Below are 115343 nucleotides of genomic sequence, written 5' to 3'. Positions count from 1 at the left end.
GCGATTCGGCTCACCTGAGCGATGCGGTTCTTCGCCGAGCACCGCTGAGGAGTCGTCGGGGGCCGCAGGGACACGCAGCTCAAGGCGGTGGAGAAGCCGCAGGTCACAGCGGTGAACCAGCCCCGGTCTGCGCCGCGGACGATGCCGGGCGGTCCCGGACGCCGCGGCCACGGCCATGGGCATGGCGGCGCGGGCCGGCGGCGAGCTCGGCCGGGACCTGACCAGCCAGGGACTCGACTCCCTGATGGCGGCTCAGCTCAGGCAGGAGGTGCAGCGCTCGCACGGGATCCTGCTGCCCGTCGGCAAGATCCTGAGCCGCGCGACGCTCAGCGAGCTCACGGCGCACCTGGCGACGGCGCGAGGAGCGGAGCGCGAGGGGTGACCCGGGAGAACCACGGGGACGGGCGCGCGGGCCGCACAGCCCAGCCCCTTCAGCCCGGAGCCCGGACCACCCGTCGGCGGACGGTTGCTCGCGCAGTTCCCCGCGCCCCTGGCGCGGCCCCGCCGGCCGCCGTGGCGGGGCCCGTGATCAGGAGTCAGGCGCCCTTCGCGGCGGGCGCCAGGATCGCCACGCACTCCACGTGGTGGGTGAAGGGGAAGAGGTCGAAGGCCCGCAGGCTCAGGGTGCGGTACCCCTCCTCGGCGAACCAGGCGATGTCGCGGGCCAGGGCGGCCGGGTCGCAGGCGACGTACGCGATGCGGCGGGCGCCGAGGGAGGCGAGGTGGCGGACGGTCGGGTGGCCCGCGCCGGCCCGGGGCGGGTCGAGGACGATCAGGTCGGCCTCGCTGATGCCGGTCCGCGGCAGGACTTGCTCGACCTTGCCGAGTTCGACGCGGACCCGGTCCAGGTCCTGGAGGTTGTGCCGGGCGTCCTCGACGGCGCGCCGGGAGGACTCGATGCCGAGCACCGCGCCGCGCTCCCCCACCCGTTCGGCCAGCGCGCCGGCGAAGAGGCCGACCCCGCAGTAGAGGTCGAGCGCCGTCTCGCCCTTGCGCGGCATCAGACCCTGCATGACCACCTCGACCAGCAGCTCGGCGGCCTTCGGGTGCACCTGCCAGAAGCCGCCCTCGCCGACCCGCCAGGTGCGGCCGGCCGCGCGCTCGCGGACGAAGGGGCGGCCATGGACGCGGTGCACGGCGTGGTCGCGCTCACCGATCCGCTGCACCGACACCGGCTTGTCCAGCTCGACGATCGGCAGCCGGCCGCCGGGGCGCGGGGTGAGGATCACCTGGCGGTCGCTGGAGCCGGTGGCGGCGATGGCCTCGACGGAGGCGATCTGCGGCCACTCGCGCGCCTCGACGCCGAGTTCGTCGACACCGGGAGCCGCGATCAGGCAGTGGTCGATCACCTCGACGTCGTGCGAGCGGTGCTTGCGCAGGCCCGCCCGCCCCTCGGCGTCCACCGCGTACTGCACCCGGGTCCGCCAGGCCGGCACCCCGGGCCCGCCATCGGCCTTGGTCACCTTGTCCCCCGGCGCGGGCGCGACGGTGCCGTCCCAGCCGGCTTCCTCCGGGGTGAGTCCGGCGAGCCGGGCGAGCTGCTCGGCGACGACCGACGCCTTGAACCGGCGCTGCGCACCGGGCGTCGCGTGCTGCCAGTCGCAGCCGCCGCACCGTCCCGGTCCGGAGAAGGGGCACGGCGGCTCCACCCGGTCCTTGGACGCGGTCAGCACGCGTACGGCGTCGGCCCGCAGGAAGCGGGCACCCTCCTCGCCCTCGGTGACCCGGGCCACCACCCGCTCACCGGGCAGCGTGTGCCGGACGAAGAGCACCTGGCCGGCGTCGGTCCGCGCGACGCAGTGGCCGCCGTGCGCCACCGCGCCGACCTCGACCTCGTACTCCCGGCCGACGAGCGAGACGGCGGGGGGGTCGGACGGCGAGGCCGCTGAGGACGGCGAAGACGCTGAAGGCACGGCCTGCATACGGAGCTGCTCCTGGGGTGGTGGCGGGGGACGCGCGGGCGTGGGTGCGGGGCCCGACGGCGACAACCGACCAGTCTACGTGCCCGCGCCGACCGCCCTCACCGAGCGGAATCGCCCGGCCGCCGGGCCCGGCATCACCGCGGGCCTGGCGCGGACCCGGGGCCCAGCTCCGCAAGCCCTGCCCTGGGCCGCCGGAAGCTGCTTCCGCGCGCGCTACTTCTGTTCCGGCCCACCGCTCTGCGTGCTGTGCGCCCTGCTCCTGGGCAGCGGCGAAGGGCCCACCGGGCCGCGGCGGATCGACCCGGGCGCGTTCCAGTTGGCGCGCCGCCTGGCGCGGATCCGGGCCAGTTCCGACGACTCGAGCTGCCACGGCACCGAGGTGACCATCACACCGGGGGTGAAGAGCAGCCGTCCCTTGAGCCGGAGCGCGCTCTGGTTGTGCAGCAGATGCTCGTACCAGTGGCCGACCACGTACTCCGGGATGTAGACGCTGACCACGTCGCGCGGGCTGTCGCGGCGCAGACCCTTGACGTAGTCGATGATCGGCCGGGTGATCTCCCGGTAGGGCGAGTCGAGGACCTTCAGCGGCACGTCCATGCCGTGCCGCTGCCACTCGGCCTGGAGCGCCTTGGTGTCCTCGGGGTCGACGTTGATGCTGAGCGCCTCCAGGGAGTCCGAGCGCATCAGCTTGGCGTACGACAGCGCCCGCAAGGTGGGCTTGTGCAGCTTGGAGACCAGCACGATGGAGTGCACCCGGGACGGCCGTACGTAGTCCTCGCCCGGCTCGTCGTCGGCGGCGATCTCCTCGGCGACCCGGGTGTAGTGGCGGCGGATGGCGGTCATGGTGCCGTAGAAGACCACCATGCCGAGGACCGCGACCCAGGCGCCGTGGGTGAACTTGGTGAGCAGCACGATCACCAGCACCAGGCCGGTGAGGAAGGCGCCGAAGGTGTTGATCGCCCGGGAGCGGATCATGTGGCGGCGCTTGCCGGGATCGGTCTCGGACCGCAGATGCCGGTTCCAGTGCCGGACCATGCCGGTCTGGCTGAGAGTGAAGGAGACGAAGACGCCGACGATGTAGAGCTGGATCAGCCGGGTGGAGTCGGCGCCGTAGATGTAGACCAGGACGCAGGCGAAGCCGGCCAGCAGCACGATGCCGTTGGAGAAGGCGAGCCGGTCGCCGCGGGTGTGGAGCTGGCGGGGCAGATAGCGGTCCTGGGCGAGGATCGAGCCGAGCACGGGGAAGCCGTTGTAGGCGGTGTTGGCGGCCAGGAAGAGCACCAGCGCGGTGACGGTGGCGAGGAAGATGAACGGGATCGAGTTGTGTCCGAAGACCGCCTCGGCGACCTGGGCGATCACCGGGTCCTGGGTGAAGCCGTTGCCGACCGGGACACCGTGGTTGAGCAGGTCGGTGGCCGGGTTGGAGGCCATCTTGACCTTGGTGTTCATCGCCAGCGCGACGATGCCGCAGAACATGGTGGTGGCCAGCAGGCCCATCGCGGCCAGTGTGGTGGCGGCGTTCTTCGACTTGGGCTTCTTGAAGGCGGGCACGCCGTTGCTGATCGCCTCCACCCCGGTGAGCGCGGCGCAGCCGGAGGAGAAGGCGCGCAGCAGCAGGAAGAGCAGCGCGAAGCCGCCGATCCCCGAGGACTCCGCGTGCACCGTCAGTCCGGAGGTCGGCGCGTGCATCTCATGGCCGGTGGCGATCTTGAAGATGCCCCAGGCGATCATGCAGAAGACGCCGAAGACGAAGGCATAGGTGGGGATGGCGAAGATGGTGCCTGACTCGCGGACACCGCGCAGGTTCATCAGCATCAGCACCACGATCATGCCGATCGCGCCGAGCACCTTGTGGGTGACGAAGAACGGCACCGCTGAGCCGAGGTTCTCGATGCCCGAGGCGACCGACACCGCCACCGTGAGCACATAGTCGACCAGCAGGGCGCTGGCCACGGTGAGCCCCGCCCGGGGCCCCAGGTTGGTGGTGGCGACCTCGTAGTCGCCGCCGCCCGAGGGGTAGGCGTGGACGTTCTGCCGGTAGGAGGCCACGACGGTGAACATCAGCACCACGACCGCGACGGCGATCCAGGGGCTGAAGTGGTACGCCGACGCTCCCGCGATGGAAAGGACCAGCAGCACCTCGCCCGGCGCGTACGCCACGGAGGACAGCGGGTCCGATGCGAAGACGGGCAGCGCGAGACGTTTGGGGAGCAGTGTCTCCCCGAGTTTGTCACTGCGCAGCGCCCGCCCGATCAGGATCCGTTTCGGCAGGTCGGTCAGTTTGGACACTCCGCGATGTTAAGGGATCGCCAAGACGGGCGGAGCCCCCCTGCGTCATGGAGTGTGGCGAACTTGTGGGCCCCTCATGACGCAACCTTTAGCGTCGCGGTACACGTGTGTAGCTTTGGCCGCGGTCTGAGACGCTAGGCGTACCGCTTGAGGTACGCCGACGGCCCGGACGTGCGGCCGCGGGGCGGCACACAGGCAAAGGCGCATACGTTGGCAGCCGGAAGGACGGTCGTGCACGTCGTGATTATGGGATGCGGGCGAGTGGGTTCCACTCTCGCGCACTCCCTCGAACAGCAAGGTCATACGGTCGCGGTGGTGGACCAGGACCAGACGGCGTTCCGCCGGCTGGGAGCCGGGTTCGCCGGGCGCCGGGTGACCGGAGTCGGGTTCGACCAGGACACGCTGCGCGAAGCCGGGATCGAGGAGGCGGGTGCCTTCGCGGCCGTCAGCAGCGGCGACAACTCCAACATCATCGCGGCCCGGGTGGCCCGGGAGATGTTCGGCATCGAGAACGTGGTGGCCCGGATCTACGACCCGCGCCGTGCCGAGGTCTATCAGCGGCTCGGCATCCCGACCGTGGCCACCGTGCGGTGGACCGCCGACCAGATGCTGCGCCGGCTGCTGCCCTCGGGCGCCGAACCGCTGTGGCGCGACCCCAGCGGCGGGGTGCAGCTCGCCGAGGTGTACACCCCGGCCACCTGGATCGGGCACAAGGTGAGCCGGCTCCAGGAGGAGACCGGCGTCCGTGTGGCTTTTATCACTCGGCTCGGCGAGGCCATGCTGCCCACGTCGCAGACGGTGCTTCAGGAGGGCGATCTGGTGCATGTCATGATGCGCACCGACGGGGTCGCCGAGGTCGAGGCGGCTGTCGCCAAGGGTCCCGAGGGGGCGCACTCATGAGGGTGGCGATCGCCGGGGCCGGCGCGGTGGGGCGATCCATCGCGGCCGAGCTGCTGGAGAACGGGCACGAGGTGCTGCTCGTCGACAAGAACCCCACCTCCATCTCGGTGGAGCGGGTCCCGCAGGCGGAGTGGCTGCTGGCCGACGCGTGCGAGATCACCTCGCTGGACGAGGCGGCGCTCCAGCGCTGCAACGTGGTGATCGCGGCGACCGGTGACGACAAGGTCAACCTGGTGGTGTCGCTGCTGGCCAAGACCGAGTACGGGGTGCCACGCGTGGTGGCCCGGGTCAACAACCCCAAGAACGAGTGGCTCTTCAACGAGTCCTGGGGTGTCGACGTCGCGGTGTCCACCCCGCGGCTGATGTCGGCGCTGGTCGAGGAGGCGGTGAGCGTCGGCGACCTGGTCAGGCTGCTGCGCTTCAGCCAGGGTGATGCCAACCTGGTCGAGTTGACGCTGCCGGAGGAGGCGGCGCTGGTCGGTACCCGGGTCGGGGATGTGGAGTGGCCCACCGATACGTCGCTGGTCACCATCATCCGCGGCAATCGGGTGCTGACACCGTCCAAGGACGACGCGCTGGAGGCCGGGGACGAGCTGCTCTTCGTGGCGGCGCCGCACCGGGAGGAGCAGTTGGAGGACCTGCTGTCGCTCCAGGGCGAGGCCGACGCCGGGTAGCGGGCGGCCGGCCGGCCCGACGGCCGGGCGACCGGCCAATGGACGTACGAGGGCCCCGACGACCTGAGCAGGTCGTCGGGGCCCTTATATGAAGCGGCGTGAAGCGGCGCGAACCTTCGTGAAGCCGCGTGCCGCATCAAGAATCGTGGGCGAGCCGGGCCGGGCCGGCCGGGATCGCCGGGCCGGCCGGCCTCACGAAGAGCTCTGGCCGGCCTTCTCCGCCTGCTCGGCCTTCTCCGCCGCCTCCATCTCCGCGATCACGTCGATCGGCGCCGGCGCCTTCACCAGGAAGATCCAGGTGAGGTAGACCGACAGCAGGAACGGCGGGATGCCGAGCGCCACCTTGACCCAGCCGAGCTGGGTGGCGTTGCCCCACCAGTACAGCGGGAAGAGGATCGCCGACTTGGCCAGCAGGATCAGGCCCCAGGCCCAGCTCGCCTTGGTGTAGGCGCGCAGCCGGCCCGGGTTCCGCTTCCGCCAGGAGAGGTTCTCCTTGAAGATCGGTCCGAGGATCAGACCGAGCAGCGGGAAGCCGGCGGCGGCCGAGGCGAGGTAGGCGACGGCCAGGCCCAGCGTGTAGAGCATGCCGGGCAGATAGAAGTTCTTGGCGTTGCCGGAGAGCATCGCGAAGACCGCGCCGAAGGCGACCCCGAAGATGCCGCTGAAGGCGTGCTTGAGGGTGTCCCGCTGGACCAGGCGGACCACGCCGAGCACCACCGAGAGCGCGAGCGCGGCGATCCCGGCGGTCTTGATGTCGTGGTTGACGGTGTAGATCGCGACGAACACCAGGCCGGGCACGGTGGTCTCCACCATGCCGCGGACACCGCCGAACGCCTCGAAGAGCGCCGCCTCGGTGACAGCGCGTGCCTCCTGGTCCGCGTCGGCGGCGGTCTGCCGGCTCGCACCCCTGTGCCGTGCGGGGCCCGCGTTGTCTGGTGACGCCACCTGTTACTCCTGTCCGACCGGACGCAGCTCGTACTTGGGATTGAACAGCACTGGACGGCCGCGGTTCATCGAGATCCGGCCGGAGGCGATGATCCTGCGGCCGGGTTCGATACCCGTGATACTGCGTCGGCCCAGCCACACCACGTCGAGTGCGGCGGTCCCGTCGAAGAGTTCGGCCTCGAGCGCCGGCACGCCCGCCCGCGGACGGAGCGTGACCGTACGCAGCGTACCGGTGACGGAGACTATCTGGCGGTCGGCGCAGTCGGCTATCCGCGTGCAGCCGGTCGCGAGGGCGTCCTGCTGGAGCTCTTCCGAGTGCAGTTCCTCCTGGGACGAGGAGAGGCGGTCGAGCATACGGCGGAACCGGCCCGCGGGCCTCTCGGATCGCAGTGCACCACTCATGGCTCAAGGGTACTCACTGCTCGAAGCGGTACCCCATGCCAGGCTCGGTGATGAAATGCCGGGGCCGGGCCGGGTCGGTCTCCAGTTTCCGCCGCAACTGGGCCATATACACCCGCAGGTAGTTGCTCTCGGTGCCGTAGGCGGGGCCCCACACCTCCTGGAGGAGCTGCTTCTGGCTGACCAGCCGGCCGGGGTTGCGGACCAGTACCTCCAGCAGGTGCCACTCGGTCGGGGTCAGGCGCACGTCGGCGCCGGCCCGCTGCACCTTCTTGGCCGCGAGGTCGACGGTGAAGGTGTCGGTCTCGATGGTCGGGGCGTCGTCCTCGGGGCCGTTCGGCGTGGCCCGGCGCACCGCGGCCCGCAGCCGGGCCAGCAGCTCGTCCATGCCGAAGGGCTTGGTGACGTAGTCGTCGGCGCCGGCGTCCAGCGCCTCGACCTTCTCGTCGGACGCCTGCCGGGCGGACAGCACGATGATCGGCACCCGGGTCCAGCCGCGCAGGCCGCGGATCACGTCCACCCCGTCCATGTCGGGCAGGCCGAGGTCGAGCACCACCACGTCGGGATGGCGGGCGGCGGCGACCCGCAGCGCGGTGGCGCCGTCGTGGGCTGCGTCCACCTCGTACGACCGTGCCCGCAGATTGATGGCCAGCGCGCGGACGAGCTGCGGCTCGTCGTCGACCACGAGCACCCGGTGCATCTGTGTCCTTTCCCGGATTGCTGGATTGCTGGGTTGCTGGATTGCTGGATTGCTGAAGACTGCCGGTCCCCGATGGCCGGACCGAGCGGTCGGCGGGCTGAGGGGTCCCGGCGGTGGCGGGGCGGCAGCGGCGGCGGGCGCGGCAGGGACGCGCCCCCTGTGACCAGTGTGGCGGTCAGGTGGTGGTCAGGTAGCGGCGGTGGCGGGAAGGTCGGGGCGGGACGCGGGGCCGCGGGAGGCGGCCCGCAGGGTGAACACCATGGTCAGACCGCCACCGGGGGTGTCCTCAGCGAGGAGCGTGCCGCCCATCGCCTCGGCGAAGCCCCGGGCGACGGCGAGACCGAGCCCCACTCCGTTGCCGCGCGGCGCGTCGCCGTAGCGCTGGAAGGGCTCGAATATGTGCTCCTTGGCCTCCTCGGGGACACCGGGCCCGCGGTCGACCACCCGCAGTTCGACGCGTTCGCCGAGCGCGCTCGCCGCGACCAGGACCTTGGTGTCCCCGGGGCTGTACTTGACGGCGTTCTCCACCACGTTGGCGACGCCGCGCTCCAGCAGGCCGGGGTCGACGGCCACCATCGGCAGCGTCTCCGGGATGTCGAGGGCGACGCTCTGCTCGGGGACCCCGCCGAGCGCCATCGGCACCACCTCGTCCAGGTCGACCTCGCGGATCAGCGGCACCACGGTGCCGGTCTGGAGCCGCGACATGTCGAGCAGGTTGCCGACCAGGTGGTCGAGCCGGTCGGCGCCGTCCTCGATGCCGGCCAGCAGCTCCGCCTCGTCCTGCGGGGACCAGGCCACGTCGTCGGAGCGCAGCGAGGACACCGACGCCTTGATGCCGGCCAGCGGAGTGCGCAGATCGTGCGAGACGGCGGCGAGCAGCGCGGTACGGATCCGGTTGCCCTCGGCGAGCTCCCTGGCCCGGCCCGCCTCGTCGGCGAGGCGTTCGCGGTCGAGCGCGACGGCGGCCTGCGCGGCGAAGGCGGACAGCACCCGGCGGTCCGAGGCGGGCAGCACCCGGCCGCTCAGCGCGAGGGCCAGCCGGTCGTTGACCGACACCTCCACATCGGCGTCCTCCGGCCGCACGCAGGGGTTGTCGCCGACGCTCGCCACACAGCGCCAGGTGTCACGCCCGCCGGTCTCGTCGTCCCGGTCGGCTCGCTCCAGCAGCACCACCGCGTCCATGGCGAAGGACTCCCTGACCCGGTCGAGCAGCGCCCGCAAGCTGCTCTCGCCGCGCAGCACACTGCCTGCCAGATACGACAGGATCTCCGCCTCGGCCCGCAGCCGGGCGGCGAGCTGGGTACGGCGGGCGGCCAGGTCCACCACCGAGGCGACGGCCGCGCCCACCAGGACGAAGATCACGATGGCGATGATGTTCTCCGGCTGGGCGACCGTGAACGAGTGCCTCGGCGGGGTGAAGTACCAGTTCAGCAGGAGCGAGCCGCCCACCGCGGAGACCAGCGCGGGCAGCAGCCCGCCGACGAGGGCGGCGGCCACCGTCAGGGTGAGGAAGAGCAGCATCTCGGTGGCCAGGCTCATACCGGCGTGCGCGTGGGTCAGCAGCAGCACCAGCAGCAGCGGCGCCGCGACCCCGGTCAGCCAGCCGGCGATCACCCGGGACCTGCCGAGCCGGGCGCCGCGGGCGGCGGGCAGTCCGCGCCCCTTGGCGGCCTGCTCGTGGGTGACGATGTGCACGTCGATGTCGCCGGAGTCGCGGGCGACGGTGGTGCCGACGCCGGGTCCGAGCGCGTACTGCCAGGTCTTGCGGCGGCTGGTGCCGAGCACGATCTGGGTGGCGTTGGCGCCGCGCGCGAAGTCGAGCAGCGCGTCGGGCACGTCGTCGCCGATGACCTGGTGGTAGGTGCCGCCGAGGCTCTCGACGAGCGTGCGCTGACCGGTGAGCTCCTTGGTGGAGCCCGAGGCGAGGCCGTCGCTGCGCACGATGTGGACGGCGAGGATCTCGCTGCCCGAGCCCTTGGCGGCCATCCTGGCGGCCCGGCGGATCAGGGTGCGGCCCTCGGGGCCGCCGGTCAGGCCGACCACGATCCGCTCCCTGGCCTGCCAGGTGGCGGAGATGCGGTGGTCGGCGCGGTACTGCTGGAGGTATTCGTCGGCCCGGTCGGCGGTCCACAGCAGCGCGAGCTCGCGCAGGGCGGTGAGGTTGCCGGGCCGGAAGTAGTTGGACAGCGCCGCGTCCACCTTGTCGGACGCGTAGATGTTGCCGTGCGCCATCCGGCGGCGCAGCGCCTGGGGCGACATGTCGACCAGCTCGATCTGGTCGGCCTTGCGCACCACCTCGTCGGGCACGGTCTCGCGCTGCCTGACCCCGGTGATGGACTCCACCACGTCGGCCAGCGACTCCAGGTGCTGGATGTTGAGGTTGGAGATGACGTCGATCCCGGCCCTGAGCAGCTCCTCGACGTCCTGCCAGCGCTTGGCGTTGCGGGAGCCCGGCGCATTGGTGTGGGCCAGTTCGTCCACCAGGGCGATCTCGGGGGCGCGGGCCAGGATCGCGTCGGCGTCCATCTCGTGGAAGACGGTGCCGCGGTAGGCCAGCTCCTTGCGGTCCACGGTCTCCAGGCCGCTGAGCATCACCTCGGTACGCGGCCGCCGGTGGTTCTCCACGTAGCCCACCACCACGTCCTTGCCCCGTTCGGCGCTCCGGTGGGCCTCGGAGAGCATGGCGTAGGTCTTCCCCACACCGGGGGCCGCCCCGAGGTAAATGCGCAGTGTGCCGCGTGCCATGGCTCCATCGTCCCGCCCATGCGCCTCCTCCACCCGTCCCGGGTGCGTGCGCCTGCTCCGACCATAGATCCAGCCGGCCCATCACACCGGATTTCACACTTCCGGGGGCTTGACCTTGACGGCGTCTTGACGCCCGCCCGCACAAGCGCCGGCCTGGCAAGGTTTCCGCAAGACTTTGGCATGTCCTCCGTCAGACGTCCCGGGCAAACCGTTTCCAGGCGGCCGAACGCCGGCCGTGCGAGACGACTCACGTCGGGGGGTTTCACCCATGTCAGCGGTAGACGGGCCGACCGGCCCGGTCATGCGCGGTCCCGAGCGGTGGTTCACACTGTCGGGCGGCAAGAATGTCATGGTCGTGGTGCACACCGTGGTGTACGGACAACGGCTCCGGGATGTCTTCGAACTGCTCCGTTCCGATCTGCGGATCCAGGTGCGCTTCACCATCGCCCCGCACGCCTTCAACCCGGGAGTCCTCGCGTTCCTCGACGCCCTCGGCGCCCAGGTGGTGCCCTGGGCGGAGGCGGTCGCGAGCGACCACGACCTGGTGCTCGCCGCCGGTTCGCGGGGCATCGAGCAACTGCACGGCCCACTGCTCCGTATCCCGCACGGCGCCGGCCACATCAAGCTGACCGGATCGGCGGGTGCCCGGCACCGGAGCGTCAGCGGGCTCGGCCGCGACTTCCTGATGTCCGGCGACCGGATGGTGCCGGCCGCCTACGCGCTCGCCCACCAGGACGATCTGACCCTGCTGGCCCGCTCCTGCCCGGAGGCGCTGCCGATCGCCGAGGTGGTGGGGGACGCCTCGTACGACCGGATCGAGCGCAGTCTGGCGCTGCGCGAGGAATACCGGCGAGCGCTCGGCGTACGGGGCGGGGAGCAACTGGTGGTGATCTGCTCCACCTGGGGCCATGGATCGAGCTTCAACCGGCTCGACGCGCTGCTGCCGCGGGTACTGGCCGACCTCGATCCGGCCGACGGCTTCCGCACGGTGCTCATGCTCCACCCCAACGCGTGGGCCGGCCACGGCGGCTGGCAGGTGCGGGCGTGGCTGGCCGGTGACGGGCGGCGGACGGTGTCCGTCCTCCCGCCGGAGGCCGACTGGCGCCCGCTGCTGGTGGCGGCCGACGCGGTGATCGGCGACCACGGCTCGGTGACGCTCTACGCGGCCATGTGCGGTGTCCCGATCCTGATGGCCCGCTTCCCCGAGCAGGACGTCAACCCGTACTCGCCGGGCGCGGCCCTGGCCGTCCTCGCCCCGGCGCTCTCCCTGACCCACTCGCTGTCCCGGCAGCTCGGCTACGCGCGGGACCACTACCAGCCGGGGGCGTACCGAGGCGTCGCCGCGCGGATCTCCTCGGAGCCGGGTGGCTTCAACCGCCGGATGCGCAGCCTCATGTACCGGCTGCTGAACCTCGGCGAGCCCGCTCATGAACCGGAGACCGAGGCGTTGCCGCGCCCGGAGCCGCTGCCGCTGCCCGCCGGGCTGGTCGGCGGGGGCGAGGCGTCGTGAGGGGGCCGGCCGCGTTGACCCGGTGGGGCGGCGGGTGCCGGGTCGAGGTGGGTCTGCGGGTGCGCGCGGAGGAGTCGCTGACGCCGCCTCAGCCGCCGCGGTCGGCCGGCCGGCCGGAGCCGTTGCCGGTCCACATCGACCAGCACCTCGGCGTCCGCTGGGACGAGGAGCAGGGGGGGCGATGGCGGGACAGCGCGGATGTGCTGTGGCGCGGCTCCTCGCTGCCCTCCCGGTCGGCGGCGTACGCCTGGGGCCGGGAGGTGCTTCACCGGTATCCGGGCGTACGGGTGGTCTGCGCTCCCTATGACTCCCTGGACGGCGCCCGCCACGGCTCCGTTCGTTGCCTGGTCATGCCCGCGGGGGCTCCCCCGCTGACGGCCCGCGCGGCGGGTGGCGGTCGGAGCGCCGCCGTGCCGGGCGCCGTCGGCTCGCTGGTGCACGCCTGCCTCACCGCCCGGCTGGCACTGGACCGGCCGACGCGGGCCGTGCTGCTTCTCCGCGGGTGGGGCCGCCGGCGGTGCTGGACCGTTCAGCTCGAACCGGACTCGGGGGCGGGGCCGGGTCGGTCGCCGTCCGGGACCGGATCGGGGTCGGCCGGATCGGCGGGCTCGGCCGGATCGGCGGGCTCGGCGGGCTCGGCCGGATCGGCGGGCTCGGCCGGATCGGCGGGCTCGGCGGGCTCGGGCGGTTCGGCCGGCGCCGGTGTCCCGATCGGCGCCCGGGTGGCGGGAGCCATCTCCGCCAACCGGGCCGCCACCCGGCCGGTGTCGGGGGCGCCGACGCCTTCGTAGAGCGCGACCGACCGCTCGTACGCGCCCCTGGCCTGGTCCGGGCGGTCGGATCCCTGGAGCACGACGCCGAGCATCTCCAGGGCGTACGCCTCCCAGTGCACGGAGCCGCGACTCCTGAACTCCGCCACGGCCTGCCGCAGCCGCTCCGCCGCGGCCTCGGCCCTGCCCGCCTCGCCGAGCGCGCGGCCCAGGAGCGCCAGTGCCCGGCTCGCCTCGTACGGGTCGGGCAGGGCCAGCAACTCCTCCCGCGCCCGGCTCAGCGCCTCGACCGCCTCCTGAGGCCGCCCGGCCAGCCGGGCGGTGTCGCCCAGGGAGATCCGGGAGAGCGCGGCCCCCCGGACGTAACCGATCTCCTCCCGGATCCGCAGCGCGGGGGCGAACCACTCAAGCGCCTCGGCCGGGCGTCCGGCGAACTGATGGCAGTGGCCGAGGCCATGCATCGCCTGAGCCTCGGCGCGCCGGTCACCCGCCGTTCGGGCCAGGTCCAGCGCCTCACCGAACCACCGGATCGCCTCGTCGGGGTCACCGGCGTCGCAGAGACCGGTACCGCCGGAGGTCAGCATCCGCAACTCACCGGGACCGGCGCCGGCCCGCCGGGCGGCTGCCAGGCCGAGACGATGCGCCTCGATCCACAGGGCGTACGGCCGCAGCCGCAGCCAGAGCGGCCAGAGCGCGTCGGCGAGCTGCCAGCACAGGCCGTGCCAGCCGCGGTCGGCGGCGGTGCGCACCGCCGCCATGAGGTGGGATTGCTCGGCCGCGAGCCAGGCCAGCGCCTCGCGCTCGGCGGGGAAGCCGCCGACCGGGTCGGGCCCGAGATCCGGGCGCCCGCGCCGGCTCGCGGTCAGGGCCGGGTAGTCGCGATCGAGGTCCCGATGGGAGGGGCTGATCAGCGCCTCGGCGGCGGTGGCCGTCGCCAGGTAGTGCTCCAGGGCGCGGCGGAGGGCATCGGCACGGTCCGTTTCCTGGTCGTGCGTCTCGGCGAGGCCGCGGGCGTGCAGCCGCACCAGGTCATGGAACCGGTGCCGCCCGTCGGCCAGTTCCTCGATGAGACTCGCCTCCGCGAGGACCTCCAGCAGCCGCGCGGCGGCCGGCTGGGGACAGCCGGCCGCGGCCGCGGACACCGGCAGGGCGAGTTCGGCGAAGGGTAGCAGGCCGAGCAGCCGGTACATCGTCGCGGCGTCCGGCGGCAGCAGCCGGTAGGACGCGTCGAGGGCGCTCTGCACGGCGACTTCCTCCCCGGATTCCCCGGTACGCAGCTCCGCCAGGCGCTGCGCCCCGCGGTCGAGTGCTTCCGCGGTGACTTCCAGCGGCTGTCCGGGCCGGGCGGCCATCCGAGCCGCGGCCACGCAGACGGCCAGCGCCAGACCGCCGCAGCGGTCCACCACCCGGCGGACGGCGGCCGGTTCGGCCTCGGTACGCCGGGCACCGACCCGCTGGGCGAGGATCTCGGCCGACGCCTCGGCGTCCAGCACGCCGAGCGGGTGGAAGACCGCGCCCTCAAGTCCGAGACCGGTCAGCCGCCAGCGGCTGGTGACCACCACGATGCTCTGCTCGGAGCCCGGCAGCAGCGGTCTGACCTGGGCCGCCGACACGGCGTTGTCGAGCATCAGCAGCAGTCGCCGCCCGGCGGTGACGGACCGCCAGAGCGAGGCGCACTCCGCCGGATCGCCCGGTATCGCGCTCTGGCCGAACGCCCGCAGGAACATGCCGAGCGACTCGGTGGGCCGCGCCGGGCCCTCGGGGGCGTGCCCGCGCAGATCGGCGTAGAGCTGCCCGCCGGGGAAGTCGGCCGCCTGGCCGCGCAGCCAGTACGCGGCCAGGGCGGTCTTTCCCACGCCCGGTGGCCCGTTGACCACGACCACCAGCGGGCCCGCTCCGAGGCCGCCGCTCTGCCGCACCGCGTCGAGCTCCGCCAGCTCCCGCGCCCGGCCGGCCAGTCGCCGAGGCGCGGCGATCAACTGCCGGGGCACCGGCAGGGCGACGGCGGGCGGCGCGTGCCAGTGGATGTCGCGCACGGTGTGTGCCTGCACGACGCCCGCGCGGTACTCCCCACCATTGATCTCATTGTTCTGCGTACCGCTGCTGTTCGCGTCCACGGCCGCTCCCCCACATCGCTCCCGCGTCTGCCCGCTTCCGGCCCATCGTCGGTGCTCGGCCGCCCGGGCGGGCCGGCCGGTAGCGGATGACGGCGAAAGCTCTTCACATTATTGGCTGTTTCCGGTGCATGACAGGGCGTAAGTGGTATGGCACGGTGACACACCGTCGTGTCATGCTCACGAAGAAGACAGGGTGACCATCGGCCGGAGGGGCAACGATGGAGATTCATCTCCTGGGCGCGGTCGAGTTGTCGTCGCACGGAACGGTGGTGCGACTCGGATCCGATCGGGCCCGCTGCCTTCTCGCGTCACTCGCCTTCGACGTCGGTCGGCCCGTCGCCCAGGACGCCCTTGTCCACCGGTTGTGGGACGACGAGCCGCCGGACACCGCGATGGCCAACCTCCATACGTACATCTCGCGACTCCGGCGCGCGCTGAAAGAGGCAGACGGCACCGACCGGCTGCCGCCACCTGCGGTGATCACTCTAAGCGCTCACACCTACACACTCGAAACCGATCCGGCGTCCATCGACTGGCACCGGTTTCTGCGGCTGACGAGGGAAGCCGGGTCCGCCGCCAGTGCGGGCGACCAGGCCCGTGCGCTCACCGAACTCGACGCCGCCGAGAGCCTGTGGATCGGCGAGGCGCTGGCCGGCCTGCCCGGCTCGTGGGCGCGCTCGACCCGCGGCTCGATGGCCGCGCGGCGGCTCGCGGCCGCCCACAGCCGGCTGGCCCTGCACATCCGGCTCGCACACTTCGCGGAGGCCATCGCCGAGGCGACCCAGCTGGTCCAGGACCATCCGCTGGACGAGGCGCTGACCCGGCATCTGATGGTGGCCCTCTACGGAGCCGGCAACCACGCGGAGGCGCTCACCGTCTACCAGCGCGCCCGCCGCCTCTTCCGCGACCGGCTCGGCAGCGACCCGGGCGAACCACTGGCCCGCACCCACGCCCAGATTCTCCGCGGCGCCCCCCTCCAAGCCCTCGTCCCCGACCTCCGCCCCACCCCCGCCCCGCGCCACGCCCCGGCCGCCGGCCCGCACAATCTGCCCCGCCGTCCGCATCTCCTCGGCCGCGAGACCGAGTTGCGCCGGGTGTTGCCTGCGGAGGGTGCCGGCGGGCCGACCGGACCGGCCGGCGGCGTCAAGGCGATCTCCGGGACGGCCGGCGTCGGGAAGACCGCGCTCGCGCTCTACGCGGCCCACGAACTCGCCGACCGCTACCCCCAGGGACAGGTGTTCCTGCATCTGCGGGGCAACGTGGCCGCGCAGCCGCCGATGCGGGCCGACGCGGCACTGGCCGCCCTGCTGGGGAGCTTCGGGGTGGCCCCCGACGCGATCCCGCGCGATCACCAGGAGCGGGTCGCGCTCTGGCGAACGGTGATCAGGGGGAAGCGGGCCGTCATCATTCTCGACGACGCCCGGAACGCCGAACAGGTGGCGCCACTGCTCCCCGACGACAGCGCCTCCCTGGTGCTGATCACCAGTCGGCATCGGCTCGCCGAACTTCCCTCCGCGCACCCGGTATTCCTGGACGTCCTCCCCCTTGAGGACGCGGTGGGCCTCTTCCGCGCCCTGGTCGGAACGGAGCGCGCGGCCGACCGGGACAAGATCGCCGAGGTCGTCGGCCGGGTCGAGCACCTGCCGCTCGCGGTGGAAATCGTGGCGAGCCGCTTCAAGGGCCGCCCCTCCTGGGACCTCGGCCACTTGCTCGAGCGGCTGAACCGGCCGCGGCGCCTGAAGGAGATCCACGATCACCACCAGGAGATCGCCACCGCCCTCGAGATGTCCTACGCCTCGCTCTCCGACGATCAGCGCGCCGCCTTCCGCCGGCTGAGCTTCCATCCGGTGCCGGACTTCGGCCTGCATGCCGCGGCCGCACTCATCGGCGAAGCGCCCGACCGCACCGAGCGGTTGATCGAGGACCTCCTCGACTGCCATCTCCTCCAGGAGCCCCGGCCCGACCGCTATCGCCTGTACGACCTGCTCGGCGAGTTCGCCTCGTTCCTGGCCGTGCTGGAGGAGCCGGCCGACGAGCGGACCGCGGTCACCGAGCGCCTGACCGGATACGCGCTCCGCGCGGCCGACCGCGCCGACCGAGTACTGCACCCGCACCGCACCCGGCTGGCCCTACCCGCCGCCGGCTCAGCTCCTGCCGCGCCGGGGTCGGTCCCCGCCTGGCCGGACACCGTCGCGGCGGGTGCCTGGATCAGCGATGAGCTGGAGAGCCTGCTGGCCGTCGAGCACCGCGCGCGGGCGGCGGGCCGCGCCCAAGACGCCGCCTGGCTCGCCCATGTCCTCGCCGAGTTCGCCGACTCCGAGATCTACTGGCCGGAAGCGGTCGCCATGCACCAGGCGGCGGCCGCCCACTGGCAGGCCGCGGGCGACCCCCGGGCGGAGTGCCGCGCCTTGCTCGACCTCACCACCGTCCTTTCCCGTGCCAGCCGCTACCCGGAGTCGGCGAGGGTCGCCGAGCGGGCGCTGGAGCTCGCCAGGGCCCAGGACGACGCCACGGCCACCGCCGACGCGCTCAGCCAGTTGGGCATCCTGCACTGGCACGTCGGCGAGTACGGCGAGGCGGTGACCATCCTGGGCGAATCCCTCGAACTGCGCGCGGACGACATTTGGGGACGATCGCGAGGGCTGAACAATCTGGCCGTCACCTACCTCTACATGGGCGATCCCAAAAGTGCGCTGACGACATTCACGGAGGCGCTGAACGAAGTGCGCCGCATAGGAGATCCGCCAAGCGAGGCAGTGCTGCTCAACAATATCGGCGATCTCCGATTACGCGCCGGCCAGAAAGAGGCGGCACGGGCCGACTTTTCAGAGGCATTGGCACTCAGCCCGGAACAGGGCAGCGAACTCTTGCGGTCGGTCATACGGGTCAATCTCGCCGGAACCCTCACCATTCCGGACGAGCTGAATACCGCGGTGGAGCTCTACAATTCCGGGCTCGCGTTCTTCCGCCGCATCGGAGACCGCGGAAACGAGGCCGGCACCCTGAACGGACTGGGGGCAGCCTATCGGGCCGCGGCGCGCCACGCGGAGGCCAGGGTCCACCACGAGAGCGCCCTCGCACTCGCCCAGGCCATCGGATCGGGTCACGACGAGGCCGCCGCACGACGCGGCATCGGCGACGCGGACCGGAGCCTTGGCCACTTACCGCAGGCCCGCCTGGCATTGGAGGCCGCGGCCGCGCTGGCCCACCGTATCAGCGCCCCCGAGGAGGAGGCGCCGGCCTGTGAGAGTCTGGCGGAGATTCTGGTAAGCGAGGGACGCGTCACCGAGGCCAGGGAGCTGTGGAAACGCGCGGCGGAACTCTTTTCCAACCTGAACCAATCCGCGTACGAGCGAATTCGTCAAAGGTTGAACCAGCTCGATCACCCGCCGTCGGATTGGTGACAGCGGGAAGCGTGAGCGGGTTCGCGCCACACCCCGAGAAGTGGCATATGCCATGATCCCTTGAACCCTTGAACCCCGGCGGCCCGACCGATGAGGATTGGCAGCGAGATAATCGCACCTGCACACCTTTGAGGTCAGCACATCCATGGTTCCATTTGCCGCCGTCGTTCTCGCCGTCGCGCCACTCCAACGACCGGCCGCGGCTATACCGGTAAAAATCGTTCCACACTACGTCGCGGCGGCTCCTGCCGTATTCCGGGAACCGTTGTGGACCGGTTGGTCGACCGGTGTCCTCCGTATCGTCATATGTCTGCCCCTGCATTAGCGGCGCGCGGCGTCGGAAAAGACTCCGGGTCGGCGACGATGCGGCCGTCGCGCAGTTCGAGGACGCGGTCGGCCAGGGCGAGGAGCTGGGTGTCGTGGGTGGCCACGAGGGCGGTGACGCCCTCGCTGCGGACGACGGCTCGCAGCAGGTCCATCACCGCCAGGCCGGTGTCCGCGTCGAGTTGGCCGGTGGGTTCGTCGGCGATGATCAGCAGCGGCTGGTTGGCGAGCGCGCGGGCGATGGCGACGCGCTGCTGCTGGCCGCCGGAGAGCTCGCCGGGGCGCTGGTCGGCGTGGTCGGCCAGCCCGACGAGGCCGAGGAGGAGGTCGACACGCTCGTCGCGTTCACGCGCGGCGACCTTGCGCAGGCGCATCGGGACGCCGACGTTCTCGGCGGCGGTCAGGATGGGGATCAGGCCGAAGGACTGGAAGACGAAGCCGATACGGTCCCGGCGCAGCGCGAGCAGCTCGTCGTCGCCGAGGCCGGCCAGTTCGACCCCGTCCAGGGTGATCCTGCCGCCGTCGGGGGTGTCGAGACCGCCGACGAGGTTGAGCACCGTGGTCTTGCCCGAGCCGGAACGGCCCTTGAGGGCGACCAGCTCACCGCGCGGCACGGTGAAGGAGACACCGCGCAGGGCGTGGACGGCGGTTTCGCCGGCGCCGTAGGTACGGCGCAGATCCTCCACCACGACCATGTGGCCGGCCGGCGCCACCGCGGTGGCGGTCGCGCCCCAGCCGGTCGACAGCTCAGCGGGCTGCCCGGCGGACTCCCCGCTCGGCTGCCCGGTCGCCTGCTCGCTCATGCTTCCTCCCCGTCCCGGTCCCCGCGGGCCTGTTCCGGCCCCTGAGACCCCCTGTGGCGGCCCCGTCGAGGGACGGCCCCACCCGCGTACGGGTACGGTACGCGACGCCCGGCCGCTGTCCACAGGCCCCCGCCCACCGGGACGAACGCGGCTCACCCGGCCGCCGATCGCATCGGTGGCCGGGTGAGCCGGGTGAGTCGCGTTCGAGCCGGGTGCCGGACGGCCCACGGCCGGAGATCAGTGCAGTTCGGTGATCTCCGGCCCGCGGCGCATCGGGTCGATCCCGTCCCCGAACTTGGACGGCTCCGCCGCCTCGGGGGCCGCGACACCGTCCGGCACCATCTGCGCGTCGTTCGGCAGCTTGAGGACGATCGGGTCGCGGGGCGCCATCGGCGCCTCGCCGCGCACCACCACGGTGTCGCGGAAGATCGACTCCAGCACACCGGCCGCACCGGGCTGGACCGCGCCCTGGCCCGAGATCACCCCGCGCAGGAACCAGCGCGGGCCGTCACAGCCGATGAAGCGCACCAGCTGGACACCGTTGGTGCCGTCGGGCAGCCGCACCGGGACCTGCGCCCGCAGCTCCCACCCGAGCGGGCCCTCGACCTCGTCGACGATGCCGCCCTGCTGGGTGATGCCGGACGCGATCTCGTCGCGCACCTCGCCCCAGATGCCCTCGGACTTGGGGGCGGCGAAGCCCTGGAGCTGCACGGCGCTGTCCCGCAGCACCACGGTGGCGGCGACGATCGACTCGCCGGCCACCTCGACGCGGAGCTCCATGCCGTCGACCGCGGGGACGAAGAGACCGCCGAGGTCCACCCGCCCCTCCGCGGGCTCGTGGATCTCGCTCACATCCCACGGCCCATCGGGCCGCGGGGCGGCCGGGAGGCTGTAGCGGGCCGACTCCCCGGAGCCGTCCGACTCCTGCCCGGCATCCTCGGCGTCCTCGGTCGGCTCGGCGAGGCCCTCGGCCTCGTCGAGCTCGTCGACGGCGTCTTCGCGCTCCTTGCGACGACGGAACACGGTCACTGCCCTTCCCGGTCGCTGAGGACCGATGCGTATCCGTTGCTGGACGAGTCGGCCGACGGCGACTCCACCGCGGCGTGACCCCCCGTGGAGCCGAAGCCCCCCGCGGCCCGGGCAGAGCCGGGCAGCTCCGCCACCTCATGGAAGCGGACCCGTTCGACCTGCTGGACGACCAGTTGTGCGACCCGGTCCCCCCGCTCGAACCGGACGGTCTCGCGCGGGTCAAGATTGACCACGATCACTTTGATCTCCCCACGGTACCCGGCATCCACGGTTCCCGGGGCATTCACCATCGCCACCCCGCACCGGGCGGCCAGGCCCGAACGCGGGTGCGCGAAGGCCGCGTAGCCGTCGGGCAGCGCCAGCGAGATGCCGGTGGGCAGCACCGCTCGCTCACCGGGCGGCAGCTCGGCGGACTCGGTCGTGATCAGGTCAAGACCGGCGTCCCCGGGGTGGGCGTAGCCGGGCACCGGGACGGACGGGTCGAGCCGCCGCAGCAGCACATCCACCGGCGGGCGTACTCCACCCACGCGTCCGCTCGGTTGACCACTCACTTGTCCACTCACTTCATGCTCCCGTTCACTGCGGGGTCCTGGGACCGGGGACGCGGGGCGCTCACGGGCCCACCCCGAAGGAACGCGCGACCTTCACCTGGTCCGGGTCGGACATCGCCGCCCGGATCTCCTCGGACCGGCCGTGGCTGGTGAAATGGTCCAGCTTGACCTCTATGAACAGGGCGTCGGCGCGGACCGCGACCGGGCCATCCGGGCCGCCCACGCGGCCCTCGGCGGTGCTGTAGATCTTCCGGCCGGCCACCGCGGCGCAGCGGGCCGACAGATGGAGGGTGGTACCGACCGGCACCGGGCGGACGAAGTCCGACTCCAGCCGCCTGGTGACCGCGATCTTCCGCAGCAGCCAGCCGAGCGAGCCCAGCGTCTCGTCGAGGGCGGAGACCAGCACTCCCCCGTGGGCGAGGCCGGGAGCGCCCTGGTGGTCAGGGGTCACGGTGAACTCCGCGGTGACGCTGACGCCCTCGCCGGCCCGCACCGTGATCCCGAGTCCGTGCGGCCGGTCCGTGCCGCAGGCGAAGCACTGGTCGTAGTGCCCGGCGAGCGGCTCGCCGGGCGCGGGCGCGTCCGGGTGCCGCACCGGGACGGCGGCGTCGGCCGGCGGGCTCACACCGGGGCGCCCGCTGGCGGGTGTCGTGGCTCCACTCACGCCGGAGACCCTACCCCGCGTCAACGACTCGCAACGGCCGGGCGACCGGCTCCGCTCGGACGACACAGGGACGCATGGCACCCTTGTGCCATGCCTGGTCCCGTGCAGCCTTACGACGAGCGCCTCACCGTGCCGCGCTCCTGGTGGATCCTCGCCCTCGGCGTCGGGGTGGCCTTCGCGCTGATCCTCTTCCCGTTCGGGCCGCTGGCGATCCTGGGCGGTCTTGTGGGCGGCGCCGCGCTGGCGATGATGGCGGTCAGCTCCTACGGTTCGGCCCGGATCCGGGTGGTGGCCGGCTCGCTGCTCGCGGGCAAGGCGCGGATCCCGCTGGAGGCGCTGGGCGAGCCGGTGGTGCTCGACCCCGCCGAGACGGTCGCGTGGCGTTCGCACAAGGCCGACCCACGGGCGTTCATGCTGATGCGCTCGTATGTGCCGACCGCGGTCCGGATCGAGATCACCGACCCGGCGGATCCCACGCCGTACGTCTATCTCTCCACGCGCTCCCCGCAGCGGCTGGCGGACGCGCTGACGGCGGTCAGGGCGACGGCTCGTTAGATCCGGGCCCGTCCCCGGCTGCCACGTCGTCCCCGGCTGCCACGGCCGGCTTCTCCGGCTCCGACCAGGGAAGTTGATGGGCCCGCAGATCGCGGCGCACCCGCTCGGCGAGTTTGCGGGTGTCACGCCGGTTCATGACGGCGCCGACGGCGGCACCGAGCATGAAGGGGGTCAGCGACGGGGTGTGCCGCAGGGTGCGGCGCAGCAGCCGCTGGCGCAGCTCCCGCTTCATGCTGCTGCCGAGCGCCACATTGATGGTCGTGGGTTTGAGTACGTCGATGCCGCGCTGCTCGGTCCATGACCAGAGATAGGCGGTGGCGCGTTCCCGGGCGGTGCCGGGGACCCGCAGTCCGTAGACCTCGTGCAGCTCGGCGATGAGTTTGTACTCGATGGCGGCGACGCCGAGGGTCTCGGTGGCCAGCTCCACGGGGATGGCCGGCGGGGCGGGCAGCATCGCCGCGGCACCGATGCCCGCGCCGACGGTCATGGTGCCACGGACCGCGGCCGCGGTCAGCCGGTCCGCGATGTCCTCGGGCCCGAGCCCGGGGAACTGCTTGCGCAGGGTCGCCACATCGCGGATCGGAATGCGCGGGGCGGTCTCGATCAGCCGCTCGGCGACCATGCCGATGCCGCCCTTGGCGATCCGGCCGCCCCTGCGGGCGCCTCCTGTCACGCCGCGGCGGATGCCGCGGACTCCGGTGGCCGCGAGCGAGGCCGGGCGGCCCCGCTCGTCGCCCTCTTGGTGTTCCGGCGAGCCGGTCACGGGCGGCCGCGGATCAGGCCGCGCAGTCGCGGCAGATCGGGTTCCCGTTCTTCTCCGAGGCCAGCTGGCTCCGGTGGTGAACGAGGAAGCAGCTCATGCAGGTGAACTCGTCCGCCTGCCGGGGCAGCACGCGAACCGACAGCTCCTCGTTGGAGAGGTCGGCGCCGGGCAGCTCCAGGGACTCGGCCTGGTCGAACTCGTCGACGTCGACCGCGGAGGTCGACTTCTCGTTCCGCCGGGCCTTCAGCTCCTCGATGCTGTCCTCGTTGACGTCGTCGTCGGTCTTGCGTGGGGTGTCGTAATCCGTAGCCATTTTCGCTCTCCCCCTGTGGGTGTCTGTGGTGTCTCCAGCGCACGTAACGCGCGGGAGGCCGGACTTGTGCCCGACCTGAGGCGGAGATTTTGCCTCACATCAAGGCCCGTTACTCGATCGACACCCAATAACGCCCCCGAAGAGGTGATCGCGGGGTGGCCGATCATGATCCGCGCCGGATGGGAAATCTTCCGGCACGAGAGCCTTCACGTGTACTTCCCGTGATCATGACCTGGGGAAACATGGATTTTCCGGCCTTTTTCCCTGGCTGACGATCACCGAGAGTACCTGTTGTGCGAAGTGCGTGTGCGATCGATCACACTCGGTCCCGGCTGAGAACAGACCCTGAAAATTACTCGCAAAGCGAACACCCGCCCGCTCCGGCCGATGTGGCGCACGGGACGGAAGTGACGGGGTTCACAGCGCTTGAGAGCGTTTGGAGGGACTGCTTCCGCAGGTCCGGTGGGAGACCCTACAGCGGGATCGCGACCCGCATGACCAGGCCGCCTCCGTCCCGGGGCTGCGCGGCGATGAAGCCGCCGTGGGCCCTGGCAACGGATCTGGCGATCGACAGCCCCAGGCCCACGCCCTTGTCGCTGCCCGTGCGCTCGGTTCTCAGCCGTCGGAACGGCTCAAAGAGATTGTCGATCTCGTACGCGGGCACGACCGGCCCGGTGTTGACCACCACGAGGAGCGCTTGCCCGTTCTCCGCACGCGTACTCACCTCCACCCAGCCGTCGGCCGGCACGTTGTAGCGCACCGCGTTCTGCACCAGGTTCAGCGCGATCCGCTCCAGCAGTACGCCGCTGCCCTGGACCACCGCGCCGGACAGGTCGGCGCGCAGCTCCACACCCTTGGCCAGTGCCTCGCCGCGGGTCTGCTCCAGCGCCTGGGAGGCGGCCTCGGCGAGGTCCACCGGTTTGCGGTCCCTGATCTCGTTCTCGCTGCGGGCCAGCAGCAGCAGGCCCTCCACCAACTGCTCACTGCGCTCGTTGGTGGCCAGCAGGGTCTTGCCGAGCTGCTGGAGATCGGGCGACGCCTCGGGATCGGCGAGCTGGACCTCGAGCAGGGTGCGGTTGATCGCCAGTGGGGTGCGCAACTCGTGCGAGGCGTTGGCCACGAAGCGGCGCTGGGCGTCGAAGGAGCGTTCCAGCCGGTCGAGCATGCCGTCGAAGGTGTCGGCCAGTTCCTTCAGCTCGTCGTCGGGACCGTCGAGCTCGATCCGCCGCTTGAGGTCGGAGCCGACCACGCTGCGGGCGGTCCTGGTGATCCGGCCGAGCGGCGCCAGCACCCGGCCGGCCATCACATAGCCGAAGGCGAAGGCGACCACGGCCAGCCCTATCAGGGCGATCAGTGAACGTTTCAGCAGCGTGTTGAGCGCCTGGTCGCGCTGGTGCCGCATACAGGTGTTCAGCGCCTGGGTGAACTGGTCCGGAGTGATCACCCCGGCCGGCAGCGCCGAGCAGTTGGTGGACTGGATGCTCGTGGTGCCCGTGCCGAGGATCTTGAACGGGAACACGCTACCCTGTCTGAGCGCCTGCGCGGCCAGCAGGTAGATGATCCACAGCAGCACCACGCCGGCGATCAGGAACATCCCGCCGTACAGGACGGTCAGCCGTATCCGGATGGTCGGGCGCAGCCACGGCGGCGGATTCTCCGCCGGGTGCGGGTCCCACGAGGGGCGCGGCGGCGCCGGCGGCCCGGCGGGCGGCGGGGGCGCGGGGGTCTGGGGGGACACGGAGGCCACCGCGATCAGATCCGGTAGCCGGAGCCGGGCACGGTGACGATCACCGGGGGCTCGCCGAGCTTGCGGCGCAGGGTCATCACGGTGACCCGCACCACGTTGGTGAACGGGTCGGTGTGCTCGTCCCACGCCTTCTCCAGGAGCTGCTCGGCGGAGACCACGGAGCCCTCGCTGCGCATCAGGACCTCCAGGACGGCGAACTCCTTGGGTGCCAGGTGCACCTCGGCGCCGTCCCGGGAGACCTCCCGCCGGTTGGGGTCGAGCCGGATGCCCGAGCGCTCCAGGATCGGCGGCAGGGCGGTGGTGGTGCGGCGGCCGAGCGCGCGGACCCGGGCGGTCAGCTCGGTGAAGGCGAACGGCTTGGGCAGATAGTCGTCGGCGCCGAGCTCCAGGCCCTCCACCCGGTCGCTCACGTCGCCCGCGGCGGTGAGCATCAGCACCCGGGTGGGCACTCCCAGGCCGATGATCTGCCGGCACACGTCGTCACCGTGCACCACCGGCAGGTCGCGGTCGAGGACGACGACGTCGTAGTCGTTGACGCCGATCCGCTCCAGTGCGGCGCCGCCGTCGTAGACCACGTCGACGGCCATCGCCTCGCGGCGCAGGCCGGTGCCCACCGCATCGGCGAGCAGTTGCTCGTCCTCGACGACCAGTACGCGCAAGGCGCTGTCCTTCCATGAGCGGCTTCGGTGAGCGGCTCGGTGAGTAGGGGGAATTCCCTTCCATCCTGCACCGGCCGGTCGTAAACCGGCGGTAAGGGACCGGCCGGGCACATGCCCGCGAAATTTTCCGTGTCTCCGGGAGGTTTCCGCTGTGAAACCGATGGGGAAGACCGCAGTACACCCACCAACCATGCCTCGCCACGCGTTTCCCTCGCGTGGCGGCAGGGCTTGGCACACACCTCGTGTCAGGCAAGTCGATGAGGGGGCGCACCATGGACGCATTCACGACCGGAATCTTGCAGCGGATCCACAACACTGAGTCTGACCTGCGCAAAGCACGTGAGACGGGCGATGACTTCCTCGCCGAGGTCGAACAGAGCGAGCTGGACGACCTCCGGCGTCTCGCCTCTGAGCACGGCGTGGACGTACGGCAGAAGGTCGCCTGATCCACGCGGCGACCCCAAGCCGCACGCCCCGGCCACCAGTACGGTGCCGGGGCGTTCGCATGTCTACGCGCGGTGCGCGGGTACCCGTGTCGAGTCCCAGTGGCGCTCAGTCGTGGGTCGGTGGCTCCTCGGCCGTGGCTCGGTGGCTCCTCGGCCGTGGCTCGGTGGCTCCTCGGTCGTGCCTCAGTCGTGCCAGGCCCCGAGGTCGTCCAGAAGGGCCTGGAGGGGCTCGAAGAGCCCGGTGGGGGCGGCGACGGTGAGTTCTCCCGAGGCGGGCTCGCCGGGGCGTCCACCGGTCAGTGCGCCCGCCTCACGGGCGAAGAGCGCGCCGGCCGCGAAGTCCCACGGGTTGAGGCCGCGCTCGAAGTAGCCGTCGAGCCGTCCGCAGCCGACATCGGCGAGGTCGATCGCGGCGGCGCCGGCCCGCCGGATGTCCCGTACCCGCGGCACCAGGACCCGCACCACCTCGGCCTGCGCGACCCGGCGTTCGGTGAGATAGCCGAAGCCGGTCCCGATCAGGGCGTGCGAGAAGTCGGGGGCCGGGCGGCAGCGGGCCGGCGCCCCGTTGACCAGGGCCCCGCCGCCGAGCACCGCCTGGTAGGTCTCCCCGCGCATCGGCGCCTGGACCACTCCCACGATCACCTGGCCTTCGTACTCGGCGGCGATGCTGACCGCCCAGGACGGCAGGCCGTAGAGGTAGTTCACGGTGCCGTCCAGCGGGTCGATCACCCAGCGCACCCCGCTGGTCCCCTCGCTGCTCGCGCCCTCCTCGCCGAGGAAGCCGTCGTCCGGGCGGAGCCGGCCGATGTAGGAGGTGATCAGCTTCTCGGCGGCGATGTCCATCTCGGTCACCACGTCGATCGGGCTGCTCTTGGTGGCGGCCACGCCGAGATCGGCGGGGCGTCCGTCACGCAGCAGGGCGCCGGCCCTGCGGGCCGCCTCCAGGGCGATCGTCAGCAGTTCCGCGGTGTCCGGGCCGGTCGGTGTGGTCATCTCATGGCTCCTCATCGGTTCCCGCGGCGGCGGGCCGCGGGGTCCTGGCCGGGCAGCAGCCCGCGGGGCAGATGTCGTGGCTGGGGCCGAGGGCGCCGAGCGCGCAGCGGCGCGGCCGGCGGCCGCGCTCGGTTTCCGCCCGCTCCAGCACCAGCTCGCGCACGGCCGCGGCGAACCGCGGGTCGGCGCCGACCGTGGCGGCCCGGGTGACCGGCAGGCCGAGTTCCCCGGCCTTGGCGGCGGCCTCGGTGTCGAGGTCGTACAGCACTTCCATGTGGTCCGAGACGAAGCCGATCGGCACCATGACGACGGCGGGCGCGCCGCCGGCGTGCACCTCTTCGAGGTGGTCGCAGATGTCCGGCTCCAGCCACGGGATGTGCGGGGCGCCGCTGCGCGACTGGTAGACGAGCTGCCAGGGCCGCTCGACCCCGGTGGCCGCGCGGACGGCGTCGGCGATCACCCGCGCGGTGTCCAGGTGCTGGGCGACGTAGGAGCCGCCGTCCCCGTGGGTGGGCACGGGCCCCGAGGTGTCGGCCGCGGCGGTCGGGATGGAGTGGGTGGTGAAGGCGATCCTGGCGCCGTCGCGGACGGTCTCGGGCAGCGCGTCGAGCGCGGTGAGGGTGGCCTCGATCATCGGCTCGACGAAGCCGGGGTGGTTGAAGTAGTGCCGCAGTTTGTCGATCCGCGGCAGTGCGCGGCCCTCGTCGGCGAGCACGGCGAGGGAGTCGGCGAGGTTCTCCCGGTACTGGCGGCAGCCGGAGTACGAGGCGTAGGCGCTGGTGGCCAGGACCAGGACCCGGCGGTGCCCGGCGTCGGCGATCTCCCGCAGGGTGTCGGTGAGATACGGCGCCCAGTTGCGGTTGCCCCAGTACACCGGCAGGTCGAGTCCGGCGCCGGTGAAGTCCGCGCGGATGGCGTCGAGCAGGGCCCGGTTCTGCGCGTTGATCGGGCTGACCCCGCCGAACAGGAAGTAGTGCTGCCCGACTTCCTTGAGGCGTTCCCGCGGGATGCCGCGGCCTCGGGTGACGTTCTCCAGGAAGGGCACCACGTCGTCGGGGCCTTCCGGACCGCCGAAGGAGAGCAGCAGCAGGGCGTCGTAGGGTCCGGCGTCGGGCCGGGCCCCGGGGGCGGGCAGGTGAGGCTGATCGGGCATGACTCCGATCCTGCCACCCGCGGCCGACAGCGCGGGTGCCGGTCCCCCGCGCGGGCCGCCGCCGAGCGCACTCGCCGAAGCCGATCCCGTGCTTCCGCCGGAGCCGCCGGCACCTCCCCGGCCGAGCCGGGGCGGCTCCCCCGCCCCGCCCCCGGCCCGGCCGGGGAGCCGCCCCGGCTCGGCCGGCGCGCGACGCATATCCGGTTGCCCCGCTCCGTAAGCTGTGTGAGCCAGCCATGTGCCTTACTCGTAAGCCCCGGGAGCCATCGTGAGCAGCCCTTACCGCGCGATCTTCACGGTTCCCGGCAGCCGGGCGTTCTCCGCCGCGGGACTGGTCGGGCGGATGCCGCTCTCCATGCTCGGTATCGGCATCGTGACGATGATCTCGCAGCTCACCGGGCGTTACGGACTGGCCGGCTCGCTGGCGGCGGTGCTGGCGCTCTCCGGCGCGCTCTGCGGTCCCCAGGTCTCCCGGCTGGTCGACCGGCACGGGCAGCGGCGGGTGCTGCGCCCGGTGAGCGCGGTGACGGTGGCGTCGGTGGCGGGGCTGCTGGTCGCGGTGCGCGCCGGGGCGCCGGACTGGGTCTATTTCGTGTGTGTGCTGGGCGCCGGGTTGACGCCGAGCATGGGCGCGATGGTGCGGGCCAGGTGGTCGGCGATCCACCACGGCTCCCCGGAACTGCTGCACACCGCGTACTCGCTGGAGTCGGTGGTGGACGAGATCGTGTTCATCGTCGGCCCGATCCTGTCCATCGGGCTCTGCACGGCGCTCTTCGCCGAAGCGGGGCCGCTGCTCGCGATCGTCTTCCTCGGCTCGGGTGTGCTGCTGCTGACCGCTCAGCGCCGTACCGAGCCGCCGCCCCACCCGCGCGGTGACACCAAGGGCCGCAGCGCGCTGCGCTCTCCCGGGCTGCCGGTGCTCGCCGGGGTTTTCGTCGGTACCGGCACGGTGTTCGGGGCGATCGACGTGACCACCGTCGCCTTCGCCGACGAGCGCGGGCACAAGGCGCTGGCCAGTCTGGTCCTGGCCAGTTACGCGCTCGGCTCGTGCCTCGCGGGCCTGGTCTTCGGGCTGATCACCCCGCGCGGCACGCGCTCCGGGCGGTTCCTGGTGGGCATAGCACTGATGTCCGTGAGTATGATCCCGCCACTACTGGTCGGAAACTTGTGGTGTCTGGCCGGTGCGCTGTTCCTGTCGGGACTGACCATCGCGCCGACGATGGTCACCGCGATGGGGCTGGTGGAAGAGCTGGTACCGCGGGCGAAACTGACCGAGGGCATCACGTGGACCTCCACGGGGCTCGCGGTCGGCGTCGCCGCCGGCGCCTCGATCGCCGGCCGGGTGATCGACGCCCACGGCGCGTCGGCGGCGTTCGCGGTGCCCGCCGGCGCGGCGCTGGTCGCCGTGGCGGTGGCGTTCTTCGGGAAACGCCGGCTGCGGCCGGTTCCGGAGCGGGAGGAGAACAGCCATGACCGAGACGGTCGGGTCGACCAGCACAGCCGGGAGAGCCTGGCGTAACTGGGCGGGGAACGTGACGGCCGCGCCCGCGCGCAGTGTGGCGCCGGGCTCGGTCGCGGAGCTGTCCGCGGTGCTGCGGCAGGCCGTCGCCGACGGGCTGACCGCCAAGGCGGTGGGCTCCGGGCACTCCTTCACCGCGGCCGCGGCCACCGACGGGGTGCTGATCCGCCCCGAACGGCTCACCGCGATCCGCTCCGTGGACCGGACCGCGGGGACCGTGACCGCCGAGGCGGGGGTGCAGCTCAGAAACCTCAACGCGGCGCTGACCGTGCTCGGCCTCTCGCTCACCAATATGGGCGACATCATGGAGCAGACCGTGGCCGGCGCGGTCAGCACCGGCACCCACGGCACCGGCCGGGACTCGGGCTCGATCGCCGCGCAGATCAGGGGCATCGAGCTGGTGACCGCGGCCGGCTCGGTGCTCACGTGCTCGGCGCAGGAGAACCCGGAGGTGTTCGCCGCGGCCCGGATCGGGCTCGGCGCGCTCGGTGTGGTGAGCGCGGTGACCTTCGCGGTCGAGCCGCTCTTCCTGCTGACGGCCCGTGAGGAGCCGATGCCCTTCGATCGGGTGATGGACGAGTTCGACGAGTTGACGACGGAGAACGAGCACTTCGAGTTCTACTGGTTCCCGCACACCGCGAGCTGCAACACCAAGCGGAACAACCGCAGTCAGGGGCCCGCCGCGCCGGTGCACCCGGTCCGCGGCTGGATCGACGACGAGTTCCTGTCCAACCGGGTCTTCCAGGCCGCCTGCTCCCTCGGCAAGGCCGCCCCGGCCGCCATCCCCGGGATCGCCCGGGTCTCCAGCCGCGCGCTGGGCGCCCGTACCTACACCGACGTCCCGTACAAGGTGTTCACCAGTCCGCGCCGGGTGCGGTTCGTGGAGATGGAGTACGCCGTGCCCAGGGAGGCCGCGGTGACCGCCGTCCGCGAGCTGCGGACCATGGTGGAGCGGTCGTCGCTGCGGATCGGCTTCCCGGTGGAGGTGCGGGTCGCGCCGGCCGACGACATCCCGCTGTCCACCGCGTGCGGGCGGGACAGCGCGTACATCGCGGTGCACATGTACCGGGGCTGCCGGTACCAGGAGTACTTCACCGCGGTGGAGCGCATCATGATCGGCCTGGGCGGCCGGCCGCACTGGGGCAAGATGCACAGCCGCGACGCGGCGTACCTCGCGTCGGTGTATCCGCGCTTCGGTGAGTTCACCGCGGTACGGGACCGGTTGGACCCAGGACGCCTGTTCGGGAACGACTACCTGCGAAGGGTGCTTGGTTCGTAGGAGTACGTCCCCTTTTCATCGGTTTTCACTCGGCACCCATTCGGCACCCATCCGGCGTTTACCTGCCGGAAACGCGGCGCATATGTGAGTCGCGTCACTCAACTCCCGCCGCACGGACGACATTCGACGGCGCGCCAGCCACCCCGCGGTGGTCCGAATGGAGTACCGTGACGAATCCTGGCGCCCGGTGCCCGTCCGGTCGCCTTTTGGTCACGCTCCGTGGCCAATCGTCCACCGTCCCATAACGACGTGTCACTATGTACTCCCGACACGCCGGGTAACTCTGCAAGGTTGTGGCACGCTGCACCCGGGCAGGCCACACTCGTGTCGAACGGGAGCAGCGACGCATCGGACGTCGGCAGGCACCACCCGGGAGGTAACCGTGCCCGAACTGCGAGTCGTGGCCGTCAGCAACGACGGCACACGACTGGTGCTCAAGGCTGCCGACAGCACGGAATACACGCTCCCCATCGATGAGCGGTTGCGGGCCGCGGTCCGCAACGACCGGGCCCGGCTCGGCCAGATCGAGATCGAGGTCGAGAGCCATCTGCGGCCCCGTGACATCCAGGCGCGTATACGCTCCGGCGCCTCCGCCGAGGAGGTCGCCCAGATGGCCGGCATCCCGGTGGAGCGGGTCCGCCGCTTCGAGGGACCGGTGCTGGCCGAGCGGGCGTTCATGGCCGAGCGGGCCAGGAAGACCCCGGTACGCCGGCAGGGCGAGAGCACCGGGCCCCAGCTCGGTGAGGCGGTCGCGGAGCGGCTGCTGTTGCGCGGCGCGGAGAAGGACACCGTGCTGTGGGACTCCTGGCGGCGGGACGACGGCACCTGGGAGGTGCTGCTGGTCTACCGGGTGGCCGGTGAACCGCACTCCGCGAGCTGGACCTACGACCCGCCGCGCCGGCTGGTGCAGGCGGTGGACGACGAGGCCAGATCGCTGATCGGCGAGACCGCCCAGAGTCAGACGCAGCAGGAGCCGAGCTTCCCGTTCGTGCCGCGCATCGCCCGGCTGCCCAGGGACCGCCCGCTGGACCGGGCCCTGGACCGGCAGACCGAGCCGCGCGCCGAGGAGCGCCCGGAGGTCGCGGAGGAACGGGACTCGCTGACCAGCCTGCTGGAGGCGGTGCCGAGCTTCCGGGGCGACATGGTGGTGCCCGCTCCGCCGACCCCGCCCGACGTCGCCCCGGCGGCGGAGGTCGCGGTCGAGGAGGAGGAAGAGGCCGCCCCGGCGGCCAGTGCGGGCTCCGCCTACGCGGATGTCCTGATGCCGCGGGCGGTGGCGGGCCACCGCGACCGGCTGAAGGGCACCACCGACCGCCAGGCCGAGGCGGACGGCGTCCGGCCCGGCCGCCGAGCCACCGTGCCGAGTTGGGACGAGATCGTCTTCGGCAGCCGTCGCAAGAAGGACTGACCCCTCCCCTCGCGGAGTTGACGGGTAAGGGGCGGCCACCCAAGTGGCCGCCCCTTACCCGTGGTCCCACCCGTATGCCGATCGGCCCGCTCCCGGGGTCAGGAGGCGGCGTCGCCGGTCGCCACGGGACGGGTGGGGTCCGTGGTCCATTCGCTCCACGAGCCGACGTACAGGGCCGCGGGGACCCCCGCGGTGGCCAGCGCCAGCACCTCGTGGGCGGCGGAGACACCGGAGCCGCAGTACACCCCGACCTCGGCGGCGGGATCGGCGCCCAGGGCCGTGAAGCGGGCGGCGAGGTCGGCGGCGGGCCGGAAGCGGCCGTCGGGGGCGACGTTGTCGGTGGTGGGGGCGTTGACCGCGCCGGGGATGTGGCCGGCCACCGGATCAATCGGCTCGGTCTCGCCCCGGTACCGCTCGGGGGCACGGGCGTCGAGCAGCACACCGCGCCGGGCGAGTTCGGCCGCCCGGTCCGCGTCGAGCAGCGGCATGGCGCCGGGCGACGCGGTGAAGTCACCCTCGCCGGGAGCGGGCTCCTCGGTGCTCAGCGGCTGTCCCGCGGCGGTCCAGGCGGCGAGACCGCCGTCCAGCACCCGGACCCGCCGGTGGCCCGCCCAGCGCAGCAGCCACCAGGCGCGGGCCGACCCCCAGCCGTTCCAGTCGTCGTACACCACGACATCGCGGTCCTGGTCGACCCCGGCCCGGCGCATCGCGGCCGTGAAGTCCGCCGGGTCGGGCAGCGGATGCCGGCCGCGCGCCCCGGGCGGCGCGGCGAGTTCGGCGTCCAGGTCGACATAACGGGCGCCGGGGAGATGGCCCTTGGCGTACTCGTCGGGTCCTGGCGGTCCGCCCATCCGGTAGCGGACGTCCAGCATCGCCGTTCGGCCAACAATTTCGGCGAGTTCTGCCGCAGAGATGATGGGTTCCATACGCCTATTGTGGGGGGCCGTGTCCGGCCGCCGGAGCGGGTTCGCGGCCCCTGACGGCCAGGGCGAGGCGGACGAAACGCGTCGGTCAGGTCGCGTAGGGGCAGCGCGTTGATGAATGCGGCGCGGCCGGGGGCGCGCCCGGCGGCCGGAAATGGAACGATCGGCATTCATCGACACCGAGTTGCCGGGCGCGCACCGAGGGGTCCGCCCGCGAGGAGGACGTTTCGCATGATCGAGGTACCGAGCCGGCGGGCGCCGGGCACCCCGTGCTGGGCCAGTCTGATGGCCCAGCACGCGGATCGGGCACAAGAGTTCTACGGGGCGCTGCTCGGCTGGGAGTTCGTGCCGGGCCCTCAGCAACTGGGCAGGTACGTTCTGGCCGAGTATGACGGACAACGGATCGCGGCGATCGGCGAAGGCGCCGCGGAGCCGAATCGTCCGGTGTCCTGGACCACCATGCTCGCCGTGGATGATGTGGACCACGCGGCGGACCTGGTGCGCGAGTACGGCGGTACGGTCGGCATCGGGCCGCTCGACGCCGGCGATGACGGGCGCCTCGCGATCGCCATCGACCCGTCAGGGGCGGTGTTCGGCATCTGGCAGGGCGGCGGGCAGCCAGGCGCGGATCTGACCGGGGTGTCGGGAACGGTGGCCTGGAACGAGCTGCTGACCCGGGAATCGTCCGTGGTCACCAAGTTCTACCAGGCGGTCTTCGGCTTCGGCACCGAACCGTCCGAGGGCGGCGAGGCGGACCGGGTGCTGCTCACCGTCGGCGGCCGTCCGATGGCGGGCATCCACGGGGTCGGCCGCAACCTCTCCCGAGAGCACGGCGCGCACTGGATAACGTACTTCGAGGTCGGCGACACCGTCGAGGTGACGGCCCGCGCCAGGGAACTGGGGGGCGATGTGCTGGAACTCCCGCACGACTCCCCGTTCGGCCTCATCGCCACCCTCTCCGATCCGGAAGGAGCGGTGTTCGCGGTGATCTCCAGCACGGCGCGGTGATCTCCGGCACGGCGCGGTGAGCTGACCCGGGCGGGGCACAACGCCTCCGGCCGAGGTCGGGGCGGCGCCCGCAGGGGGCGCGGGGAACCGCGCGAGCGACCGGCCACCGGCCGGTGGTCCGGGGTCGGCGGGAAGAGCCCCTTCGGACCGGTGACGACCCCCCGCGCTCCGGTGCCGGGGCGGGCCGGCCGGGCACGCCCGCCGCCCGCGTCCGGCACGCGACAGCTCGGCCCGGGAAGACGGGAACGCCTCAGGCGGGCTCCGCCTCCCGGGCCGGCGGTTCACCCGCGGTGGCGGACAGGAGCTGCGGCGCGTCGGCCAGGATCAGGCCGGCCGCGCCCCTGACCTCCGCTCCGTCGCCCAGGCCGCCGGTGACGATCTCCACGCTCTCGGCGGCGGACGGCAGGGTGTGCCGCCGCACCCCCGCCCGCATCGGGTCGAGGATGTCCTCCCCGGCGCCGGCCAGGTCGCCGCCGACCACGATCAGGCTGGGATTGAGCAGCGTGACCAGGGTGGACAGCGCCCGGCCGACCGCGTCCCCGGCGTCCCGGATGGCGCGCAGCGCGCCGGTGTTGCGGCGACGGATCAGCTCGGGCAGATCGCCTGCCGCCACCTGATGGCCCCAACTGTCCGACAGCAGACGGGCGATGGCGACCGGGCTGGCCACCGTCTCCAGGCAGCCGCGGTTGCCGCAGCGGCAGATCAGGCCGTCGACGATCAGCGGCAGATGGCCGAGCTCGCCGGCCAGGCCGCGGGCGCCGAGCAGCAGCCGGCCGTTGCTCACGATGCCCGCGCCGATACCGGCCGACAGTCGCACGTAGACCATGTCGCTCGCTGCCCGCCCGGCGCCGTACATCCGCTCGGCCAGCGCCCCGGCGTTGGCGTCGTTGGTGACACGGACCGGGAGCGAGGTGCGGCGGCGCAGTTCGTCGGTGAGCCGCAGGCCGACCCAGCCGGGCATGATGCCCTCGGCGCCGAGGGCGCCGCTGGTCTTCTCCACCGGTGAGGCGATGCCCGCGCCGATACCGAGCACGCCGGCCCGGGTGACGCCGGTCTCCTGGAGGGCGCGGCCGACCAGGACCGCCACCAGGTCGAGGGTCTCCTCGGGGGCCCGGTCCACCTCCTTGGCCACCCAGTGCTCCCACAGCACCGCGCCGAACAGGTCGCAGAGGATGACCCGGACGTGCTGGTGGCCGATGTCCGCGCCGATCGCGTAACCGGCGCTCGGCACCAGGGACAGGGACTGCGCGGGCCGTCCGGTGCGCCGGGGCTCCGGCTCCTCGGAGCCCTCGTCCTCGGTGACCAGGCCGACCGCGATCAGGTCGGCGATGAGGGAGGAGACGGTGGCCCGGGACAGGCCGGTGACCCGGACCAGTTCGGGGCGGCTGCTGCGCGGGGTGGTGTGCAGGGCCTCCAGGACCCGCAGCCTGCCCACCTCGCGCAGGTTCACTGGCGTGTCGATCATGACCCCCGGGGTGTGTACGTACGGTGAGCTGATGCGCACCGTGCCTTCTCCCCGTCCTTCCGTCAAGAGCCTTGACTTATGACGAAGTTCAGGCAGAAACTCGCGAACTGTTCTATCCGGCACCCTGACTTTCAGTCGATGCCGGATGAATAACGATTCGGCCCCGCCACGAGGAGGACGTACGTGACGACGCCCGCACCCCCTGACCTGCGGATCGGCATGATCGGCCACGCTTTCATGGGCGCCGCGCACTCCCACGCGTGGCGTACCGCGGGCCGTTTCTTCGACCTGCCCAGCCGGCCGCGGCTCACCGCGGTCTGCGGCCGTTCGCAGGAGAGCGTACGCCGGGCCGCGGCGCGCTACGGCTGGGAGTCGTACGAGACCGACTGGCGGCGGCTGGTCGAGCGGGCCGACATCGACGTGGTGGACATCTGCACCCCGGGTGACAGCCACGCCGAGATCGCGCTGGCGGCGCTCGCCGCGGGCAAGCACGTGCTGTGCGAGAAGCCGCTCGCCAACTCGGTCGCCGAGGCAGTGGCGATGGCCGAGGCGGCCGACCGGGCGCGGGCCGACGGCGTACGGTCCATGGTCGCCTTCAACTACCGCCGGGTGCCCGCGCTGGCGCTGGCCCGCCGGCTGATCGAGGAGGGCAGGATCGGCACCGTCCGGCAGGTGCGGGCGAGCTACCTCCAGGACTGGCTGGTCGATCCGGAGTTCCCGCTGGCCTGGCGGCTGCGCAAGGAGCGGGCCGGGTCGGGGGCGCTCGGCGACCTCGGCGCGCACAGCATCGACGCCGCCCAGTACCTCACCGGCCGGCGGATCGTCTCGGTCGGCGCGCTGCTGGAGACCTTCGTGACCGAGCGTCCGCTGCCCGCCGAGTCCAGCGGCCTGTCCGGCACGGCGGGCACCGAGCGGGGGCAGGTGACGGTGGACGACGCGGCGCTGTTCACCGCGCGCTTCCACGGCGGCGCGATCGGGGTGTTCGAGGCCACCCGGTTCGCCACCGGGCACAAGAACGCGATGCGGATCGAGGTCAGCGGCTCGGCCGGCGCTCTCGCCTTCGACGCCGAGTCGCTCAACGAGCTGGCTTTCTACGACCGTTCCGAGGACGCCGGCACGGCCGGCTTCCGGCGCGTGCTGGTGACCGAACCGACCCATCCGTACCTCGACGCCTGGTGGCCGCCGGGCCATCTCCTCGGCTACGAGCACACGTTCACCCATCAGGTGCGCGACTTCGTGACGGCGGTCGCGGACGGCGTCGACCCGCGGCCGTCCTTCGCCGAGGGGCTGCAAGTGCAGCGGGTGCTCGCGGCGGTCGAGGCGAGTTCGACGGCGCTCGGTGTGCACATTCCCGTCACGTCCTGACCACTGGAGGATGCTCATGGCCCGACCCGTCACCCTCTTCACCGGCCAGTTCGCCGACCTGCCCTTCACCGAGGTGTGCGCGCTCGCCGCGCGCTGGGGCTACGACGGACTGGAGATCGCCTGCTGGGGCGACCACTTCGACGTCGAGGCGGCGCTGGCCGACGACGCCTATCTGCCGAAGCTGCGCGACACGCTGGACAAGCACGGGCTGCGCTGCTGGACGATCTCCTGCCATCTCACCGGCCAGGCGGTCTGCGACCATCCGATCGACGAGCGGCACCAGGGCATCCTGCCGGCCCGGATCTGGGGCGACGGCGAGCCGGAGGGCGTGCGGCGGCGGGCGGCCGAGGAGATCAAGAACACCGCCCGCGCCGCGGCCGCCTTCGGGGTGAAGACGGTGGTGGGCTTCACCGGCTCCTCGATCTGGCACACGGTGGCGATGTTCCCGCCGGTGCCGCCGGCGATGATCGACCGCGGCTTCGCAGACTTCGCCGACCGCTGGAACCCGATCCTCGACGTCTTCGACGAGGTGGGCGTGCGCTTCGCACACGAGGTGCACCCGAGCGAGATCGCCTACGACTACTGGACGACGGTGCGGGCGCTGGAGGCGATCGGCCACCGGCCCGCCTTCGGACTCAACTTCGACCCCAGCCACTTCGTCTGGCAGGACCTGGACCCGGTCGGATTCCTCTGGGACTTCAAGGACCGCATCTACCACGTGGACTGCAAGGAGTCCGTCAAGCAGCTCAACGGGCGCAACGGCAGGCTCGGTTCGCATCTGCCGTGGGGCGACCCCCGGCGCGGCTGGGACTTCGTGTCCACCGGCCACGGCGACGTCCCGTGGGAGCCGGTGTTCCGGATGCTCAACAGCATCGGGTACGAGGGGCCGATCTCGGTTGAGTGGGAGGACGCCGGGATGGACCGGACCCTGGGCGCGCCCGCCGCGCTGGCGCATGTACGGGCGCTGGCCGCGATCGAACCGCCCGCGGCCTCCTTCGACTCCGCGTTCGGTTCCGGCGGCTGAACCGGCCGCGGGGCCGGCCGCCGGGCCGCGGGGACCGGCCTCCCGAGGTGGGAAAACGGTCCCCGCGGCGTTGTGCGGCTGAGCGTGCGGGGTGCGGTGTACGGCGTGCGGCGGGGTCAGTCGCCGATCGCCACCGAGAACAGGTGCATGGCCACTTGGTGGTCCACCTGGGTCTTGCTGACGTTCGGCAGGGTGATGGCCCGTACCGTCTTGCCGGGCAGCAGATCCACGGTGGCGGCGTAGATGTGCACGTTCTGGGTCTGCTGTCCGCCGCCGTTGTTGAGGTACGGCGTGGTGGCGGCGATGTCGCTGCCCTGTGCCGCGGATCCGGACCACCAGTCGGCGAGCGCCAGCGCGTAGGTCTGCGTGGTGCCGTCGGTGTAGACGATGGTGCCGCTGCCGGAGGTGGCGCCGAAGGCGCTGGTGCCGACGAAGCCCAGCTTGGCCCCGCTACCGGTGATCTTGATGGCCTGGCCGCCGGCCACCGCGTTGTCCGGGCTGCCGGTGCCCGCGGTGGCGGGCCACGGGAAGGACACCCCGTCGTGGTCGGTGTTCTCGCCGGCCTTCCAGCCCGCGGCGGCGAGGGCCTGTAGCGAGAAGCTGGCTCCCTCGCCGTCGAGGCTCGCCGCCTTGGTGTTGGCGTCGTCGCTGATGCCTGAGTTGTTGTAGGCGGCGGTAAGGGAGGCGTACGGCACGGTGACCGGTGCCTGGGCGCCGATGTCGCCGCCGGGCGCGGTGACGGTCGCGTTCAGGGTGAAGGAGTCCGGGCCGGTGCCGGCCGGCACGGCCACCTCCCAGGTCGTGGTGGCCTTCTGACCGGGCGCGACCGACGGGAAGCTCGCCGGGGTGGTCGCGGTGGCGGTCCAGCCGGCCGGGGTGTTGAGCGCCACCGTCACATTGGTGGCGGCGCTGGTGCTCCCGTTGGTGTACGTGGTGGTCGCGGTGAACGTGCTGCCGGCGTCCGCGATCGGCAGCGCCTGGAGGGTGAGGGTGTTCTGGACCACGATCGGGGTGGAGCCGGTGACACCGCCCACCGTCGCCGAGATGGTGGCGACGCCGTCGGCGACCGCGTGCACCACACCCTGCTTGTCGACCGTGGCGACCTTCGGGTCGCTGCTGGCGTACGTGACCTTGGCCGTGCTCAGGTTCACGAAGGACTGGTCGTTGTTGACCGCCTCCACGACGTGGTCAGCGGTGATGGACAGGTCGCGCTGCTCGCGGGTCGGGTCGGTGTCGTCCTTGATCCACCGGTTCCGGCCGGTCAGGCTGAAGGTGTCGCCCGCGTTGTGGACGATGCTCTCCGGCTGCACGGTGACCGTCTGCACCTTGGGGGTGAGGGTGCCGGTGATCTTGACGCTCGCGGTGCCCGCGATGTGCGCGGAGTCGGCGCCGAGCTGGAACTTGTAGCCGCCGTCGTAGACCTTCTGCCGGGAGCCCGCCGCGTCCCAGAAGGACAGGTCGGCGGCCTTGACGGCGATGGTGAGGTGCTGGCTCTTGCCGGGCTTCAGCACCTTGGTCTTGGCGAAGCCGACCAGCCGCTTCTGCGGCAGTTCGACGCCGGGGACGGTGAACGGGGTCGCCGCGTAGAGCTGGGCGACGGTGGCGCCCGCCACCTTGCCGGTGTTGGTCACGTCGACGCCGATCTTGACCGAACCGTCGGCCGTGATCTGCGACTTGTTCGCCGAGACACCGGTGAAGGAGAAGCCGCTGTAGCTCAGGCCGTAGCCGAAGGGGTAGGTCGGCGTGCCGGTGAAGTACTGGTAGGTACGGCCGAGGCCGCCGGTCTGACCGGGCGTCAGGCCGTAGTTCTGCTTGTCGGGAAGCTGCGAGTCGTCCTTGTACCAGGTGAAGTTGAGGTGCCCCGAGGGGTTCTGGGCGCCGAACACCACGTCGGCGAGCGCGGTGCCCTGGTCCTGGCCGTTGTAGCCGCTGAAGAGGACCGACGAGACCTTCCCCTGCTCGTCGTCTATCTTCACCGGCCCGTCCGACTGGATCACCAGCGCCAGCTTGTCGTTGCCGAGGGCGGCGGTCTGGTCGATCAGCGAGTCGTAGTTGCCCGGCATGTCGATGTTGTCGCGGTCGTTGCCCTCGTCGCCGTTGGCCTGGGTGGTACCGACGAAGACCACCACGAGGTCGGCGGCCTGGATGGCGGCCTTGGTCTTGTCGGAGAGCACCGCGGCGCCGGTGGCGGTCGAGGAGGTGCCGGCCGCGTCGTAGACCACGGAAGCGGTGGGGTTGGCCGCGTAGATCGCGTTCTTCAGGCCCTGGACCGGGCTCGTCTTGTGCGTCGGGTCGCCCGAATAGAGCCCGAGGGAGGTGGTGTTGGCGAGATCGCCGAGGATCACCACCTTCTTGGCGGTGGCCGGATCGGCGGGCAGCAGCGGCCTGCCGGCGGCGGCCGGCTTGGCGTTCTTCAGCAGCACCAGGGAGTTGTCGGCGACCTTGGTGGCCAACTGCTGGTGCGCCGGGCTCTCCACCTGGTCCTTGGTGATCCCGGTGTACGACACCTTGCTCGCCGGGTCGAACTCGCCGGTGGCCATCCGCACGGTGAACACCTTCACCAGCGCGGTGTCGACGACGCCCTCGCTCAGCGCGCCGGCCTTGATGGCCTCCTCGATGTTGGCCGTGGTGGCCTCGTCACCGGTGCAGTTGAGGTCGGTGCCGGCCCGCAGCGAGTACGCCTGGCCGCCCGCCTGGCCCGACAGGGTGGTGCCGGTGGCGGTCTCGGTCCAGGTCGGGTTGTCCCCGTTTTCGGGGGTCTCCGTGGTCCAGCCGGGCGGCGCCCAGTCGTGGCCGCCCGGGAAGAGCCGCCAGTTGGTGCCGACCGCGCCGCAGTCGGAGGTGATGTAGCCGTCGAACCCGTAGGTGCGCTGGGCGAGTTCGTTGGTGGTGTACGTGTCGGAGGTCGACGGAGTGCCGTTGATCGCGTTGTACGAGGTCATCAGGCCCGCGACATGCGCGTCCTCGATCAGGCTGCGGAACTGGGCGGTGTAGTAGTCGCGCAGATTGGTGTCGTTGACGTCCGAGCTGATGCCGGTGCGGTTGTCCTCGACGTTGTTCAGCGCGTAGTGCTTGGCGGTGGCGGCGACCTTGAGGTAGCCCGTCTGCGAGGTGCCGTCCTGGTTGTTGCCCTCGTAGCCGTCGATGAACTGCCCGGCCATCTGCCCGACGAAGTACGGGTCCTCGCCGAACGCCTCGTCGGTGCGGCCCCAGCGCGGGTCCCGGTCGAGGTTGACGGTGGGCGCCCAGTAGGTCAGGTCGCCGTAGTCGTCGGCGGACGGGCCGAGGTTGTTCTGCCCGGTGCCGAAGAGGGACTTGTCGAGAAAGCCGCGCGCCTCATCCGAGATGGCGGTGCTTTCCTGGTACATCAGGTCCTTGTCCCAGGACATGGACGAGGCGAAGTTGGTCGGGAAGCTGGTGGAGTGGACACCGCCCTGGACCCCGCCGTTGTTCTGGTCGGCGCCGAGCTGGTTGATGCCGTGCTGGCCCTCGCTCCAGTAGGTGTACTGCTGGACGCCGAGGCGTGGGATGGCCGGGCCGCTGTTGGTGCTGAGCTGCTGCACCTTCTCCTGGAGCGTCATCCGGGACACCAGGTCGGCGGCCCGCTCCTGGAAGGAGTAGCTGGTGTCGAGGTAGACCGGGGTCGTGCTCGTCGCCTCGGCCGGCGCCTGGGCCAGCGCCGTTCCGCCGTACGAGGCGCTCAGTCCCAGTGCGCACGCCATGGCGCAGACCGCCGCCAGTCCCGCGCGCCGGCGCTTTCGCTTGTGCATCCTGCCTCCGTCGTCATCGAGCAGGGACCCGGTTCGCCTCGGAGTTCCGTACAAGTCCGAAGAAAGTCCAGGGCCTGTGTTATCAGTGTGGGAGTTTGTTGCCTGAATTGAGGCAGCGTCAAGAGTCGTGCGGGGACTTTCCGTTGACTGTTTTGCCGCACATCGACAAAACCGTCGAAGGCGGCGTGGGGGCGCGCGGTGGGTTGCGCGGGTGCGGTGCGGCGTGGTGCGGGGCGGTGCGACGCGTGGGGCGGACAGGGTGGGTGCGGCGGGTGCCGGCCGGTGTGGTGCGGGGCGGGGCCGGCTCATGGGCGGTCCCGGCCGCGCAGCCGGGGGGTGAAGGTGGCGTGGAAGATCGTGGAGGCGGCGCCCACGGCCGCGGCCTCGTCGCTGAGCACCGAGCGCTCCACCTCGACCCGGCGCAGCCGCCGCGCGGTCGGGAAGTCGTTCACCATCCGGCCGATCTCGTCCAGGTAGTAGCCGGCGGTGTCGCCGGTGAAGAAGGGGCCGCCGAGCACGATCAGATCGATGTCCAGCAGGTCCACCAGGCCGAGCGCGCCGCGCCCCACCGCGGCGGCCACCGCGCGGATCGCGTCCGCCGCGGCCGGGTCGCCGGCCGCCGCCGCCCGGCCGACCGCGCGATAGGCGGCGGTGCTGCCCAGGCCCGCGCCGGCCGACGGCAGGCCGCGCCGGGCGGCGAACTCCGGTACGGACACCGGCGGATTGCACTCCGGCACCATTTCGGGGCGGCCGTCGGGGCCGGTACGGCCGAGGGCGATGGCGCACAACTGGCCGAACTCGCCGGCGTTGGCGCTGACCCCGCGGTAGAGGTCGCCGTTGAGGTAGAGCCCGGAGCCGACCCCTGTGCCGAGATAGAGATAGGCGAAGTCGCGGGCCCTGCGGTCCCGGCCGATCCACCGCTCCCCCGCCGCCGCGGCCAGCGAGTCCTTCTCGATGATCACCGGGCAGGGGAAGTGGTCCTTGAGCAGGTAGAGCAGCGGCAGGTCGTTCCAGGCGGAGAGCAGCGGCGGGCCGAGCACCGTACCGGAGGCGATGTCCACCGGTCCTGGCACCGCGACCCCGATCCCGAGGAAGCCGTCCGCGCGGACCGCGCCGTGCGCCTTCCCCAGCGTCTCGCGGCCCAGCGCCACCACCTGCGCGACGAAGTCCGCCGGGTCGATGTCGGCGCTCACCGGCCGGGTACGGGTGCACACGATCGCGCCGTCCAGGTCGATCACCACGGCGGTCAGCACCTCGGGGTCGATGTGCAGGCCGAGCGCGTGCCCGGCCGAGCCGCACAGCCGTACCGGGGTACGGGGCTTGCCGGATGTGGCCCGGCGCTGCGACTCCTCGACGAGGATGCCCCGGTCGAGCAGCGAGCGGGCGATCCGGGAGACGGACTGCTGGGTCAGCCCGGTGCGGTGCGCGATCTCGCCGCGGGTGATGGTGCCGGCGAGCCGTACCGACTCGATCACCACGCACTCGTTGAAGGACCCGAGGTCGATCTGGTTGACGCCGCTGCTGCTGGGGGCGGGCGGCGGGGCGGACGGTTCGGCGGCGCGGTGCGGGGTGGTGAGGTGACCGGCCACGCTCTCCCGCAGCCAGCGGACCGGGCCGCCGGGCCGGGTCAGCGCGGCGATCAGATCGAGGTAGACCCGGCGGGAGGACTCGGGGTGGCTGGTGCTGTCCAGTGCGACGACCGCGCGCAGGAAGCTGCGCCAGGTGGCGTTGGCGGGCAGCCGGTGGTACGTCACCGGGGGGCCGGACGGTGGTTCCTCGGTGGGGGGTTCGTCAGAGGGGGGTTCGGGCGCCGCGTCCCACAGGGTCACGGCGTGCAGGGCGATGTCCGGGTGGTGGGCGGCGGCCGCGGCGAGGTAGCCGGGGAGGTCCGGGGCGGGGGTGTGCGCGGCCCCGCGGACGGTCTCCAGGGCGTCGGTGAGGCCGGTCAGTACGTCCTCGCCGAGCACGGTCGCGGTGGCGGGTGGTGCCGGGGCGGGGGCGGCGGGGCCGGTGCCGGCCAGCAGCACGGCGCGGTCGCCGTCGGCGTACAGCCCCATCACCCACACGTCGGCGCCGGGCAGCGGCGGCCGGGTCGGCACCCGGGGGCCCGGCGACCCGTCGGCGCCGTCGCCGCTGAGGCCCCAGCGGCGGCGGACGGCGGCCACCGTGGCGTGCGAGACGCCGAGTTCACGGGCGACCGCCCGGCTGGCCCCGCTGCCGCCGGACGCGAGCAGCGCCCGGGCGACCACCTCCGCCTCGTCCACGGTGGCCGGCCGCCCCGTCCGCGGCCGCTGCTCCAGCCCGCGCAGCCCGGCGCTCTGCCACCGGTGCCGCCAACTCCCCACCGTCTGCCGCGACACCCCGAGCCGCCGCGATATCTCCGCGTCCCGCAACCCCTCCGCCGCCAGCAACACCACCCAAGCCCGCGTAGCAAGCGGCCCCCCACCCTCCGCCCACCCCCGCACCACCCCCATCTCCCCCTCACCCACAACTCCCCCCATCCCCAGCGACCACCACAGCCCACCGCCTACCTCCGGACCAGCCCGCGCAGCAAACGCACCCCCCAACCACCACACGCCCCCGCCCCCGACCGGCGGCAGCCGACCGCCCCGCAGGGCAACGGCCACCCCCAGGCCAGCCCGCGCGGCCAGCGCAACCGTCAGGCATCGGGCCGCTCCGCGCCTGCGAGGTGGAGCCGGAGGGTGAGGAGTTGGAAGGGGCGGAGGGTGAGGGGGAGGGTGGTGGACGTGTGGGGGTGGGGGGCGACGGGGTCCTCCAGAAGGTCGGTCCGGGTCGCGGCGGCGACGGGGAACGCGGTGGTGAGGGTGGCGCGGGCGCGGCCACCGCGGGACTCGTAGAGGCGGACGACGACGTCCCCGCTGCGGTCGTCGGCGAGTTTCACCGTCTCGATCACCACATCGGGGTTGTCGACGGCGACCAGCGGCAGTTGCGTCACCACGGCGGGGCCGGGGCGCAGCGGGAGCCCGAGGGCGTATCCCTCGGCGATCGCGTCGCCGATGCCGGCGCCGGGCCGCAGCACCTGGCGGAACCGGTGCACGCCGCGGTCCGCGTGCGGATCAGGACTGTGCGGCGCACGCAACAGCGTGCTGCGGACCACCGTCGTCGTGCCCCCCTCCGCCCGGGTGTGGCGGCCGACGTCGTAGCCGTGCGCCGCGTCGGACGCGAGGGCGACGCCCCAGCCGTGCTCACCGACGTGCACCCAGCGCCGCGCCGCGTGCTCGGCGCCGTCCCGCGTGGGCCGGGCCACATGGCCGAACTGCACCTCACCGGCGGCGTGTTCGGCGTGCACATCAAGCGGCCACGCGACTTTGAGCACGCAGTCCCGCTCACGCCAGTCCACCTCGGTGTCCAGGACCAGCCCCCGGCTCCCGGCCGCGAGCGTCACCTCCTGGACCACCCGCGAGCGCCCGGTGCCGCGGACCACCCGCACCGTCGCCAGCAGCGGTCCCGCCGCCCGGATCCCGACGTGCTCCGCCGTGTCGAGATCCCGCCGGACCCCGGGGGCGAGGTGCCGCGCGCTCAGCCGCGGCGGCTCGTCACGCTGGAGTCGCAGCAGGTTCCCCGCACCGCCCCGCGCGATCGCCTCCCGCCCGGTGGCGGTCTCGACCACCGACCTGACCAGTCCGGCCGCGTCGATCCGGATCCGCAACAGGCCGTTGTCCAGCAGGTGTTCACCGTCCGCGGTGGCCCGTACCGTCACCGGCGCCAGATCGTCGGCCGGTAGCCCGGCCAAGCCCGCGCCCAGCGCGGGCGCGGCCGCGAGGACGGCGATCCCGCCGTCGGTCAGCAACTGCCCCCGCTCCGGCCCGATGTCGCTCTCCGGGCCGAGGACGACGACCTCACGGCGGGCGTGCGGCGCCGCGTTCAGCACGGTGGCCCCGTCGGGTTCGCCGGCCGCGCGGCGCACCAGCCGCTCCAGCCGGCGCCGTATGTCGTGGTGGGCCTGCTCGGTCTCCTCGTGCGCCCACGCGATCGAGGTGCCGCCCAGGATGTCCTGCCGCTGCTGGAGCAGGACCCGCTTCCACAGCGTGTCCAGCTCGTCGTACGGATAGGGGATGCCGTGCCGTACGGCGGCGGTCGCCGACCACAACTCGGCCTCGTGGAGCAGCGCTTCGCACAGCCGGTTGCCCCGCTTGGTCCGGGCCTGGCTGGTGTACGCGCCGCCGTGCGCGGCCAGGTCCAGGCCGCCGCGCCAGACGGGTGCCCGGCCGTACTCCCGTTCGGCGTCGCGGAAGAAGCGGGCCGGGCTCTGGAGGGTGACGCGCGGCGCGCCTTCGAGGTCGGCGAGGCGCCGGGCGCGTTCCAGCATGGCGCGGTCCGGCCCGCTGCCGGGCCGGCCGAAGGGCAGCAGCGAGCGGGTCGCGGCGCCCTTGTCGGTGAAGTCGGCGACGGCGCACGCGATTTCGCCGCCGGTCAGGGCGCTGCCCGCCGAGCCCCCGGCCGCGAGGTGGGCGAAGAGCCGCGTGCCGTCGATGCCTTCCCAGCGGAAGGTGTCGTGGGGCGGCGCGGTGGCGAAGCCGGGATCGGGGCGGCGGCCGAGGAACCAGCGGGCGCCGGCGAGCGCGGCGATCTGCGGGAGGGCGGCGGACGCGCCGAGGGCCGCGGGCAGCCACACCCCGTCGCCGTCGGCGCCCAACTCGTCGCGGAAGAACCGCCGCCCGTGCACGAACTGCCGTACCAGCGCCTCGCCGCCGGCCAGTTCGGTGTCCACCTCCACCCACATGCCGCCGACCGGCGACCAGTTGCCGTCGGCGACGGCCTTGCGGATGCGTTCGAAGACGTGCGGCTGGTGCTCCTTCATCCAGGCGTAGTGCTGCGCGGACGAGGCGGCGACGATCAGCTCGGGGTACTCCTCGGCCAGCGCGGCCATCGTGCTGAAGGCGCGGGCGCACCCGCGGACGCTCTCGCGGACCGGCGCCGGCCCGGCCGCGGCGGGGTGGGCGTGGCCGACGGCGGCGAGGGTGTGCGCGGAGTCGTGGGCGTGCCGTTCCAGTACGGGGGCCAGGACCGAGCGCGCGAGGGCGGCGGTGGCGGCGACGGCCCGGGGGTCGACGGTGTCGGCGGCCCGTTCCAGCGCGCGCCGGATCTCGTGTCCGCGGGGCAGGTCGGCCGGCAGCGCGCGCATGAGCTGGGCGAGGGTCTCCACATCGTGCAGAAGCTGCCAGACGTCCTCGTCACGTGGCGCGAGGTCGGCGCGGCGCAGCCGGTGGAGGGGCACATCGCCGGCGGTGACCGGGTCGCCGTAGTGCAGCCCGGCGCCGCGCTCGGCGTCGATGAACGGATTGGCGGCGGCCTCCACCAGCAGCCGGACAGCGGCGCCGCCGGTGGCCGACCCGGCGACGAGCACCGAATCGGGGCCCGGGCGCAGGCCCTGGAGCGGGACCCCGTGCTCGTCGTGGACGAGCCCTTCCGCCCGGCCGTCCGCCGTGTCGCCGAGGTCGAAGAGCGCCTCGACCCGTCGGCCGGCCCAGCGCTCCGGCACGGTCGCCCGCACGCTGAACCAGGTGGTGGCCCAGGGCCGTCCCCACGTCTCGCCCACCGTGAAGGGGGTGTAGTCGGCGCGCAGCGCCACCTCGGCGGGTACGGGTTCACCGGCGACGTGCCATGCGCCGACATCCATCGGAAGCCGCTGCGGATAGAGCGCGAGGCGCAGCCGTTCGGCGAGGAATACGGCTGTGCGCTCTTCTCCGGATTCGCCGGAATTGAACCGGTCATGCATGGGCAGCCCTTCCTGTCCAGCCAGTGACCGCCATGTAAAACCATGTGTGTTATCAAGTCAACGCTTGACGCAACTTCCCCTTTCCCGCAGGTGGTGACCTGCCGAAACGCTTTTGTCAGGTAAATTTCGGGCCGCACCGGGCGGCCATTGTCAATTAATTCGCCTGACCATACGCCGAAGCCCGGCATAACGCCCGGGAATTTCCGGACACCGAAGGACCGGCGACGGGTCAGTTCACCTGGGAACGCAGGGCGACCGGCGCCGGCCGTTCGCACGCGCTGACCACCCGCAGCGCGGTGCCGCGGTCGGCCGCGTCCAGCAGGGTGAGCATCACATCGAGGACGTGCTCGGCCAGTTCGGCGGCGGCCCGGTGCGGCCGCCCGGTCGCCAGGGCGTCGGCGAGATCGGCGAGGCCGGTGCCGCGCGCGGCGCCGGGGTAGCCGGCGGCGACCGGGAGCGGCCGCCACGCGCCGTCGGTGAAGAGTTCGACCGGCCCCTCGAACCCGTTGGGGTCGGGTACGGAGAGCGAGCCCGTGGTGCCGTGCACCTCGATGCGTGGCAGCCGGGCGGCGTGGATGTCGAAGCTCATCACCAGCGTGGACAGGGCGCCGCCGGCGTGTTCCAGCACGCCGGTCACATGGGTGGCGACCTCGACCGGGAAGCGCCGGCCGGCCCGTGGGCCGCTGCCGATCTCGCGTTCCGCGCGCGGGGTCGCGGTGGCGCCGGTGACCTTGACGACCGGTCCGAGCAGGTGCACCAGCGCCGACAGATAGTAAGGGCCCATGTCGAGCAGCGGACCGCCGCCCGGCCGGTAGTAGAACTCCGGGTCGGGGTGCCAGGCCTCGTGCCCGGGGGTGGTCATGAAGGCGGTGGCGGCGACCGGCCTGCCGATCAGCCCGTCGTCGACCGCCTTGCGGGCGGTCTGGGTGCCGGTGCCGAGTACGGTGTCGGGCGCGCAGCCGACCCGCACCCCGGCGGCCCTGGCCGCGGCCAGTACGGCGGCGGCCTCCTCCCGGGTGGCGGCGAGCGGTTTCTCACCGTAGACGTGCTTGCCGGCCGCGACGGCGGCGAGGGCGACCTCGGCGTGGACCGCCGGGACGGTCAGATTGAGCACCGCGTCCACGTCGTCGCGGGCGACGAGTTCGGCCACACCGCCGGCCACCTGGGCGCCGGCGCGTTCGGCGGCTGCCGCGGCCCGGCCGGGGTCCAGGTCGGTGACGGCGGTGAGCCGCAGGGAGTCCAGCCCGGCCAGGGTGGCCAGATAGGCCCCGCTGATCTTTCCCGCGCCGACCATGCCGATCCTCAGCGGGCGGCCCACAGCAGTCCTCTCTCGGTCAGCGTCCGCACCTCGGGCACGTCGAAGTCGTCGGCCTTGTGGCCGATCGAGGAGACGAACACCCGGCCCGCGCCCCGGGTCCTGGTCCACACGGCGGGCATCACCACCGGGTGGTCGCGCCCGTCGCCGGCCGGAAAGGTGGTGGTTGCCAGCACGTCGATGGCGGGGTCGGTCGCCACCCAGTACTGCTCGGTGTGGACGCGGAAGTCGGTGAGTCCCGCGATCACCGGGTGTCCGGCCCGCTCGGGCACCAGCCGTACGGCGTGGTCGAGGAAGCCGGGCGGGTGCATGAGGAACTGACCGCCGGTCAGCAGGGTGTGGTCGACGTCGCCGCGGAAGGCGTCGAGGATCCCGCCGTGCCAGCCGGCGAAGCCGCTGCCGGCCTCCACCGCGCGGACCAGGCCGCTGCTCTGGTCGGGGGTGATCTCGCCCATGGTCCAGCACTGGACGATCAGGTCGCTGGCGGCGAGGAGTTCGGCGTCGGTGTAGACGTCGAGACGCTCGGAGGTCTCGACCGTGAAGCCGTGCTCCTTGAGGAAGGGCAGGAAGAGATCGGTGATGGCCACCGGCGAGTGGCCTTCCCAGCCGCCGCGGACCACAAGGGCCCGCCGAGTCTCAGTGGTCACGGGCGTTGCACGCTCCCATCGGTCGTACAGCGGATCCGTACGGCTATCTGAACAGCATCCATACGGGTAGCAGAATGACGTACCGTCTTCCGAACGTAAGGAGCCCACCCGAGGTTTGTCAACGCTGGTCGGGGCTGGTCGGGGCTGGTCGGGGCTGGCCGAGGTGGGGCGGTGCCGGTCGAGGCCGGTCGACATTGGTCAATGCCGGTCAATACCCGGGACAAACTCCCGCGAGCACCGCACACCCGGCACCGCGCACCCAGCACGGCGCGCCCAGCACCACACCCCGCGCACCCTCACCTCAGGGCTCGCGACAGCCGGTTTCGCCCAGCGACTGACGGTGCGTCAGTGCTGCCCGAGGCGCTTGAGGAGGGTGCTCAGCGAGTGGGCCGCTTCGGTGACCGCCCGCGCGACCTCCTCCAGCCGGGCCTCGTCCATCCGGCTGGCGGGCGCCGAGCAACTGATCGCGTCGCCGACCCGGCCGCCGCCGAGCGCCACCGCGACACACCTGATGTCCGCCGAGTTCTCGCCGTCGTCCACCGCCCAGCCGCGCAGCCGGGCCTCGGCGAGCTGGGCGAGGAAGGCGTCCGGATCCACCAGGGTGTTCGGGGTCAGCCGCTCCAGCGGCCAGTCGAGCCGGCGCTGCACCTCGGCCTGGTCGTACTGGGAGAGCACCGCCTTGCCGAGCGCGGTGGCGTGCGCGGGCAGCCGGCGGCCGACCGCGGAGTACATCCGCAGGGCGTGCCGGGACTCGCGTTTGGCCAGGTAGACGACGTGGGTGCCGTCCAGCCTGCCCAGATGGACGGCCTCGCCGGTCTCCTCGGCGAGCACGTCGAGCACCGGTCCCGCCAGGCTCGTCACATCGTCGCCGGCCAGGAAGGCGGTGCCGGTGAGCAGCGCCTTCAGCCCGAGGCTGTACCGGGTGCCGGACGGGTCGAGGTCGACCCACCGCCGGGCCTCCATGGTCCGCAGGATGGCGTGCAGGCTGCTCTTGGGCACCGCCATGGCACTGGCCATCTCGGCCAGCGAGAGCCTTGCCCCGTCCGCCCCGAGCAGCTCGAGCACTTCCAGGACCCGGGCCGCGGACTTGACCTCCTCGGGCCTGCGCCCGTGCGCCGCTGCTGCCACCGATTCCACTGATCCTCCGCTCCCCGCGCCGACGCCTGACCGCCAAGAGTGCCCACTCTCATCGCGGCGCGCTCCTTGACGCTATCTCAAACGCAACCCTATGTTCAGGTAACCCAACGCCATTCGGTCTTCTGAACGGTTGAACGGTCTTCCGAACGAGCCAACGTCAGGCAGGGGCCATGCGTAGAAGCTTTGGTGTGCTTTTCGTTTCTCCCGAAAATTCAGCACATGCAGCACATTCCGCACCTTCAGTCCATGCGGTTCCCTCGGTACGTCCCTTCCGCTCGCCCAGGGCCCGGCTCGTCGCGCTGGCCGCGGCGACCGTGCTCAGCCTGGCGCCGATCGCCGCCTGCGGCGGCTCGTCCGGCGGCTCCGGCGACAGCAAGTCGCTGGAGATGTGGACCTTCAAGCAGTCGCATGTCGCCGCCCTGCGCAACGCCGCGGCCGAGTTCAAGAAGCAGACCGGCATCACCGTCAAGATCGATGCGTACGGCCCCGATGACGCCTACACCACCAAGGTGCAGGCCGCCGCCAAGACCCACGACCTGCCCGACGTGCTCGAAGTGCACTCCGACGGCGAGGATCTGACGCTGGGTGCGACCGGCATCGCCAAGGACATCGCGGCCGACGTCGGCAGCGACTGGAGCGGGCTGTACCAGAAGGGCGTCCAGCTCTCCGGCACCGTCACCGACGCCAAGTACAAGGAATCGGTCCCCTCCGACTCCAAGACGCACGGCGTCAAGAAGGGCCAGCGCTTCAGCGTGCCCTTCACCTCCGGCACCTTCGGCATCGTGCTGGCCGACAAGAAGATGCTCGCCGCCGCCGGCATCACCCGGCCCCCCGCGAGCTGGGAGGAGTTCATCGCCGATCTGAAGGCGACCAAGGCCGCGTCCGGCACGAGCGGCGGTGTCAGCCTCGGACTCAAGGTGAAGGCGACCGGCCTGACCTGGGTGCTCCAGCCGCTGGCCTTCGCCCAGCTCGGCCCCGACAAGTACCACGCGCTCTTCGGCAAGGACGCGTCCGCCGACTTCGCCTCCCCCGACGGTCTCAAGGTCCTCGGCCTCTACGACCAGATGCAGCCGTACTGGATGCCCGGCACCCAGACCCTGGACATCGACGCCGCCGACCAGGCCTTCGCCCAGGGCAAGTCCGCGTGGGACATCGGCGGCACCTTCACCCTGGCCTTCCTCCAGCAGAACGGCATGAACCCCGACGACGTGATGGCGTTCGGCCTGCCGGGCCCGCAGGCCGGCGCGGTACCCAAGCCGGCCCTCGGCCCCCTCGCGCTCACCGGTCTGACCGTCACCGCCACCAGCGGCCACGCCGAGAACGCCGAGAAGTGGGCCAGGTTCCTCGCCCAGCCGGCCGTGGCCACCCGGTTCGCCAAGGACGCGACCGAGGTGCCGGCCACCGAACTCGGCCCGGACGCGGCCCAGGTGATGGGCCCGACGCTCGCCGACATGACCAAGACCTTCGTCGGCACCCCGGAGACGACCTACGACCCGAGCCTCAACGACTTCCGGCCGCCCACCTACGACCAGGACTCGGTCGGTGAGGTGCTCGCGGACCTGACCCCGCTCGCGCAGAAGAGCGTCGAGGCCACCGGCAAGGCCATGGCCAAGCTCAACAACTCCTTCTGGGCGACCTCGAAATGACCGCGGCGCCCCGACCCGCCCCCGCCGGGCCGGCCGCGGCCGGCCGGGGCCCCGTTCCCCGGCCGGCCGGCGCAGGCCCGCACCGCCCGGAACCCGGCAGCACGCCAGGACGCTTCCCCCGGCTCTCCCCTCGCCGGTCCTCGCGCCTCCCGCCGGGCCGCACCCGCCGCCGCGGCTACGAGACCCTCGCCGGCTATCTGTTCGTCGCCCCCGCCGTCGTGCTCTTCGCGGTGATGGGCCTCTACACCGTCGGCTACGGGTTCCTGCTGAGCTTCGCCCAGTGGAACGGCTTCGCGCCGCACTGGACCTGGGTGGGCGTGCGGAACTACAAGGACCTGCTCTGGGACAACCCGGCCTACGCGCCCAGGATCCAGCACGCGGCCACCCACACGCTCTACGTGATGATCGCGGTCCCGCTGCTGACGGTCCTGGTGTCCTTCCCGCTGGCGATCCTGCTCAACTCGGCCAAAAGGCTCCAGGGCCTGCTGCGTTCGGTCTACTTCGTGCCCTATGTGACCAGCGGCATCGCGGTCTTCTTCGCCTGGCAGTACATCCTGCAACCGGACGGCGCCGTCAACGCCCTGCTGGGTTCGGTCGGCCTGGGCTCACTGGCCCAGCCGCAGGGCTGGCTCGGCAACCCGCACACCGCGCTGCCCACCATGATCGTGGTGACGGTGTGGGGCGCGGTCCCGGTCGCGCTGCTGATGTATCTGACCGGCTTGCAGACCATCGACCGCAGCGTGCTGGAGGCCGCGCAGTTGGACGGCGCCGGCTGGTGGCGTACCAACGCCTCGGTGGTGTGGCCGCTGGTCCGGCCGATCACCTCGATCGTGGTGCTGCTGAATCTGCGCGACTCGCTCCAGGGCTTCCAGACCTTCCTGGTGATGACCAACGGCGGTCCCGGCGACCACACCAACGTGCTCGGCCTCGAGGCCTACCGGCTCGCCTTCCTCAAGGACCTGGCGCCGACGCTCGGCCTGGCCAGCGCCCTGGGCTGGCTGCTGTTCGCCGCGGCGCTGCTGCTTGCGCTGATCAACCTGCGAGTCCTGCGGAGTAGGACATGACGACGGCATCCCCGGCATCCCCGGTCCCCCCGTCCGCCCCCGGGCCGCTCACCGGCCCGCCGGCCGGCGCCCGCCCCCGGCAGGGGAGTTCCGCGCTCTCCCGCAACGCCGCCAGGCTGACCGTCGGCGTCCTGCTGGCGCTCTACGGCCTGGTCAGCCTCTATCCCTTCCTGTGGATGGTCTCGGCCGCCTTCAAGAACCAGATCGAGGTGGTGCGCGGCGGCCATCTCATCCCGCACCACCCGACCTTCCGCACCCTCGCCGACACCTGGAGCCAGCTCCACTTCTTCCGCTACTTCGTCAACAGCGTCGAGGTGTCCGCTCTCACCGTGGTGCTGACGCTGGTGGTGTACGCGGCGGCCGGCTACGCCTTCGCGGTGCTCGACTTCCCCGGCCGCGGGCTGCTCCAGAAGCTGTTCGTGGCGCTGCTGTTCGTGCCGGGCATCACCGTGATGCTGCCGATCGTGCTGCTGGAGGACAAGCTGGGTGTGCTCGGCACCCATATCGGTCTGGTGCTGCCCTTCGTCAACGGCGGCGCGCCGCTGTCCGTGCTGCTGATGACCGGCGCCTTCTCGGCGGTCCCCAAGGAACTGCGGGAGTCGGCCCGGGTGGACGGCGCGGGCGAGTTCCACATCTTCACCCGGATCTATCTGCCGCTGACCCGGCCCGCGCTGATCACGGTGGCGCTGCTCACCGCGATCCCCACCTGGAACGAGTACCTGCTGACCCGGGTGTCGCTCAACGACCCCGGCACGTACACCCTTCCGCTGGGCCTTCAGACCCTGTCGTCGGAGAACGTGCCGCACTACAACAACCTGATGGCCGGCGCGCTGATCGTGGTGGTGCCGGTGGTGCTGCTCTTCCTCAGCCTCCAGCGGTACTTCGTGGGCGGCCTGGTCGGGGCGGTGAAGGGCTGATGCTGGTGCTGATCAGCGGCGCCGCCGGACACATCGGCGGCGAGGTCGGCCGGGAACTGCTCGCCGCCGGGCACCGGCTGGTGCTGACCGATCTGCTGCCGGTGGCCGAGCCGCGCGCCGAGCGCGTCCACACCGGGGACCTCCAGGACCCGGAGCTGGTGCGCCACGCCATGGCCGGGGTCGAGGCGGTGGTGCACCTCGGCGCGATCCCGCACCCCAATGTGCCCGATCCGAGCGCGCTGTTCGCGCACAACTGCCTCACCGCGCACCGGGTGTTCGAGGCGGCCGGCCGGGCCGGGGTGCGCCGGGTGGTGGCGGCCTCCAGCCTGTCGGCGGTCGGGCTCGCCTGGTCGCCGGTGCCGCTCTCACCGGACTACGTACCGCTCGACGAGAGCCATCCGATCCTGGTGCGCGATCCGTACGGGCTCTCCAAGGTCGTGCTGGAGGAGGTGGCCGCCGCCGCCCATCGCCGCTGGGGCACCGACACGGTCTGTCTGCGCTTCCCCTTCACCGGCCGCGGCGACCGGCTCGACCACTTCCTCGCGGCCTGCGCCGAGGACCCGGCCGGGCAGCGGCACGACCTGTGGGGCTGGCTGCACACGGCGGACGCCGCCACGGCGGTCCGGCTCGCCCTGGAGACGGAGCTGACCGGCAGCCATGTCGTCCAGGTCACCGCGGCCGACACCACCTCGCGGGTGCCGTCCGCCGAACTGATGGCGCGCCATCACCCGGGCGTGCCGCTGCGCGCCGAAGTGCCCGGGCACGCCACGCTGTTCGACACCCGTGCCGTCGCGAAACTGCTGGGGTTCGAGCCCCGGCGCACCTGGCGTACCCCCGAAGGAGAGCACACCTGTGCATGACGACCGTCATATCGTCGAGCAGCGGATCACCAAGTTCCTCTCCCATGTGGTCAGGCCCGCCCTCTACACCGAGCCGCTGACCCTCGACCTCGCCGTCTGGCACGTCCCCGGCGAACCGGTGCCGGTGGCGCAGGCGCTGACCGCCGCCTACGAGCCGGCCGCGGTCGGCGACGCCTGGGGCGGCCCCTGGTCGACCAGCTGGCTCAGGGCCACCGGGCGGATCCCCGCCGAGTGGGCGGGCCGCCGGGTCGAGGCCGTCTTCGATCTGGGCTTCGACCCGGCGACCGGCCCGGGCGGCCAGGCCGAGGGCTTCGTCCACGACGCGAAAGGCTCCCCGATCCAGGGGCTGCACCCGCGGCACCGCAGCGTGCTGCTGGCGGAGCCGGCCGTGGGGGGCGAACCGGTCGGCCTGCTGGTCGAGATGGCCGCCAATCCGATGATCGAGGGCGCGCACGGGGTCGGCACCCGCTTCGGCGCGCGGGAGACGGCCGGCACCGATCCGCTCTACCGGCTGCTGGACGCGCAGATCGCGGTCCGCGAGGACGCCGTCTGGCATCTGCTGCACGACATGGAGGTGCTGGACGAGCTGATGCGCGAGCTGCCGCAGGGACTCTCCCGGCGGCACGAGATCCTGCGCGCGCTCCAGCGGGCGATCGAGGCGGTGGACGTCCGCGATGTGCCGGGCACCGCCCAGGCCGCCAGGGATCTGCTCGCCGATGTGCTGTCCCGGCCCGCCCACGCGTCGGCGCACACCGTCACCGCGGTGGGGCACGCCCACATCGACTCGGCGTGGCTGTGGCCGATCCGGGAGACCGTCCGCAAGTGCGCCCGCACCTTCACCAATATGACGACGCTCGCCGCCGAGTACCCGGAGCTGGTCTTCGCCTGCTCCTCGGCGCAGCAGTACGCGTGGATGAAGGAGCGGCGGCCGGAGATCTTCGAGCGGATCAAGAAGGCGGTGTCCGAGGGGAACTGGGCGCCGGTCGGCGGTATGTGGGTGGAGGCCGACGGCAATCTGCCCGGCGGCGAGGCGCTGGCCAGGCAACTGATCTTCGGCCGTCGGTTCTTCGCCGAGGAGTTCGGCATCGACCAGGAAGGGGTGTGGCTGCCCGACTCCTTCGGCTACACCGCCGCCTATCCGCAGTTGGCGAAGCTGGCCGGGGCGCGCTGGTTCCTCACCCAGAAGCTGTCCTGGAACGAGACCAACCGGCTGCCGCACCACACCTTCGACTGGGAGGGTATCGACGGCACCCGGATCTTCACCCACTTCCCGCCGGTCGACACCTACAACGCGAGCCTGTCCGGAGCCGAACTCGCCCACGCCGAGCGGAACTTCGCCGACAAGGGCGCGGCCACCCGGTCATTGGCCCCCTTCGGCTTCGGCGACGGTGGCGGCGGTCCCACCCGGGAGATGCTGGAGAAGGCGCGGCGGCTGCGCGATCTGGAGGGCTCCCCCCGGGTCGAGGTCGGCGACCCGACCGCCTTCTTCGACGCGGCCCGCGCCGAGTACACCCGGCCGCCGGTGTGGCGCGGCGAGCTGTATCTGGAGAACCACCGCGGCACGTACACCAGCCAGGCCCGCACCAAGCGCGGCAACCGGCGGGCCGAGGCGCTGCTGCGGGAGGCGGAGCTGTGGTCGGTGGCCGCGGCCGTACGGACGGGGGCCGCGTATCCGTACGACCGGCTCGACTCGATCTGGCGGCGGGTGCTGCTGCACCAGTTCCACGACATCCTGCCGGGCTCGTCCATCGCCTGGGTGCACCAGGAGGCGGAGACGGTGCACGCCGCGTTGCAGGCGGAGCTTGCCGGGCTGATCGGCGAGGCGCTGGCCGGCGAGAGCGGCCAAGGCGGGCAGGGCCAGCAGGACGACCAAGGCGGCCAAGGCGGCCCGGCCGGTCAGGGGGTCATGGCAGGCGACGTGCTCACCTTCTTCAACGCCGGTCCCTACGCCCGCCGCGAGGTGGTGGCCGTAGCGGCGGGCGCCACCGGGAGCGGGCAGCGGCTGGCCGACGGCCGGCACGCCGTGCTGGTGGAGGCGCCGCCGCTCGGCTCCGGTACGGCGGTCGCGTCCACGCTGCCGCCGGTCGAGGTGCGCGGCGCGGACACCCTCGACGGCGACCCGGCCGGTGACGAGCACCGCGCCGGCCGCGATGCCGGCATCACCCTCGACAACGGCGTGCTGCGGGTGCTGATCGACCGCGCGGGACTGGTCCGTTCGGTGTACGACCTGCGGGCCGGCCGGGAGGCGCTCGCCCCGGACCGGCCGGGCAATCTGCTGCAACTCCACCCGGACGACCCGAATCTGTGGAGCGCCTGGAACATCGACGGCTACTACCGGGACACCGTCCGCGATCTCACCGAGGCCGAGGCGGTGACGGTGGTCGAGTCGGGGCCGCTGCTCGCCTCGGTCCGCGTCGAGCGCGCCTTCGGCGACTCGCACCTCGTCCAGCACCTCGAACTGACCGCCGGCAGCGACCGGTTGACGGTCCGCACCGAGATCGACTGGCAGGAGCGTGACACCCTGCTCAAGGCGGCCTGGCCGCTGAACGTGCACGCGGAACGGGAGAGCGCCGAGATCCAGTTCGGCCATGTGCAGCGCCCCACCCACGAGAACACCAGTTGGGACGCGGCCCGTTTCGAGCTGTGGGCCCACCGCTGGGTGCACGTCGGCGAGCACGGCTGGGGTGCGGCGATCGTCAACGACTCGACCTACGGCCATGATGTGTCCCGGCTGACCCGGGCGGACAGCGGCAGCACCACCACGCTGCGGCTGTCGCTGCTGCGCTCCCCGCACAGCCCCGACCCGCAGGCCGACCGCGGCCGGCACAGCTTCTCGTACGCGCTGGTGGTCGGCGCCGGTGTCGGGGACGCGATCGCGGCCGGCTACGCCGTCAATCTGCCGCTGCGGCCCGCCGGTCCGAGCCGGGCCGGCGGGCCCGCGCTGATCACCGTCGACAACCCGGCCATCGTGGTCGAGACGGTGAAACTGGCGGACGACCGCTCCGGCGACGTGGTGGTGCGGCTCTACGAAGCGCGCGGCGGCTCGGCCCGCGGTGCGCTGCGAACCGACTTCGCGGTGGTCGCCGCGCACCTCACCGACCTGCTGGAGGAGCCCGGCCCGCCGGTGGATCCCCAGCGGGACGGCGCGCTCCCCCTGGAACTGCGGCCCTTCCAGATCCTGACGCTGCGGCTGCGCCGCCCCTGACCGCCGCCGCGCCCGGCACCATCCGTCCCCCCGAGAGCCGCCCCGAGACAGCCGGAGGTCTCCGTGCCCGCCAGACGCGTTCCGCCCCTGCCCCTGTCGCGCCTACCGCTCGCGTTACTTCTGCTGGTCCTCGCCCTGCTGTTGCCCGTCTCGCCGCCCGCCCACGCCGCCGCCCCCACGCTCTATCCCTTGGGAGTGGGCGCCGATCTCGGCCCCGATCCCTTCACCCTGGGGCTGACCGCCACCGCCGGGGACAACCCCGCGGGGCTGCGCACCGGCGAGCAGGACGGCACCCCTTATTGGCGGACGGACACCGCCGCCGGCACCTCGTACTTCGCCTTCGATCTCGACCCCGAGTACACCGGGTCGGTGAGCGCCGGACAACTCACCGCCGCGGTCACCTACTTGGACACCGGCTCGGGCGTGCTGAAGCTGACCGGCGGCCCGAGCGAGGTGCTCGGCAGCGCGGCGCTCGGCGACACCGGCACCTGGCAGACCGAGGCGTTCACGATGCCGGCCGCCGCGGCCACCGGTGAGCTGCGCCTGACCGGCGCCGCCGCCGACGGGCAGCCGGCCGACATCACCGTCTCCGCGCTGCGCGTCACCGCCGGCTACTCCGTGGACCTCGGCCCCACCGTCGACCAGCACGGCATCACCCCGCGGGCCGGCGACAACGACAGCCATCTCGTCACCGGCACGATCGACGGCCGCGGCTACTGGCAGACGGACCGCAGCGTGCCCGGCGCCGAGACCGGCTTCTTCTACATGAACGTGGACGACGGGCAGTTGTACGACAATCGCGACCCGGTCGCCGTCACCATCGACTACTTCGACCAGGGCCACGGCTCCATGCAACTGGAGTACGACTCGCCGGGCGACACCATCCCGCAGATGTTCAAGCGGTCGCCGACCTTCACCTACGGCGACTCCGGCGGCTGGAAGTCGCACACCTTCCTGCTCACCGACGCGATCCTCACCAACCGCTCCAACGGCTCCGACTTCCGGATCAACACCGCCGACCTGCCGGGCGAGTTGCGGATCGCCCGGGTGACGGTCACCGCGCTGCCGAAGACGCTGGACCCGACGATCGGCCTCAAACGGCTGGTCGCCCAGGCCGACACCACCTACGCCGCCGCCCGGGAAGGCACCCGCGACGGCCAGTACCCGCCGGGCGCCAAGGCGGCGCTGAAGCAGGCCACCGACGCGGCCCGCACGGTGGCGAACGGCACCGGCGTCACCGACGACCAGGCCCGCGCCGCCTTCCACGCGCTGACCGCAGCGCTCGACGCCTTCCACGCGCTCGCCGTGGACACCGACATCGCCCACCTCGGCACCGCCACCGCCTCGTCCACCGCGGCCGGTTCCGACCCTGGCGCGGCGATCGACCGCAACGGGGGCAGCGCCTGGGTCAGCGGCGACGGCGGCGACGGGGAGACCTTCACCCTGGACCTCGGCGCCGGCCGGCGCTTCGACCAGGTCGTGGCCACCTGGGGCAGCCCCTTCGCCAGCGACTACACCGTCCAGGTCTCGACCGACGGCGCGCACTTCCGGGACGTCGGCCGCACCGGCGCCACCGGCGCGGGCCCGGCCTTCACCACCGCCTTCCCGGCCACCACCGCCCGCTACGTACGGCTGGCCGTCAGCGGCTACGCGGCGGGCGCGGACAAGGTGGCGCTGGCCCAACTGGAGGTCTACGACCAGCGGGTGGTCACCCCGCACCCGAAGCTGATCAGCACCCGCTACCCCACCGACGACCCGGTCGTCGCCGACTTCGACGTACGCGACCACGGCGCCGACGCGGGCGGCCGGACGGACGCCACCGCCGCCGTGCAGGCCGCGCTCTACGACTGCCAGGACGCGGGCGGCGGCACGGTGTGGATGGGCGCGGGCACCTACCGGATCAGCACCACCGTGGAGATCCCGCCCTTCTGCTCGCTGCGCGGCGACCGGCGCGACCCGGACCACGGCTCGGGCTCCTACGGCACGGTGATCAGCGCCGACCTGCCGCCGGGCGCGGACGGACCAGTCCTCTTCCGGGTCGGCGGCAGCGCCTCCGTCCAGGGCCTGACCACGTACTACCCGCGGCAGAGCGCCACCGACCCGGTGCCGTACAACTACACCTTCGAGATCCCGGGCCGCGCCTGGCAGGGCGACCAGAACTACATGATGAGCAGCGTCGCGCACGTGACCATGCTCGACTCCTACCGGGGCGTCGGCGTCTCCACGCTCGCCAGCGACCGGGGCGAGCCGGCGGTGCAGGGCCAGGTGCACGAGTCGGCGACGCTCCAGGACATCAAGGGCACGGCGCTGTCCAACGGGGCCACCGCCTTCAACGGCGCCGACGTGGGCACCTGGGATCAGATCACCTTCGCCAACTCCTACTGGGCGGGCGCCCCTTCGGCCTTCCGTCCGCCGAAGCGGTCGGTGCTCGACCGCTGGACGCGGGCCAACGGCACCGGTCTGGTCCTCGGCGATCTGGAGTGGGACCAGTTCTCGGCGATCAGCCTGTCGGACTACCGCACCGGCATCCAGGTGGTGAAGGGCCAACGCGCCGCGTTCGTCGGCGCGTTCCTCCAGTCGACGGTGGTGCGGACCGATGTAGCCCTCCAGGTGGACGACATCGACACCCGCTGGGGCATGACGCTCGGCGCCAGCACCCTGCAAGGCAGCGTCGCCTCGATCCGCAACGCCTCCGGCGGCTATGTGAAGGTCACCGACACCACGCTGGACGGCCCCACCTCCGGCACCGTGCTCGAACTGGCCGGCACGGTGCCGCGCCACCACGAGCCGGCCGCGCCGCCGCAGCCGAAGCGCCGGGTGCTGTATGTAGCGGCCGGCGCCCCGCACGGCGTCGGCTACCAGGCCGCGGACGCCACCGCCGCGCTCCAGCAGGTGCTTGACCGGGCCGGCGCGCAGGGCGGCGGCATCGTCTATCTGCCCGCCGGCTGGTACCGGGTCGAGGGCCGGCTGCGGGTCCCGGCCGGGGTCGAACTGCGCGGCGCCGCCGCCTCCCCGAACCGCGACCTCAGCGGGGCCAGCGCCGGCACCGTGCTCTTCTCCTTCGCCGGACGCGACAGCGCCGACCCCGGGACGGCGCCCGCCTTCGTCACCCTGGACGGCGCCGGGGCCGGCGTGCGGGGCCTGCGGATCTTCCACCCGGAGAACAACCCGGCCGGCGGCTACGCGCCCTACCCGTACGACCTCCGGGGCGTCGGCCGCGGCACCTACGTCGTCGATGTCGGCCTGACCAACGCCTGGAACGGCATCGACATGTCCTCGCCCCGCGACGACGGCTTCGTGGTCCGCAAGGTCAGCGGCGCCTTCCTCAACCGGGGGATCACCGTCGGCGGCAACGACGGCGGCACCGTCGAGGGCGTGCTCACCAACGGCAACGCGGTGAACCGGGTCGGCTTCGGCATCCCCCACTGGGGCCTGGACGGCGATGTCTTCGCCCAGACCATCGACGCCTACACCAGGAAGAACACCGATCTGGTGCATGTGGACGGCGCCCGGGACCTCACCGTCTTCGACGTGTTCGGCTATGGCATGCACAACGGGCTGGTGGTCGACTCCGGTGCCGTGCGGGCGTTCAACCTCGGCACCGACAACCTCGGCGACGGCGGCTTCACCGTCGAGGCCGGCGCGCCCGCCCAGGTCACCGCGGTCAATGTGCTGCGCTACAACGGCGCGACCTCGACCGGGCCGGTGCGGCTGCGCAACGTCATGGTGATCAACATCGTGGAGCAGTCGGTGACGGCGAGCGCCGAGCCCGGCGACGGCGGCGCGGTGCGGATCTCCGGCAACGAGACCTCGCCGGGACGCTATGAGAAGGGCGACACGGTGACGGTGACCGCCACCGCGGCGCACGGCTTCCACCTGCTGGGCTGGACCGTCGACGGGGCCGAACTCCCGGCCGGTGGGCGGACGATCACGATTCCGGTGACCGCCGACCGTACGGTCACCGCGCGTTTCGGCCCGCTCCAGGGCGGCTGACGGGCGCTGCTCCCGGGCCCGGGCGACCGACGAGCGATCGGTCGCCCGGGCCCGCGACGTTCCCGACCGCGCTACCCCTTCCCGACGGCGCGCCGACCCAGCGGCCCAATTACTATAGTGCTAATATAATTAGCAGTGATGTAGTTCGGCTGAAGGGCATCCCCGTGGACCTGCGACGGCTGTTCGACGACCTGGTGCGGTTCGAGACCGACCTGTGGAACGGGGTGGACGCGCGGCTCCAGCAGGAGTGCGGACTGTCCCTCGGCAGTCTCGACGTGATGTCCGTGGTCGCGCGTACGCCGTCCTGCCGGGTGAACGACATCGCGGCGGCGCTGTCGATCACGGTCGGCGGCGCCAGCCAGGCCGTCGACCGGATATCCGCGCGCGGCAACCTCCTGCGGCGTCCCAACCCCGCGGACCGGCGCTCCTCCGTCGTCGAACTCACCCCGGTCGGCCGGGAGCGGGTCGAGACGGCCCGGCGGGTTTTCGACCAGGAGCTGGACCGGCGCTTTCGCGGTCCGCTGGGCGAAAGCGAGCTGGACCGGCTCGGCTCCGCACTCGCGGCGCTCCGCGCGGCGGGCACGGCACCCAGTGGAGTCCCATCCCTCGAAGGAGAAGCAGATGAGTGAGAAAACAGCACGAGCGGTCCGTTTCGACCAGTACGGCGGTCCGGAGGTGCTGTACATCGCCGAGGTGCCCATGCCGGTCCCGGCGTCCGGCGAGGTCGTGGTCGAGGTCAGGGCCACCGCCACCAACCCGGGTGAGGCCTCGATCCGCTCCGGCGCCTTCATGCCGGGATCCAGCGCCTTCCCCTCCGGGCAGGGCAGTGACCTGGCCGGAGTCGTCAGCGACGTCGGCGACGGCGTGACGGAGTTCGCGGCCGGCGACGAGGTCCTCGGCTTCTCCGTGCGGCGCTCCAGCCACGCCACCCATGTCGCGGTGCCCACGAGTCAGGTGATCCACAAGCCGTCGCAGCTCGGCTGGCCGGTGGCGGGCTCCCTCTACGTGGCCGGTGTCACCGCCTATGCGGCCGTCCGCGCGGTGGACCCGCGACCGGGCGAGACCGTGGCCGTGTCCGCCGCGGCCGGCGGCGTGGGCACCGTCGTCGTCCAGCTCCTGCGCAGCCGCGGCGTCCATGTCCTCGCCATCGCCTCACCCGCCAACGCGGACTGGCTCACCGAGCACGGCGCCACCCCGGTGCCTTACGGCGACGGCCTCGCGGACCGCCTCACGGCGGCGGCGCCGGACGGCATCGACGCCTTCATCGACCTGTTCGGACCCGAGTACCTTCAACTCGCCGTCGACCTCGGCATCCCCCGCGACCGTATCGAGACGATCATCTCCTTCGAACTGGCGGAGCGGCTCGGCACGAAACACGAGGGCAGCATGGACGCGTCCACCAAGGAGGTGCTGACCGAGATGGCCGACCTCATCGCCTCGGGTGAGATCGAGATCCCGATCGCCGCCACGTATCCCCTGGACCAGGTGGCGGAGGCCTTCCGCGAGCTGGAGCGGCGCCACACCCGGGGCAAGATCGTCCTCATCCCCTGACCCTGGGCCGGGCGGCGGCGTTCAGTAGCCGATCGCGTCGGCCGCCACCTCTCGCATGGACGACGCCGTCGCGGCCGGCAGGTAGAGGTCGGCGGCATTCCGCGGCGACTCGCGGAAGAGGATGCCGTAGAGCGTCGCGGCGTCCAGGTAGATCGCCGTGTCGTTCGGGTGCTTGCCGTCGGCCACGATCAGGTACGACGTGCCCTTCGAGGCGATGACGGCCTCGAACTCGTCGCTGATGGGCGCCACCAGGTTCGGCGTCGGCAGACCGCTCGACAGCGCCGTGTACCCGCTGTTGATCGCGGCGGTCTCCGCGGCGCGAGTAGCGAAGGGCGACGGGTCCACCAGCGCCCAGTCCTTGAAAAGCACCACCTTGCCGCCCGGCTTGAGGGCCCGGCCGAAGGCCGGGGCGTAGGTGTTCATCAGGGTGTCGGCCGCGCTCGCCGGATCGGTCGCGACGAGCGTGCTGTACTCCTGGAGCACGATGTAGTCGTACCTGGTCGCGCCGCTGAGAGCGGCCGTGACCTCGCCCGCGTCGTAGGTCTGCTGGAGCGTGTTGCCGAAGTGGATCACCTCGGTGACGCGCACCGTCCGGCCGGCCGCCGTCGCCATGTGCCGCACCAGCGCCAGGGTGTCCTCACCGGTCGCGGCTGTCGCGGTCCCCAACAGGCTGTTGCCGACGAAGAGCACGTCGAGGGCGGGCGCCGCGACCGCGGTCGCCGAGACGCTGAAGTGGACCACCAGCGGCGCGCCCTTCGCGCCACCCGTCGCGTCGGTTCCCGCGTACGCCTGGACGGTCAGCGTGTACGCGTCCGCGGTCGCCAGCAACGGGCAGTCGACGTAGTCGTTGCACAGGAAGTAGGGAGCGGTGTTCTCGGTGCGGGTGTACGACGAGCCCTTCGCCCCGGTGAGCGTGAAGGTGAGGCTCCCCGCGGTGGCGCCGTGGGCGAGGGACGCCTGGATGCTGAGATCGCGGTTGGCCAATTTGGTCAGGTCGACCACCGAGCCGTCCACCAGCGGGCTCAACCCCAGCACCGGCTTCTTGGAAACGTCGTTGACGAGGGCGACCCCGCCGACCGTGCTCCCCGTCCCGGGCGGCGCCGCGGCCGTCCCGTGGACCTGGAACTCCCAGATCGAGTAGCCGTAGGCCGACAGCGCCCGGGTGGTGAGGTTGATCCGCACGTACCGTGCCGTACCGGCCAGCGCGATGCCCTGCTGCCCGCCGGCGCCGGAGGTCGTGGCGTAGGCCTGGGTGTACGTGCCGCCGTCGGTCGAGAGCTGGATGGTGAAGGCCTTCGCGTAGGCGGCCTCCCAACTGATGTCGAGTTGGCTGACGGGGCCCGCGGCGCCCAGGTCGACCTGGAGCCACTGGGTGGCGGCGAATCCACTGGACCAGCGCGTTCCGCCGTCGCCGTCGACGGCGGCGGACGCCGGGGTGGCCGACGACTCCACGGAGGACACGGTGACGGCCTTGCCCTGCGAGACGATCACGTCGGCGGCGCGAGCCGGGGCCGTCGCGCCGGCGAGCAGGGCGCCGAGCAGGCTGAGCAGGGTGGCCGTGAGGGCGAGGATCCGCGCGGCGAGCTTTCGGCGGGAGGTGCGCGGCCGGTACGGAAGGGCGGGCGTCATGGGGTGACTCCTGGAGTGGGGGGCGCAAGAGCCGTTCTTGGTGCCGCCGCTGCCGTCCGGGGAGCGGCTTGAGAGCGCTCTCTGCACTCTGGACCTCGGTTTCGCGGCGTGTCAATGCCCCGTACCGGCCGTACCGGCCCGACGGCTGCCTCCCGTCGGCCCCCGACGGAGGGAAGCCGGGTCGTCGCCGGAGGGGAGCCGGGCGAACCGTCACCGCTGCGTGCCGGCGAGGGGTCTTCAGGTGTGGTTGACCGGGAGGACGTCAGGGGAGAGTGCGCCGGCCTGGGCGGCGGCCGAGGTCAGCCGGCGGCGGTGGTGGCGGCGGCACAGCACCTCGTAGCCGGTCTCGCCCTCGTCACGGTCCACGTCACCGATCACCACCTGCGCGCCCTCCACCACCATCACCCCGCCGACGGTCCTGGCGTTGTGGGTGGCGCGGGCGCCGCACCAGCACAGCGCCTCCACCTGGAGCGCCTCGACCCGGTCGGCGAGTTCGACCAGGCGCTGGGAGCCGGGGAAGAGGCGGGTCCTGAAGTCCGTGCTGATGCCGAAGGCGTAGACGTCCTTGTCGAGGTCGTCCACCACCCGGGCGAGCTGGTCGATCTGATCGGGCGCCAGGAACTGGGCCTCGTCCACGACGACGTAGTCCACCCGCCCGCCGCGGCTCATCGTCTCCACCACGAAACCGTAGAGATCCGTGTCGTCTGCCACCTCCACCGCTTCGGTGACCAGGCCGAGGCGTGAGGAGAGCTTGCCCTCGCCGGCCCGGTCGTCCCGGGTGAAGATCAGCGACTGGAGGCCGCGCGCGGTGCGGTTGTGGACGATCTGGAGCGCGAGCGTGCTCTTGCCGCAGTCCATCGTTCCGGAGAAGAAGACCAGTTCGGGCATGGGAAGGGCGACGGCCTTTCGGTGGACGACGATTGCGGCCCGCTGGTGGACGCGTGACCTCAGGAGCGTACTTCCAGCAGGGGGACGAGCTGCTCGACGGGGGCCAGCGAGCCGTGCAGCCCGACCATCTTCGACTCCCCCGGCTCGGTGCGGTTGGCGACGATGGCCATGACGTCACTGGACGCCGCCACCACATCGCCGATCCGGCCCAGCACCCGGGCCTCGGGGCGCGGCCCGAACCAGCCCGCCGCGACCGCCTCTTCGCGGCCCGCCACCCACATCCGGTCGCCGAGCACCTCGCGCCACACGGCGAGCACGTCGGCGGCGGCGCCCGGCACCGCGTAGACGTGCCGGGCCCGGCCCTCGCCGCCGAGCACCGCCACACCGGCCCGCAGCTCCCAGTCCTCGTCGAAGTCGATGCGCGACTCCTCGTCGAAGGGGACGTCGAGCATGCCGTGGTCGGCGGTGACGTAGAGGGCGCTGCGCGGCGGCAGTTGCTCGGCCAGCCGGCGCACCAGCCGGTCCACCATGGTGAGCTGGCCGCGCCAGGCGTCGGAGTCCACGCCGTGCCGGTGGCCCATGGAGTCCAGCTCGCTGTAGTACGTGTAGACCAGGGTGCGGTCGGCGGCGGCCAGCCGGTCGGCGGCCAGGTCCATCCGCTCCTCGCCGGTCAGCCGTCCGTGGAAGACACCACCCGACAGCGCGACCTTGGTCAGCGGGGTGTTGACGAAGGCGGGTGAGGAGACCTGGCAGGTGGCGATCCCGGCGGCGTCGGCCAACTGGAAGACGGTGGGGTGCGGCTGCCAGTGGGACGGGGACACCCACGGCTGCCAGCGCAGGTTGTTCATGAGCTGGCCGGTGTCCGGGTTGAGCGTGGTGTAGCCGGCCAGACCGTGCCCGCCGGGCGGCAGTCCGGTACCGATCGACGCCAGCGACACCGCGGTGGTGGCCGGGAAACCCGCGGTGATCGGCCGGCCGGTGCCGCCGCGCGAGGTGCCGAGCAGCGAGGTCAGGTACGGCGCCTCGTCCGGGTGGGCCAGGATCTGCTCCCAGCCGAGGCCGTCCACCAGGAAGACGCAGACCCGGTCGGCGGGGGCGAGTTCGAGGCCGGTGGTCGGCAGTCCGGGCACGCCGGCGGTCGCGAGGGCGGCGGGGATGACGTCGCACAGCGCGCCGGCGCCGTACTGCGGGACGGGCGCGCTTCGGAGGTCGAGCGGCTCGGGGCCGTACTCCTGGGGGAGCGGGTGGGCCATCAGTCGGTCGCCGCGGTCGCCTCGGAGAGCGCCTGGGCGAAGGCCAGCGTCTGGCGGACCGCGTCCGGGCCGTCACCGGCCTCGCTGACCCGCAGCGACAGGTCGTCGGCGGTGGAGGACCCGGTGTAGCCGTGGTCGGCCTCGCAGTTGGGGTCGCCGCAGGCGGCCGGCTCCAGGTCGAGCCGGGAGACGGCGCCCCAGCCGATGGTGAGCACCACCTCGCGGGGCAGGGTGCCCGGTTTGTAGGACTCGGGGTTGGCGACGACCCGGCTGACCACGACCGAGGAGATCCGGCCGATCTTCACCGATTCGGTGGACGTGGTGGCGTACGGGCTCGGCGAGGTGTCGTCCGCGGCCTGCTCGTCGGTGTGGCTGACCAGGAACCGGCCGGCGGTGAGCACCAGGACGGTGACGTGCCGGCGGACCTCGTTGGCGTCGAAGGTCGTCTCCTGGTGGACCAGGTAGGCGGAGACCTCCTCACCGCCGACCGCCGCCTCGACGGCCTCGGCCACCAGGGCTGGGTAGTAGCCGCTGCGCTCGATCGCCGTCCGCAGGCCCTGTGTCGTGGTACCGCTCTTCGCCATGACGACCATCCTAAGGGCGCGGACCGCGCGGGCGGCTCCCGCGGCGGGCGGCTGCTCGAAGCCGGCGGGCGCGCCGGAGCCGCCGAGGTCCCGCCAGGTCGTTCACCGTCGCCGGGCGTCGTCGGCTTTCGTTGCCCTTGGTCGGCCGCAGCCGGCCGCCGTCAGCCGCCACCCACCGTCGCCCGCCGTCCCTCCACGGCGCACCAGGGCTGCGTACGGCTCACAGCGAGGCCAGCGCCCGCGGCCCCAGGTCGGTACGGGCCGGCGGCTTGGCCAGCCGGACCCAGGCGCCGAGCACGGTCAGGCCGCGCGGCGCGACCACCACCGGTTCCAGGTCGACCGCGACGACCTCCGGCAGGTCGTCGGCGAGCATCGACACCCGGAGCAGCAGTTCCTCCAGGGCCACCGTGTCCACCGGCTCCGCGCCGCGCCAGCCGAAGAGCAGCGGTGCCGCCTTGACCGAGCGGATCAGCTCGGACACATCGCGTTCGGTGGCCGGCACCAGCCGGTGGGCGACGTCGCCCAGCAGTTCGGACGGCGCCCCGGCCAGGCCGAAGGAGAGCAGCGCCCCGGCGGCCGGGTCCACCATGGCGCGGATCACCGTGTCCACCCCGCGCGGCGCCATCGCCTGCACGACGGGGCGCAGTTCGGCGGGGTCGCCGAGCCGCGTGGTCAGTTCGGCGTAGGCGCGCCGCAGGTCGCCCTCGTCGGCGAGGTCGAGCCGTACGCCGCCGAGGTCGGCGCGGTGCCGCAGGTGCGGGGCAGTGGTCTTGAGTGCCACGGGATAGCCGAGGCCGGCCGCGGCGGCCACCGCCGCCTCGGGGTCGGGGGCCGGCAGCGCGCGCCGTACCCGGATGCCGTAGCGGCCGAGGAGCCTCGCGGTGTCCTCGTCGGAGAGCACCGTGTCGGGGCGCGGGGACCCGTCGGGGGGCAGCAGCCGGCGGACGTCTTCGGCGGCCGCCGCCATCTCGATGTCGTCGAACTCCGGCACCCGGCCGGGGGTCGCGGAGGTGGCTCGCCAGGCGGCGTATCCGGCCGCCTCGGCGAGCGAGCGCACCGCCCGGTCGGGGGCCGGGTAGACGGGGACCGGGGCGCCGGGGCCCTCGGCAGCGCCGAGCCGGTCGGCCATGGCGTCCAGCGCGAGGTGCACGACGACCACGGGTTTGGCGGCGTCTGCCGCGGCGCGGCGCAGGGCGGCGGCGAGGGCCGGGTCGTCGCCGGATCCGTGGTCCTGGGTGGCGAGCGCCGGCTCCTGGGCGGCGGGTGCGGCCGGTGTACCGGGTGCGGCGGCTCCCGATCCGGCGCCCGACTCGACCCCGGGCTCGGCCGCCGATTCCGCCGCCGCCTCCGCGCCGACCCGCGGGATCACGGTGACCACCACCGCGTCGTTCGCCGGGTCGGCGAGAGCGGCGGTGAGCGCGGCGGCGATCTCCTCGGGCCCCGCTCCGGTGGGCAGGTCGACGGGGGCGGCGGCCCGCAGTCCGGCGCCGAGCGCGGCGTCGTACGTGAGCAGGCCGATGGACTCGGAGTTGCCGAGGATGCCGATCCGGTCGCCCGCCGGGAGTGGCTGGAGGGCCAGCAGCAGTCCGGCGTCCAGCAGTTCGGTGACGGTGTCGACCCTGATCACCCCGGCCTGGCGGAAGAGCGCGGCCACGGTGGCGTCGGGGATCCGGGTGACCGCCACCTGGTGCCCTGCCGGTACCGAGCCGCGGTGCAGCGCGCCTTTGACCACGACCACCGGCTTGACGGCCGCGGTCCGCCGGGCGAGCCGGGTGAACTTCCGCGGGTTGCCGAAGGATTCGAGGTACATCAGAACGGCGTCGGTCTCCGGGTCGTCCTGCCAGAACTGGAGCAGGTCGTTGCCCGAGACATCGGCGCGATTGCCCGCGGAGACGAAGGAGGAGGGTCCGGCCCCCCTGCGGTGCAGGCCGGAGAGGAGCGCGATGCCGATCGCCCCTGACTGGGTGAACAGGCCGAGCCGGCCGCGGTGCGGCATCTCCGGCGACAGCGAGGCGTTGAGGGCGATGTCGGCGGCGGTGTTGATGATGCCGAGGGTGTTGGGGCCGATCACCCGCATGCCGTGCCGACGGGCCTGCCGGACGAGTTCCCGCTGCCGGTCCCGTCCTTCCGGCCCGCTCTCCGAGTAGCCGGCGGTGACGACGACCAGACCGCGTACGCCGGCCTCGCCGCAGTCGGCCACCGCCTCGGGCACCCGGTCGGCGGGCACGGCGAGGATCGCCAGGTCCACGGGTGCGCCGATCGCGGCGACCGAGCGGTGGGCGGGGACCCCGTCCAGTTCGGCCCCGGGCCCGGCGGTGAGCGAGTGGTTGACCGCGTAGAGCCGCCCGGTGAAGCCGCCGGCCACGATGTTGCGCAGCAGGGTGCGCCCGACACCGCCGGGCCGCCGTCCGGCGCCGACCACCACGACCGAGCCGGGCCGCAGCAGCCGTCGCACCGAGCGGGCCTCGGCCCGGTGCTCGCGGGCCCGCATCACCTGGACCGACTCGTCGGTGGGTTCCAGATCCAGGTCGAGATGGACCGTCCCGTCGGTGAAGCTGTGCTGCTGGGTGTAGCCCGCGTCGGTGAAGACCTTGACCATCTTGCGGTTGTCGGGCAGGACTTCGGCGGTGAAGTGCAGGATGCCGCGCTCGCGGGCGACGGCGGCGATGTGTTCGAGCAGCGCGGAGGCGACGCCGCGGCCCTGATGGGCGTCCTGGACGAGGAAGGCGACCTCGGCGAGGGTGCCTGCCGGTCCGGTGGCGGGGCGGCCGTCGGGGGCGGTGCGGTCGTAGCGCACGGTGGCGATGAACTCGCCACCGGCGGTGGCGGCCAGGCCCACCCGGTCGTTGTAGTCGTGGTGGGTGAAGCGGTGCACATCGCGGTCGGACAGCCGCGGGTAGGGCGCGAAGAAGCGGTAGTACTTGGACTCGTCGGAGACCTTCTCGTAGAAGTCGACCAGCTTCCCCGCGTCGTCCGGGCCGATCGGCCGGATATGGGCGATCCCGCCGTCGCGCAGCACGACGTCCGCCTCCCAGTGGACCGGGTACGGGTGGGCCGACTGCTCCGTCATGGCCCCAGCGTATGCGGGCGCGCCCCACTCGCGTCGTCGGCGCGTTACGGGCACTCTGGGGGGCACTGATCGATCCGAAGGGGCACACCATGGCTGAGCGCCGCGTCAACGTCGGCTGGCCCGAGGGGCTGCACGCCCGCCCGGCGTCCATCTTCGTCCGCGCGGCGATGGCGGCCGGCGTGCCGGTCACCATCGCCAAGGCGGACGGCGTCCCGGTCAACGCGGCGTCCATGCTGGCCGTGCTGAGCCTCGGCGCGCAGAGCGGCCAGGAGGTCGTGCTCGCCGCCACGGCCGACGGCGCCGACGCCGCGCTCGACCGGCTGGCCAAACTGGTGTCCGAGGGCCTCGACGAACTGCCGGAAACCGTCTGAGGCGGATCCGGCTGCCGATACCCGGCCCGGCGCCGGTACGCGGTGGGCCCGCACCGGCCGGCGGCATATTTCTGGCCACGGCCATCCCGTGCGCAGCAGAATTCAGCGGTATCGGGCATTCCCCCATGGAATGCCCGGTACCGCTTTTTCGCATTTACGGGAGCCGCAATTCTATGACCTTGTATACGGTGCGAATGTTAAGCGCGACGGCGCACCGCGTTTACGGGATGTTTCAGGATCCTCACCGCGGCGGCCCGCTCCACGTGGACGGCGGCCAGCCGGCGGGCCCGTTCGGCGTCGCCCCGCGCCACCGCGTCCACGATCGCCGCGTGCTCCTCCCAGGACTCCACCGCCCGGCCGGTGCCCCCGTCGCCGTACACCCAGGCGATCTTGTGCCGGAGCTGAGTGAGCAGCGCGGCCAGCGTCGGACTGCCCGAGGCCTGCGCCAACGTCTCGTGGAACCAGCCGTTGAGCGACGGCAGGTCCGACAACTGGCCCTGCACCGCTCGCTCCTGGCCGAGCCTTACCAGGCCGCGCAGCACCTTCAGATGTGCCTCGGTGCGGCGCTGGGCGGCGCGCGCGGTGCCCAGCGGCTCCAGCAGGCCGCGTATCTCCAGCAGGTCGGCCGCCTCCTGCTCGGTGGGCTCGGCCACCGAGGCGCCGGCGTGCCTGCGGGTCCGGACGAACCCCTCGGACTCCAGGGTGCGCAGCGCCTCGCGCACCGGGACCCGGGAGACGCCGTAGCGCTGGGCGAGCAGCTCCTCGGTCAGCCGGCTGCCCGGCGGGAAGAAACCACCGACGATGTCGTCGCGGATGGCCGTACACACCACCTGGGCGGAGATACGCCGCCCCGCGCCGTCCGCGCCGTTCACGTCCGGTTCCGCATCGCCGACTCCGTTTCCTTCCCCGTTTGTGCCGTGACTCTATTCCAGCACACCCGGAAATGGGAAAGCACCCCTGGAATTCTTGGATTGTTTTTGGACAGCGGGGGCGCTTTCGGGCGGGCGGGACGCGCGGAACCCCGGCGCACGAGGGCGGCCGGGGTCCCGGACGGGCCGCCCGGGGCCGGTCACCACGCGGGTGGCCGGGCCCGGGCGAGCGCTCAACTGACGACGCTCACCTCGCCGATGCCCAGCTCACGGACCGGCTCGGCGATCGTGGCGGCGTCGCCGACCAGGACCACCACCAGCCGGTCGAGCGGGAAGGCGTTCACCGCGGCGGCGGTCGCCTCCACGGTGCCGGTGGCCGCGAGCCGGGCGTACAGACTGGCCTGGTAGTCGTCCGGCAGCTCCTGCTCCACCTGGTCGGCGAGGGTGTCGGCGACGGCGGCGGCCGTCTCGTAGCGCAGCGGCGCGACCCCCACCAGGTTCTGCACCGCGACGTCGCGCTCCTCCTCGGTGAGGCCGCCCTCGGCGAGGGTGCGGATCACCTGCCAGAGGTCGGCGAGCGCCGGACCGGTCGCCTCGGTCGCCACCGAGCCGCTGATCGCCAGCAGCGCGCCGCCGGTGCCGTCGGAGGAGCTCAGCAGCACCTGGCTGAGGGCCCGCACCCCGTAGGTGTAGCCCTTCTCCTCACGCAGCACCCGGTCGAGCCGGGAGGTGAGGGTGCCGCCGAGGCAGTAGACGCCGAGCACCTGGGCCGCCCACACCGGGTCCTGACGGTCCGCCCCGGTGCGGCCGATCAGCAGCTGGGTCTGCACCGCGCCCGGACGGTCGACGATCACCACCCGCGCGTGGTCGTCCGAGACGAGCGCCGGACGGGGCCGCGGCACGGCCTCGCCGCCGGTCCAGCGGCCCAGGGTCGAGGCGACCAGGTCCGGCAGGTCGATGCCGGTGAAGTCGCCGACCACCACGGCGGTGGTCGTCGACGGCCGGACATGGGCCTCGTAGAACTCACGGACCGACGCCGCGTCGATGTTGCGGACGGTCTCCTCTGTGCCCTGGCGCGGCCGGGAGAAGCGCAGCTCGGCCGGGAACAGCTCCTTGGACAGCGCCATGGAGGCGCGGCGGGCCGGGTTGGCCAGCTCGTGCGGGATCTCGTCGAGCCGGTTGGCCACCAGCCGCTTGACCTCGTGCTCGACGAAGGCGGGCGCCCGGAGCGCTTCGGCGAGCAGGGCGAGCGCCTTGTCGAGCCGGGAGGCGGGTACTTCGAGGGACACCCGGACGGCCGCGTGGTCGGCGTGCGCCCCCAGGCTGGCGCCGCAGCGCTCCAGCTCGGCGGCGAACTCCTCCGCGGTGTGCTCGTCGGTGCCTTCGGACAGTGCCCTGGCCATGATGGTGGCCACACCGTCCAGGCCGGCCGGCTCGGCGTCCAGCGGCGCGGCCAGCAGCACCTCGACCGCGATGACGCGCTGGCCGGGGCGGTGACTGGTGAGCAGCGTCAGCCCGTTGGGCAGGGTCCCCCGCTCAGGGGCGGGGAACGCCCACGGCCTGGGCTCCCCCGGCTGCGGCTGTGGGTGGAAGGTCATGACGGCCGCGGTGTCGCTCACGCTTCGCTCTCTTCCTGGTGGGTGCCGTCGGCGGCGTCGTCGCCCGCCGCGGCCTGGGCGCCCTCGGCGCCTTCGGGGTCCGCCTCGCCCTGGTCGCCGCCGCCGGTCGGCTCATAGACCAGCACCGCCCGGTTGTCGGGGCGCAGCCTGGCCGCGGCCACCGCCTTGACCTCCTCGGGGGTGACGGACAACACCCGCTGCACCGCGGTCAGGGCGAGCTGCGGGTCGCCGAAGAGCACCGCGAACCGGCACAGTTCGTCGGCCCGCCCGGCGACGGTGGCCAGCCGGTCGAGCCACTCCCGTTCGAGCTGTGCCTGGGCCCGCTCCATCTCCTCGGGCGTCGGGCCCTGCTCGGCGAACCGGGCCAGCTCCTCGTCCACCGAGGCCTCGATGGTGGGCAGCTCGACACCGGAGGACGCCTTGACGTCCAGCCAGCCGAGCGAGGGTGCCCCCGCCAGCCGCAGCAGCCCGAAACCGGCCGTCACCGCCGTACGGTCGCGCCGTACCAGCCGGTTGTGCAGCCGGGACGACTCGCCGCCGCCCAGCACCGTCAACGCCAGATCGGCGGCGTCCCCCTCCCGGGAGCCGTCGGGGGGCAGCCGGTAGGCGCCCATCAGGGCGCGGGAGGGCACATCCTCCTCGACCACCTCGCGCAGTTGGCCGCCCATGGTCTCCGGCAGCGAGCCGTCCCTCGGCTCGGGCTTGCCGTCGTGGGCGGGGATGCTGCCGAAGTACTTCTCGATCCAGGCCAGCGTCTGCTCCGGGTCGATGTCGCCGACCACCGAGAGCACCGCGTTGCCGGGCGCGTAGTACGTACTGAAGAACGCCCGCGCGTCCTCCAGCGAGGCCGCGTCCAGGTCGGCCATGGAACCGATCGGGGTGTGGTGGTAAGGGTGGCCCTCGGGATAGGCGAGGGCGGTGAGCCGCTCGAAGGCGGTGCCGTAGGGCACGTTGTCGTACCGCTGGCGGCGCTCGTTCTTCACCACGTCCCGCTGGTTGTCCAGGCTCTCCTGGTCCAGCGCGGTGAGCAGGCTGCCCATCCGGTCGGCTTCGAGCCACAGCGCCAGTTCGAGCTGGTGGGCGGGCATCGTCTCGAAATAGTTGGTGCGTTCGAAGCTCGTGGTGCCGTTGAGGGAACCGCCGGCCGCCTGCACCAGCTCGAAGTGGCCGTTGCCCTTCACGCTGGCCGAGCCCTGGAACATCAGGTGCTCGAAGAGGTGGGCCAGGCCGGTGCGGCCCGTCACCTCGTGCCGCGAACCGACGTCGTACCAGAGGCAGAGAGCCGCGACCGGGGTGAGGTGGTCCTCGGAGAGCACCACCCGCAGGCCGTTCGCCAGGCGGTGCTCGGTGGCTTTCAGGCCGCTGGAGTGTGCCTCCGGGGTGGCCGTGTGACCCATGGGCAAGCTGTCCTTCCGGTCGCGTGCGCGTGACTGCGTAGAGTGCTGCCACTCTAGGGAAGCGAGCCGGGAGCATGCGAAGTTCCCGGTGACGGCGCGCTCACGACGGCCGGTGGTCGGAGCTGTCGGTGGCGCGGTCCACAATGGTCGGCAGCAGTCCTCCCGCCCGGACCAGGGGCACAAGTCCCGCGGGTCCGGCAGCAGTCCCCCGGTCCAGACGAAGGAGCGCCGCCGAGATGGCCCGCCGCACGACGAAGACCCCGCCGCCAGACGACGATTTCGAGGAGCGCATCCTCGACATCGACGTCGTGGACGAGATGCAGGGCTCCTTCCTTGAGTACGCCTACTCGGTGATCTACTCGCGCGCGCTGCCCGACGCCCGCGACGGCATGAAGCCGGTGCATCGACGGATCATCTACCAGATGAACGAGATGGGCCTGCGCCCCGAGCGGGGGTACGTCAAGTGTGCCCGTGTCGTCGGCGAGGTGATGGGCAAGCTGCACCCGCACGGCGACTCGTCCATCTACGACGCCATGGTGCGGATGGCGCAGCCCTTCTCCCAGCGGCTGCCGCTCGTCGACGGCCACGGTAACTTCGGCTCGCTCGACGACCTGCCGGCCGCGATGCGGTACACCGAGGCCCGGATGTCCGGCCCGGCCCAGCTCATGGTGGAGTCGATCGACGAGGACACCGTCGACTTCGCGCCGAACTACGACGGTCAGGAGCAGGAGCCGGGCGTCCTGCCGTCGGCCTACCCCAACCTGCTGGTCAACGGCGCGTCCGGGATCGCCGTCGGTATGGCCACCAACATGCCGCCGCACAACCTGGGCGAGGTCATCGCCGCCGCCCGCCATCTGATCCGGTATCCGGGCGCCGATCTCGACGCGCTGATGCGCTATGTGCCGGGGCCCGACCTGCCGACCGGCGGCCGGATCATCGGCCTTTCCGGCATCAGGGACGCTTACGAGAGCGGGCGCGGCACCTTCAAGATCCGCGCCACGGTGTCGGTCGAGGACGTGACGGCCCGCCGCAAGGGCCTGGTCGTCACCGAACTGCCGTTCACCGTCGGCCCCGAGAAGGTCATCGCCAAGATCAAGGACATGGTCGGCGCCAAGCGGCTCCAGGGCATCGCCGACGTCAAGGACCTCACCGACCGCGAGCACGGCCTGCGGCTGGTCATCGAGATCAAGAACGGCTTCAACCCCGAAGCCGTCCTCGAACAGCTCTACAAGCTGACGCCGATGGAGGACTCCTTCGGCATCAACAACGTCGCCCTGGTGGACGGACAGCCGCTCACCCTGGGCCTGCGGGAGCTGCTCCAGGTCTACGTCGACCACCGCTTCGTGGTGGTGCGCAGGCGCAGCGAGTTCCGCCGCACCAAGCGCCGTGACCGGCTGCACCTGGTGGACGGTCTGCTGGTCGCCCTGGTCGACATCGACGAGGTCATCGCCATCATCCGGGCCAGTGAGAACGCGGCACAGGCCAAGGAGGGGCTGATCGCGCGCTTCGGCCTTTCCGAGGTCCAGACGCAGTACATCCTCGACACCCCGCTGCGCCGGCTGACCCGCTTCGACCGGATCGAGCTGGAGTCCGAGCGCGACCGGCTCAACGCGGAGATCACCGAGCTGACCCGGATCCTGGACTCGGACGCGGAGCTGCGCAAGCTGGTCTCCGCCGAACTGGCCGCCGTCGCCAAGCAGTACGGGACCGAGCGTCGTACGGTGCTGCTGGAGTCGGCGGACACCCCGGTCGCGGCGGTGCCGCTGGAGGTCGCCGACGATCCCTGCCGGGTGCTGCTCTCCTCGACCGGCCTGCTGGCCAGGACCGCAGGCACCGGCGAGCTCGGCGAGGACGACGGCAGGCGGGCCAAGCACGATGTGATCGTCTCCGCGGTGCCGACCACCGCCAGGGCCGACATCGGCGCGGTGACGTCCTTCGGGCGGCTGCTCCGGCTGACCGTCATCGATCTGCCGATGCTGCCGCCGACCGCGGGCCCGCCCTCGCTCGCCGGGGGCGCCCCGATGACCGAGTTCCTGACCCTGCAGGACGGCGAGCGGGTGCTGTGCCTGACCACGCTCGACGAGGCCTCCCCGGGGCTCGCGCTCGGCACCGCCCAGGGCGTGGTCAAGCGGGTCGTGCCGGACTACCCGGCGGGCAAGGACGGTCTTGAGGTCATCGGCCTCAAGGACGGCGATCAGGTGGTCGGCGCGGTCGAGTTGCGCACCGGGGACGAGGACCTGGTCTTCATCACCGACGACGCGCAACTGCTGCGCTACCCGGCCGCGCAGGTGCGGCCCCAGGGCCGTCCGGCCGGCGGGATGGCGGGCATCAAGCTCACCGAGGGCGCGAAGGTGATCTCCTTCACGGCGGTGGACCCGGCGGCGGACGCGGTGGTGTTCACCGTGACCCGCGAGGAGGGGACGCTGGAGGGCGCCGCGCAGGGCACGGCCAAGCTCACGCCGTTCGACCAGTATCCGCGCAAGGGGCGGGCCACCGGCGGTGTCCGCTGCCAGCGGTTCCTGCGGGGCGAGACCGGTCTGGTGCTGGCCTGGGCCGGGCCTACGCCGGTCCGTGCGGCGACGGCGACCGGCGCGCCTGCCGAGCTGCCGCCGAAGGACCCGCGGCGCGATGGGTCGGGGGTGCCGCTGGTGAAGCCGGTGGCGGTGCTGGCGGGGCCGGTATAGCGGGGGCTTGGCGGGCTTGGCACCGGACGAACGGGCGGCTCGGCGCGGCGGCTGGGCTGGGGTGCGCGGTGGCTGGGCCGGGGGGTGAGTGCCGGGCGGGCGGCTGGCCGGTGAGCGCCTGGTGCGGCCTGAGGCCCTAAGCTCGGCGGCGTGATCACGTGTACGAAGGCGTCCGCCGTGCTGGGTGAGGCGCTGGCCGGCACCGCGGCGGTGGCCCGCACCTGGCTGTTGCTTGAGCAGCCGGGTCCGTGGGGCGCGAAGGCTCTCAGGTCGAGCCGGCTGGACCCCGTGGTGGGGCGCGAACTGGAACGGCTGGCCGAAGGCACGGGGGTGCGGGTCGCGCTGATCCGGCGCCCCGGCCCGCACGCCGACCGGCACCGGCCCAGTCGCCGCCGGGTGCTGCTGGCCCATACCTCGCCGGACAACCCCTGGGTGCGTACCGCCGACCTGACGGACCCGGCCGAGCTGACCGCACTGGACTTCGCAGCGCTCGGCTCAGGGTCACCCGGCGATTTCGGCGCGCCCCACCGGGGAGCGCCGATCGCCCTGGTCTGCACGAACGGCAGACGTGACCGCTGCTGCGCGGTCCACGGCCGACCGCTTGCCGATGAGTTGGCGGCTTCGGGTGACCACGAGGTCTGGGAGATCACCCATCTCGGCGGGCACCGTTTCGCGCCGACCATGCTCGTCCTGCCGCATGGCTACACCTATGGCCGCCTCGACGGTCACCACGCCAAGGACATCCTTGAGTCGGCGCGGGCCGGCCGGGTCGTGGTGACCGGCTGCCGGGGCCGGTCCGCGTGGGACCGGCCGGGGCAGGCGGCCGAGTTGGCGATACGGGAACTGACCGGCGAGGCGCGGGCCGACGCGCTCACAGTGGCGCGTACGGACCCGGCTCCCGACGGGTGGACCGTCCGTCTCGCTCACCTCGACGGCCGGGTCTGGCAGGTCGCGGTGGCCAGACTCCCGGCGCTGCCGCCCCGTCCGGAGAGTTGCGGTGCGCCCCTCGGCACACCGGAGCAGATGGCGGTCACCGGCATCGAGCAGGCCGAGGGGCACTGAGGCACCGTCGACCGGAGGCCGACCGGGGCCGGCCGGGTGAGGGTCAGCTCGGAGCGAGACGGGGCGGGCGGCGGTCAGGCGGCGCCCGCGCCGGTGAGCGAACGGACCTCCGTCTCGGCGTACTTGCCCTCGTCCGCGAGCTCCGGCGACAGCACCGTGCCCACCCACCCCATCAGGAAGCCGAGCGGAATGGAGACCAGCCCGGGGTTCTCCAGTGGGAAGACATGGAAGTCGACCCCGGGGAAGAGGGCGTCGGGCCGCCCGGACACCACGGGCGAGAGCACCACCAGCAGCAGCGCCGGTACCAGTCCGCCGTAGATCGCCCAGACCGCGCCGCGCGTGGTGAAGCGGTGCCAGAAGAGGGAGTAGAGCAGCGCGGGCAGGTTCGCCGAGGCGGCCACCGCGAAGGCGAGTCCGACCAGGAAGGCGATGTTCTGGCCCTGGGCGAAGAGGCTGAGCACGATCGCCACCGCCCCGATGCCGACCGCCGCGAACCTGGCCACCCGCACCTCCTCCTCGATCTCCCCCTCCGGATCGCGGGCGTGCCGGCCGCCCTGCTTGGCCGGAGCGTTGGGTGTGCGCCAACTCGCGTAGAGGTCGTGCGCCACGGAGGCCGAGGAGGACAGCGTGATCCCGGCGACCACCGCGAGGATCGTGGCGAAGGCCACCGCGCCGACGATCGCGAACATCACCGTGCCACCGGTGGTCCCCGACCCGCCGCCCAGAATCTCGGCGAGCAGCGGCACCGCGGTATTGCCCGCCGCGTTGGAGTCCCGCACCGTGTCGGAGCCGACCACCGCGGCGGCGCCGAATCCCAGCACGATCGTCATCAGATAGAACGTCCCGATCAGCCCGATCGCCCACACCACCGAGCGGCGGGCCGAACGCGCCGTCGGCACCGTGTAGAAGCGCGACAGGATGTGCGGCAGCCCGGCCGTGCCCAGCACCAGCGCCATACCGAGGCTGATGAAGTCCAGCCGCGAGGTGGCGTTCGTCCCGTACTTCAGTCCGGGGGCCAGGAACGCGTCGCCCCGCCCGCTGCCGGCCGCCGCCGACCGCAGAAGCGCCCCGAAGTCGCCGTGGAAGCGGACCATCACCATGACGGTCAGCGTGATCGTGCCGCCGATCAGCAGCACGGTCTTGACGATCTGGATCCAGGTGGTGGCCCGCATGCCGCCGAAGGAGACATAGAAGACCATCAGCGCGCCGACCCCGACCACCGTCCAGGCCCGTACTCCGCTGCCGCCACCGCCGCCGAGCAGCAGTCCCACCAGGCTGCCGGCGCCCACCATCTGGGCCACCAGATAGAGGATCGAGACAGTCACCGAGGCGGTGCCCGCGGCGATCCGCACCGGCCGCTGCTTCATCCGGGCCGACAGCACGTCCGCCATCGTGTAGCGACCGCAGTTGCGCACCAGCTCGGCGACCAGCATCAGCACGACCAGCCACGCCACGAAGAAGCCGACCGAGTAGAGCAGGCCGTCGTAGCCGAAGAGCGCGATCAGTCCGGAGATCCCGAGGAACGACGCCGCCGACATGTAGTCGCCGGCGATCGCCAGGCCGTTCTCCATCGGGGAGAAGAGCCGTCCACCGGCGAAGAACTCCACCGAGGAGCTCCGCCGCCGTCCCGCCCAGGCGGTGATCGCAAGGGTCACCGACACGAAGACGGTGAAGAGCACGATGGCCAGGCCCTGGTGCTCCCCGGCCGAGTCCGCCAGATACCGCGCGGCCAGATACCTGCTGCCGGCCGGCTGCCCGGCCCACTGCGACGCCGTCACCGCACCCGCTCCTGTCCGGTCCTGGTGGCCAGCGTCCACCGCAGATCAAGCGCTGCCCGGTCCCGGTTCAAACGAGCGTGCCGTGCGTACGCCCACGTCAGCAGAAAGGTGCTGGCGAACTGCGCCAGCCCGGCGGCCAGGGCCACATTCAGCTCGCCGGCCAGCCGATGGGCCATCAGCCGCGGCGCGGTCGTCGCCGCCACCACGTAGAGCAGGTACCAGCTCACGAACCCCGCCGCCACGGGGAAGACGAATCTCCGGTACCGGTCCCGTACTTCCTGGAACTCCTCGCTGTGCTGCACTTCCAGATAGACCGCCGCCCGGTCGCCGACCGCCGCGGTCCCGCTGTGCTCCGGGCGAGCCCCCGCCGCCCACTCCGGGGCCTGCTGCTGCTCCGGCAACCACAGGCCGGCCGCCGCCCCCGCCTCCTGCCAGGGGTCGTCCACCCGCAGCATCGCCGGGTCACCCCCGTCGCGCTTGTCCACCGAACTCTCCTCGTTCCACCGGCCGATCGACCATGTGACCAATCATGGACAGTTCGGGAAGATCCAGATAGATCCAGCCGAAACCTTCACCTCATCAGGTGATGCCGTGCCGGTAGGCATAACCGACGGCCTGCGCGCGGCTCCGGACCCCGGTCTTGGCGAAGAGATTGTTGATGTGTGTCTTCACCGTGGCCATGCTGACCTGGAGTCTCGCGGCGATCTCCGTATTGGACAGCCCGTCCGCGACCAGCGCCAGCACTTCCGCCTCCCGCCCGGTCAGCCCGTCCGGCAGGTCGCGCCGCCCCCGCTCCCCCGGTCCGGGGCGGCCGCCGGCCAGCCCCCCGCCGGCCCCGCCTCCCGCACCCACACTCGCCGGGACGCCGCCGGACACACCCCCCGCACCACCACCGGCGCCCCGGGCCGCCCCGGCACCCGCATCCCCGACCGCGCCGGACCCCAGCGCCGCCCACGCGTCCAGCACCCGGCTCTGCACCATCGGCGACAGCCCCGCGCCGCCGGCGCCCACCTCGGCGATCGCCCGGGCGATCTCCTCCCCTCCCGCGTCCTTCGTCAGATATCCGCGCGCCCCGGCCCGCAACGCCGGAAAAAGCGAGTCGTCGTCCACGAACGTCGTCAGCACCACCACCTGCGTCCCCGGATGCTCCGCCCGGATCCGCCGGGTCGCCTCCACCCCGTCGCAGCGGGGCATCCGCAGATCCATCAGCACCACGTCCGGCCGCGACTCCGCCACCAGCCGCACCGCCTCCTCCCCGTCGGCCGCCGCCCCCACCACTTCGATACCGGGCAGCAGCCCCAGCAACATCACGATCCCTTCGCGCACCACCGTCTGGTCGTCCGCGACCACCACCCGCGTCACGCGGGCACCCGCAAGCGCACCATGAAGCCCTCCTCCGCCGGTCCGGCGTCCAGCGCGCCGCCCAGCAGTTCGGCGCGCTCCCGCATCCCCATCAGACCGTAGCCCGCGCCGGAGACCCCCAAGGCCTTGTCCACAGGGGCCTTTCGACCGAAGTCCCGGAACTCCAGTTCCACCTCCGCCGGCCGGTACTCCAGCCGCAGCGCGACCTTCGCCCCGGGCGCGTGCTTGCGAACGTTGGTCATCGCCTCCTGCGCCACCCGCCGCAGGGCCAGCCCCGCCTCGGCCGGCAGCCCTCGCGGCTCCCCCGTCACCTCCAGCCGGGCACCCTCGGAAGCGACCAGTTCCCGCAGGAATTCCTCCACCGGCGCCAACTCCCCTCGCAGCGCGGACAGCGCCTGCCGGGTCTCGGCCAGCCCCTCCCGACCCATCCGCCGGGCCGCGATCACCCGCTCCAGCACCACCTCCCGCTCCGCCCCCGCCTCGATCAGCATCCGGGTCCCCTCCAGATGCAAGGTCTGCGCGGACAGGCTGTGCGCGAGCACGTCGTGGATCTCCCGGGCGATCCTGGCCCTTTCGGCCAGCGCGGCCGACTCCGCCTCGGCCGCCCGCGCCGCCCGCTCCTGGGCCAGCAGCCGCTGCGTCTGCCCCCGGGCCTCCGCGTCCAGCCGGACCGTGTACCCGCCCAGGGCAAGGCCCAGCGCGGTGAGGACGGAACCCAGTGTGTGCTCCCCGCTGTCCAGCACCCCGAAGAAGCTCAGCGCCGCGGCGGCCAGCGGCACCCCGGCGGCCAGCGGCAGCCGCTCGATGGCGATCACCGCACTGCCGCACCACAGGACCGCCGCGGCTGTCGGCGAGCCGACCAGGTGTGCGAGTCCGCCGCCCGCGGTGAGCAGCAGGATCAGCCCGACCCCGGCCCCCAGCCGGTGCCGCAACGTCACGTGGAAATACTTCCGAACCGTGGCGTAGGCGACCGCCAGCCCGGCCAGCGCCGCCGCCGTCTGCCACGGGTTGAGCCCTCCCTTGGCGACGATGCCCCAGACTGCGACGGCGACCAGCCCCGCGCGCATGCCCCGGGCCACCCGTTTGCGGGCCACCTGCCTGCCCTCTCGGGAGAGGGCCTCCTGCGACGGCCATGCTGTCAAGCTGCTCATGACACCGAACGGTAGGACGGTCGCAGGGCCTGAGCCCGGTGCAGCAGGGTCCCGCTGCGGATGAGCAAGGTCACAGCGACCGCGAGCAGGATCGAGTCGGAGTCCTGGTGGACGCCGTCGGCTGCGGCTATCGCGTACAGGCCGATCCGGAACGCTATGCCCAGCACCCACACGGTGATCGTGGCCCTGGTCCCCCGGGACCACACGGAGCCGTCCGACTCGGTCCATATCCGGGCGGTGGACGCCCAGACGACGCCCAGCACGGCGCCGACCAGCAGCTCGGCGGTGAGGAGCACCGCCGCCACCTCACGGTGATGGGGATCGATGAGGCCCCCGCCGCGCACGGCCAGCACGATGAGCACGCCCGGGATCAGCCACCATCGTCCGCCGTCGACGCGGCGGGGCCGAAGCTGGCGGGCGATCACCACGCCGATGACCGCCGCGATCAGCAGCGAATTGACCAGACCGGGCATGACGAGCGCCTCCGATGGGTGATCCGTACCTTCGACTAGGTGGGCGCCTCCGCTGCCCACCTAGTCGAAGGTACGGAAACCCGCAGGTCAGGGGATCAACCCGGGGATGGAAACTCTGCCTCCACCCCACGGTGGAGCAAGGGCCCCGCCTGACCGCCTGCCCCGCAGGACCGCCGAGTGGCCCCCGGTGGCGCTGACCGTGGCCGACCCGGTGTGCCCCCCGCCCGGCGCCGGCCATGCTGCCGCGGCCCCGGACAGCAAGGACCACTCCCGGCCCCAGGCGCCCCACGGCGAACGCCGTCGGCGGGCGACGCCCCGACCGGGCTCGCCCGCCGACGGCGTTCGGATGGGGGTCGGGCTCCGGCTCGCTCAGCGCGAGCCGGACCCGCTCGCCGGCATGGGAACCGTCGCGGGCCCCGGAACCCGCGCGGCGGTGCGAACCGTCGCCGGAGCCGGACCCCGTGATCGGAACCTCAGGCCGCCCGCCCCCGGCGTCGGCGTGCTCGTGGGAACCACCGGCGTGCGGTACGCCGGCTGGGAGGGGCGGCCGCCCCACCTGCACGGTGGCCGTCGCCGGGATCCGCTAGGAGGTACCCGTCGCGGTCACCGCGTACCGCCCCGGCCGCGTGCCCCGCGGTACCTCCACGGTCGCCTGGACCGCCCTGGACGAGGACACCGTCACCGTGGCGAAGGCGGCGGGGCCGGTGCCCAGCCTGACGGTCACCCGCTCCCCGGGGGTGAAGCCGGTGCCGGCGACGGCGACCGAGCTCCTGCCCTGGCCGTCGGAGACCACCGACGCCGTGACGGAAGGGTGCGCGGCCGGCCGCGCCACCGTCACCGTCACGGTGAACGTCCCGGTCGTGTTGGACAGCGTGTCCCAGACCGTCACACGCACCGTGTAGCTCTCCGGCTGCTGATAGGTGTGCTGCCCGCTCATCGCACCGGAGGCGCCGACCGCGGGGTCCTCCGGGACGGTTCCGTCGCCCCACTGGACCCGGCGCGAGCACCGGCAGCGCCAGCACTGCGGCCTCGCTCACCCACCGTCTCAGGGACAAGAGGTGGGCATGAGGGTGATGTGACACAACAGAGCCTTTCAGTGGTGGAGTTGCCGCGGCCGTCGCCTGCCGCGTGGGGGCACGCCGAGTGCCGGCTTCCGTCCGCCGCGCACGGAATCCGGCTCGCTGGTGCGGTACTTGCCCCGGTCTGCCGGTCCGGTCGCCGAAACCGGGTGGACGAGGATGGCGTCCGGGTGGCGGGCCGGGCGGCCGGGCGCCGGAGGCCGGCGCGGATGAGCCGGCCCATCGCCCTGAGGCGTGGCGTGGGGCGTCCGGTGCGGCATGTCCCGAGGTGTGTCCCACGATGTGTTCTGCGATGTGTCCTGCGGGCGCCAACCCTCATAGGCCGGGACGCTGTTCTCGGATCATGCGATAACTCCACGCGCGGGTAGGGGGTCGCGCGCCGGCGGACCCGGAGGGAAGCGCCGCTGGCGTCGCTCGCGTAGACAACGTTGTCAATATCTGTGAACGGAGAATGTGGTGTCGGGGTGGAACTGGGGGCCACCGCTGTGCGGGAGGAGGGACCAGAGTCGGGGAAGAGGCGGTGCTCTGGGTGAGGAGGGGCCCGGGCGAGACGGGCACCCCCGTGGGGCAAGCCGAAGTGCCCGACCACGGAGGGAGTGCTGCGCGTCGGCCGGCGAGCGCGGACGAGGCCGGGAACGGGAGCAGGAGCCGGAATCGGGAGCGGGGGCGCGGCCGTCGGCGGCCCCGGAACTCCTCGGCTGCGGGGCCCGAGCGGCGGGCCGGGTGGGGCGGCCTGGGCGGGGCCGACTGGTACGGCCCGGTGCGGCCCGCGCCTGCGCCCTCCATTGCTCAGTACTGAGAAACCGTATTCTCAAGGGTGAGCGCTCGGTCGACACGAGTCAACTCCTGCGTCACACGGGAAAGTTACTGCGCCCCCTCCCTTGACCCCCACTCGGAACGCTCCTACGTTGTGCGATGGAAAAACCATTGCTCTTTTGCGCAATGTTCTGCCGTACACAGGGCGGCGGGGTGCCGTAGGACGGGCGACTCCCCACCAACCGTGGTGGCGGCTGTCGTCATGCTCTACCCCCACCCGATTCTGGAGGGCATTTCGTCATGCGTGGATTCGCGCACCACCGACGCGGCCGGTCACTGACCGGCGTCGCCGGGCTTGGAGCCGCGGTACTGGCCGCGGCCTCGGTCGTGCTGACCGGGCCTCCGTCCGCTCACGCGGCTGCTTCCCCGTCCACCACTCTGGTGGTCAACGCCAGCCAGGTCCTGCGTCCGGTCACCCATGTGGCGACCGGTTCGCTCTACGGCCTGGCCAACGCGAACACCCCGGCCGACAACCTGGTCCAGGCGATCAAGCCGAACACCTTCGTGCAGAAGCCGCAGGGAGGCCGCCAGCAGCCGACCGGCGACATCCTCACCGTGGCCCCCAAGGCCGCCCGGGCCGGCGCCAAGGTCGTCAACCGCCTCTCGGACTACTACGCCGGCTGGCCCTACCAGTTCAGCTGGAGCAACTGGCTCAGCGTCGTCGACGACCAGATCGCCCAGACCAAGGCCTCGGGCATCACCAACCTCGCCGCCTACGCACCCTGGAACGAATCAGACGGCACCTGGAAGACCGCCAACGGCACCTTCGAGGACTTCTGGACCCGCACCTACCGCGAGATCCGCGCCAAGGACGCCACCACACCGATCCAGGGCCCGAGCTTCTCGGACAACATCGGCGACATGGACAACTTCCTCAAAAACGCCGTCGCCACCAACACCGTGCCCGACATCATCGCCTGGCACGAGCTGATCCGCTCCTCCAAGATCGCCGGCGACGTCGCCACCGTCACCTCCCTGGAGAACAAGTACGGCATCAGCCCCCGCCCCATCGCCATCGAGGAATACGCCGCCCCCGCCGAAGTCGGCATCCCCGGCGCCCTCGTCGGCTACATCGCCAAATTCGAACGCCTCGGCGTCCACGACGCCGAACTCGCCTTCTGGAACCAGTCCGGCGCCCTCGGCGACCTCCTCACCGGACAGGGCGGCAGCCCCAACGGCGCCTACTGGCTCTACAAGTGGTACGCCGACATGAACGGCTCCATGCTCGCCACCACGCCCCCCGCACAGACCGGCATCGACGGAGCCGCCTCCCGCACCAGCGCCGGCAACGAAGTCGACATCGTCTTCGGCGGCAGCTCCGGCGACTCCGCCGTCACCGTCAACGGACTCAACTCCCTGTCCGCCCTCGGCACCACCGTCCACGTCAAGGTCGAATACACCCCTTCCCGCGGACGCACGGTGGCCGTCTCCGGACCCACCACCCTGTCGGAGTCCAACTACTCCCTCAACAACGGCTCCATCACCGTCCCGGTGAACGCCAACAACACCTACGGCTACCACATCGTCATCACCCCGGCGGGGGGCACCACCACCGGCGGAACGACCACGGGCGGCACCACCACCGGCGGAACGACCGACGGCGGCACCACCACCGGCGGAACCGGCTCCTCGTCCTGCAAGATCACCGTCGCCCCGCAGACGTGGTCCGGCGGTTACACGGCCAATGTGACCGTGGCCAACACCGGCTCCACCACCGTCAACGGCTGGAAGCTCGGCTTCACCCTTCCCTCGGGCCAAGCCATCACCGGCGTCTGGAACGCCAGCATCAGCCCCTCCTCCGGCTCGGTGACCGCGACGAACCTGTCCTACAACGCCGAGATCCCACCCGGCGGCAACCAGTCGTTCGGCTTCCAGGGCACCGACAGCGGCAGCTACAGCCCGCCCACCGGCTTCACCCTGAACGGCACGGCCTGCACCTCCTGAGAACACCCGTGCCCGGGCGCTCCGTGCGCCCGGGCACGGGTGTGCCGCCTCCGGGTCCGGGCGGCTCCGCCCGCCGCCGGGCCCGGAGGCGGTCTCCGCCCCGACAGCCCGCCCACCAGCCCCGCCTCGCACACCCCGTCGACGCCCGGTCGGGAACCCGCCGCCGGCGGCGCTGAGCCCTCGCCGCCCCGGATGGGCACTCTTTGCTCGTGTCGGATCAGACGATGCTCGCCCTGTGGCGCTGCTGGAAACTCGTCTAAAAAGTCTGCCGGGCGGGGCTGGGGGTCGGCCTTTCCTGGCCCCGTAGGGGCGCTTGGGCGTCCGCGGGGTCGGGGTCTGGAGCGGGTTGCCCCCGGTCTCCGCCGGGGCTGGCAGCAGCCCGTTCCGGGTGTCGCGAAATACCGCCCGACCTGGCCTTTTGCCCCCTTCACCACTAGGTTCGCACGCGGTCGAAAGGGTGGCCGGGTGGACCGGACCGTACGTACCGTCGAGGATGTCCTCTCACTCTTGGACGGGCTGTTCGCATCCGAATCCGAGGCTGGCCGCTTGGCGACCGGTGACGGCGAGGACTTCTGGGATCGCTTCTACGCCGACCGGTCAAGGCCGGTCCCTTTCTTCGTGGCGAAGCCCGACGAGAACCTGGCCGCCTATCTCGACCAGGGCATGATCACTCCCGGTCGGGCCCTGGACCTGGGCTGCGGGGCGGGCCGCAATGCCGTCTTCCTCGCCTCGCGGGGCTTCGAGGTGGACGCGGTCGACCTCTCCCCGGTGGCCGTCGCGTGGGGCAAGGACCGGGCTCGCGCGGCCGACGTCGATGTCCGCTTCCTCTGTGGTGACGCTTTCACCCTCCCAGCAACCGAGTTGGGCGGCCCGTACGACCTGGTCGTCGACTCGGGATGCTTCCACCACCTGCCGCCGCACCGCCGGATCAGCTACCTCCGCCTCCTCGACCGCGTCCTGGCCCCCGGCGGCCACCTCGCCCTCACCAGCTTCGCGGCGGGCGCGGGAGGAATGGGTTCGGAACGCGCCGACACGGACCTCTACCGTGCGCGCACGTTGGAGGGCGGCCTCGCCTACACTCCCGAATCGCTGCGCTGGATCTTCTCCGAGCTGGTGGAGGTCGAGCTGCGCCGCATGCGGGAGGAGCCGCCCGAGTCAGCACTCTTCGGTATGACCTTCCTGTGGACCGCGTTGTTCCGTCGGGACGCAGCCGCTACCACATCAGGTGGCATTCACCCTGTTCGCGACCTCGCGTAGGCGCTCGTCCCGCGCATGGTCGTTCCGCCGGACGATATGGCGGCGGATCATGCCGGCCTGCTCCTGCGGCCGGGGTGATCGGTACCGTCCAGGGCGCAGTTGGGGCAGGACCTCGCCGTCGAAGGCGACGGTCTAGCCTCAGCGTTTCGTTTGCGGTGGCGTCCGGATCTTGAGCGGGAACGCGAAAGTGCCTTCTGAGCTGGGATGATGAGGCTTGTCTAGGGCTTCCGTCACCACAGCGAGAAGGCACTTTCTGCGTGCACACTACCGGGTCACGCCCCCAGCTCATCGTGTCAGCCGAGGGCCGCGGGGTGGTCAGCCACGCTGGGTCCCGGCTGCTGGCCGACCTTGCCGATGCCACCGGCCTGACAGCGGCATTCACTGACACGCTGCGCCGGCTGCGGCCACGTGGCACCGGGCACGACCCGGGCAGGATCGCAGTAGATGTGGCGGTCATGCTCGCCGACGGCGGCCAGGCCATCTCAGATCTGGCACTGCTGCGCGACCAGGCGGACGTGTTCGGCCCGGTCGCCTCCACCCCGACCGCCTGGCGGATGCTGGCCGGCCTCGACCCGGCTGCACTCGCCGGGCTGCGCTCGGCCAGGGCCGCCGCACGCGAAGTCGCCTGGCTCCAGGCCGCCGAGACCAGGACCGGCATACCGGCGGCCCGCGCAGGTGGACGCGACCTGCCGGGCCTGGTCCTGGACATCGACGCCACCCTGGTCACCTGTCACTCCGACAAGGAACAGGCGGCACCCACATACAAACGCGGCTTCGGCTACCACCCGCTGCTGTGCTTCCTGGACAACACCGGCGAGGCCCTGGCCGGACTGCTGCGGCCGGGCAACGCAGGCGCCAACACCGCCAGCGACCACATCACCGTCCTCGACCACGCCCTGGCCCAGGTCCCCGACACCCACCGCCACGGCACCCCGATCCTGGTCCGCACGGACAGCGCAGGCGGCGCGAAACCCTTCCTCACCCACCTGCGCGCCCTGCGGAACCGGGGCATCCACACATCCTTCTCCGTGGGATACCCGGTTACCGAACCGGTCCGCCGGGCGATCCGGGCCCTGCCCGACCGGTTCTGGCACCCCGCCCTCGAACAGGACGGCACCCTGCGGACAGGCGCCGGGGTCGCCGAACTGACCGGCATGATCGACCTGACTGGACACCCCGACGGCACCCGGATCATCGTCCGGCGCGAACGCCCGCACCCCGGCGCACAGCTGTCCCTGTTCGACCTCGACGCCGGCATGCGCCACCAGGCATTCCTCACCGACACCCCCGTCGGCGAAGGCTCCCTGCAGTATCTGGAGGTCCGCCACCGCGGCCATGCCCGCGTCGAGGACCGCATCCGCTGCGGCAAGACCACCGGCTTCGGGCGCTTCCCCTCCCGCCACTTCGCCATCAACACCGCGTGGCTGGAGCTGGCCCTGACCGCCATCGACCTGCTCGCCTGGGCCCAGACCCTCCTGCTGGACGGCGAACTGGCCGCGTGCGAGCCGAAGAAACTCCGCTACCGCCTGCTGCACGCAGCCGCCCGCCTCACCCGTGGCGGGCGACGTCTCCACCTACGGATCGCCTCCACCTGGCCCTGGCGCCACGAGCTGACCAGGGCATTCACCCGCCTTGCGGCCCTGCCCAGGCCAGCCACCTGAACGATGACACCGCCCTGACCACCACGACCCGAGGACCCCCGGAGCACCCGACCCAGCGTCGGGCCAAAACCATGCCCACCCAGCCACAAACGGCGCCGACCACCGAAAAGAGACATCAGCCCAACTCAGCCGACCCCAAACGAAACAGCGAGGCTAGACGTCGGCCACTCCCTCGGCGACCAGGAATCCGGCCAAACTCGACCGGCTCCAGGTCAGGAAGTGGGCCCGACCCTCCTGGCGGCCGGCACGGGAGTTGCGGCCCCGACGAGGGCGCCGCGCCGGCCCGGGAAAGCGGCATCGCCGCTCCCCGCGCCGACCCGCCCGCAGACCCCTTGCGGCCTATCGCGCCCCGCAAGGGGTAGCCCAGACGGCGTGCTTGCTCCGCCGCAGGTCAGACGTCGATCCTGGCTCGATCCAGGGTCGAGGCAGAGTTGGTGATGAACTCCTTGCGGGGGGCCACCTCGTTGCCCATGAGGAGATCGAATGCCTGCTCGGCGGAGTCGAGGTCGCTGATGTTGATGCGGCGCAGGGTGCGGTGGCGGGGGTCCATGGTGGTTTCGGCCAACTGGTTGGCGTCCATCTCGCCGAGGCCCTTGTACCGCTGGATGCTGTCCTTGTAGCGGACGTTGCGGCGCTGGAAGTCCAGCAGGGTCTGGCGCAGTTCGTTGTCGGAGTACGTGTAGACGTACTTCTCCTGGCCCTTCTTGGGCTGGACCAGTTCGATCCGGTGCAGCGGCGGCACCGCGGAGAAGACCCGGCCCTCCTCGATCATCGCCCGCATGTAGCGCTGGAAGAGCGTGAGCAGCAGCGTGCGGATGTGCGCGCCGTCGACATCGGCGTCGGCGAGGAAGATCACCTTGCCGTAGCGCGCCTGGTCGATGTCGAAGGTCCGGCCGGACCCCGCTCCTATGACCTGGATGATCGCGCCGCATTCGGCGTTCTTCAGCATGTCCGAGATCGACGACTTCTGGACGTTGAGGATCTTGCCGCGGATCGGCAGCAGCGCCTGGAACTCCGAATTGCGGGCCAGTTTGGCGGTGCCGAGCGCCGAGTCGCCCTCGACGATGAACAGTTCGCTGCGTTCGACGTCGTCGCTGCGGCAGTCGGCGAGCTTGGCCGGCAGCGAGGAGGTCTCCAGCGCGGTCTTCCTGCGCTGCGCCTCCTTGTGCTGGCGGGCCGCGATCCGGGTCCTGGCGGCGGCGACGGCCTTCTCCAGCACCGCCCGGGCCTGCGCCCGGGTGTCGCGCTTGACCGAGGTCAGGAACTCCTTGAGCTCCTTGGCCACCACCGCGGCGACGATCCGGTTGGCCGCCGAGGTGCCGAGCACCTCCTTGGTCTGCCCCTCGAACTGCGGTTCGGCGAGCCGGACCGTGACGACCGCCGTCATGCCCTCCATCGCGTCGTCCTTGACGATGTCGTCCTCGGCGACCCGGAGCAGCTTGGTGGCCCGCAGCACCTCGTTGACGGTCTTGGTGACCGACCGCTCGAAACCGCTCACATGGGTGCCACCCTTGGGAGTGGCGATGATGTTGACGAAGGAACGGGCGGTGGTGTCGTAACCGGTGCCCCAGCGCAGCGCGATGTCCACACCCAGCTCACGGGTGACCTCGGTGGGGGTCATGTGCCCGAGGTCGTCGAGGACCGGCACCGTCTCCTTGAACATGCCGCTGCCGGTGAGCCGGAGCACGTCGCAGATCGGCTTGTCCGGTGCGAGGAACTCGCAGAACTCGCTGATGCCGCCGTCGAAGTGGAAGATCTCCTCGACCGGCTTGTCCGTCTCGATGCCGCGCTCGTCGCGGACCACGATCGTCAGGCCCGGCACCAGGAAGGCGGTCTGACGAGCCCGCTGGTGGAGGTGGTCGAGGGAGAGCTTGGCGTCCTTGAGGAAGATCTGCCGGTCCGCCCAGTAGCGCACCCGGGTGCCGGTACGGGTGCGGGGGACCTTCTTGGTCTTGGTCAGGCCGCTCGCCGGCTCGAACGACGCGTCGGCGGCACGGCCGGCGAAGACGCCGGGCACACCGCGCCGGAAGCTGATGGCATGGGTGTGGCCGCCGCGGTCGACCTCGACGTCAAGCCGGGACGACAGGGCGTTGACGACAGAGGCGCCGACACCGTGCAGACCCCCGGAGGCGGCGTACGACCCGCCGCCGAACTTGCCGCCGGCGTGCAGCTTGGTCATGACGACCTCGATGCCGGAGAGCCCGGTCTTGGGCTCCACGTCGACCGGGATACCGCGGCCGTTGTCACGGACCTCCACCGAGGCGTCCTCGTGCAGGATCACCTCGATGCGGTCGCCGTGTCCGGCCAGGGCCTCGTCGACGGAGTTGTCGATGATCTCCCAGACGCAGTGCATCAGACCGCGGCTGTCGGTCGAGCCGATGTACATGCCCGGGCGTTTGCGGACGGCTTCGAGGCCTTCGAGGACGAGCAGGTGCCGCGCGGTGTAGTTGGAGCCGTCACGGTCCGCGCCGGCCAGCAGCGCGGAGGACGGCACGGATGTTTCGGCGGTCACGCGGGCAGCTCCTCGATGAAGTTGAAGATCTTGTGTAGCCAGAAGTTGTGAAGTTCGTCAACCGGTATGGGTCGCACCGGTGAGAGGGTACCGATGCCGGGCAGGTCGGCGACGCCGCGACCCGGCGATGGGAACGCCCATACTAGCCCTTATCGAGCAGCCGTTCGATAACTCGCACGAGTGATACACATGTCACGTTCCCAAAGAGGCATGAACCATTTAGGCTCCGGGCACGTCCTCAGGAACGATTCCGACAGCCAGCCGGGACGGATCGGACAAAAAGCCCCACAAGCGACATCTGCCGCATTGACTCCTATTCGCCGCCAATCGGTAACAGCCAGTCATTCCGAAGAAGGTTTCCGAGGAAAAGCCGTGAGCGGGAACGTTTTCGGCCTGGTTGGATGTTGACCCTGGTACGACAGCTCGTCGAGCTAGAGAAGAGGCGACGTGACCACTGTTCTGACCCCCGCGAGTCCGCTGACAGCGGCAGACCGCTGCGACCGTTGCGGCGCTCAGGCTTACCTGCGCGTCGTACTCCTCAGCGGCGGAGAGCTGCTCTTCTGCGCTCACCACGGCCGTAAGTTCGAGCCGGAGCTGAAGAAGATCGCAGCGGAAATACAGGATGAGACCGGAAGGCTCACCGACACCCAGGCGTCGGCGGGAGACGACGAGCGCTGACACATCGCACCAGCGACGAGTAGGCCGGCGGGCGGACGGACCCCTCCAGGGGGTGTTCGCCCGCGGGTTTTCCCGATGATGCCGAGATCGGCGCCGAAACTGACGCCGACCGCGACCGGCGGGCCTCACATGTGCTGTGCCACCAGCGCCGCCACCGCTGAGACCCGCGTATAGACACCCGGATACGCGGCCAACGCGCATCCGCTGCCCCACGAGACCAGCCCCACGAGACGACCTGCCACCACCAGCGGCCCGCCGCTGTCTCCCTGGCAGGCGTCATGGCCACCTGTGCGTGCTCCGGCACACATCATGGTGGCTTTCGTGTATGTGCCGTCCGCACTTCCCGGATACGCCTGCTCACAGGTCGAATCCGCGAAGACGGTGACCGGCGCCTCCCGCAGTGAGTTCGCGTAGTCGCCGCTGCCGGTCGTATCGCCCCAGCCGAAGACCTCGGCCTGGGTGCCGTCCTGGTAGAGATCCGTGTCCGACGACTGCGCCATCGGGATGACCGCGCCGCTGGGCAGATCCTGGGCCAGGGTGATCACCGCTACGTCCCCGGCATTGGTCGACGGGTCGAAGCCGGGGTTCACCCAGACCTGGGACAGTTGCAGCTCCTGGCCGGCGTCGGTGGTCAGGTCGGTGCGTCCCTCGATGACCCGCAGGTCGGGCAACTGGCGCCAGTCGGAAACCCCGAGCGCCTCCTCGCCGAAGCAGTGCGCCGCGGTCACGACCGTACGCGGCCCGAGCGCCACTCCCCCGCAGAACTGGCCTGAGCGCCCCGCGCCGAAGCGCGAGCGGCTGGAGAGCGCGACCACCCACGGCTGCTGCTCGGTGGTGGTGGGGCTGCCACCGACGACGACGCCGTTCGCCGCGGCCGGAGTGGCGGGGATGGCCAGGGGCACGACCAGCGCCGGCAGCAGTGCCAGCGCCGAGGCGATCACGGCACGGACGGGGAAACACATGCGGCCTCCTGACCCTGTGAACAACTCTGCGTACCCAGAGTCATCGACGGGGCCGGAGGCCGCATCCGCAGAAACACCGTTCAGAACCGAAAGACGGCCGGAAACGAACCGGCGCGTGGCCGGAGACGTATCCCGTACGCGCCCGGTCGTGTCCGGGGCAGTGTCCCGTGTCCGGGGCAGCGTCCCATCGTGCCCGGTGCGCGCCCGGTACGACGACCGGACGACCTGTCCAGGGCGGCGACCGGACGACGTCACCGCAGGGGATCAGTCGAGGTAGTCCCGCAGCACCTGAGAGCGCGAGGGGTGGCGCAGCTTGGACATGGTCTTGGACTCGATCTGCCGGATCCGCTCGCGCGTCACCCCGTAGACCTTGCCGATCTCGTCCAGCGTCTTCGGCTGGCCGTCGGTGAGGCCGAAGCGCATCGACACCACGCCGGCCTCACGCTCGGAGAGGGTGTCCAGCACCGAGTGGAGCTGCTCCTGCAGGAGCGTGAAGCTGACCGCGTCGGCCGGCACGACCGCCTCGGAGTCCTCGATCAGGTCACCGAACTCGCTGTCGCCGTCCTCGCCCAGCGGCGTGTGCAGCGAAATGGGCTCGCGGCCGTACTTCTGGACCTCGATGACCTTCTCCGGGGTCATGTCGAGTTCCTTGGCCAGCTCCTCCGGAGTGGGCTCGCGGCCCAGGTCCTGGAGCATCTGGCGCTGGACGCGGGCCAGCTTGTTGATGACCTCGACCATGTGCACCGGGATACGGATGGTGCGGGCCTGGTCGGCCATGGCGCGGGTGATCGCCTGCCGGATCCACCAGGTGGCGTAGGTGGAGAACTTGAAGCCCTTGGTGTAGTCGAACTTCTCGACCGCACGGATCAGGCCCAGGTTCCCCTCCTGGATCAGGTCCAGGAAGAGCATGCCGCGGCCGGTGTACCGCTTGGCCAGTGAGACCACCAGGCGGAGGTTGGCCTCCAGCAGGTGGTTCTTGGCCCAGCGGCCGTCCTCGGCGATGATCTCCAGCTCACGCTTGAGCTTGGGGGCCAGCTTGTCGGCGGCGGCGAGCTTGTCCTCGGCGAAGAGACCCGCCTCGATGCGCTTGGCCAGCTCGACCTCCTGCTCGGCGTTGAGCAGCGGGACCTTGCCGATCTGCTTGAGGTAGTCCTTGACCGGGTCGGCGGTGGCACCGGCGACGGCGACCTGCTGGGCCGGCGCGTCATCCTCGTCGTCGTCGGAGAGCACAAAGCTCTCGGACTCCGTCTTCTCGGTCTCCTCGTCACCGGTCTTGCCGGGCGCGGCCTCGTCGAGAAGTTCGTCCGTCTCGGCGACCGCCTCGTCCTCGCCCGGTGCGGCGGCGGTGGTCTTCTTGGCCGCCACCTTTTTCGCGGGTGCCTTCTTGGCGGCCGTCTTCTTCGCGGCGACCTTCTTGGCGACCGCCTTCTTGGCTGGGGTTTCCGCCTCCACCGATGGCTCCACCGTGGTCTCGGCCTCGACCACCACCTCGGGGGCGGGGGCCTTGGGCGCTACGGTCTTCTTGGCAGGGGCCGCCTTGGTGGCGACCGTCTTGGTGGCAGTACGCTTCGCCGGGCTCTTGGCTGCGACGCTCTTACGGGTGCGCTTGGGCGCCTCAGCGGCAGTCACCATCAGCGTCACACCCTCCTCGTCGAGGACCTGGTTGAGGCTGCGCAGAACGTTCTTCCACTGGGTTGCCGGAATCTGGTCCGCTTCGAACGCTCGACGCACGTCGTCGCCGGCGATCTGGCCCTGGGCCTTACCCTGCTCGATGAGCGCCATCAGAGACTCGGATTCGGCGATCTCGGACGGGAGCGTACGGGATGTGCTGGCCGACACGAACAACCTCTCGGAACGATGGGAACGACTCGGTGGAACCGCACAGCGACTCAGCGTCAGACACGACGCCGAATATTCCTCGTACGGCCGCCACCTCTTAAGTCATCGCACTGCCTCGCCAAGCGTTACGCCCAGCCTACGTGGCCCGAGTCACACCCCGAATCGTACCTTTAGGCGTCAGAACCGACATCTGGCACGTCTGAGGCCGCCGCAGGTCCCGATTTCCGGGGGCCCACGACGGCCCGGAGCGGTCAGTGCTCGCGCGGAGCGGGGACGACGTGATCGGCCGGCGTGGTGGCCGGGACGGTGGCCGGCGCGGCGGCCGGCGGCTCGGCCGGAACCGAGAGCAGTTGGCGCATCGCCGCCTCGGCGGTGCCGCCGTCGCCCTCGGCGAGGGCCTCGACGATGCGGTGGTGCAGCCCGACAGAGGCGTCGGCGGGACGGTCGCAGCCGGTGGTCGGGCCGCCGGAGACGTGCAGGGCGGAGGAGACGATGCCGGACAGGTGCTCCAGCATGCGGTTGCCCGCGACCTGGAGAAGCAGGGTGTGGAACTCGGCGTCGGCGCGGGTGAAGGTGAGCGCGTCCCCCTGGGCAGCGGCGTGCGCCATGATCTCCGCCATGTCGGCCAGCCGCTGCTGGATGTCCTCACGGCCGTGCCCCGCGGCGAGCCGGGCGGCCAGCGGCTCGATGGTCCAGCGTAGTTCGAGCAGCTCACGCCGCTGCTCGTCGCGCTGGGGACCGAAGGCACGCCATTCGATGATGTCGGGGTCGAGCAGGTTCCAGTCGCTCACCGGGCGGACCCGGGTACCGACGTTGGGGCGGGCGCTCACCAGGCCCTTGGCCTCGAGGACGCGCAGGGACTCGCGCACCACCGTGCGGGAGACCTCGAAACGCTGGCCGATCTCCTCGGGAACCAGCGGGCGGTCGGCGCCGAGGTCGCCGGAGACGATCATCTGTCCGAGTTGCTGGACGAGTTGACCGTGCAGACCGCGGCCGCGGCTGCCGCCCGCGCGGCGGCCGACCCGGCTCAAGTCCGACTCCACGCCCTCCCACGACCGGAGTCCGGGGCGGTCGGTGCCGGGGGCGTCGGCATACGAAAAGCGGTCCAGCTCGCCCGAACCGGCGACACCGGAGTCGGCGGAGCGAGCCGCGGTCATCATGGAATGCGCAAGGGTACTCACGCATCCTTTGTCGGCGATGCCGAAGCGGGCCTTGAGGGCTTTGCTGAAAAGCACACGAAAGGGTGAGTGCTCATCACCTGATCATTGACGTTTTTGTGGAGAAATCATCCCTTTTTGCCGGTGGCCGGCACAGGTCCGCTGGCCGGCGCGGCAGTTGACCTTCGCCCGCGGCGCCGCCCGCGCAACGCGCTCGCCACGTAGGCCCCGACCAGCGCGGTCAGCGACAACGCCGAGGCCAGCACGAAGGGTTGGCCGACCCAGCGCAGGGTTCCCGACACGGTGCCGCCGTCCTGGGACACCCCGGTGACGACCGACCACAACGCGCCGACGGCGTCTTCGAGTTCCCCCACCGCGCGACCACCGAGGGCCATCCGCAGCGCCGGTACGACCAGCACCGGGACGCCGAGTACGGCGGCGAGGCCGAGCGCGGTGGTGCGGAAGAGCGCCGCCGCCAGTACTCCGGCCCAGGCGCAGCCGACGGCGAGCGCCGCCCAGGCGGCGAGCGCGCCGGGATGGGCCAGCGGGGCGAAGGCCCGGACCTCGCCCGGCGAGATGCGCAGCACTGCGAGGTCGAGGATCACGGCGAGCGCGGCCAGGACAAGGGCGGTGGCACCGGCGACGGCCAGTTTGGCGGTGAGCAGCCGGGGACTTCGCGGTTCGGGGCCGTGGCCGGGGGCGAGCGCCGGGTAGGTGAACTCCTGTCCGTAGCTGAGCGCGCCGATCCCGCCGGCGCCGATCGCCACCACGGGCAGCGGGAGTTCGGTGGCCCATCCCGACAGCAGCCGGAGGGGCGACGTGGGCGCGCCGCCGATCCTGATCATCATCGTGGCGCCGGCCGCGGAGCCGAGAAGGGTGGCTCCGGCGGCGAGCCAGGGGGTTCGGATGCCGAAGGCGCGGCGTACCTCGTAGCCGAAGGGGCGCTCAGGGCCGGTGCGACGGGCGATCGGCCGCCGCACGGGAGGTGTCTTGCGCCAGGGGGTACGGGGGATGGTGTCCGGCTCGTCGGATCCGGCGGCCCGGATGGTCGGAGCGGTGGGCCTGGCGGACGTGGTGGACGTGGCGGGCGCGGTGGACGTGGTCGGCGCCGCCTCGTCGGCAAGGTGGTGCAGCAGGATGCCGTGCCGGTACGCGGTCTCCCCGACGGCCGCGGCTGTCGTCCCGTAGACGGCGATACGGGTGCCGCTCGCGCCGACGACCTCGGCGCCGCTCTCGCCGAGCAGGCCGGCCAGTCGCTGGGCATAGGGAGAACGGACCACCACACGCGGGCGAAGGCGGGCACGGGCGAAGTCGTCAGAAGGTTCGTCGGTGACAAGGCGCCCTTGGTCCAGTGCGATCATGCGGTCGGCGGTACGGGCCAGGGCGCGGGCGTCGCGCCCGGCGAGCAGTACGGCGCCACCGGCCGCCGCGTGCTTGCGTGCGAGATCGTGGACCCAGGCGGCCTCACCGGGCGGCAGACCCCGGGCCGGGTCGTCGAGGATCAGGGCTCGGGGCCGGGCCAGCAGCGCCACGGCGAAGCCCAGGCGTCGATCCATGCCCAGGGAGAGATTCCCGAGACGCTCGTCGGCGATCGCGTCGAGCCCCACCAGACCCAGCATCTCGTCCGCCCGGGCCAGGGGCGTCCCGAAAGCGGCGCAGAGCATCCGGAGATGACCGCGGATGGTGCGGCGCGGATGCCCGGCCACATCGCCGACCACGGCGCCGATCTCCCGCGCGGGGTGCGGGAGATCGTGCAGGGGGCGGCCGCCGACGAGGGTCGCGCCGCGGCCCGCCTCCAGGCCGAGCAGCAACCGCACGGCGGTGGACTTGCCCGACCCGGCCGGCCCGAGCAGGCCGGTCACCGCTCCCGGATGGAGCTCGAAGGAGAGATCGGCGATGGCGGGCCGGGTCTTGCGGCGGGGGATGCTGGTCAATCCGATGGCCTGGATCACCCCAGCACCATAACGCTCAAAATTCATAAATTGGACAATGAACCAAGGAGCCGGGGCGTCAGATTTCCGGTCGCAGCATCGGCGGATTGAGCAGGGTGGCGCCACCGGCCCTGAAGAGTTGCGCGGGACGGCCGCCCTGACGGGTCGTCGTCCCGCCGGTGGGTACCAGGAAGCCGACGGTCCCGGTCACCTTGCGGTGGAAGTTCCGCGGGTCGAGCGCCACTCCCCACACCGCCTCGTACACCCGGCGCAGCTCCCCGACGGTGAACTCGGCCGGGCAGAAGGCGGTGGCCAGCGAGGAGTACTCGATCTTCGACCGGGCCCGCTCCACCCCGTCGGCGAGAATCCGGTGGTGGTCGAAGGCCAGTTGGGTCGCTTCGGCCGCGTGCTCCTGGCCGCCTTCGGCCAGCAGCGTGCCGACCGGGGCCCATCGCGCGCTACGGGCGTCGCCGCCCGCCCTGGGCGCCGGCAGATCGGGGGCCAGCACGAGATGGGCGACGCTCACCACCCGCATCCTCGGGTCGCGCTGGGGATCGCCATAGGTGGCGAGCTGTTCGAGGTGGGCGCCGTTCTGGGCGCGCAGCCCCGTCTCCTCGGCCAGCTCACGGGCCGCGGCCTGGGAGAGGTCCTCGTCAGTGCGGACGAAACCGCCGGGAAGTGCCCATCGCCCTTGGAACGGCGGCTCGCCCCGACGCACCGACAGTGCGCACAGGGCGTGTTCCCGCACCGTGAGCACAACCAGGTCGACGGTGACGGCGAAGGGCGGAAAGGCCGACGGGTCGTAGCGCGACATGCCGCGATCTTAGTCGTCTGCCTGACGATAATCAGCCCGATCGTCAGCTCCCCGTGATCAGGTCGCGCCGGATCGGCGGCCGGCGTCCCTCACGCTCCCAGCAGCAACCCGGCGGCGGCCTCCTCCACCATGCCGGTACCGAGCCGGCTGACCCGCACCCCGAACGGCTCCCCGGCGACCCGCAGCCCGGACAGCCGCAGGGCGCCCAGCGGTGCGCCGAGGGGCGGACGCACGGCGACAACCCCACCCGGCACGTCCGGCCGCACTCCGGCCAGCGACATGAGGAGATGCACCGCTCCCGCCGCGGCGACCGCCGCCGGCCGGCATGCCAGGGGATGCGGGCACGGAGCGCCACCGGGCAGCCGCTGCTCCCCTCCGTACATCTCGGGCAGCCGCATCCCGAACGTGCCGGCCGCCTCCAGCACGTCCATCACCAGAGCCGACGCCTCCTTCTCCCGCCCGGCTGCGGCCAGACCGAAGGCGGCGACGGCCGTCTCGTGCACCCGCACGGCTCCGCCCCGGTGCCCGAACGGGCTGAACCCGGGCGCCTTCGCCGAGAGCGTCCGCAGTCCCCACCCGCTGTCCAGATCGGGGGCCGTCAACAACCGCCCGAGTCGTTCGGTCTGCGCCCGGTCCAGCAGTCCGGGCGCGAAGTCGCCCCTTCCGAGCAGTCCGGTGTCGAGGAGATGAGCCAGCGCCGAGGAGGCCAGCGGCACCCGGCGGCCCTCGGCGGTGACGGCCAGGGCGGGTCGGCCGCCACCCGGGCCCTCGATCCAGAACCCCGCGCGGAACCTCGCCCGCAACTCCGCCGCGTACTCGCGCCACTCCCCCGCCCCGGGCCTGGCGAAGGCGTCCAGCAGTTCGGCCCCCTGCAACGCGGCCCGGTGCGCATACGCCTGCACCTCCGCCCGCACCGTCCCGCCAGGGGCGCCGTCGCCGACGAACCCGGCCCCGGCCCCCGCGGCCGCCCCCGTGCTCGTCGCCGCCCGCAGCCACGCCAGGCACCGCTCCGCCGCCGGCAGCAGCGCTTCCACCTCCCGCTCCGGCAACCCCCAGCGGCGGGCCTCCTCCAACACGGTCACAAAGAGCAGGGTGGCCTCCACCCCGGAGGACAGCGGCGGCAGATGTGCCCCGGCGTCCCGCAGCACCCCGGGCAGGCGGCCGGTGGCCGCTTGCTGAACCCGGGCCAGTGAGCGCAGGGTTCCGGCGGCCAGGCGGGTGCCGAGGGGCAGCAGCATCCGCGCCGCCCACAACGCGTCGGCCGGCGCCAGTCCGATCCGCCACGGGGCACCGGCCGCGAGGTGCAGATCCGCAGGGTTGCCCGGGTCACGCAGCAACAGCGCCTGGAGGTCGCCGAGCGATGCCGCGAGCAGAGCGGCGGCCCGGGGGTCATCGGCCTCCAGCAAGGCGTCCGGCCACAGCGCCGGTGGACGGTCGGCCGCCTCCATGTGCGGGCCGCCACCGCCCACGGCCACCGTCTCGGTCATCTCGGTGATCAGCTCCACGGTCCTGGCCTCCCCCGGGGGCAGCTCCAGGTCCCAGCGCAGCATCCCGGCGGACGCCAGCACCGTGTCGGGTGCGGGCCTCGCGGTGACGCTGACGGCATGCGGGCCACGGGTCCAGCGCAGCCCCGATCCGCTGACGCCGGCGACCAGCCGTTGGCCCGGCCTGCCCGCGGCGATGTCGGCCAGGTCGGCGAGGTCCGTGCCGAGCGCCACCTCGACCGACAGCCGCACCACCACCGGACCGGCGTTGGCGAGCGTGATCCGCTCCGCACCCTCGGCTGACCGCACCCGTTCGACCGTGACCGCCGGATCGGGTCCGCGATCGGCGGCGGTGCGCACGACGGCCACAAAGCGCACCCGCTCCGCTCCCAGTGTCCTGGCCTGCACCACAACGGGCTCGGCTCCCGCGACGGTCAGTTCACAACGGGCGAGTATCCGGCGTCCGTTGCGGTAGCAGCCCTCAAGGCCCGTGCCGCGGAGCTGTCCGTGCGGGGCCGACACCGAGAACGCGGGCGCCGCCAGGCACACGAGAGCGTCATGCGCGACCACCGCCGCCGTGGGTATCCGGGTGCCGGGCCGGCCACCGGCGACGGCCGTCGCGACACGGCCGTCCGGTGGGCCGGTTGTCCGCCGCCGACCAGATGCGGGGATGGCCGGCCGGTCAGGGGAACGATCTTCAGGCGAGTCCTGCACTCCGAGTGAACGCCCCACCGAGCAAGCAGGTCACGGTCGGTCTACCGTTCTTGCTCGGGAGCCGTCGCTCCCCGCACCGCCTTCCCGCCCTCGGAGACACACTCATGGCCGTCCACCGCCAACCGGGCACCGTCCTCACCGACCACACCTTCACGGTGCCCCTCGACCACGGAGCACCCGACGGGGAACAGATCGAGATCTATGCCCGCGAGGTCGTCGCTCCAGGCCGGGAGCACGACCGGCTGCCGTGGCTGCTCTATCTCCAGGGTGGCCCCGGTGGGCGCTCGCCGCGGCCGCTCGGTGCGGACGGATGGCTGCCCCGCGCTCTCCAGGACTACCGGGTTCTCCTTCTGGACCAGCGCGGCACCGGACGGTCCAGCCCCGCCTCCCGACAGACGCTGCCCGCGCGCGGTGATGCCGCCGCCCAGGCCGACTACCTGGCGCACTTCCGGGCCGACTCCATCGTCAGGGACTGCGAGGTGATCCGGCGCGGGCTCGTCGGCGAGGACGAGCGGTGGAGTGTCCTCGGGCAGAGCTTCGGCGGCTTCTGCGCGATCACCTATCTCTCTTTCGCCGCCGAGGGATTGCGGGAGGTACTGATCACCGGGGGCCTGCCCGGCCTGCGATCCTCCGCAGACGACGTCTACCGCGCCGCCTATCCGCGGATCGAGCACAAGAACCTCGCCCACTACGAGCGCTACCCCGACGACATCCAGGTGGTCCGGGAGATCGTCCGGCTGCTGGACGGCTCCGAGGCGGCTCTGCCGGGCGGCGGCCGGCTCACCCCGGAGGCCTTCCAGTCGCTCGGCCTGATGCTGGGCTCCGGAAACGGCTCGCACACTCTGCACTACCTGATCGAGGATGCCTTCGTGCCCGGGCAGTCCCGGCCGGTCCTCTCCGACTCCTTCCTCTCCGAGGTCCAGGGGCATCTGTCCTTCGCCGGCAATCCCCTCTACGCCGTACTGCACGAGGCGACCTACGGCCAGCGTTCCGTCTCGCCGGACGGCACCGGTTGGGCGGCCGAGCGGGTGCGTGGGAGCTTCCCGCAGTTCGAGGCGAGGGGCCGGTTGGCCGGCGAGGAACCCGTGCTCTTCACCGGCGAGACCATCCACCCGTGGATGTTCACGACGGATCCCGCGCTCTCGCCGCTGCGCGAGACAGCGGAGCTGCTGGCACGCCGCGAGCAGTGGCCGGATCTTTACGACCCGGCACAACTGGCGCGCAACGAGGTTCCGGTGGCGGCGGCGATCTACCACGACGACATGTACGTGGACACCGCCGACTCCCTGGCCACCGCCCGTACGGTGCGGAACCTGCGGACCTGGGTCACCGACGAGTACGAACACGACGGTCTCCGGGTGAGTGGCGGCCAGGTCCTCGACCGGCTCGTCCGGATGGTCCGCGGCGAGATTTAGTCGCGGCGATCACCCGCTTGCGGCGCTCCTGGCGCAGGCAGTGCCGCAGCAGCTCCGGGTCCAGGCCCTCGTTGACCGAGTGGTGCAGCAACCGGGCGAAGGTGTAGTGGGGTTCTCGGTCAAGGGCCATGCCTAGGGCGATCCGCGCCTCGCCGTCGTCGCCCGACGACCAGGCGACCCACCCGGCCAGGGCCAACGGCGCGGCCGCGTGCTCCCCGTAGGGACCGACGCAACGGCGGGCCACCGCCCGCCAGAGTCGCAGGGCCGCGTCGGCCCGCGCCGGCTCCATCCATTCGGCCGCGCGGTCGCGAGCCCCTCTGTCCTGGAGGCCCAGAATGATCCCCGCCGCCTCGTCGTCACGGAGCAGTCTGTCGTCCCGCCGGTCGGCGCGGACCGGATCACTGATCGGCGAGGCGGCGCGGAACCGCTCCAGCACGGCGCGGGCCATGGTGAGGGTGCGCTTTCTGATCTCGGCCTCCTGATCCTCCTCGCCGTGGTGGCGGAGCATGCGCGGCACGAGCTCGGCGGCGGCGATGTCCAGGGCGATCTCCTGCTTCCGGTTGCTCTCGGCGGGCTTGAGTCTGGCCTCCATGTCGCGCAGAGAGCCTGGGGCGGGCAGCCCGACATAAGCGGCGGTGGCGGCCATGGCCGTACTGCCGACCGGTGGAAGCCGATCTCCTTCGGCCGGCGTGGTCGCTGCTTCGGGCCCGCAGTAGGACCACCAGCGACCGGCGGACACGCAGAGGGCCTCCACCACCGGGACGTCCAACTCGCCGCAGGCGATGCGCAGTTGTTGGGCCAGCGGCCGCAGCCGTTCCATCACGGCCGATGGCTGCTCGCCTTCGCGCGGATCCTGGCAGAAGAAGACCACGACGGCGTCCGGCCGGGCGCCGCGCCGCGTACTGTTCTTCACCAGACACTCCGCGAGGTGCTTGGCCAGGCCCGGCCAATCCGCCGGATCCCGGGGAAGTCCGAGCCGAAGGCGCCCGCCGAACCGGCCATGCTCTCCGTGGAGCGCCACGAGCACCAAACTGTCCGAGGGATGGAATCCCAGCAAATACGGGAGGGCGTCCGCGAGTTCGGCCGGACCGCGCAGGGTGACTTTGATGTCTTCGGCCGGCTGTGGTGACGGTGTGTGCTGGGTTTCGTTGCTCTGTGTCATGGTTCGACGATGACGCATCCCGCCTGTTCCACGCCAGACCCTCCCGAATGCCTGTGGATAACTTCGGGCCGGGTTATCCACAGATCACCGAGCGCGGTTGGCGCGGTGTCGGTCCGATCAGGTTGCATGGACCCATGAACGAAATGACCACCGCGCTGCGATCCGCGGCCGACACCGTACTGAGCCGACTCGTCGGCGCCGCCCCCGGCGCCGCGCGGCTGCGCGAGGATCAGTGGCGCGCGGTCGAGGCGCTGGTCGCGCACGGCCGCAGAACGCTGGTTGTCCAGCGCACCGGCTGGGGCAAATCGGCGGTCTACTTCGTCGCGACCGCGCTGCTGCGGGAGCGCGGCAGCGGCCCGACCGTGATCGTCTCGCCGTTGCTGGCGCTGATGAGAAACCAGGTGGAAGCCGCCGAGCGGGCCGGGATCAAGGCCCGCACGATCAACTCCTCCAACCCCGAGGAATGGGGAGAGATCGAGGCCGATGTGGCGGCCGGTGAGCTGGATGTCCTGCTGGTCAGTCCCGAACGGCTCAACAACCCGGACTTCCGCGACGAGGTGCTCCCCAAGCTCGCCGCGACGACCGGCCTGCTGGTGGTCGACGAGGCACACTGCATCTCGGACTGGGGTCACGACTTCCGTCCCGACTACCGGCGACTGCGCACGATGCTCAGCGATCTGCCGCCCGGCGTTCCGGTGCTGGCCACCACCGCCACCGCGAATTCCCGGGTGACGGCCGATGTCGCCGAGCAGCTCGGCACCGGCGCCTCGGGGTCAGAGCAGGAGGAAGGGGCCCTCGTGCTGCGCGGGCCGCTGGAGCGCGAGAGCCTCTCCCTGGGGGTGCTGCGGCTGCCGGATGCCCCGCACCGGCTGGCCTGGCTCGCCGACCATCTCGATTCCCTGCCGGGTTCCGGCATCATCTACACCCTGACGGTCGCGGCCGCCGAGGAGATCACTGCCTTTCTGCGCCGTCGGGGCTATCCGGTCGCCTCCTACTCAGGGAAGACGGAGAACGCCGATCGCCAGGCCGCGGAGGCCGATCTGCTGGCCAACCGTGTCAAAGCGCTGGTCGCGACCTCGGCGCTGGGCATGGGATTCGACAAGCCCGACCTGGGATTCGTGGTGCACGTCGGCTCGCCCTCGTCGCCGATCGCCTATTACCAGCAGGTCGGCCGGGCCGGCCGCGGCGTGGACCATGCGGAGGTGCTGCTGCTGCCCGGTCAGGAGGACGAGTCGATCTGGCGGTATTTCGCCTCCCTCGCCTTCCCGCCCGAGGAACAGGTCCGCCGAACCCTCGATGTGCTGGCGGCCTCGGACCGTCCGCTGTCCGTGCCCGCACTGGAACCACGGGTCGATCTGCGGCGGTCCCGGCTGGAGATCATGCTCAAGGTGCTCGATGTGGATGGCGCGGTGCGCCGGGTAAAGGGCGGCTGGACCGCGACCGGGCAGCCCTGGGCGTACGACACCGAGCGGTACGCATGGGTGGCTCGCCAGCGTGCCGCCGAGCAGCAGGCGATGCGGGAGTACGCCGGGACGACCGCCTGCCGAATGGAATTTCTGCGCCGACAGCTCGACGACGAGCAGGCGGCGCCCTGCGGCCGCTGCGACAACTGCGCGGGGGCCCGCTTCCCGGTGGAGGTGTCGGCAGCCGCACTGGACGCGGCCAGGGCCGCACTGGGCAGGCCGGGCGTGGAGCTGGAACCGCGCAAGATGTGGCCGACCGGTCTGGACGCGGCCGGGGTGGCACTCAAGGGCCGCATCCCGGCGGCAGAGCAGGCCGAGTCGGGCCGGGCGCTCGGCAGACTCTCCGACATCGGCTGGGGCAACCGGCTGCGTCCGCTCTTCGCCGAGGGTGCCGCCGACGGGGCGGTGTCGGCGGAGGCGGCCGACGCGGTGGTCCGGGTACTCGCCGACTGGGCGCGGGGGGCGGGAGGTTGGGCGAGCGGGGATCCGGACGCCCCGGATCGTCCGGTGGGCGTGGTGGACATAGCCTCACGCCGACGCGGCCTGCTCGTCGAGTCGCTCAGCGGCCGTATCGCCGAGATCGGCCGGATACCCTTGCTGGGTCGGGTGGAGTACGCGGAGGGTGGCGATCCCGGCGGGGTGGCGCGCAGCAACAGCGCACAACGGGTTCGCGCCCTGTACGGGGCCTTCCGTCTGCCGCCCGAAGTGGTCTCCGCGCTGCGGGCGACACCGGGACCGGTGCTGTTGGTGGACGACTTCGCGGACACCGGATGGACGATCGCGGTCGTCGCGCGAATGCTCAGACAGGCCGGGGCGACGGCGGTATTCCCGCTGGTCCTGGCGGTTCAGGGCTGATCCGTCGGCGTCGGTGCACCGGCCGGAAGGGATCTATCCCCTCGGACAGGTCCATACCGGTCGGTGGCGGCAATTGCCCGTTGCCGCAAGGAGTTACGGGAGGAAGAATTGGCTTCGGATCCCCGATCGGCTCATCGAGCCTTCTCACCGGCGTGCGCCCGCGCCCGGTCCACGGGTGTATCTGTGAAGGGAGGACCGTGACTATCGGCTTCGTTGCGGAGACATCCACAGCCACCGCCTCCCGCGCGTCACGCAATCTGGAACCGGCCGAATGGACCGGTGTCGGGGTGCCGTTGCTCGCAAATCCGCGTGATGTGATCAAAGATCTGCACTCCCGGCATCTCCCGTCCCCGTCCATGGCCGTGGTCGCGGTCTACGATCCGGATGGCCGCATCAGGGCGAGCGCTTCTTTCGCCTGCCGACCGGATGTGGTGGACGGCTGGGAGCGGCGCAACGCGTTGCTGTCCCATCTGCGCCGGGTCCTCCCGCACGATCTGCGGCTGCGGCAGCCGATACGGACCACGGTGCTGATGGTCTGCCGCGACGGCGAGACCGGCTGGACGGCGGAGGACGGCGCCTGGATGTGGGGACTGCGCGACGCCTGCACTCTGCACGGCCTGCGCTGCGGGTCCTATGTGACGCTCACCGGCGGCGGCTGGAACATCATTGGTGAGAACCGGGCCGGCCGCACGCCGAACGCGACGTTGTCGCCTCGACGGACCGGCGAGTCGGTGCCGGTGATTCCCGGTGGAACACCGCAGCCACTGCGCCGGGCCGCCGTCCGGTGACGACTAACTGCCGGCGGCCAGCAGGGTGGTGATCCGGTCCGGGTCCCCGCAGACAATCAGCAGCGAGCCGGCTCGGGCGAGCGCGCCCGCCAGGGCCTGGGGCAGCGTCTCGTCGGAGCCGCCGTCGAGCGCCACGACCACCACCGGCCGTCCGGTGGCACGCTCCGCGGCGATGTCGGCGTAGAAGACATCGTCGGCGGTGGCGTACTGGGCCCAGTAGGAGTCCTCCCCGAAGGAGAGCTCGTGAGAGGCCCAGGGGTGCGGATCGCCGGTGGTGAGGACGAGGATCTCGCCGGGAGCCCGGCCGGCGTCGAGCAGCCGGTCGACCGTCTCGTCGGCGGCGTCCAGGACCCCGCCGGCGGCGGCAGGGACGAGCTGGATCTGCGCGCCGGCGCCGGAGACGGTGCGCTGCTGTTGTTTGGGTACGCCGCTCGGGGTCACCGGGCCGCTACCGCTGGGAGCCGCGGCGCCGGTTCCGGCGGGACGGCTCGGTCCGGGCCGCCCGGGACGGACACCTGCCGACGCCGCGTCCTTGGGTGGCGCGGGCCGCGGCGCCGCAGGTCGCGGCGGGCCGGGAACAGGACGGGGGGTCGACGCACTGCGGCCGGCGGCCGGAGTATTGCGCGGACCCGGGACACTCTCGTGAATCTGAGGCTCCTCGGGGGTGAGAGGCATGAGTTGATGTCTATCAAAGACGGCACGAATGCGCAGCGGCGAGTGGACGCTGAATCAAAAATCGAAACCGAGTTGTTCCCCTGTCTCGACGCCCTCCCGCACCCGCTTCAGGTGCTGCCAACGGGGCATCGTGTCCAGGTACGACCATGAAAGCCGGTGATGGCCGGTCGGCCCGAACTCCTCAAGGGCCGCGCGGTGAACGGGGGACGGATATCCGGCGTTGGCCGCGAAAGCGAACGGGGGGTATTCGGCTCCGAGTTCGGCCATTGCGGCGTCCCGCCGGACCTTGGCGATGACCGAGGCCGCGGCCACGGCGACGCAGGACTGATCGCCCTTGATCACCGTGCGCACCCGCCATGTCCCGCCGAGATAGTTGTGCTTGCCGTCGAGGATCACCGCGTCGGGCCGTTCCGGCAGTCCCTCCAAGGCGCGTGAGGCCGCGAGCCGCAACGCCTCGGTCATGCCGAAGTCGTCGATCTCCGCAGGTGAGGCGTGCCCCAGTGCGTAAGAGGTCACCCACCCGGTGAGCACGGCGGCGAGCTTGGTACGGCGGATCGGGGTGATGAGCTTGGAGTCGGTCAGGCCTTCCGGCGGACGGCGCAGTCCGGTTATCGCGGCACACACGGTGACCGGTCCCGCCCAGGCACCGCGGCCCACCTCGTCGATACCGGCGACGGTGCGTACGCCGAGGGTGGCGCGCATCGAGCGCTCGACGGTGTGGGTGGGTGGTTCGTACGGCATGACGTGGTCAGCCTACTCTGCGGCAACATGCCACTCACAGGGGGTCGATCAAGGCGATATGACCCACTCGGGGAGGCTTTCGCAGAGCGAAAGGGCAGCCATCGCGCGCCAGACGCGGTCGGCGTCGATCTTCCGGTGGGCAGGACTTACGGACCACCGCCGCCGGGAGGGCCGGGAGTGCCCCAGCGCTCGAAGGGCCGGTCCAGGACGTACCGGCCCTCCTTCTCGGCGATCAGCATCCGGGTCTCGCCGTTGGCCGGGTTGGAGAGCATCTCGAACTCCTCCACCGTCCAGTGGAACCAGCGCGTGCAGAACAGCCGCATGGTCAGGCCATGGGTGACCAGCAGCACGTTCGGCGGAAAATCCGGCTGCTTGAAGGCCCGGTAGAGGGTCTCCAGGAAGGAGCCCACCCGGTCGTAGACGTCGGCGCCGCTCTCCCCCATCGCGAACCGGTAGAAGAAGTGCCCGTAGGAATCGCGGGCTTTGCGCTGCCGCTGGATGTCCTCGGGGTCCTGCCAGTTGCCCCAGTCCTGTTCCCGCAGCCGCGGTTCCTCCCGGGCCCGGGTGAGACCGGGATCCAGGCCGAGCGCGCGGAAGGTGTCCCAGGTCCGCCGATACGGGGAGACGTACGCCTGGACCCGCTCCTCACCGAAGACCCCGCGCAGCAACTCTCCCGTCTGCCGGGCCTGCCTCAATCCGTCGGCGGTGAGTTCCAGGGCGTGATCCGGCACCCGCTCGTAAATGGTGTCGTCCTGGTTGCCCTGGGACTCCCCGTGCCGGATGAGCACGATACGGCGAGGGCGTCCCATGGTGATCAGCCTATTGCGCGCGCGAGGAGACCGCGCGCCATCCCCGAAAGGGATGACGTCCGCACGACCGTCGACCGCCACTCACCGCGCCGTCGAACCCGTCGGACCCGTGGAACCCGTCGGACCCGTGAGCCGGTCAGCCGGCCGACCCGCCCAGCTCGGCCCACTGCCTGCTGACGAACACCAGCCGCGCCGGATCCGCGACCGCCCTGATGCCGACCATCCCCTGGACGCCGAACTCCGGCGCCAGCACCCCGACGACCTCGGCCCCGGCCGCCGCGATCAGCGCCGCGTCACCGTTGACCTCGGCGATGTGGCCGCGCACGCCGTCGCGGATCCGCTCCCGTACCGCCGCGAGGAAGCGGCCCACCTTCGCCGTACCCAGGACGGGACGCCGTACGACACCGGGCTCGCCACCGCCGTCCGACCAGGCCACCACGTCGTCGGCGAGCAGTTCCTCCAGCGCGACCGCGTCCTCTTCCTTGATCGCGCGCAGCAGCTCCGCCACCGCCGACCACCGCTGCTCCTCGCCCTCCGGCGTCCGCGGCGGGGTCTCCGCCTCCTGGAGGCGGTGCCGGGCCCGCCGTTCCAAGGTCACGTACCGCGCCTCGGGCAGGCCGAGGACCGTCGCGGCTTCGGCGGGGCCGTAATCGAACATCTCATGGACCACAGCCGCGGCCCGCTCTCCCGGTGCCAGCCGCTCCAGCAGCACCAGTCGCGCCATCGAGACGGCCTCCCGGCGCTCGGGGGTATCGAGCGGCCCCAGCGTGCCGCCGGCGGTCAGCACGGGCTCGGGCAGCCACGCCACGGTGTGCGGCTCCCGCCGCGGGCGTACGGGCTCACCCCGGCGCAGAGCAGCGGCGAAGACCTCCGCCACCAGCCGCCGGTACGGATCCCCGACAGCGCCCCCGCCGAGGGTGCCGTCCTCGGGGAACGTGCCGGTGGCCTCCCGCAGGACATCCCGTACCACCTCGCCCGCCCCGCACGCCGATCCGAGCATGCGATAAGCGGCTCCGAAGAGCCGCACCGCGTCGGCGCCGGTCACGCCGACCGGCAGGTCGAGAGGCGAGCGGACGCCTGTGGGATACGTCTGGCCGCCGGGGCAGCCGAGGGCGATCGTCAGACCGTCCACGCCTGCACCACATCCACCACGTCACCCGTGACGGAGAGCACATCGACATCCAGCTCCGCGCGTTCCGACAGCCGGGACACCGCTCCCTCACGGTATTTGCCGTGCTCGGTCGCGGTGTTCCACATCGAGAGCACCACGAAGTCGTTGCCCGCTCCCTGGCCGAAGATCCCGCGCAGCATGCCCGGGGAGCCGGCCATGGCCGGGTTCCACACCCGTTGCTGCATGAGGGTGAAGTGCTCGACCCGCTCCGGCCGCACCTTGCACAGCGCGACCCGCAGCAGATCGGTGTCGCCGAACCTCGGCTCGAAACCGACCTTCACATCGAGCCGGTGCTCGAAGAGATTGACGGCGAGCATCTCGAAGGTGCCCTGCTGCCCGGCCGCGATCCCGTCGTGCGGGCCGGCCATGAAGGCGTCGTGGGAGCGCTGCGCGTCCCAGAAGGTGAAGAGGTGCGCCACGCCGGGCTGAGCCCGGCTCCAGCCGCCGCCTTGGCCGCGGAACCCGGGCTGCTCCCTGAGCGCCGCCCACCTTCGCTGACCTCGGTCGAACCCTGGCCGATCGACGACGCCGCAGCGTATCCACTTCACCAACACCGCGCCATCGTAATCGCGTTGGGGCGCTTGCCATGACCCCACGGCAGGACTGCCGTCACGTCCTTACGCGTTCCGGCCTCGAACGGCCGCCGACAGCGGGCACCCCGCGAGCGGCGGGAGCGCTCCGAGAACGCCGAGGGCGGCGGAGCCGACTGATCGACTCCACCGCCCTGACCGGCCGCCTTACGCCCGAGGGCGTCAGGGATCAGCTACAACCGCTGGTCGAGCCGCAGCCCTCGCAGACGTAGCAGCTACCGGCGCGTCGCATCTTCGTCCCGCAGGAGAAACAGAGCGGGGCGTCGGCGTTGAGCCCGAGCTGGATCTCCAGCAGCTCGGTGGAGTTGTGCGCCTCCTTGGGCGCGGGCATCACGGCCTCGGGCTTCGCCACGGTGAGCGGCGGGCGCGGGGACGAAGCCGGGGCCGACGGGGATGGGGACTCGGTTTCGCGCGGCGCGGACTGAGCGAGGCCCTCCACGTCCATCTCCTCGTCGGTGGGCTCGTAGGAGCCGGTGTCGAGGTGGCGCTGGCGCTCGGGAGCGGAGTGGATGCCGAGCGCGGACCGGGTCTCGAAGGGCAGGAAGTCCAGCGCCAGCCGGCGGAAGATGTAGTCGACGATGGACTGCGCCAGCCGCACATCCGGGTCGTCGGTGAGACCGGCCGGCTCGAAGCGCATGTTGGTGAACTTCGAGACGTACGTCTCCAGCGGCACGCCGTACTGCATACCGACCGAGACGGCGATGGAGAAGGCGTCCATCATGCCCGCGAGGGTGGATCCCTGCTTGGACATCTTCAGGAAGACCTCGCCCAGGCCGTCGTCCGGGTAGGAGTTGGCCGTCATGTACCCCTCGGCGCCCCCGACGGTGAACGAGGTGGTGATGCCGGGGCGCCCCTTGGGCAGGCGCTTTCGCACCGGGCGGTACTCGACGACCTTCTCGACCGTGGCGAGCGGCCGGACGGCGGCCGTGACCTCGCCCTTGGCCTCTGCCGCGGCGTCTGCCTTCGCCTCCTGTCCGCCCTTCTTCTTGGCGGAGAGCGGCTGGCCGACCTTGCAGTTGTCGCGGTAGATCGCCAGCGCCTTGAGGCCGAGCTTCCAGCCCTCGAAGTAGACCTGCTCGACCTCCTCGACGGTGGCCGACTCGGGCAGGTTGACCGTCTTGGAGATGGCGCCGGAGAGGAACGGCTGCGCCGCGGCCATCATCCGTACGTGGCCCATGGCGGAGATCGCCCGCTCACCCATGGCGCAGTCGAAGACCTCGTAGTGCTCCTGCTTGAGGCCGGGCGCGTCGATCACATGGCCGTGCTCGGCGATGTGGGCGACGATCGCCTCGATCTGCTCCTGCTGGTAGCCGAGCCGCTTGAGGGCGACGGGCACCGTGTTGTTGACGATCTGCATGGAGCCGCCGCCGACAAGCTTCTTGAACTTGACCAGCGCGAGGTCGGGCTCGACGCCGGTGGTGTCGCAGTCCATCATCAGGCCGATGGTGCCGGTCGGGGCCAGCACCGACGCCTGGGCGTTGCGGAAACCGTGCTTCTCGCCGAGGCGCAGCACGTCCTGCCATGCCTCGGTGGCCGCCGCCCAGACCGGGGTGTCCAGGTCGTCCGCGCGCAGCGCGATCGCGTTGGCGTCCGAGTGCTGCGTCATCACGCGCTTGTGGGCGTCCGCGTCACGGGCGTATCCGTCGTACGGGCCGACGACCGCGGCGAGTTCCGCGGACCGCTTGTACGACGTACCGGTCATCAGGGAGGTGATGGCGCCGGCCAGCGAGCGGCCGCCGTCGGAGTCGTACGCGTGGCCCGTCGCCATCAGCAGCGCGCCGAGGTTGGCGTAGCCGATGCCGAGCTGCCGGAAGGCGCGGGTGGTCTCGCCGATCTTCTCGGTGGGGAAGTCCGCGAAGCAGATGGAGATGTCCATCGCGGTGATGACCAGCTCGACGACCTTGGCGAAGCGGTCGGCGTCGAAGGTCTGGTGGCCCTCGTCGTCATGGCGCAGGAACTTCAACAGGTTCAGGGAGGCGAGGTTGCAGCTTGAGTTGTCGAGGTGCATGTACTCGCTGCACGGGTTGGAGGCGTTGATCCGGCCCGCTTCCGGCGAGGTGTGCCAGTGGTTGATCGTGTCGTCGTACTGGATGCCGGGGTCGGCACACGCCCAGGCGGCTTCGGCCAGCTTGCGGAAGAGCCCCCTGGCGTCGACCTCCTCGATCACCTCACCGGTCATCCGGGCCCGCAGGCCGAACTTCGACCCCGACTCGTACGCCTTCATGAAGTCGTCGTTGACGCGGACGGAGTTGTTGGCGTTCTGGTACTGGACGGAAGCGATGTCGTCGCCGCCCAGGTCCATGTCGAAGCCCGCGTCGCGCAGGGCGCGGATCTTCTCCTCCTCCTTGACCTTGGTCTCGATGAAGGCCTCGACATCGGGGTGGTCGACGTCCAGCACGACCATCTTCGCCGCGCGGCGGGTGGC

83 protein-coding genes and 1 pseudogene (1 of these 84 cut by a window edge) are annotated in these 115343 nt (G+C 72.0%); 31 read left to right on the top strand and 53 right to left on the bottom strand.

The window, feature by feature from the left end; translation table 11 throughout:
- The first annotated feature begins 175 nt into the window (after positions 1-175).
- The gene (locus tag OG519_RS26890) at positions 176-382 is read left to right on the top strand and encodes an acyl carrier protein (RefSeq protein ID WP_405588954.1); all 207 of its coding nucleotides are present in this window, start codon (positions 176-178) and stop codon (positions 380-382) included.
- Positions 383-536: 154 nt separating this feature from the next.
- On the opposite strand, the gene OG519_RS26885 is transcribed toward OG519_RS26890, so the two are convergent.
- Entirely contained in the window at positions 537-1922 is a 1386-nt protein-coding gene (locus tag OG519_RS26885) for a class I SAM-dependent RNA methyltransferase (RefSeq protein ID WP_405588952.1), read from the bottom strand.
- A gap of 213 nt (positions 1923-2135) precedes the next feature.
- The gene (locus OG519_RS26880; protein WP_405588949.1) at positions 2136-4211 is read right to left on the bottom strand and encodes an APC family permease; all 2076 of its coding nucleotides are present in this window, start codon (positions 4209-4211) and stop codon (positions 2136-2138) included.
- A gap of 231 nt (positions 4212-4442) precedes the next feature.
- On the opposite strand from OG519_RS26880, the gene OG519_RS26875 reads away from it, so the two are divergent.
- Together OG519_RS26875 and OG519_RS26870 are read left to right on the top strand one after the other, a co-directional pair.
- Positions 4443-5111, top strand: a complete 669-nt coding sequence (locus tag OG519_RS26875) for a potassium channel family protein (RefSeq protein WP_405588946.1) — start codon at positions 4443-4445, stop codon at positions 5109-5111.
- A complete protein-coding gene (locus tag OG519_RS26870; protein WP_405588944.1) occupies positions 5108-5785 on the top strand; it encodes a potassium channel family protein in 678 nt (225 codons plus the stop codon). Before OG519_RS26875 ends, OG519_RS26870 begins: the two co-directional genes overlap by 4 nt.
- Before the next feature lie 192 nt (positions 5786-5977).
- On the opposite strand, the gene OG519_RS26865 is transcribed toward OG519_RS26870, so the two are convergent.
- From OG519_RS26865 to OG519_RS26850, 4 genes are all read right to left on the bottom strand, one after another.
- Positions 5978-6730, bottom strand: coding sequence for a DUF3159 domain-containing protein (locus OG519_RS26865; RefSeq protein ID WP_405588941.1), 753 nt, complete (start codon positions 6728-6730; stop codon positions 5978-5980).
- Between the two features lie 3 nt (positions 6731-6733).
- Positions 6734-7132, bottom strand: a complete 399-nt coding sequence (locus OG519_RS26860) for an OB-fold nucleic acid binding domain-containing protein (RefSeq protein WP_405588938.1) — start codon at positions 7130-7132, stop codon at positions 6734-6736.
- A gap of 13 nt (positions 7133-7145) precedes the next feature.
- Positions 7146-7829 (bottom strand): response regulator, encoded by a 684-nt coding sequence (locus tag OG519_RS26855; protein WP_405588936.1) that lies wholly within the window; start codon positions 7827-7829, stop codon positions 7146-7148.
- Positions 7830-8015: 186 nt separating this feature from the next.
- Positions 8016-10574, bottom strand: coding sequence for an ATP-binding protein (locus OG519_RS26850; protein WP_405588934.1), 2559 nt, complete (start codon positions 10572-10574; stop codon positions 8016-8018).
- Positions 10575-10842: 268 nt separating this feature from the next.
- Between OG519_RS26850 and OG519_RS26845 the strand changes: the two genes are divergently transcribed.
- Positions 10843-12084 (top strand): hypothetical protein, encoded by a 1242-nt coding sequence (locus OG519_RS26845; RefSeq protein WP_405588931.1) that lies wholly within the window; start codon positions 10843-10845, stop codon positions 12082-12084.
- A gap of 529 nt (positions 12085-12613) precedes the next feature.
- Here the strand turns inward: OG519_RS26845 and OG519_RS26840 are convergent.
- The gene (locus OG519_RS26840) at positions 12614-14971 is read right to left on the bottom strand and encodes a tetratricopeptide repeat protein (protein ID WP_405588929.1); all 2358 of its coding nucleotides are present in this window, start codon (positions 14969-14971) and stop codon (positions 12614-12616) included.
- A 218-nt stretch (positions 14972-15189) separates the two neighbouring features.
- Between OG519_RS26840 and OG519_RS26835 the strand changes: the two genes are divergently transcribed.
- Entirely contained in the window at positions 15190-18375 is a 3186-nt protein-coding gene (locus OG519_RS26835; protein WP_405588926.1) for a BTAD domain-containing putative transcriptional regulator, read from the top strand.
- Positions 18376-18677: 302 nt separating this feature from the next.
- Here OG519_RS26835 and OG519_RS26830 read toward each other — a convergent pair whose 3' ends face one another.
- The 4 genes from OG519_RS26830 to OG519_RS26815 all read right to left on the bottom strand — a co-directional run bounded on the left by OG519_RS26830 (position 18678) and on the right by OG519_RS26815 (position 21746).
- Positions 18678-19394: an ABC transporter ATP-binding protein gene (locus tag OG519_RS26830; RefSeq protein WP_405593031.1), complete on the bottom strand. Its 717-nt coding sequence runs from the start codon at positions 19392-19394 to the stop codon at positions 18678-18680.
- A 345-nt stretch (positions 19395-19739) separates the two neighbouring features.
- Positions 19740-20525, bottom strand: coding sequence for a DUF3710 domain-containing protein (locus tag OG519_RS26825; protein WP_405593029.1), 786 nt, complete (start codon positions 20523-20525; stop codon positions 19740-19742).
- Between the two features lie 2 nt (positions 20526-20527).
- Positions 20528-21058, bottom strand: a complete 531-nt coding sequence (gene dut / locus OG519_RS26820; RefSeq protein WP_405588923.1) for a dUTP diphosphatase — start codon at positions 21056-21058, stop codon at positions 20528-20530.
- A gap of 85 nt (positions 21059-21143) precedes the next feature.
- Positions 21144-21746 (bottom strand): PaaI family thioesterase, encoded by a 603-nt coding sequence (locus tag OG519_RS26815; protein ID WP_405588920.1) that lies wholly within the window; start codon positions 21744-21746, stop codon positions 21144-21146.
- 90 nt (positions 21747-21836) lie between these two features.
- On the opposite strand from OG519_RS26815, the gene OG519_RS26810 reads away from it, so the two are divergent.
- Positions 21837-22301 carry a DUF3093 domain-containing protein gene (locus OG519_RS26810; RefSeq protein ID WP_405588917.1) on the top strand — a complete coding sequence of 155 codons (465 nt, stop codon included), beginning with the start codon at positions 21837-21839 and terminating at the stop codon, positions 22299-22301.
- Here OG519_RS26810 and OG519_RS26805 read toward each other — a convergent pair.
- The 4 genes from OG519_RS26805 to OG519_RS26790 form a co-directional block, all read right to left on the bottom strand.
- Entirely contained in the window at positions 22282-23064 is a 783-nt protein-coding gene (locus OG519_RS26805) for a hypothetical protein (protein ID WP_405588914.1), read from the bottom strand. The two genes, OG519_RS26810 and OG519_RS26805, sit on opposite strands and share 20 nt — an antisense overlap.
- Before the next feature lie 13 nt (positions 23065-23077).
- On the bottom strand, positions 23078-23377 hold the full coding sequence (locus tag OG519_RS26800; protein ID WP_033173914.1) for a DUF4193 domain-containing protein: 300 nt from the start codon (positions 23375-23377) through the stop codon (positions 23078-23080).
- A 472-nt stretch (positions 23378-23849) separates the two neighbouring features.
- Entirely contained in the window at positions 23850-25115 is a 1266-nt protein-coding gene (locus tag OG519_RS26795) for a sensor histidine kinase (RefSeq protein ID WP_405588910.1), read from the bottom strand.
- A 14-nt stretch (positions 25116-25129) separates the two neighbouring features.
- Positions 25130-25783 carry a response regulator transcription factor gene (locus tag OG519_RS26790; RefSeq protein ID WP_405588907.1) on the bottom strand — a complete coding sequence of 218 codons (654 nt, stop codon included), beginning with the start codon at positions 25781-25783 and terminating at the stop codon, positions 25130-25132.
- A 272-nt stretch (positions 25784-26055) separates the two neighbouring features.
- Here OG519_RS26790 and OG519_RS26785 point away from each other — a divergent pair, with 272 nt between their 5' ends.
- The gene (locus OG519_RS26785; protein WP_405588904.1) at positions 26056-26229 is read left to right on the top strand and encodes a hypothetical protein; all 174 of its coding nucleotides are present in this window, start codon (positions 26056-26058) and stop codon (positions 26227-26229) included.
- 183 nt (positions 26230-26412) lie between these two features.
- Here OG519_RS26785 and OG519_RS26780 read toward each other — a convergent pair whose 3' ends face one another.
- Both OG519_RS26780 and OG519_RS26775 read right to left on the bottom strand, forming a co-directional pair.
- Positions 26413-27222 carry an inositol monophosphatase family protein gene (locus OG519_RS26780; RefSeq protein WP_405588901.1) on the bottom strand — a complete coding sequence of 270 codons (810 nt, stop codon included), beginning with the start codon at positions 27220-27222 and terminating at the stop codon, positions 26413-26415.
- A 1-nt stretch (position 27223) separates the two neighbouring features.
- The gene (locus OG519_RS26775) at positions 27224-28375 is read right to left on the bottom strand and encodes a ferrochelatase (RefSeq protein WP_405588898.1); all 1152 of its coding nucleotides are present in this window, start codon (positions 28373-28375) and stop codon (positions 27224-27226) included.
- Positions 28376-28643: 268 nt separating this feature from the next.
- On the opposite strand from OG519_RS26775, the gene OG519_RS26770 reads away from it, so the two are divergent.
- The 3 genes from OG519_RS26770 (at position 28644) to sepH (ending at position 32581) form a co-directional block, all read left to right on the top strand.
- Entirely contained in the window at positions 28644-29894 is a 1251-nt protein-coding gene (locus tag OG519_RS26770) for an MFS transporter (protein WP_405588895.1), read from the top strand.
- On the top strand, positions 29845-31173 hold the full coding sequence (locus OG519_RS26765; RefSeq protein WP_405588892.1) for a D-arabinono-1,4-lactone oxidase: 1329 nt from the start codon (positions 29845-29847) through the stop codon (positions 31171-31173). The genes OG519_RS26770 and OG519_RS26765 overlap by 50 nt, the downstream gene beginning before the upstream one ends.
- Before the next feature lie 382 nt (positions 31174-31555).
- Positions 31556-32581, top strand: coding sequence for a septation protein SepH (sepH, locus tag OG519_RS26760; protein WP_405588889.1), 1026 nt, complete (start codon positions 31556-31558; stop codon positions 32579-32581).
- Positions 32582-32679: 98 nt separating this feature from the next.
- Here the strand turns inward: sepH and OG519_RS26755 are convergent, their stop codons facing one another.
- Positions 32680-33507, bottom strand: coding sequence for a sulfurtransferase (locus tag OG519_RS26755; protein WP_405588886.1), 828 nt, complete (start codon positions 33505-33507; stop codon positions 32680-32682).
- Between the two features lie 228 nt (positions 33508-33735).
- Between OG519_RS26755 and OG519_RS26750 the strand changes: the two genes are divergently transcribed.
- Positions 33736-34512 (top strand): VOC family protein, encoded by a 777-nt coding sequence (locus OG519_RS26750; protein ID WP_405588883.1) that lies wholly within the window; start codon positions 33736-33738, stop codon positions 34510-34512.
- 250 nt (positions 34513-34762) lie between these two features.
- Here the strand turns inward: OG519_RS26750 and OG519_RS26745 are convergent, their stop codons facing one another.
- Positions 34763-35977, bottom strand: coding sequence for an ROK family protein (locus OG519_RS26745; protein WP_405588880.1), 1215 nt, complete (start codon positions 35975-35977; stop codon positions 34763-34765).
- Between the two features lie 219 nt (positions 35978-36196).
- Here OG519_RS26745 and OG519_RS26740 point away from each other — a divergent pair, with 219 nt between their 5' ends.
- Together OG519_RS26740 and OG519_RS26735 are read left to right on the top strand one after the other, a co-directional pair.
- A complete protein-coding gene (locus OG519_RS26740) occupies positions 36197-37342 on the top strand; it encodes a Gfo/Idh/MocA family protein (protein ID WP_405593027.1) in 1146 nt (381 codons plus the stop codon).
- Positions 37343-37358: 16 nt separating this feature from the next.
- Positions 37359-38366, top strand: a complete 1008-nt coding sequence (locus OG519_RS26735) for a sugar phosphate isomerase/epimerase family protein (protein WP_405588878.1) — start codon at positions 37359-37361, stop codon at positions 38364-38366.
- Positions 38367-38482: 116 nt separating this feature from the next.
- Here the strand turns inward: OG519_RS26735 and OG519_RS26730 are convergent, their stop codons facing one another.
- The 6 genes from OG519_RS26730 to OG519_RS26705 form a co-directional block, all read right to left on the bottom strand.
- On the bottom strand, positions 38483-42136 hold the full coding sequence (locus tag OG519_RS26730; RefSeq protein ID WP_405588875.1) for a glycoside hydrolase family 3 C-terminal domain-containing protein: 3654 nt from the start codon (positions 42134-42136) through the stop codon (positions 38483-38485).
- 305 nt (positions 42137-42441) lie between these two features.
- Positions 42442-44553 carry an ROK family protein gene (locus tag OG519_RS26725; protein WP_405588872.1) on the bottom strand — a complete coding sequence of 704 codons (2112 nt, stop codon included), beginning with the start codon at positions 44551-44553 and terminating at the stop codon, positions 42442-42444.
- Positions 44554-44795: 242 nt separating this feature from the next.
- Positions 44796-47876 carry an alpha-mannosidase gene (locus OG519_RS26720; protein WP_405588869.1) on the bottom strand — a complete coding sequence of 1027 codons (3081 nt, stop codon included), beginning with the start codon at positions 47874-47876 and terminating at the stop codon, positions 44796-44798.
- 229 nt (positions 47877-48105) lie between these two features.
- Positions 48106-49170, bottom strand: a complete 1065-nt coding sequence (locus OG519_RS26715) for a Gfo/Idh/MocA family protein (RefSeq protein WP_405588867.1) — start codon at positions 49168-49170, stop codon at positions 48106-48108.
- An 8-nt stretch (positions 49171-49178) separates the two neighbouring features.
- Complete coding sequence (locus OG519_RS26710) at positions 49179-49838, bottom strand: ThuA domain-containing protein (protein ID WP_405588864.1); 660 nt, start codon at positions 49836-49838, stop codon at positions 49179-49181.
- A 345-nt stretch (positions 49839-50183) separates the two neighbouring features.
- Complete coding sequence (locus OG519_RS26705; protein WP_405588861.1) at positions 50184-50966, bottom strand: IclR family transcriptional regulator; 783 nt, start codon at positions 50964-50966, stop codon at positions 50184-50186.
- 323 nt (positions 50967-51289) lie between these two features.
- On the opposite strand from OG519_RS26705, the gene OG519_RS26700 reads away from it, so the two are divergent.
- The 8 genes from OG519_RS26700 to OG519_RS26665 all read left to right on the top strand — a co-directional run bounded on the left by OG519_RS26700 (position 51290) and on the right by OG519_RS26665 (position 64211).
- Positions 51290-52621 carry an ABC transporter substrate-binding protein gene (locus OG519_RS26700; protein WP_405588859.1) on the top strand — a complete coding sequence of 444 codons (1332 nt, stop codon included), beginning with the start codon at positions 51290-51292 and terminating at the stop codon, positions 52619-52621.
- Positions 52618-53685 (top strand): carbohydrate ABC transporter permease, encoded by a 1068-nt coding sequence (locus OG519_RS26695; RefSeq protein ID WP_405588856.1) that lies wholly within the window; start codon positions 52618-52620, stop codon positions 53683-53685. Before OG519_RS26700 ends, OG519_RS26695 begins: the two co-directional genes overlap by 4 nt.
- Complete coding sequence (locus OG519_RS26690) at positions 53682-54602, top strand: carbohydrate ABC transporter permease (RefSeq protein ID WP_405588853.1); 921 nt, start codon at positions 53682-53684, stop codon at positions 54600-54602. The genes OG519_RS26695 and OG519_RS26690 overlap by 4 nt, the downstream gene beginning before the upstream one ends.
- Positions 54602-55462: an NAD-dependent epimerase/dehydratase family protein gene (locus OG519_RS26685; RefSeq protein WP_405588850.1), complete on the top strand. Its 861-nt coding sequence runs from the start codon at positions 54602-54604 to the stop codon at positions 55460-55462. The genes OG519_RS26690 and OG519_RS26685 overlap by 1 nt, the downstream gene beginning before the upstream one ends.
- Positions 55455-58667: an alpha-mannosidase gene (locus tag OG519_RS26680; protein WP_405588848.1), complete on the top strand. Its 3213-nt coding sequence runs from the start codon at positions 55455-55457 to the stop codon at positions 58665-58667. The genes OG519_RS26685 and OG519_RS26680 overlap by 8 nt, the downstream gene beginning before the upstream one ends.
- A gap of 63 nt (positions 58668-58730) precedes the next feature.
- Complete coding sequence (locus tag OG519_RS26675) at positions 58731-62660, top strand: glycosyl hydrolase family 28-related protein (protein WP_405588845.1); 3930 nt, start codon at positions 58731-58733, stop codon at positions 62658-62660.
- A gap of 164 nt (positions 62661-62824) precedes the next feature.
- Entirely contained in the window at positions 62825-63289 is a 465-nt protein-coding gene (locus OG519_RS26670; protein WP_405588844.1) for a MarR family winged helix-turn-helix transcriptional regulator, read from the top strand.
- Positions 63282-64211 (top strand): NADP-dependent oxidoreductase, encoded by a 930-nt coding sequence (locus OG519_RS26665; protein WP_405588841.1) that lies wholly within the window; start codon positions 63282-63284, stop codon positions 64209-64211. Before OG519_RS26670 ends, OG519_RS26665 begins: the two co-directional genes overlap by 8 nt.
- Before the next feature lie 21 nt (positions 64212-64232).
- Here the strand turns inward: OG519_RS26665 and OG519_RS26660 are convergent, their stop codons facing one another.
- The 5 genes from OG519_RS26660 to OG519_RS26640 form a co-directional block, all read right to left on the bottom strand.
- A complete protein-coding gene (locus OG519_RS26660; RefSeq protein WP_405588838.1) occupies positions 64233-65840 on the bottom strand; it encodes a discoidin domain-containing protein in 1608 nt (535 codons plus the stop codon).
- Between the two features lie 237 nt (positions 65841-66077).
- The gene (locus OG519_RS26655) at positions 66078-66728 is read right to left on the bottom strand and encodes a thymidine kinase (protein WP_405588835.1); all 651 of its coding nucleotides are present in this window, start codon (positions 66726-66728) and stop codon (positions 66078-66080) included.
- A 59-nt stretch (positions 66729-66787) separates the two neighbouring features.
- Complete coding sequence (locus OG519_RS26650; RefSeq protein WP_405588832.1) at positions 66788-67981, bottom strand: alkaline phosphatase family protein; 1194 nt, start codon at positions 67979-67981, stop codon at positions 66788-66790.
- Complete coding sequence (locus tag OG519_RS26645) at positions 67981-68565, bottom strand: DUF5998 family protein (protein ID WP_405588829.1); 585 nt, start codon at positions 68563-68565, stop codon at positions 67981-67983. The genes OG519_RS26650 and OG519_RS26645 overlap by 1 nt, the downstream gene beginning before the upstream one ends.
- Before the next feature lie 220 nt (positions 68566-68785).
- Positions 68786-71635: a GNAT family N-acetyltransferase gene (locus OG519_RS26640; RefSeq protein ID WP_405588826.1), complete on the bottom strand. Its 2850-nt coding sequence runs from the start codon at positions 71633-71635 to the stop codon at positions 68786-68788.
- Positions 71636-71724: 89 nt separating this feature from the next.
- On the opposite strand from OG519_RS26640, the gene OG519_RS26635 reads away from it, so the two are divergent.
- Positions 71725-72006, top strand: coding sequence for an HPr family phosphocarrier protein (locus OG519_RS26635; protein ID WP_405588824.1), 282 nt, complete (start codon positions 71725-71727; stop codon positions 72004-72006).
- Positions 72007-72203: 197 nt separating this feature from the next.
- Here OG519_RS26635 and OG519_RS26630 read toward each other — a convergent pair whose 3' ends face one another.
- From OG519_RS26630 to OG519_RS26620, 3 genes are all read right to left on the bottom strand, one after another.
- Positions 72204-72878 carry a GntR family transcriptional regulator gene (locus tag OG519_RS26630; protein WP_405588821.1) on the bottom strand — a complete coding sequence of 225 codons (675 nt, stop codon included), beginning with the start codon at positions 72876-72878 and terminating at the stop codon, positions 72204-72206.
- Between the two features lie 230 nt (positions 72879-73108).
- Positions 73109-74473, bottom strand: a complete 1365-nt coding sequence (locus OG519_RS26625) for a M16 family metallopeptidase (RefSeq protein WP_405593025.1) — start codon at positions 74471-74473, stop codon at positions 73109-73111.
- Between the two features lie 17 nt (positions 74474-74490).
- On the bottom strand, positions 74491-75891 hold the full coding sequence (locus OG519_RS26620; RefSeq protein WP_405588818.1) for a M16 family metallopeptidase: 1401 nt from the start codon (positions 75889-75891) through the stop codon (positions 74491-74493).
- Positions 75892-76127: 236 nt separating this feature from the next.
- Between OG519_RS26620 and OG519_RS26615 the strand changes: the two genes are divergently transcribed.
- Positions 76128-78575 (top strand): DNA topoisomerase (ATP-hydrolyzing) subunit A, encoded by a 2448-nt coding sequence (locus OG519_RS26615; protein WP_405588815.1) that lies wholly within the window; start codon positions 76128-76130, stop codon positions 78573-78575.
- A gap of 150 nt (positions 78576-78725) precedes the next feature.
- Entirely contained in the window at positions 78726-79637 is a 912-nt protein-coding gene (locus tag OG519_RS26610) for a sucrase ferredoxin (protein WP_405588812.1), read from the top strand.
- Positions 79638-79711: 74 nt separating this feature from the next.
- Here OG519_RS26610 and OG519_RS26605 read toward each other — a convergent pair whose 3' ends face one another.
- From OG519_RS26605 to OG519_RS26580, 6 genes and pseudogenes are all read right to left on the bottom strand, one after another.
- Positions 79712-81355 carry a cation acetate symporter gene (locus OG519_RS26605; RefSeq protein ID WP_405593023.1) on the bottom strand — a complete coding sequence of 548 codons (1644 nt, stop codon included), beginning with the start codon at positions 81353-81355 and terminating at the stop codon, positions 79712-79714.
- Between the two features lie 56 nt (positions 81356-81411).
- Positions 81412-81900 carry a DUF485 domain-containing protein gene (locus OG519_RS26600; protein WP_405588809.1) on the bottom strand — a complete coding sequence of 163 codons (489 nt, stop codon included), beginning with the start codon at positions 81898-81900 and terminating at the stop codon, positions 81412-81414.
- Positions 81901-81994: 94 nt separating this feature from the next.
- Positions 81995-82723, bottom strand: coding sequence for a response regulator (locus OG519_RS26595; protein ID WP_405593021.1), 729 nt, complete (start codon positions 82721-82723; stop codon positions 81995-81997).
- A gap of 50 nt (positions 82724-82773) precedes the next feature.
- The gene (locus OG519_RS26590; protein ID WP_405588806.1) at positions 82774-83928 is read right to left on the bottom strand and encodes a sensor histidine kinase; all 1155 of its coding nucleotides are present in this window, start codon (positions 83926-83928) and stop codon (positions 82774-82776) included.
- Positions 83925-84401 (bottom strand): DUF1453 domain-containing protein, encoded by a 477-nt coding sequence (locus OG519_RS26585; protein ID WP_405588804.1) that lies wholly within the window; start codon positions 84399-84401, stop codon positions 83925-83927. The genes OG519_RS26590 and OG519_RS26585 overlap by 4 nt, the downstream gene beginning before the upstream one ends.
- Before the next feature lie 583 nt (positions 84402-84984).
- Positions 84985-85374: pseudogene (locus OG519_RS26580) on the bottom strand (hypothetical protein); the annotation flags it as partial.
- Positions 85375-86536: 1162 nt separating this feature from the next.
- On the opposite strand from OG519_RS26580, the gene OG519_RS26575 reads away from it, so the two are divergent.
- The 3 genes from OG519_RS26575 (at position 86537) to OG519_RS26565 (ending at position 91158) form a co-directional block, all read left to right on the top strand.
- On the top strand, positions 86537-88240 hold the full coding sequence (locus OG519_RS26575) for a cellulose binding domain-containing protein (protein WP_405588801.1): 1704 nt from the start codon (positions 86537-86539) through the stop codon (positions 88238-88240).
- A 465-nt stretch (positions 88241-88705) separates the two neighbouring features.
- Positions 88706-89497, top strand: a complete 792-nt coding sequence (locus tag OG519_RS26570) for a class I SAM-dependent methyltransferase (RefSeq protein WP_405588798.1) — start codon at positions 88706-88708, stop codon at positions 89495-89497.
- Between the two features lie 257 nt (positions 89498-89754).
- The gene (locus tag OG519_RS26565) at positions 89755-91158 is read left to right on the top strand and encodes an IS1380 family transposase (protein WP_405587657.1); all 1404 of its coding nucleotides are present in this window, start codon (positions 89755-89757) and stop codon (positions 91156-91158) included.
- 391 nt (positions 91159-91549) lie between these two features.
- On the opposite strand, the gene OG519_RS26560 is transcribed toward OG519_RS26565, so the two are convergent.
- On the bottom strand, positions 91550-93670 hold the full coding sequence (locus OG519_RS26560; protein WP_405588795.1) for a type IIA DNA topoisomerase subunit B: 2121 nt from the start codon (positions 93668-93670) through the stop codon (positions 91550-91552).
- A gap of 447 nt (positions 93671-94117) precedes the next feature.
- On the opposite strand from OG519_RS26560, the gene OG519_RS26555 reads away from it, so the two are divergent.
- Positions 94118-94348, top strand: coding sequence for a hypothetical protein (locus OG519_RS26555; protein WP_311299451.1), 231 nt, complete (start codon positions 94118-94120; stop codon positions 94346-94348).
- Between the two features lie 125 nt (positions 94349-94473).
- On the opposite strand, the gene OG519_RS26550 is transcribed toward OG519_RS26555, so the two are convergent.
- From OG519_RS26550 to OG519_RS26525, 6 genes are all read right to left on the bottom strand, one after another.
- Positions 94474-95310 carry a S1 family peptidase gene (locus OG519_RS26550; protein ID WP_405588793.1) on the bottom strand — a complete coding sequence of 279 codons (837 nt, stop codon included), beginning with the start codon at positions 95308-95310 and terminating at the stop codon, positions 94474-94476.
- Between the two features lie 264 nt (positions 95311-95574).
- Positions 95575-97149, bottom strand: a complete 1575-nt coding sequence (locus tag OG519_RS26545; protein ID WP_405588790.1) for an RNA polymerase sigma factor — start codon at positions 97147-97149, stop codon at positions 95575-95577.
- Positions 97150-97400: 251 nt separating this feature from the next.
- Positions 97401-98330, bottom strand: a complete 930-nt coding sequence (locus OG519_RS26540; protein WP_405588787.1) for a FadR/GntR family transcriptional regulator — start codon at positions 98328-98330, stop codon at positions 97401-97403.
- Between the two features lie 104 nt (positions 98331-98434).
- Complete coding sequence (locus OG519_RS26535; protein WP_405588784.1) at positions 98435-100258, bottom strand: ATP-binding cassette domain-containing protein; 1824 nt, start codon at positions 100256-100258, stop codon at positions 98435-98437.
- 58 nt (positions 100259-100316) lie between these two features.
- Positions 100317-101051, bottom strand: coding sequence for an NUDIX domain-containing protein (locus OG519_RS26530; RefSeq protein ID WP_405588781.1), 735 nt, complete (start codon positions 101049-101051; stop codon positions 100317-100319).
- A gap of 89 nt (positions 101052-101140) precedes the next feature.
- Entirely contained in the window at positions 101141-103105 is a 1965-nt protein-coding gene (locus OG519_RS26525) for a glycogen debranching N-terminal domain-containing protein (RefSeq protein ID WP_405588778.1), read from the bottom strand.
- A 248-nt stretch (positions 103106-103353) separates the two neighbouring features.
- On the opposite strand from OG519_RS26525, the gene OG519_RS26520 reads away from it, so the two are divergent.
- Positions 103354-104664 (top strand): alpha/beta fold hydrolase, encoded by a 1311-nt coding sequence (locus OG519_RS26520; protein WP_405588776.1) that lies wholly within the window; start codon positions 103354-103356, stop codon positions 104662-104664.
- Here OG519_RS26520 and OG519_RS26515 read toward each other — a convergent pair.
- Positions 104576-105826, bottom strand: a complete 1251-nt coding sequence (locus OG519_RS26515) for a DUF4192 domain-containing protein (RefSeq protein WP_405588773.1) — start codon at positions 105824-105826, stop codon at positions 104576-104578. The two genes, OG519_RS26520 and OG519_RS26515, sit on opposite strands and share 89 nt — an antisense overlap.
- Before the next feature lie 143 nt (positions 105827-105969).
- On the opposite strand from OG519_RS26515, the gene OG519_RS26510 reads away from it, so the two are divergent.
- Both OG519_RS26510 and OG519_RS26505 read left to right on the top strand, forming a co-directional pair.
- Positions 105970-108144 carry a DEAD/DEAH box helicase gene (locus OG519_RS26510; RefSeq protein WP_405593019.1) on the top strand — a complete coding sequence of 725 codons (2175 nt, stop codon included), beginning with the start codon at positions 105970-105972 and terminating at the stop codon, positions 108142-108144.
- Between the two features lie 197 nt (positions 108145-108341).
- Positions 108342-108932, top strand: coding sequence for a hypothetical protein (locus OG519_RS26505; protein ID WP_405588770.1), 591 nt, complete (start codon positions 108342-108344; stop codon positions 108930-108932).
- 3 nt (positions 108933-108935) lie between these two features.
- On the opposite strand, the gene OG519_RS26500 is transcribed toward OG519_RS26505, so the two are convergent.
- The 6 genes from OG519_RS26500 to OG519_RS26475 all read right to left on the bottom strand — a co-directional run.
- Positions 108936-109607 (bottom strand): hypothetical protein, encoded by a 672-nt coding sequence (locus OG519_RS26500; RefSeq protein ID WP_405588767.1) that lies wholly within the window; start codon positions 109605-109607, stop codon positions 108936-108938.
- 54 nt (positions 109608-109661) lie between these two features.
- Entirely contained in the window at positions 109662-110348 is a 687-nt protein-coding gene (locus OG519_RS26495; RefSeq protein WP_405588765.1) for a ribonuclease HII, read from the bottom strand.
- Between the two features lie 146 nt (positions 110349-110494).
- Positions 110495-111157, bottom strand: coding sequence for a histidine phosphatase family protein (locus OG519_RS26490; protein ID WP_405588762.1), 663 nt, complete (start codon positions 111155-111157; stop codon positions 110495-110497).
- 136 nt (positions 111158-111293) lie between these two features.
- The gene (locus OG519_RS26485; RefSeq protein ID WP_405588760.1) at positions 111294-112289 is read right to left on the bottom strand and encodes an RNA polymerase subunit sigma-24; all 996 of its coding nucleotides are present in this window, start codon (positions 112287-112289) and stop codon (positions 111294-111296) included.
- Positions 112277-112882, bottom strand: a complete 606-nt coding sequence (locus OG519_RS26480; protein WP_405588758.1) for a YdbC family protein — start codon at positions 112880-112882, stop codon at positions 112277-112279. Before OG519_RS26480 ends, OG519_RS26485 begins: the two co-directional genes overlap by 13 nt.
- 205 nt (positions 112883-113087) lie before the next feature.
- Positions 113088-115343: the 3' portion of a vitamin B12-dependent ribonucleotide reductase gene (locus tag OG519_RS26475; RefSeq protein ID WP_405588756.1), read on the bottom strand. It continues 690 nt past the right edge of the window; only the last 2256 of its 2946 coding nucleotides appear in the window; its start codon lies off the right edge, out of view — the gene reads right to left on this strand; its stop codon occupies positions 113088-113090.

This window comes from Streptomyces sp. NBC_01190 (genome assembly GCF_045039895.1).
Lineage (GTDB): Bacteria > Actinomycetota > Actinomycetes > Streptomycetales > Streptomycetaceae > Actinacidiphila.
The sequence above is the reverse complement of the archived record's forward strand: the minus strand, read 5'-3'. Positions and strand labels throughout refer to the sequence as shown.

Bases quoted from the DNA above. Each gene is read 5' to 3' on its own strand.
- OG519_RS26845 (WP_405588931.1), top strand. From the start codon at position 10,843: ATGTCAGCGGTAGACGGGCCGACCGGCCCGGTCATGCGCGGTCCCGAG.
- OG519_RS26835 (WP_405588926.1), top strand. From the start codon at position 15,190: ATGGAGATTCATCTCCTGGGCGCGGTCGAGTTGTCGTCGCACGGAACG.
- OG519_RS26855 (WP_405588936.1), bottom strand. From the start codon at position 7,829: ATGCACCGGGTGCTCGTGGTCGACGACGAGCCGCAGCTCGTCCGCGCG.
- OG519_RS26750 (WP_405588883.1), top strand. From the start codon at position 33,736: ATGATCGAGGTACCGAGCCGGCGGGCGCCGGGCACCCCGTGCTGGGCC.
- OG519_RS26510 (WP_405593019.1), top strand. From the start codon at position 105,970: ATGACCACCGCGCTGCGATCCGCGGCCGACACCGTACTGAGCCGACTC.
- OG519_RS26640 (WP_405588826.1), bottom strand. From the start codon at position 71,635: ATGACGGAGCAGTCGGCCCACCCGTACCCGGTCCACTGGGAGGCGGAC.
- OG519_RS26685 (WP_405588850.1), top strand. From the start codon at position 54,602: ATGCTGGTGCTGATCAGCGGCGCCGCCGGACACATCGGCGGCGAGGTC.
- OG519_RS26665 (WP_405588841.1), top strand. From the start codon at position 63,282: ATGAGTGAGAAAACAGCACGAGCGGTCCGTTTCGACCAGTACGGCGGT.
- OG519_RS26765 (WP_405588892.1), top strand. From the start codon at position 29,845: ATGACCGAGACGGTCGGGTCGACCAGCACAGCCGGGAGAGCCTGGCGT.
- OG519_RS26520 (WP_405588776.1), top strand. From the start codon at position 103,354: ATGGCCGTCCACCGCCAACCGGGCACCGTCCTCACCGACCACACCTTC.
- OG519_RS26635 (WP_405588824.1), top strand. From the start codon at position 71,725: ATGGCTGAGCGCCGCGTCAACGTCGGCTGGCCCGAGGGGCTGCACGCC.
- OG519_RS26780 (WP_405588901.1), bottom strand. From the start codon at position 27,222: ATGACCACACCGACCGGCCCGGACACCGCGGAACTGCTGACGATCGCC.
- OG519_RS26645 (WP_405588829.1), bottom strand. From the start codon at position 68,565: ATGGCGAAGAGCGGTACCACGACACAGGGCCTGCGGACGGCGATCGAG.
- OG519_RS26775 (WP_405588898.1), bottom strand. From the start codon at position 28,375: ATGCCCGATCAGCCTCACCTGCCCGCCCCCGGGGCCCGGCCCGACGCC.
- OG519_RS26810 (WP_405588917.1), top strand. From the start codon at position 21,837: ATGCCTGGTCCCGTGCAGCCTTACGACGAGCGCCTCACCGTGCCGCGC.
- OG519_RS26690 (WP_405588853.1), top strand. From the start codon at position 53,682: ATGACGACGGCATCCCCGGCATCCCCGGTCCCCCCGTCCGCCCCCGGG.
- OG519_RS26655 (WP_405588835.1), bottom strand. From the start codon at position 66,728: ATGCCCGAACTGGTCTTCTTCTCCGGAACGATGGACTGCGGCAAGAGC.
- OG519_RS26650 (WP_405588832.1), bottom strand. From the start codon at position 67,981: ATGGCCCACCCGCTCCCCCAGGAGTACGGCCCCGAGCCGCTCGACCTC.
- OG519_RS26515 (WP_405588773.1), bottom strand. From the start codon at position 105,826: ATGACACAGAGCAACGAAACCCAGCACACACCGTCACCACAGCCGGCC.
- OG519_RS26870 (WP_405588944.1), top strand. From the start codon at position 5,108: ATGAGGGTGGCGATCGCCGGGGCCGGCGCGGTGGGGCGATCCATCGCG.
- OG519_RS26715 (WP_405588867.1), bottom strand. From the start codon at position 49,170: ATGGTCGGCGCGGGAAAGATCAGCGGGGCCTATCTGGCCACCCTGGCC.
- OG519_RS26720 (WP_405588869.1), bottom strand. From the start codon at position 47,876: ATGCATGACCGGTTCAATTCCGGCGAATCCGGAGAAGAGCGCACAGCC.
- OG519_RS26575 (WP_405588801.1), top strand. From the start codon at position 86,537: ATGCGTGGATTCGCGCACCACCGACGCGGCCGGTCACTGACCGGCGTC.
- OG519_RS26885 (WP_405588952.1), bottom strand. From the start codon at position 1,922: ATGCAGGCCGTGCCTTCAGCGTCTTCGCCGTCCTCAGCGGCCTCGCCG.
- OG519_RS26755 (WP_405588886.1), bottom strand. From the start codon at position 33,507: ATGGAACCCATCATCTCTGCGGCAGAACTCGCCGAAATTGTTGGCCGA.
- OG519_RS26625 (WP_405593025.1), bottom strand. From the start codon at position 74,473: ATGACCTTCCACCCACAGCCGCAGCCGGGGGAGCCCAGGCCGTGGGCG.
- OG519_RS26890 (WP_405588954.1), top strand. From the start codon at position 176: ATGGGCATGGCGGCGCGGGCCGGCGGCGAGCTCGGCCGGGACCTGACC.
- OG519_RS26530 (WP_405588781.1), bottom strand. From the start codon at position 101,051: ATGTCGCGCTACGACCCGTCGGCCTTTCCGCCCTTCGCCGTCACCGTC.
- OG519_RS26495 (WP_405588765.1), bottom strand. From the start codon at position 110,348: ATGCCGTACGAACCACCCACCCACACCGTCGAGCGCTCGATGCGCGCC.
- OG519_RS26550 (WP_405588793.1), bottom strand. From the start codon at position 95,310: ATGTGTTTCCCCGTCCGTGCCGTGATCGCCTCGGCGCTGGCACTGCTG.
- OG519_RS26850 (WP_405588934.1), bottom strand. From the start codon at position 10,574: ATGGCACGCGGCACACTGCGCATTTACCTCGGGGCGGCCCCCGGTGTG.
- OG519_RS26695 (WP_405588856.1), top strand. From the start codon at position 52,618: ATGACCGCGGCGCCCCGACCCGCCCCCGCCGGGCCGGCCGCGGCCGGC.
- OG519_RS26500 (WP_405588767.1), bottom strand. From the start codon at position 109,607: ATGCCTCTCACCCCCGAGGAGCCTCAGATTCACGAGAGTGTCCCGGGT.
- OG519_RS26585 (WP_405588804.1), bottom strand. From the start codon at position 84,401: ATGCCCGGTCTGGTCAATTCGCTGCTGATCGCGGCGGTCATCGGCGTG.
- OG519_RS26660 (WP_405588838.1), bottom strand. From the start codon at position 65,840: ATGACGCCCGCCCTTCCGTACCGGCCGCGCACCTCCCGCCGAAAGCTC.
- OG519_RS26620 (WP_405588818.1), bottom strand. From the start codon at position 75,891: ATGGGTCACACGGCCACCCCGGAGGCACACTCCAGCGGCCTGAAAGCC.
- OG519_RS26860 (WP_405588938.1), bottom strand. From the start codon at position 7,132: ATGAGTGGTGCACTGCGATCCGAGAGGCCCGCGGGCCGGTTCCGCCGT.
- OG519_RS26595 (WP_405593021.1), bottom strand. From the start codon at position 82,723: ATGTTGCTGGGGCTGCTGCCCGGTATCGAAGTGGTGGGGGCGGCGGCC.
- OG519_RS26735 (WP_405588878.1), top strand. From the start codon at position 37,359: ATGGCCCGACCCGTCACCCTCTTCACCGGCCAGTTCGCCGACCTGCCC.
- OG519_RS26590 (WP_405588806.1), bottom strand. From the start codon at position 83,928: ATGAGCAGCTTGACAGCATGGCCGTCGCAGGAGGCCCTCTCCCGAGAG.
- OG519_RS26830 (WP_405593031.1), bottom strand. From the start codon at position 19,394: ATGGTCGTGGTGGAGGATCTGCGCCGTACCTACGGCGCCGGCGAAACC.
- OG519_RS26730 (WP_405588875.1), bottom strand. From the start codon at position 42,136: ATGCACAAGCGAAAGCGCCGGCGCGCGGGACTGGCGGCGGTCTGCGCC.
- OG519_RS26740 (WP_405593027.1), top strand. From the start codon at position 36,197: ATGATCGGCCACGCTTTCATGGGCGCCGCGCACTCCCACGCGTGGCGT.
- OG519_RS26490 (WP_405588762.1), bottom strand. From the start codon at position 111,157: ATGGGACGCCCTCGCCGTATCGTGCTCATCCGGCACGGGGAGTCCCAG.
- OG519_RS26615 (WP_405588815.1), top strand. From the start codon at position 76,128: ATGGCCCGCCGCACGACGAAGACCCCGCCGCCAGACGACGATTTCGAG.
- OG519_RS26800 (WP_033173914.1), bottom strand. From the start codon at position 23,377: ATGGCTACGGATTACGACACCCCACGCAAGACCGACGACGACGTCAAC.
- OG519_RS26745 (WP_405588880.1), bottom strand. From the start codon at position 35,977: ATGATCGACACGCCAGTGAACCTGCGCGAGGTGGGCAGGCTGCGGGTC.
- OG519_RS26785 (WP_405588904.1), top strand. From the start codon at position 26,056: ATGGACGCATTCACGACCGGAATCTTGCAGCGGATCCACAACACTGAG.